Source organism: Billgrantia antri, from assembly GCF_019430905.1.
Taxonomy (GTDB): Bacteria; Pseudomonadota; Gammaproteobacteria; order Pseudomonadales; family Halomonadaceae; genus Halomonas; species Halomonas antri.
In genome coordinates, this window is sequence record NZ_JAHYCA010000001.1 from 798062 (window position 1) to 911313 (window position 113252).

At 64.0% G+C, this 113252-nt stretch carries 115 protein-coding genes, 5 tRNA genes, 1 rRNA gene and 1 other annotated feature (2 of these 122 running past the window's edge); of the genes, 34 read left to right on the forward strand and 87 right to left on the reverse strand.

Annotated features, from left to right (window positions below; translation table 11 throughout):
• Together tcdA and KPL81_RS03695 are read left to right on the forward strand one after the other, a co-directional pair.
• Window positions 1-564, forward strand: the 3' portion of a protein-coding gene (tcdA, locus tag KPL81_RS03690; RefSeq protein WP_219790733.1) for a tRNA cyclic N6-threonylcarbamoyladenosine(37) synthase TcdA. 276 nt of this gene lie to the left of the window's left edge; only the last 564 of its 840 coding nucleotides appear in the window; its start codon lies off the left edge, out of view; the stop codon is at window positions 562-564.
• 33 nt (window positions 565-597) lie between these two features.
• Entirely contained in the window at window positions 598-822 is a 225-nt protein-coding gene (locus KPL81_RS03695; RefSeq protein ID WP_159554671.1) for a DUF1653 domain-containing protein, read from the forward strand.
• Window positions 823-920: 98 nt separating this feature from the next.
• On the opposite strand, the gene bfr is transcribed toward KPL81_RS03695, so the two are convergent.
• From bfr to lptF, 5 genes are all read right to left on the reverse strand, one after another.
• On the reverse strand, window positions 921-1403 hold the full coding sequence (gene bfr / locus KPL81_RS03700) for a bacterioferritin (protein WP_209474068.1): 483 nt from the start codon (window positions 1401-1403) through the stop codon (window positions 921-923).
• Window positions 1404-1583: 180 nt separating this feature from the next.
• The gene (locus KPL81_RS03705; RefSeq protein ID WP_209474071.1) at window positions 1584-1790 is read right to left on the reverse strand and encodes a (2Fe-2S)-binding protein; all 207 of its coding nucleotides are present in this window, start codon (window positions 1788-1790) and stop codon (window positions 1584-1586) included.
• 102 nt (window positions 1791-1892) lie between these two features.
• A complete protein-coding gene (locus KPL81_RS03710; RefSeq protein WP_219790734.1) occupies window positions 1893-2372 on the reverse strand; it encodes an RDD family protein in 480 nt (159 codons plus the stop codon).
• A gap of 37 nt (window positions 2373-2409) precedes the next feature.
• The gene (gene lptG, locus KPL81_RS03715) at window positions 2410-3474 is read right to left on the reverse strand and encodes an LPS export ABC transporter permease LptG (RefSeq protein ID WP_219790735.1); all 1065 of its coding nucleotides are present in this window, start codon (window positions 3472-3474) and stop codon (window positions 2410-2412) included.
• Window positions 3474-4553, reverse strand: a complete 1080-nt coding sequence (lptF, locus tag KPL81_RS03720; protein WP_209474076.1) for an LPS export ABC transporter permease LptF — start codon at window positions 4551-4553, stop codon at window positions 3474-3476. The genes lptG and lptF overlap by 1 nt, the downstream gene beginning before the upstream one ends.
• A gap of 117 nt (window positions 4554-4670) precedes the next feature.
• On the opposite strand from lptF, the gene KPL81_RS03725 reads away from it, so the two are divergent.
• The 10 genes from KPL81_RS03725 to KPL81_RS03770 all read left to right on the forward strand — a co-directional run bounded on the left by KPL81_RS03725 (window position 4671) and on the right by KPL81_RS03770 (window position 17824).
• Window positions 4671-6191, forward strand: coding sequence for a leucyl aminopeptidase (locus KPL81_RS03725; protein WP_219790736.1), 1521 nt, complete (start codon window positions 4671-4673; stop codon window positions 6189-6191).
• A gap of 167 nt (window positions 6192-6358) precedes the next feature.
• Window positions 6359-7420: a branched-chain amino acid aminotransferase gene (locus KPL81_RS03730; RefSeq protein ID WP_219790819.1), complete on the forward strand. Its 1062-nt coding sequence runs from the start codon at window positions 6359-6361 to the stop codon at window positions 7418-7420.
• A 198-nt stretch (window positions 7421-7618) separates the two neighbouring features.
• Window positions 7619-8059: a DNA polymerase III subunit chi gene (locus tag KPL81_RS03735; RefSeq protein WP_209474080.1), complete on the forward strand. Its 441-nt coding sequence runs from the start codon at window positions 7619-7621 to the stop codon at window positions 8057-8059.
• Window positions 8060-8357: 298 nt separating this feature from the next.
• Window positions 8358-11207, forward strand: coding sequence for a valine--tRNA ligase (locus KPL81_RS03740; protein ID WP_219790737.1), 2850 nt, complete (start codon window positions 8358-8360; stop codon window positions 11205-11207).
• 69 nt (window positions 11208-11276) lie between these two features.
• Window positions 11277-12698 (forward strand): sigma-54 interaction domain-containing protein, encoded by a 1422-nt coding sequence (locus KPL81_RS03745; protein WP_240549027.1) that lies wholly within the window; start codon window positions 11277-11279, stop codon window positions 12696-12698.
• A 270-nt stretch (window positions 12699-12968) separates the two neighbouring features.
• Entirely contained in the window at window positions 12969-14072 is a 1104-nt protein-coding gene (locus KPL81_RS03750) for a TRAP transporter substrate-binding protein (protein WP_219790738.1), read from the forward strand.
• Between the two features lie 101 nt (window positions 14073-14173).
• Entirely contained in the window at window positions 14174-14770 is a 597-nt protein-coding gene (locus KPL81_RS03755; protein ID WP_209474086.1) for a TRAP transporter small permease subunit, read from the forward strand.
• Window positions 14771-14819: 49 nt separating this feature from the next.
• Entirely contained in the window at window positions 14820-16190 is a 1371-nt protein-coding gene (locus tag KPL81_RS03760) for a TRAP transporter large permease (protein ID WP_219790739.1), read from the forward strand.
• 21 nt (window positions 16191-16211) lie between these two features.
• Window positions 16212-16994 carry a 3-hydroxybutyrate dehydrogenase gene (locus KPL81_RS03765; protein ID WP_219790740.1) on the forward strand — a complete coding sequence of 261 codons (783 nt, stop codon included), beginning with the start codon at window positions 16212-16214 and terminating at the stop codon, window positions 16992-16994.
• A gap of 83 nt (window positions 16995-17077) precedes the next feature.
• Window positions 17078-17824 (forward strand): phosphatase PAP2 family protein, encoded by a 747-nt coding sequence (locus tag KPL81_RS03770; protein ID WP_209474092.1) that lies wholly within the window; start codon window positions 17078-17080, stop codon window positions 17822-17824.
• Window positions 17825-17871: 47 nt separating this feature from the next.
• Here the strand turns inward: KPL81_RS03770 and KPL81_RS03775 are convergent, their stop codons facing one another.
• The 3 genes from KPL81_RS03775 to KPL81_RS03785 form a co-directional block, all read right to left on the reverse strand.
• Complete coding sequence (locus KPL81_RS03775; RefSeq protein WP_209474094.1) at window positions 17872-18327, reverse strand: META domain-containing protein; 456 nt, start codon at window positions 18325-18327, stop codon at window positions 17872-17874.
• 123 nt (window positions 18328-18450) lie between these two features.
• Window positions 18451-18891, reverse strand: a complete 441-nt coding sequence (locus KPL81_RS03780) for a VOC family protein (RefSeq protein ID WP_209474096.1) — start codon at window positions 18889-18891, stop codon at window positions 18451-18453.
• A 115-nt stretch (window positions 18892-19006) separates the two neighbouring features.
• Window positions 19007-19498: a DUF411 domain-containing protein gene (locus KPL81_RS03785; protein WP_219790741.1), complete on the reverse strand. Its 492-nt coding sequence runs from the start codon at window positions 19496-19498 to the stop codon at window positions 19007-19009.
• Between the two features lie 91 nt (window positions 19499-19589).
• Between KPL81_RS03785 and KPL81_RS03790 the strand changes: the two genes are divergently transcribed.
• Both KPL81_RS03790 and KPL81_RS03795 read left to right on the forward strand, forming a co-directional pair.
• Complete coding sequence (locus tag KPL81_RS03790) at window positions 19590-20126, forward strand: DNA-3-methyladenine glycosylase I (RefSeq protein WP_219790742.1); 537 nt, start codon at window positions 19590-19592, stop codon at window positions 20124-20126.
• A 31-nt stretch (window positions 20127-20157) separates the two neighbouring features.
• Complete coding sequence (locus KPL81_RS03795; RefSeq protein WP_219790743.1) at window positions 20158-21225, forward strand: metal-dependent hydrolase; 1068 nt, start codon at window positions 20158-20160, stop codon at window positions 21223-21225.
• A gap of 3 nt (window positions 21226-21228) precedes the next feature.
• Here KPL81_RS03795 and KPL81_RS03800 read toward each other — a convergent pair whose 3' ends face one another.
• The 4 genes from KPL81_RS03800 to metE form a co-directional block, all read right to left on the reverse strand.
• Entirely contained in the window at window positions 21229-21837 is a 609-nt protein-coding gene (locus KPL81_RS03800) for an FMN-dependent NADH-azoreductase (RefSeq protein WP_219790744.1), read from the reverse strand.
• A 194-nt stretch (window positions 21838-22031) separates the two neighbouring features.
• Window positions 22032-22610 (reverse strand): superoxide dismutase, encoded by a 579-nt coding sequence (locus KPL81_RS03805; RefSeq protein WP_219790745.1) that lies wholly within the window; start codon window positions 22608-22610, stop codon window positions 22032-22034.
• Between the two features lie 53 nt (window positions 22611-22663).
• The gene (locus KPL81_RS03810) at window positions 22664-23389 is read right to left on the reverse strand and encodes an MliC family protein (protein ID WP_219790746.1); all 726 of its coding nucleotides are present in this window, start codon (window positions 23387-23389) and stop codon (window positions 22664-22666) included.
• 108 nt (window positions 23390-23497) lie between these two features.
• Window positions 23498-25795, reverse strand: a complete 2298-nt coding sequence (gene metE, locus KPL81_RS03815) for a 5-methyltetrahydropteroyltriglutamate--homocysteine S-methyltransferase (protein WP_219790747.1) — start codon at window positions 25793-25795, stop codon at window positions 23498-23500.
• A gap of 97 nt (window positions 25796-25892) precedes the next feature.
• On the opposite strand from metE, the gene KPL81_RS03820 reads away from it, so the two are divergent.
• A complete protein-coding gene (locus tag KPL81_RS03820; RefSeq protein ID WP_219790748.1) occupies window positions 25893-26807 on the forward strand; it encodes a LysR family transcriptional regulator in 915 nt (304 codons plus the stop codon).
• Here KPL81_RS03820 and KPL81_RS03825 read toward each other — a convergent pair.
• Together KPL81_RS03825 and KPL81_RS03830 are read right to left on the reverse strand one after the other, a co-directional pair.
• Window positions 26794-28431 (reverse strand): ATP-binding protein, encoded by a 1638-nt coding sequence (locus tag KPL81_RS03825; protein ID WP_219790749.1) that lies wholly within the window; start codon window positions 28429-28431, stop codon window positions 26794-26796. The two genes, KPL81_RS03820 and KPL81_RS03825, sit on opposite strands and share 14 nt — an antisense overlap.
• A 3-nt stretch (window positions 28432-28434) precedes the next feature.
• Window positions 28435-29148, reverse strand: coding sequence for a winged helix-turn-helix domain-containing protein (locus tag KPL81_RS03830; RefSeq protein ID WP_209474116.1), 714 nt, complete (start codon window positions 29146-29148; stop codon window positions 28435-28437).
• Window positions 29149-29500: 352 nt separating this feature from the next.
• Here KPL81_RS03830 and KPL81_RS03835 point away from each other — a divergent pair, with 352 nt between their 5' ends.
• The 4 genes from KPL81_RS03835 to KPL81_RS03850 all read left to right on the forward strand — a co-directional run bounded on the left by KPL81_RS03835 (window position 29501) and on the right by KPL81_RS03850 (window position 34714).
• A complete protein-coding gene (locus tag KPL81_RS03835) occupies window positions 29501-32401 on the forward strand; it encodes a ribonucleoside-diphosphate reductase subunit alpha (protein ID WP_219790750.1) in 2901 nt (966 codons plus the stop codon).
• Window positions 32402-32479: 78 nt separating this feature from the next.
• Window positions 32480-33730 (forward strand): ribonucleotide-diphosphate reductase subunit beta, encoded by a 1251-nt coding sequence (locus KPL81_RS03840; RefSeq protein WP_219790751.1) that lies wholly within the window; start codon window positions 32480-32482, stop codon window positions 33728-33730.
• A gap of 160 nt (window positions 33731-33890) precedes the next feature.
• A complete protein-coding gene (locus KPL81_RS03845) occupies window positions 33891-34220 on the forward strand; it encodes a hypothetical protein (RefSeq protein WP_209474121.1) in 330 nt (109 codons plus the stop codon).
• A 62-nt stretch (window positions 34221-34282) separates the two neighbouring features.
• Complete coding sequence (locus KPL81_RS03850) at window positions 34283-34714, forward strand: NUDIX hydrolase (RefSeq protein WP_209474123.1); 432 nt, start codon at window positions 34283-34285, stop codon at window positions 34712-34714.
• Between the two features lie 15 nt (window positions 34715-34729).
• On the opposite strand, the gene KPL81_RS03855 is transcribed toward KPL81_RS03850, so the two are convergent.
• Window positions 34730-35983 carry a cation:proton antiporter domain-containing protein gene (locus tag KPL81_RS03855; protein WP_219790752.1) on the reverse strand — a complete coding sequence of 418 codons (1254 nt, stop codon included), beginning with the start codon at window positions 35981-35983 and terminating at the stop codon, window positions 34730-34732.
• A gap of 144 nt (window positions 35984-36127) precedes the next feature.
• On the opposite strand from KPL81_RS03855, the gene KPL81_RS20705 reads away from it, so the two are divergent.
• Entirely contained in the window at window positions 36128-36253 is a 126-nt protein-coding gene (locus KPL81_RS20705) for a hypothetical protein (RefSeq protein WP_276314019.1), read from the forward strand.
• Between the two features lie 61 nt (window positions 36254-36314).
• Here the strand turns inward: KPL81_RS20705 and KPL81_RS03860 are convergent, their stop codons facing one another.
• From KPL81_RS03860 to rplU, 17 genes are all read right to left on the reverse strand, one after another.
• Entirely contained in the window at window positions 36315-37124 is an 810-nt protein-coding gene (locus KPL81_RS03860) for a hypothetical protein (protein WP_219790753.1), read from the reverse strand.
• Complete coding sequence (locus KPL81_RS03865) at window positions 37105-37446, reverse strand: pilus assembly PilX family protein (RefSeq protein ID WP_219790754.1); 342 nt, start codon at window positions 37444-37446, stop codon at window positions 37105-37107. Before KPL81_RS03865 ends, KPL81_RS03860 begins: the two co-directional genes overlap by 20 nt.
• Before the next feature lie 14 nt (window positions 37447-37460).
• Window positions 37461-38027 carry a PilW family protein gene (locus KPL81_RS03870; RefSeq protein ID WP_219790755.1) on the reverse strand — a complete coding sequence of 189 codons (567 nt, stop codon included), beginning with the start codon at window positions 38025-38027 and terminating at the stop codon, window positions 37461-37463.
• A 10-nt stretch (window positions 38028-38037) separates the two neighbouring features.
• Window positions 38038-38445, reverse strand: a complete 408-nt coding sequence (pilV, locus tag KPL81_RS20710) for a type IV pilus modification protein PilV (protein WP_219790756.1) — start codon at window positions 38443-38445, stop codon at window positions 38038-38040.
• A gap of 8 nt (window positions 38446-38453) precedes the next feature.
• Window positions 38454-38888: a pilus assembly FimT family protein gene (locus KPL81_RS03880; RefSeq protein WP_219790757.1), complete on the reverse strand. Its 435-nt coding sequence runs from the start codon at window positions 38886-38888 to the stop codon at window positions 38454-38456.
• A 7-nt stretch (window positions 38889-38895) separates the two neighbouring features.
• The gene (locus KPL81_RS03885; protein ID WP_275951353.1) at window positions 38896-39294 is read right to left on the reverse strand and encodes a type IV pilin protein; all 399 of its coding nucleotides are present in this window, start codon (window positions 39292-39294) and stop codon (window positions 38896-38898) included.
• A 164-nt stretch (window positions 39295-39458) separates the two neighbouring features.
• The gene (gene ispH, locus KPL81_RS03890) at window positions 39459-40436 is read right to left on the reverse strand and encodes a 4-hydroxy-3-methylbut-2-enyl diphosphate reductase (RefSeq protein WP_219790758.1); all 978 of its coding nucleotides are present in this window, start codon (window positions 40434-40436) and stop codon (window positions 39459-39461) included.
• A gap of 119 nt (window positions 40437-40555) precedes the next feature.
• Window positions 40556-41002: an FKBP-type peptidyl-prolyl cis-trans isomerase gene (gene fkpB, locus KPL81_RS03895; RefSeq protein ID WP_209474136.1), complete on the reverse strand. Its 447-nt coding sequence runs from the start codon at window positions 41000-41002 to the stop codon at window positions 40556-40558.
• A 50-nt stretch (window positions 41003-41052) separates the two neighbouring features.
• Window positions 41053-41583: a signal peptidase II gene (lspA, locus tag KPL81_RS03900; protein WP_209478715.1), complete on the reverse strand. Its 531-nt coding sequence runs from the start codon at window positions 41581-41583 to the stop codon at window positions 41053-41055.
• Entirely contained in the window at window positions 41576-44419 is a 2844-nt protein-coding gene (gene ileS / locus KPL81_RS03905) for an isoleucine--tRNA ligase (RefSeq protein ID WP_219790759.1), read from the reverse strand. Before ileS ends, lspA begins: the two co-directional genes overlap by 8 nt.
• 10 nt (window positions 44420-44429) lie before the next feature.
• Window positions 44430-45491 (reverse strand): bifunctional riboflavin kinase/FAD synthetase, encoded by a 1062-nt coding sequence (gene ribF, locus KPL81_RS03910; RefSeq protein WP_209474141.1) that lies wholly within the window; start codon window positions 45489-45491, stop codon window positions 44430-44432.
• Window positions 45492-45613: 122 nt separating this feature from the next.
• The gene (gene murJ, locus KPL81_RS03915) at window positions 45614-47137 is read right to left on the reverse strand and encodes a murein biosynthesis integral membrane protein MurJ (RefSeq protein ID WP_219790821.1); all 1524 of its coding nucleotides are present in this window, start codon (window positions 47135-47137) and stop codon (window positions 45614-45616) included.
• Window positions 47138-47377: 240 nt separating this feature from the next.
• Window positions 47378-47644 (reverse strand): 30S ribosomal protein S20, encoded by a 267-nt coding sequence (gene rpsT, locus KPL81_RS03920; protein ID WP_209474143.1) that lies wholly within the window; start codon window positions 47642-47644, stop codon window positions 47378-47380.
• A gap of 197 nt (window positions 47645-47841) precedes the next feature.
• On the reverse strand, window positions 47842-48978 hold the full coding sequence (gene proB / locus KPL81_RS03925) for a glutamate 5-kinase (RefSeq protein WP_219790760.1): 1137 nt from the start codon (window positions 48976-48978) through the stop codon (window positions 47842-47844).
• A 176-nt stretch (window positions 48979-49154) separates the two neighbouring features.
• Complete coding sequence (cgtA, locus tag KPL81_RS03930) at window positions 49155-50348, reverse strand: Obg family GTPase CgtA (protein ID WP_219790761.1); 1194 nt, start codon at window positions 50346-50348, stop codon at window positions 49155-49157.
• Between the two features lie 84 nt (window positions 50349-50432).
• On the reverse strand, window positions 50433-50690 hold the full coding sequence (gene rpmA / locus KPL81_RS03935; RefSeq protein ID WP_111413374.1) for a 50S ribosomal protein L27: 258 nt from the start codon (window positions 50688-50690) through the stop codon (window positions 50433-50435).
• Window positions 50691-50722: 32 nt separating this feature from the next.
• Complete coding sequence (gene rplU, locus KPL81_RS03940) at window positions 50723-51034, reverse strand: 50S ribosomal protein L21 (protein WP_111413373.1); 312 nt, start codon at window positions 51032-51034, stop codon at window positions 50723-50725.
• Between the two features lie 293 nt (window positions 51035-51327).
• On the opposite strand from rplU, the gene ispB reads away from it, so the two are divergent.
• The 6 genes from ispB (at window position 51328) to KPL81_RS03970 (ending at window position 58267) form a co-directional block, all read left to right on the forward strand.
• Complete coding sequence (gene ispB, locus KPL81_RS03945) at window positions 51328-52335, forward strand: octaprenyl diphosphate synthase (RefSeq protein WP_219790762.1); 1008 nt, start codon at window positions 51328-51330, stop codon at window positions 52333-52335.
• Between the two features lie 119 nt (window positions 52336-52454).
• Window positions 52455-52531: transfer RNA gene (locus tag KPL81_RS03950), tRNA-Pro, on the forward strand.
• Between the two features lie 240 nt (window positions 52532-52771).
• On the forward strand, window positions 52772-54007 hold the full coding sequence (locus KPL81_RS03955) for a porin (protein WP_219790763.1): 1236 nt from the start codon (window positions 52772-52774) through the stop codon (window positions 54005-54007).
• A 10-nt stretch (window positions 54008-54017) separates the two neighbouring features.
• Entirely contained in the window at window positions 54018-54443 is a 426-nt protein-coding gene (locus KPL81_RS03960; RefSeq protein WP_219790764.1) for a type 2 periplasmic-binding domain-containing protein, read from the forward strand.
• Window positions 54436-56751: a putative bifunctional diguanylate cyclase/phosphodiesterase gene (locus KPL81_RS03965; protein WP_219790765.1), complete on the forward strand. Its 2316-nt coding sequence runs from the start codon at window positions 54436-54438 to the stop codon at window positions 56749-56751. Before KPL81_RS03960 ends, KPL81_RS03965 begins: the two co-directional genes overlap by 8 nt.
• Before the next feature lie 187 nt (window positions 56752-56938).
• Window positions 56939-58267, forward strand: coding sequence for a GGDEF domain-containing protein (locus KPL81_RS03970; protein WP_338035587.1), 1329 nt, complete (start codon window positions 56939-56941; stop codon window positions 58265-58267).
• A gap of 11 nt (window positions 58268-58278) precedes the next feature.
• Here the strand turns inward: KPL81_RS03970 and KPL81_RS03975 are convergent, their stop codons facing one another.
• Window positions 58279-59841, reverse strand: a complete 1563-nt coding sequence (locus tag KPL81_RS03975) for a phospholipase D family protein (protein ID WP_240549029.1) — start codon at window positions 59839-59841, stop codon at window positions 58279-58281.
• Entirely contained in the window at window positions 59828-60070 is a 243-nt protein-coding gene (locus KPL81_RS03980; RefSeq protein WP_209474159.1) for a hypothetical protein, read from the reverse strand. Before KPL81_RS03980 ends, KPL81_RS03975 begins: the two co-directional genes overlap by 14 nt.
• Before the next feature lie 131 nt (window positions 60071-60201).
• Here KPL81_RS03980 and KPL81_RS03985 point away from each other — a divergent pair, with 131 nt between their 5' ends.
• Together KPL81_RS03985 and rapA are read left to right on the forward strand one after the other, a co-directional pair.
• Window positions 60202-61002, forward strand: a complete 801-nt coding sequence (locus KPL81_RS03985) for a TlpA family protein disulfide reductase (RefSeq protein WP_219790766.1) — start codon at window positions 60202-60204, stop codon at window positions 61000-61002.
• Between the two features lie 150 nt (window positions 61003-61152).
• Window positions 61153-64104, forward strand: coding sequence for an RNA polymerase-associated protein RapA (gene rapA, locus KPL81_RS03990; protein WP_219790767.1), 2952 nt, complete (start codon window positions 61153-61155; stop codon window positions 64102-64104).
• A 22-nt stretch (window positions 64105-64126) separates the two neighbouring features.
• Here rapA and KPL81_RS03995 read toward each other — a convergent pair whose 3' ends face one another.
• Entirely contained in the window at window positions 64127-65038 is a 912-nt protein-coding gene (locus tag KPL81_RS03995) for a TIGR01777 family oxidoreductase (protein ID WP_219790768.1), read from the reverse strand.
• A gap of 145 nt (window positions 65039-65183) precedes the next feature.
• On the opposite strand from KPL81_RS03995, the gene KPL81_RS04000 reads away from it, so the two are divergent.
• From KPL81_RS04000 to phrB, 3 genes are all read left to right on the forward strand, one after another.
• Window positions 65184-65564 (forward strand): sirohydrochlorin chelatase, encoded by a 381-nt coding sequence (locus tag KPL81_RS04000; RefSeq protein WP_209474167.1) that lies wholly within the window; start codon window positions 65184-65186, stop codon window positions 65562-65564.
• A gap of 120 nt (window positions 65565-65684) precedes the next feature.
• On the forward strand, window positions 65685-66599 hold the full coding sequence (locus KPL81_RS04005) for a MerR family transcriptional regulator (protein WP_219790769.1): 915 nt from the start codon (window positions 65685-65687) through the stop codon (window positions 66597-66599).
• Window positions 66600-66621: 22 nt separating this feature from the next.
• Window positions 66622-68043: a deoxyribodipyrimidine photo-lyase gene (phrB, locus tag KPL81_RS04010; RefSeq protein WP_219790770.1), complete on the forward strand. Its 1422-nt coding sequence runs from the start codon at window positions 66622-66624 to the stop codon at window positions 68041-68043.
• A 41-nt stretch (window positions 68044-68084) separates the two neighbouring features.
• Here phrB and KPL81_RS04015 read toward each other — a convergent pair whose 3' ends face one another.
• Window positions 68085-69947, reverse strand: a complete 1863-nt coding sequence (locus KPL81_RS04015) for a putative bifunctional diguanylate cyclase/phosphodiesterase (RefSeq protein ID WP_219790771.1) — start codon at window positions 69945-69947, stop codon at window positions 68085-68087.
• 246 nt (window positions 69948-70193) lie between these two features.
• On the opposite strand from KPL81_RS04015, the gene fabA reads away from it, so the two are divergent.
• Both fabA and fabB read left to right on the forward strand, forming a co-directional pair.
• Window positions 70194-70709 carry a 3-hydroxyacyl-[acyl-carrier-protein] dehydratase FabA gene (gene fabA / locus KPL81_RS04020; protein ID WP_209474175.1) on the forward strand — a complete coding sequence of 172 codons (516 nt, stop codon included), beginning with the start codon at window positions 70194-70196 and terminating at the stop codon, window positions 70707-70709.
• Window positions 70710-70723: 14 nt separating this feature from the next.
• Window positions 70724-71941: a beta-ketoacyl-ACP synthase I gene (fabB, locus tag KPL81_RS04025; protein ID WP_209474177.1), complete on the forward strand. Its 1218-nt coding sequence runs from the start codon at window positions 70724-70726 to the stop codon at window positions 71939-71941.
• A 70-nt stretch (window positions 71942-72011) separates the two neighbouring features.
• Here the strand turns inward: fabB and KPL81_RS04030 are convergent, their stop codons facing one another.
• The 4 genes from KPL81_RS04030 to KPL81_RS04045 all read right to left on the reverse strand — a co-directional run bounded on the left by KPL81_RS04030 (window position 72012) and on the right by KPL81_RS04045 (window position 75772).
• Window positions 72012-72770 carry a lysophospholipid acyltransferase family protein gene (locus KPL81_RS04030; RefSeq protein ID WP_219790772.1) on the reverse strand — a complete coding sequence of 253 codons (759 nt, stop codon included), beginning with the start codon at window positions 72768-72770 and terminating at the stop codon, window positions 72012-72014.
• Window positions 72767-73660 (reverse strand): sugar nucleotide-binding protein, encoded by an 894-nt coding sequence (locus tag KPL81_RS04035; RefSeq protein ID WP_209474181.1) that lies wholly within the window; start codon window positions 73658-73660, stop codon window positions 72767-72769. Before KPL81_RS04035 ends, KPL81_RS04030 begins: the two co-directional genes overlap by 4 nt.
• A 33-nt stretch (window positions 73661-73693) precedes the next feature.
• On the reverse strand, window positions 73694-74314 hold the full coding sequence (locus KPL81_RS04040) for a single-stranded DNA-binding protein (RefSeq protein ID WP_219790773.1): 621 nt from the start codon (window positions 74312-74314) through the stop codon (window positions 73694-73696).
• Window positions 74315-74386: 72 nt separating this feature from the next.
• The gene (locus tag KPL81_RS04045; protein WP_219790774.1) at window positions 74387-75772 is read right to left on the reverse strand and encodes an MFS transporter; all 1386 of its coding nucleotides are present in this window, start codon (window positions 75770-75772) and stop codon (window positions 74387-74389) included.
• Between the two features lie 163 nt (window positions 75773-75935).
• Between KPL81_RS04045 and uvrA the strand changes: the two genes are divergently transcribed.
• The gene (gene uvrA / locus KPL81_RS04050; protein WP_219790775.1) at window positions 75936-78797 is read left to right on the forward strand and encodes an excinuclease ABC subunit UvrA; all 2862 of its coding nucleotides are present in this window, start codon (window positions 75936-75938) and stop codon (window positions 78795-78797) included.
• Between the two features lie 90 nt (window positions 78798-78887).
• Here the strand turns inward: uvrA and rplQ are convergent, their stop codons facing one another.
• From rplQ to rrf, 47 genes are all read right to left on the reverse strand, one after another.
• Entirely contained in the window at window positions 78888-79283 is a 396-nt protein-coding gene (rplQ, locus tag KPL81_RS04055; protein ID WP_149328154.1) for a 50S ribosomal protein L17, read from the reverse strand.
• A 39-nt stretch (window positions 79284-79322) separates the two neighbouring features.
• Window positions 79323-80321 carry a DNA-directed RNA polymerase subunit alpha gene (locus tag KPL81_RS04060; RefSeq protein WP_209474188.1) on the reverse strand — a complete coding sequence of 333 codons (999 nt, stop codon included), beginning with the start codon at window positions 80319-80321 and terminating at the stop codon, window positions 79323-79325.
• 82 nt (window positions 80322-80403) lie between these two features.
• Window positions 80404-81024 (reverse strand): 30S ribosomal protein S4, encoded by a 621-nt coding sequence (gene rpsD / locus KPL81_RS04065; protein WP_209474190.1) that lies wholly within the window; start codon window positions 81022-81024, stop codon window positions 80404-80406.
• 12 nt (window positions 81025-81036) lie between these two features.
• Window positions 81037-81423: a 30S ribosomal protein S11 gene (gene rpsK / locus KPL81_RS04070; RefSeq protein WP_010626488.1), complete on the reverse strand. Its 387-nt coding sequence runs from the start codon at window positions 81421-81423 to the stop codon at window positions 81037-81039.
• 39 nt (window positions 81424-81462) lie between these two features.
• On the reverse strand, window positions 81463-81819 hold the full coding sequence (gene rpsM, locus KPL81_RS04075; RefSeq protein WP_010626487.1) for a 30S ribosomal protein S13: 357 nt from the start codon (window positions 81817-81819) through the stop codon (window positions 81463-81465).
• A gap of 122 nt (window positions 81820-81941) precedes the next feature.
• Window positions 81942-82055 (reverse strand): 50S ribosomal protein L36, encoded by a 114-nt coding sequence (rpmJ, locus tag KPL81_RS04080; RefSeq protein ID WP_009099023.1) that lies wholly within the window; start codon window positions 82053-82055, stop codon window positions 81942-81944.
• A gap of 51 nt (window positions 82056-82106) precedes the next feature.
• The gene (gene secY / locus KPL81_RS04085) at window positions 82107-83438 is read right to left on the reverse strand and encodes a preprotein translocase subunit SecY (RefSeq protein WP_209474192.1); all 1332 of its coding nucleotides are present in this window, start codon (window positions 83436-83438) and stop codon (window positions 82107-82109) included.
• Complete coding sequence (gene rplO / locus KPL81_RS04090) at window positions 83439-83873, reverse strand: 50S ribosomal protein L15 (RefSeq protein ID WP_209474194.1); 435 nt, start codon at window positions 83871-83873, stop codon at window positions 83439-83441.
• A 3-nt stretch (window positions 83874-83876) separates the two neighbouring features.
• The gene (gene rpmD, locus KPL81_RS04095) at window positions 83877-84059 is read right to left on the reverse strand and encodes a 50S ribosomal protein L30 (RefSeq protein WP_010626484.1); all 183 of its coding nucleotides are present in this window, start codon (window positions 84057-84059) and stop codon (window positions 83877-83879) included.
• Between the two features lie 5 nt (window positions 84060-84064).
• Window positions 84065-84565, reverse strand: coding sequence for a 30S ribosomal protein S5 (gene rpsE / locus KPL81_RS04100; protein WP_010626483.1), 501 nt, complete (start codon window positions 84563-84565; stop codon window positions 84065-84067).
• Between the two features lie 11 nt (window positions 84566-84576).
• Window positions 84577-84927, reverse strand: coding sequence for a 50S ribosomal protein L18 (gene rplR, locus KPL81_RS04105; RefSeq protein WP_111413347.1), 351 nt, complete (start codon window positions 84925-84927; stop codon window positions 84577-84579).
• 9 nt (window positions 84928-84936) lie between these two features.
• Entirely contained in the window at window positions 84937-85467 is a 531-nt protein-coding gene (rplF, locus tag KPL81_RS04110; RefSeq protein WP_219790776.1) for a 50S ribosomal protein L6, read from the reverse strand.
• Window positions 85468-85476: 9 nt separating this feature from the next.
• Window positions 85477-85869: a 30S ribosomal protein S8 gene (gene rpsH / locus KPL81_RS04115; RefSeq protein ID WP_209474196.1), complete on the reverse strand. Its 393-nt coding sequence runs from the start codon at window positions 85867-85869 to the stop codon at window positions 85477-85479.
• Between the two features lie 32 nt (window positions 85870-85901).
• Window positions 85902-86207 (reverse strand): 30S ribosomal protein S14, encoded by a 306-nt coding sequence (rpsN, locus tag KPL81_RS04120; RefSeq protein WP_209474197.1) that lies wholly within the window; start codon window positions 86205-86207, stop codon window positions 85902-85904.
• Window positions 86208-86217: 10 nt separating this feature from the next.
• The gene (rplE, locus tag KPL81_RS04125) at window positions 86218-86757 is read right to left on the reverse strand and encodes a 50S ribosomal protein L5 (protein ID WP_111413343.1); all 540 of its coding nucleotides are present in this window, start codon (window positions 86755-86757) and stop codon (window positions 86218-86220) included.
• An 18-nt stretch (window positions 86758-86775) separates the two neighbouring features.
• Window positions 86776-87093 (reverse strand): 50S ribosomal protein L24, encoded by a 318-nt coding sequence (rplX, locus tag KPL81_RS04130; protein WP_086507996.1) that lies wholly within the window; start codon window positions 87091-87093, stop codon window positions 86776-86778.
• 14 nt (window positions 87094-87107) lie between these two features.
• Entirely contained in the window at window positions 87108-87479 is a 372-nt protein-coding gene (gene rplN, locus KPL81_RS04135; RefSeq protein WP_010626476.1) for a 50S ribosomal protein L14, read from the reverse strand.
• 39 nt (window positions 87480-87518) lie between these two features.
• Window positions 87519-87779 (reverse strand): 30S ribosomal protein S17, encoded by a 261-nt coding sequence (gene rpsQ / locus KPL81_RS04140; protein ID WP_010626475.1) that lies wholly within the window; start codon window positions 87777-87779, stop codon window positions 87519-87521.
• Window position 87780: 1 nt separating this feature from the next.
• Window positions 87781-87972 (reverse strand): 50S ribosomal protein L29, encoded by a 192-nt coding sequence (gene rpmC, locus KPL81_RS04145; protein ID WP_010626474.1) that lies wholly within the window; start codon window positions 87970-87972, stop codon window positions 87781-87783.
• Entirely contained in the window at window positions 87972-88385 is a 414-nt protein-coding gene (gene rplP / locus KPL81_RS04150; protein WP_111413341.1) for a 50S ribosomal protein L16, read from the reverse strand. Before rplP ends, rpmC begins: the two co-directional genes overlap by 1 nt.
• 15 nt (window positions 88386-88400) lie before the next feature.
• A complete protein-coding gene (rpsC, locus tag KPL81_RS04155; protein WP_111413340.1) occupies window positions 88401-89102 on the reverse strand; it encodes a 30S ribosomal protein S3 in 702 nt (233 codons plus the stop codon).
• 11 nt (window positions 89103-89113) lie between these two features.
• Complete coding sequence (gene rplV / locus KPL81_RS04160; RefSeq protein WP_097790618.1) at window positions 89114-89446, reverse strand: 50S ribosomal protein L22; 333 nt, start codon at window positions 89444-89446, stop codon at window positions 89114-89116.
• 18 nt (window positions 89447-89464) lie between these two features.
• Complete coding sequence (gene rpsS / locus KPL81_RS04165; protein ID WP_009098993.1) at window positions 89465-89740, reverse strand: 30S ribosomal protein S19; 276 nt, start codon at window positions 89738-89740, stop codon at window positions 89465-89467.
• Window positions 89741-89762: 22 nt separating this feature from the next.
• Window positions 89763-90590 (reverse strand): 50S ribosomal protein L2, encoded by an 828-nt coding sequence (rplB, locus tag KPL81_RS04170; RefSeq protein WP_209474199.1) that lies wholly within the window; start codon window positions 90588-90590, stop codon window positions 89763-89765.
• 17 nt (window positions 90591-90607) lie between these two features.
• Entirely contained in the window at window positions 90608-90904 is a 297-nt protein-coding gene (gene rplW, locus KPL81_RS04175) for a 50S ribosomal protein L23 (RefSeq protein WP_010626469.1), read from the reverse strand.
• Window positions 90901-91506 carry a 50S ribosomal protein L4 gene (gene rplD / locus KPL81_RS04180; RefSeq protein WP_209474201.1) on the reverse strand — a complete coding sequence of 202 codons (606 nt, stop codon included), beginning with the start codon at window positions 91504-91506 and terminating at the stop codon, window positions 90901-90903. Before rplD ends, rplW begins: the two co-directional genes overlap by 4 nt.
• A 14-nt stretch (window positions 91507-91520) precedes the next feature.
• Complete coding sequence (rplC, locus tag KPL81_RS04185) at window positions 91521-92159, reverse strand: 50S ribosomal protein L3 (RefSeq protein ID WP_219790777.1); 639 nt, start codon at window positions 92157-92159, stop codon at window positions 91521-91523.
• 149 nt (window positions 92160-92308) lie between these two features.
• Window positions 92309-92620, reverse strand: coding sequence for a 30S ribosomal protein S10 (gene rpsJ / locus KPL81_RS04190; RefSeq protein ID WP_010626466.1), 312 nt, complete (start codon window positions 92618-92620; stop codon window positions 92309-92311).
• Window positions 92621-92785: 165 nt separating this feature from the next.
• Window positions 92786-93979 carry an elongation factor Tu gene (gene tuf / locus KPL81_RS04195; RefSeq protein ID WP_209474204.1) on the reverse strand — a complete coding sequence of 398 codons (1194 nt, stop codon included), beginning with the start codon at window positions 93977-93979 and terminating at the stop codon, window positions 92786-92788.
• 29 nt (window positions 93980-94008) lie between these two features.
• Window positions 94009-96129, reverse strand: a complete 2121-nt coding sequence (gene fusA / locus KPL81_RS04200; RefSeq protein WP_209474206.1) for an elongation factor G — start codon at window positions 96127-96129, stop codon at window positions 94009-94011.
• A gap of 45 nt (window positions 96130-96174) precedes the next feature.
• Window positions 96175-96645 carry a 30S ribosomal protein S7 gene (gene rpsG / locus KPL81_RS04205; protein WP_159554817.1) on the reverse strand — a complete coding sequence of 157 codons (471 nt, stop codon included), beginning with the start codon at window positions 96643-96645 and terminating at the stop codon, window positions 96175-96177.
• Window positions 96646-96770: 125 nt separating this feature from the next.
• A complete protein-coding gene (gene rpsL, locus KPL81_RS04210) occupies window positions 96771-97145 on the reverse strand; it encodes a 30S ribosomal protein S12 (protein WP_010626462.1) in 375 nt (124 codons plus the stop codon).
• Between the two features lie 136 nt (window positions 97146-97281).
• Window positions 97282-101502: a DNA-directed RNA polymerase subunit beta' gene (rpoC, locus tag KPL81_RS04215; RefSeq protein WP_219790778.1), complete on the reverse strand. Its 4221-nt coding sequence runs from the start codon at window positions 101500-101502 to the stop codon at window positions 97282-97284.
• An 11-nt stretch (window positions 101503-101513) separates the two neighbouring features.
• Complete coding sequence (gene rpoB / locus KPL81_RS04220) at window positions 101514-105593, reverse strand: DNA-directed RNA polymerase subunit beta (RefSeq protein ID WP_219790779.1); 4080 nt, start codon at window positions 105591-105593, stop codon at window positions 101514-101516.
• A gap of 232 nt (window positions 105594-105825) precedes the next feature.
• Window positions 105826-106200 carry a 50S ribosomal protein L7/L12 gene (gene rplL, locus KPL81_RS04225; protein WP_111413331.1) on the reverse strand — a complete coding sequence of 125 codons (375 nt, stop codon included), beginning with the start codon at window positions 106198-106200 and terminating at the stop codon, window positions 105826-105828.
• Window positions 106201-106290: 90 nt separating this feature from the next.
• Window positions 106291-106794 carry a 50S ribosomal protein L10 gene (gene rplJ, locus KPL81_RS04230; RefSeq protein WP_209474211.1) on the reverse strand — a complete coding sequence of 168 codons (504 nt, stop codon included), beginning with the start codon at window positions 106792-106794 and terminating at the stop codon, window positions 106291-106293.
• Window positions 106795-107058: 264 nt separating this feature from the next.
• The gene (gene rplA / locus KPL81_RS04235) at window positions 107059-107751 is read right to left on the reverse strand and encodes a 50S ribosomal protein L1 (protein WP_010626457.1); all 693 of its coding nucleotides are present in this window, start codon (window positions 107749-107751) and stop codon (window positions 107059-107061) included.
• 2 nt (window positions 107752-107753) lie between these two features.
• Window positions 107754-108185, reverse strand: coding sequence for a 50S ribosomal protein L11 (rplK, locus tag KPL81_RS04240; protein WP_071943762.1), 432 nt, complete (start codon window positions 108183-108185; stop codon window positions 107754-107756).
• 92 nt (window positions 108186-108277) lie between these two features.
• Window positions 108278-108811 carry a transcription termination/antitermination protein NusG gene (nusG, locus tag KPL81_RS04245; RefSeq protein WP_209474213.1) on the reverse strand — a complete coding sequence of 178 codons (534 nt, stop codon included), beginning with the start codon at window positions 108809-108811 and terminating at the stop codon, window positions 108278-108280.
• A gap of 8 nt (window positions 108812-108819) precedes the next feature.
• Entirely contained in the window at window positions 108820-109188 is a 369-nt protein-coding gene (gene secE, locus KPL81_RS04250; protein ID WP_219790780.1) for a preprotein translocase subunit SecE, read from the reverse strand.
• Window positions 109189-109256: 68 nt separating this feature from the next.
• Window positions 109257-109332, reverse strand: a tRNA-Trp gene (locus tag KPL81_RS04255).
• A 144-nt stretch (window positions 109333-109476) separates the two neighbouring features.
• A tRNA-Thr gene (locus tag KPL81_RS04260) sits at window positions 109477-109551 on the reverse strand.
• Window positions 109552-109591: 40 nt separating this feature from the next.
• Window positions 109592-109665, reverse strand: a tRNA-Gly gene (locus tag KPL81_RS04265).
• 47 nt (window positions 109666-109712) lie between these two features.
• Window positions 109713-109796, reverse strand: a tRNA-Tyr gene (locus KPL81_RS04270).
• A gap of 117 nt (window positions 109797-109913) precedes the next feature.
• On the reverse strand, window positions 109914-110753 hold the full coding sequence (locus tag KPL81_RS04275; protein WP_209474217.1) for a type III pantothenate kinase: 840 nt from the start codon (window positions 110751-110753) through the stop codon (window positions 109914-109916).
• Entirely contained in the window at window positions 110750-111733 is a 984-nt protein-coding gene (locus KPL81_RS04280; RefSeq protein WP_219790781.1) for a biotin--[acetyl-CoA-carboxylase] ligase, read from the reverse strand. Before KPL81_RS04280 ends, KPL81_RS04275 begins: the two co-directional genes overlap by 4 nt.
• Window positions 111734-111957: 224 nt before the next feature.
• Window positions 111958-112073 (reverse strand): 5S ribosomal RNA (gene rrf / locus KPL81_RS04285).
• 102 nt (window positions 112074-112175) lie between these two features.
• Window positions 112176-113252, reverse strand: a sequence feature (mutual gap in cmsearch alignment for this rRNA model is longer than 100) (it continues 1541 nt past the right edge of the window).

The following is a 113252-nucleotide window of genomic DNA, read 5'->3' on the forward strand; positions in this document are numbered from 1 at the left end:
CCCAAGGTGGACGTGCTGGCCGAACGCTGCCGGGCGATCCAGCCCGGCATCGAGCTCGTCGCCGATACCGCCTTCGTCACGCCGACCAACCTGGCGCAGCGTATTCCCGAAGACGCCGACTACGTGGTCGACGCCATCGACAGCGTGGTCGCCAAGGCGGCACTGATAAACTGGTGCCGGCGGCGCAAGCTGCCCATCGTCGTCGCCGGTGCCGCCGGCGGCCAGACCGACCCCACGCGCATCAAGGTGGCCGACCTCGCGCGTACCGAGCACGACCCGCTGCTGGCCAAGGTGCGGGCTCGTCTGCGCCGGGACTACGGCTTCTCGCGCAATCCCAAGCGTCGCTTCTCCGTGGAGTGCGTCTATTCTGACGAACAACTGGTCTACCCGGGGGCGGATGGCGAGGTCTGCCTGCAAAAGCCCGGCAGCGGCGAATCGACCCGGCTCGACTGCGCTTCCGGCGTGGGCGCCGCCACCTTCGTGACCGGCGGCTTCGGCTTCGTTGCCGCCTCGAGGGTGCTGACACGCCTGGCCAAACGAGCTGCCCGGGACGGCAGCCAATAACGACAGGGAAATCTTGAACTGGAGCCCAACGCGATGACCCACCCCCTCCCCGTTCCCGGCATTTACAGCCATTACAAGGGCAACCGCTACGAGGTGCTCGGTGTCGCTCATCACAGCGAGACCGAGGAGCCACTGGTGGTCTATCGCGCCCTGTACGGCGACTACGGCCTGTGGGTGCGACCGCTGGCCATGTTCACCGAAACCGTCGAAGTGCGCGGCGAGCCGGTGCCGCGCTTCGATCTCGAAAAGGCCTTCTAGCCACGTGGCGGTGACGCCACGCCGACTGACGGAGCGTACAGCAAAACGGCACCGATATGAGTCGGTGCCGTCGTGGTTTCGCTGCGACTAGTTTCTCGTTACTCGTCGCCGGCTTCCTGCATCTGGCGCAGCATGTAGTTCTCAATCCCCACCTTGTCGATCAGGCCGAGCTCGGTCTCGATATGATCGATATGTTCTTCTTCGTCGGCCAGGATGTCGCGGAGCAAGTCGCGGGAGACGTAGTCCTTGACCTTCTCGCAGTAGGCGATGGCCTCGATGTAGTCCTTGCGACCGTCGTGCTCGATCTTGAGATCGCTCTCGAGCATTTCGCGCACGTTCTCGCCGATGTGCAGCTTGCCCAGGTCCTGCAGGTTGGGCACGCCTTCGAGGAACAGGATGCGCTCGATCAACTTGTCGGCATGATTCATCTCGTCGATGGATTCGTCGTACTCCCACTTGGCCAACGCCTTGAGGCCCCAGTCCTTGTACATCTTGGCATGCAGAAAGTACTGGTTGATCGCCACCAGCTCATTACCGAGGGCTTTGTTGAGGTATTCGATGACCTTGGCATCGCCTTTCATTGCCGTATCTCCCTTCTCTCGTCTCGGCCTTGGGCCTGTCTTGTCAGTGCTAACGCTCAACGAACCATCATAGGCAGTATCGGCCCAAACACGCAAAAAATCCAACCGGGACAATCGGTTGGATTAATGGCAACAAGAATGAGAGCGATTGACAATGGCACACCGCTGAGGGCGCGTCTGCTACACGGCGTAGGCGAGATCGTTGGCCGATGCCATCATTTCGGACTTGATCGCTTCGCGAGCGATGGTCTTGCCGACACAGGCGCACTTGCCGCACTGGGTGCCGCAGCCGGTCTGCTGCTGAACTTCCCGCCAGCTACGCGCACCGCCTTCGACGCTTTCACGAATCTTGCGGTCTGATACGCCCTTGCAAAGACACACGTACATCGCCATCCACCTCGCTATGCTTACGATAGTTAATGTAAATGATTCGCATAGCTCGTCGCAAGGGGGAATCGACTCTTTTTTGATCTCGCTCAGGCTGGGCAGCTAACGGCGGCTCGCCTTGGGCAGGACCACTACCCGTGTATCCGAGGCAATGTCGGGCCAGCTGCGGCGCTCGGTATCGAACAAGACCCACAGATAACCGAGCCCGAAGGCGGCCAGCGAGAGCCAGGCCACCAGGTAACGCACCAGGCTCTGGCGCAGGGTAATCGCATGACCGCTGCGGGTCTGCACGCGCAGGCGCCAGGCCTGCATGCCCAGCGTCATGCCGCCCCGCATCCAGGAGAAGGCAAAGAACAGGAAGGCCCCCGTCACCAGCAACAGCTGCAGCGAGAAACGCTGCATGACGCCCGCACCGACCTCCTCGGCCCCGAGACCCAGCACCTGGCGTACGAAGGTCACGTGCAGCACGGTAATCAGGATCCAGATCGCCAGAACCAGCAGGCCATCATAGAGCATGGCGCCCAGGCGCCGCCCCAGGCCGGCCGGCCACACATCGTCGAGTTGGTCGAATCGTCGTTGCATCATCGTCTCACGTTTCGGTCACGCGCCAGCAGCGTCGCTAGCCCGAGCGCCGCAGCAGATAAAGCCCAAGGAGAGCACAGAGCACGGTGGGCGCCAGCACCGCCCAGACCGGCGAGAAACCGAACACGGTGGAAGCCGGCGCCAGCAGGTCCTGCAGGTACTTGAACGACAGCCCCACCACCACGCCATAGAACACCCGCGTGCCGGCGGCCACGGTACGCAACGGGCCGAACACGAACGACGCAGCGACCAGCACCAGCGACGCTATGGTCAGCGGCAGCAGCAACTTCTGCCAGAAGTACAGTAGCGGCTGGGTGGCCAGCTGCCCCTGGGAAAGCAGGTAGCGAGAGTAGGCCCACAACTCGCTGGGTGCCTGGCTATTGACGTCACGCAGCAGGCGATTGAGCTGATCGGGCGTCAGGGTCGTCTGCCACTCCAGCCGTGCATGCGACTCGGCCTCGGTACTGTCATCGCCGAAGCGTGTGATCCTCACATCCTCGAGCACCCAGCGCTCCCCCTGCCAGGACGCTCGTGCCGCTTGCACGGCTTCGTGCAATTTCCTGCCCTCGAAGACGTAGCGGGTCAGGTCGAGCACCGTGTCGTCGGCGCGGATGGCGCCGAAGCGGTAGACGCTGTCGCCCTCCCGCTGCCAGCCGCCGCTCTGGGTCAGCAAGGCGCCCTCCCCCTGCATCTGCTCCAGCCGCCAGGCGCTGGCGTACTGCTCGGTGCGTGGGCTGACGAATTCGGCAATCAGCAGCAGGATGGCCACCACCAGGACGATCGGCTTCATCACGCCCCACAGGATACGTGCCAAGGAGCGCCCCGCGGCTCGCATCACCGTCAGCTCATTGTTCGAGGCCATGCTGCCCAGGCCGATCAACGCACCGATCAGCACGCCTACCGGGGCATACTGGTAGAAGCGCCAGGGCAGGCGCATCAGCAGGTAGAGCAGCACCTGGAAAGCGCCGTAGTTCCCCTCGACGTCGTCCAGATCGTTGATGTAGGTGATCACCAGGTCGAGGCCGAGCAATACCACCTGAACGACGATTATCGCACCCAGCACGTTGCGGGCGATGTAGCGGTCGAGACGATCCGTCAGCATCAGCGCATCCCCCTGCGCTGATTGTGCATCAGCAGGCCCAGTCCGAGCGCGAGGAAGACGCCATGGATCGGCCACATGCCGACCGTGGCCGGCAACGATCCGCGCCCGATGGCATCCAGTGCCGCCAGCAGCAGACTCAAGTAGCAGATGTGCAGAAAGATCGCCGGCAGCAGCTTGGCGAAGCGTCCCTGGCGCGGATTGACCCGTGAAAGCGGCATCGCCATCAGTGTGAGGATGAATACCATCAGCGGCAGCGAGAGCCGCCACTGCAGCTGCGCGCGGGCCTGTCCTGATCCGTCGCCGAACAGCTCGGTCGTGGTCGCATACTCGGCCACGTCCAGGTCGCGCTGCTCACTGCCGAGGGAAAGCCTCACGGCATAGGTCTCGAACTTCAGCCGCTCGGCTTCGAAACGCCCGGGCTCGACGCTGTAGCGCTCACCGTCGGCCAGCACCAGGAAGCGGCTCCCGGTCTCGGGATCGACGGTCTGGTAGCCGCTGCCGGCCCGGGTAACGGCGGTCTCGGGGGTACCGTCACGGCGCCGCTGACGCTCGCTGATGAAGACCTCCTGCATTTGCTGCCCATCGTCACTGAAGGCTTCGGTATAGGCCGTTCGGCCGCCACCGAAATCCTGGAAACGCCCCGGGGCCAGTGCAGTGAAGTCAAGCCGGCTGCGCTGTTCCTCCAGGGTTGTCTCGGTCTTTAGCGCCCCGGCCGGGGTCAGCCACAGACTGCACAGCCCCACCAGCACCGCCACCAGCGTCGCCGGTACCAGACTGACCTGCAGCAGCCGCACCGGGCTGATGCCGCAGGCCACCAGCACGGTGATCTCGCTGTTCAAATAGAGCTGACCGTAGGCCAGCAAAATGCCGAGGAAGAAGGCCAACGGCAGAATCAGCTCGAGAAAGCCAGGCAGGTGGTAGAGCATCAGATTGCCGAGGATCGAGGCGGGAATGTCCCCTTCCGCGGCGTCGGTGAAATAGCGAATGAACCGGCTGCCCATGATGACCAGCAGCAGCACGCCGGCGACGGCGGCCATGGTGAGCAGAATTTCGCGGGTCAAGTACCGAAAAATGATCATGCAGCGGTCTTCCATGCAATGGCGCCATGCCTTGAGTACACTTGGGTGATTCGGCAGTGGCCTGGAGCCGTGCCGGCATTATCCAGAATCCCCCATCGCTTGTCTTGTGGAGTCACCATGGAATTCCCAGTTCAGACGGCCAATCCCGCCAAGGCCGAAGCGGCCTGCCTCGTGGTCCCGGTTTTCAAGAATGGCGACCTGCTGCCTGCTGCCGCCAAGCTCGACGATGCCAGCGAGCGGTTGATCGGTCAGCTGATCGAGCGCGGCGACTTCGATGCCAAGCTGGGCAACGTGCAGTTGATTCCCTTCGCCCCGGGACTCTCTGCCGACCGCCTGATGCTGGTGGGACTGGGCGAGCGCGAGACGTGTCAGGAGCGTGCCTTCCTCAAGGCGCTGGACGCCGCCTTCACCGCGGTGGCAGGCCTGCCCGCCGAGGACGTCGCCGTGGCCTTCACCGACGTGCCGCTAGCCGAGCGCAGCACCGCCTGGAAGGCCCGCATGACCGCCGAGGCTGCCCAGCGCGCCGTCTACCGCTTCGACGAATTCAAGTCGGAAAAGGCCCCACGACCACGCCTGGAGACGGTCACCCTGCTGCTCAGCGACGCCGACGCCGCCGACGAAGCGCGTGAGGGCGCGCGTATCGGCGATGCAATCGGCCAAGGCGTGGCGTATACCCGCACCCTGGGCAACCTGCCGGGCAACGTCTGCACCCCGAGCTACCTGGCCGAGCAGGCCGAACAGCTGGGCCGCGAGTCGGGTGGAGCCCTCGAGGTCGAGATCCTCGACGAGGCAGCACTGGAGGAGCTCGGCGCCCACAGCCTGCTCTCGGTGGGCCGCGGCAGTGAGCAGCCTTCACGCTTGATCGTCATGAAATACCTGGGCGCCGAAAAGACCGACGAGGCCCCGCACGTACTGGTGGGCAAGGGTATCACCTTCGACACCGGCGGCATCTCGCTCAAGCCCGGCGAAGCCATGGACGAGATGAAGTTCGACATGTGCGGGGCGGCCAGCGTATTCGGCACCGCCAAGGCCGTGCTCGGCATCCGCCCCAAGCTCAACCTGGTATTCATCGTCGCCGCCGCCGAGAACATGCCCGACGGCCGCGCCACCAAGCCCGGCGACATCATCAAGACGCTCAAGGGGCTCACTGTCGAGGTGCTCAACACCGACGCCGAGGGTCGCCTGGTGCTGTGCGACGCGCTGACCTACGCCGAGCGCTTCGAGCCCGCCAGCGTGGTCGACATCGCCACCCTCACCGGAGCGGCTATCATCGCCCTGGGCCACCACGCCAGCGGCCTGCTCTCCAACGACGACGACCTGGCGCTGGACCTGCTCGATGCCGGTGAAGCGGCCTGGGATCGCGCCTGGCACCTGCCGCTGTGGGACGAGTACAAGGAGCAGCTCGACTCCAACTTCGCCGACATGGCCAACATCGGCGGCCGCCCGGCCGGCACCATCACCGCCGCCTGCTTCCTCTCGCGCTTCGCCGACAAGTTCCCCTGGGCACACCTGGACATCGCCGGAACCGCCTGGACCTCGGGCAAGCAGAAAGGCGCCAGCGGCCGCCCGGTGGGGCTGTTGACCCAGTACCTGCTCGACCGCGAGGAGGAAGTGCGCCAGGTCGAGAACGACGGCTGACACCACCAAGGTTGCCATCCTCGTCGGCAACCGTTACATCTGACGCATTGCGCGCCCCGGGTCGGCCGGCCCGGAGCGTCGAGAAGCCCAAGAAAACGCCGGAATCCCGGCATAGCGGAGACCCTTTTGCCGTGCCCAACGCAACCTTCGAGATACTGCCCAGCGCCATGCCCACGGCAGCCAACATTCGCGACGACATCCTTGCCAACCCCGGGTTCGGCCGCTACTTCAGCGACCACATGGCCCACGTGCGCTGGACGGCCGAAGCCGGCTGGCACGGCCACGAGGTGCGCCCCTACGGCCCGCTGACCCTCGACCCGGCGGCGGCCGTGCTGCACTACGGCCAGGAGATCTTCGAGGGCATCAAGGCCTACCGTCACGCCGACGGCTCGGTGTGGTCGTTCCGTCCCGAGAAGAACGCCGAGCGCTTCCGCCGCAGCGCCCGCCGTCTGGCGCTACCCGAGCTCAGCGACGATGACTTCATCGGTTCGCTCAAGGCGCTGCTCGCCCAGGATCAAGCCTGGGTGCCGACGCCCCGCAACGAGGCCGATGAGTCGAGCCTCTATCTGCGCCCGTTCATGATTGCCAGCGAGAAGTTCCTCGGCGTGCGTCCGGCCCACGAGGTCGACTACTACGTGATCGCTTCCCCCGCCGGTGCCTACTTCAAGGGCGGCATCGCCCCGGTGTCGATCTGGCTCTCCTCGCACTACAAGCGCGCCGCCCCCGGCGGCACCGGCTTCGCCAAGTGCGGCGGCAACTACGCCGCCTCGCTGGCGGCCCAGAAGGAAGCCGAAAAGCACGGCTGCAGCCAGGTTGCCTTCCTCGACGCCGCCGAGAACAAGTGGATCGAGGAACTGGGCGGCATGAACCTGTTCTTCGTCTACAAGGACGGTCGCCTGGTCACCCCGCGCCTGACCGACACCATCCTCGAGGGCGTGACCCGCGACTCGGTGCTCACCCTCGGCCGCGACGAAGGCTTCACCCCGGAGGAGCGCGCCATCAGCATCGACGAGTGGCGCGACGGCGTGGCTTCCGGCGATATCGCCGAGGTCTTCGCCTGCGGCACCGCCGCAGTGATCACCCCGGTGGGCCAGCTAGTCACCGAGGACGGCACAATCCAGATGCCCGATGCCGGCAACGAGATCGCCAAGCGCCTACGCGCCAAGCTGCTCGACCTGCAGTATGGCCGTGCGGAAGATACACATGGCTGGCTGACCAAGCTGGTCTGAAGAAACGTAGAGTCCCGCTACACCAAGAGCCGGCCAACGCCTCGCGAGGCGGCCGGGAGCAGACCGAAGAGGAGGTCTTTTGCCAGGGATGGCAAAAGTAGCGCCCAGGGATGGGTTCACAGCGCCTCCTCGTAGGTCTGCTTGCGGCAGAGCCTCGCCACTGCATCGGCAGAATCGGCCCCAACCGTTAAGGCCGCCATGACGCAAGTTGACTTCTATATCCTCCCAGACACCACGCTGGAAGCGCGGCTCGACTTCGCTTGTCGGCTGGCCGAGACCATCGCCGGCAAGGGCTACCGGCTGCACCTGCACACCGAGGACGAGGCCATGGCCAGCGACCTCGACGAGCGGCTGTGGACCTTCCGCCCCGAGGCCTACCTGCCCCACGCCCTGCTCGGCAGCGAGATGGCCGAGAGCGTGGCGGTGACCATCGGCTGGGAACAGCCACCCGAGCCGAGCGCCGCAGCGCCCATGGCACTGCTCAATCTCGACCCAGGCATCCCCGAGTGGTTCTCGCGCTTCGAGCGGGTCGCCGAGATCATCAACCAGCACCAGCAGGTGCTCGTCGCCAAGCGCGAGTGCTGGCAGACCTACAAGCAGCGCGGCTATCCCGTCAAGGCCCATCAGCTCAAGGGGTGAGTCCCGTCCCAGGGTTACGGGAGGCTGCCTATACCGGGGCTGATCCGGCGGCAGGGACTGCGAGGAGGCGCTGTGAACCCATCCCTGGGCGCTACTTTTGCCATCCCTGGCAAAAGACCTCCTCTTCGCCCTGCCCCCGGCGCCCCTCAGAGGCTGTACCGATCCGTCCGTTCACGTCTGGCTGACGCCAAGCACCCCATCGCGCTATAATCGAGCCCATTTTTCGCACGCTTTCGATGACTTCCCGCCGCCCGGCCCCACGTCCCGGCGGCGATCATTTCTGGACCCGGAACGCCCCATGGACAAGACCTACCAACCCGAGCAGATCGAATCCCGCTGGTACGAGCGCTGGGAGGCCGACGGCCGCTTCGCCCCCTCGGGCGAGGGCGAACCCTACTCGATCATGATCCCGCCGCCCAACGTCACCGGCAGCCTGCACATGGGCCACGCGTTCCAGGACACCATCATGGACACGCTGATCCGCTGGAAGCGCATGCAGGGCAACAACACCCTGTGGCAGGTGGGCACCGACCACGCCGGTATCGCCACACAGATGCTGGTCGAGCGCAAGGTCGCTGCCGAAGAGGGCAAGAGCCGCCACGACCTGGGCCGCGAGGCGTTCATCGACAAGGTATGGGAGTGGAAGCACGAGTCCGGCGGCCACATCACCCGCCAGCTGCGCCGCATGGGCGCCAGCGTCGACTGGTCGCGCGAACGCTTCACCATGGACGACGGCTTCTACAAGGCGGTGCAGGAAGTCTTCGTGCGCCTCTATGAAGAGGACCTGATCTATCGCGGCAAGCGCCTGGTCAACTGGGACCCCACCCTGCACACCGCCATCTCCGACCTCGAAGTCGAGAACCGCGATCAGCAGGGCCAGTTCTGGCACTTCCGCTACCCGCTGGCCGACGGCGTCAAGACCGATGCCGGCCTCGACTATCTGGTCGTCGCCACCACCCGCCCCGAAACCCTGCTCGGCGACACCGGCGTGGCGGTCAATCCCGAGGACCCGCGCTACGCCTCGCTGATCGGCAAGTTCGTCGAACTGCCGCTGGTCGGCCGGCGCATCCCCATCGTCGCCGATGAACACGCCGACATGGAAAAGGGCTCCGGGTGCGTGAAGATCACCCCGGCCCACGACTTCAACGACTACGAGGTGGGCCGCCGCCACGGCCTGCCGCTGATCAACGTCTTCACTCAGGACGCGGCGATCCTGCCCCAGGCCGAGGCCTTCGACATCCAGGGCCGCCCGCTGCCCGAGATCGACTTGAGCCTGCCCGCGGCCTACGCCGGCCTCGACCGCTTCGAGGCGCGCAAGCAGATCGTCGCCGACATGGAAGCCGCCGGCCTACTCGAGCAGGTCGAGACGGTCAACAACAACCTGCCCTACGGCGATCGCTCCGGCGACGTCATCGAACCGCTGCTGACGGACCAGTGGTTCGTCGCCGTGGAGAGCCTGGCGGAGCCCGCCATCGCCGCGGTGGAGAATGGTGACATCCAGTTCGTGCCCAAGAACTACGAGAATATGTACTTCTCGTGGATGCGCGACCTGCAGGACTGGTGCATCTCGCGCCAACTGTGGTGGGGGCACCGCATTCCCGCCTGGTACGACAGCGAAGGCAACGTCTACGTGGCCCGCACCGAGGCCGAGGCGCGCGAGAAGCACGGCCTTTCTGCCGACCTCGCCCTGACCCAGGACGAAGACGTACTCGACACCTGGTTCAGCTCGGGCCTGTGGACCTTCGGTACCCTGGGCTGGCCGGAGCGGACCCCCGAACTGGCGACCTTCCACCCTTCCAGCGTGCTGGTCACCGGCTTCGACATCATCTTCTTCTGGGTTGCGCGGATGATCATGCTGACGCTGAAGTTCATGGACGAGGTGCCGTTCAAGACCGTATACGTCCACGGCCTGGTGCGCGACGGCCAGGGCCAGAAGATGTCCAAGTCGAAAGGCAACGTGCTCGACCCCATCGACCTGATCGACGGCATCCAGCTCGATACGTTGCTGGAGAAGCGCACCGGCAACATGATGCAGCCGCAGAAGGCCAAGGCCATCGCCAAGGCCACCCGCGACGAATTCCCCGAGGGCATCGAGCCCCACGGCACCGACGCGCTGCGCTTCACCTTCCTGTCCCAGGCCACCACCGGACGCGACATCAAGTTCGACATGGGCCGCCTCGACGGCTACCGCAACTTCTGCAACAAGCTGTGGAACGCCTCGCGCTACGTGCTGATGAACGCCGAGGGCCAGGATTGCGGGGCGCAAGGTGGCGAGGTCGAGCTGTCGCTGGCCGACCGCTGGATCGTCTCGCGCCTGCAGCAGACCGAGGCCCAGGTGACCAAGGCGATGGAGGAATTCCGCTTCGACCACGCCTCCCAGGCGCTCTACGAATTCGTCTGGAACGAGTACTGCGACTGGTACCTGGAGCTCTCCAAGCCGGTGCTGTGGGACGAGGGCGCCAGCGAGGCGGCCAAGCGCGGCACCCGCCGCACCCTGGTGCGCGTGCTGGAGGCGATCCTGCGCCTGGCCCACCCGATGATGCCGTTCATCTCCGAGGAGATCTGGCAGCGCGTGGCACCGTTGGCGGGCAAGGCCACGGGCGACGGCAGCGAATCGATCATGGCGCAGCCCTGGCCGCAGCCGGAGAACGACAAGCTCGACGAAGCTGCCACCCGCGACATCGAGTGGCTCAAGGGCGTGATCGTGGCGGTGCGCAACGTGCGCGCCGAGATGAACATTGCCCCGGGCAAGCCGCTCGACGTGCTGCTGACCAAGGGCAGCACCGCCGACCGCGAACGCCTCGAGGCCAACCGCCCGTTCCTGGCCAAGCTGGCCAAGCTGGCCAGCGCCACCTGGCTCGACGATCCGGCCCAGGCGCCGCTCTCGGCCACCCAACTGGTCGGCGACATGGAGGTGCTGGTGCCCATGGCCGACCTGATCGACAAGGACGCCGAACTCGCCCGCCTGGCCAAGGAGATCGACAAGCAGGACAAGCTGATCGGCGGCATCGAGAAGAAGCTTGCCAACGAGAGCTTCATCGCCAAGGCGCCTGAAGCGGTAGTCGACAAGGAGCGCGGCAAGCTCAAGGAGTACCAGGCAGCGCGCGCCGTGCTGCTCGAGCAGCGCGACAAGATCGCCGCGCTGTGACTTATCCAGCGGCCCGAAACCGCCGCTCTCTGATAGGCGGCCCGACACCGCCTCCAGGAGACGACACGAATGCCTCGGGATGAGAGCACCATGGCCGGCCATCGCCAAGGCTTGACCCTCGAGGCGATCCGCCCGTTGTTTCCACTGCTCGAGCGCAACAGCGCCGGGGCGATCCTGGTCGACGAGGCGAGCCGCCTGATCTGGATCAACGCCTGTTACTGCCGACTGCTGGGCATCGACGATCCGGCCGACGTGATCGGCCGCCCCGTGGGCGAAGTGATCCCGCACACCCGCATGCCCGAGGTGGTACGCAGCGGGCGGCCCATCCTGCTCGATATCATGGAGTACCAGGCGCGACAACTGGTCGTCACCCGGCTGCCGCTGCACGACCCGGCCAGCGGCCGGGTCAACGGCGCGGTAGCCTTCATCGTGTTCGACGACCTGGAGCCGCTGACGCCGCTGATCGGCAAGTACCGCCGCCTGCAGCACGACCTGGCAGTGGCACGCCGCGCCCTGGCACGCCGCGGTTCGCGCTACGCCCTGGCCGATTTCGTCGGCGCCAGCCCTGCGGTGCTCGAGGTCAAGCGCCGTGCCCGTCTGGCCGCCGCCCGGGCCACGCCGGTGCTGCTGCTGGGTGAGACCGGCACCGGCAAGGAGGTGCTGGCACAGGCCATCCACGGCGACTCGCCGCGCGGGGCCAGTCCCTTCGTGGCCGTCAACGTCGCCGCGGTGCCGGAGAACCTGCTGGAAGCGGAGTTCTTCGGCGTCGCGCCGGGCGCCTATACCGGCGCCGACAAGCGCACCCGCCAGGGCAAGTTCCAACTCGCCGATGGCGGTACGCTGTTCCTCGACGAGGTCGGCGACATGCCCTTGGCGCTGCAGGCCAAGCTGCTACGCGCCCTGCAGGAGGGCGAAGTGGAGCCGCTGGGTTCCAACGAGATCAAGCGCGTCGACGTGCGCGTGATCGCCGCCACCAGCCGGGATCTCGAGGCCATGGTCGCCGACGGCAGCTTCCGCTCCGATCTCTACTATCGCCTCAACGTACTGCGTATCCAGGTACCGCCGCTGCGCGAGCGCCTTGTCGATCTCGGCATCCTGTGCGAGACGATCCTCGGCCGAATCGCGACGGAGAGTGGAGAACCCCGTGCCGAGATCACCGCCGAGGCCGTGGCACTGCTGCAATGCCATGACTGGCCGGGCAATATCCGCGAACTGCGCAACGTGCTCGAGCAGACCCTGGCACTCAGCGAAGCCTGCAGCGTCATCGACGTGCCGGAACTTCGCCCTACGCTGCCCCTCTCCCCGGCAGCAATGGACCGGCCACTGCCGACCGCCAGCGTACGCCCGCTCGCCGCTGTCGTGGCCGCCGCCGAGCGCAGCGCCCTGCAGGACGCGCTGGCGGCCTGTCGCGGCAACAAGTCCCGTGCGGCCCGTATGCTGGGGATTCCCCGCTCGGTGCTCTACGAAAAATTGGCCAGACTGTCCGACTAACCGGTCAGTTGTCCGAAATTTCGGACACCCTCTCTTAAACCTTGGTCGCAATACCGTCTGGCTATCCGGACACAGCTACCTATCCCCGCTCCTCGCAAAACAATTAACTTATTGAAAAATAAAGATAAAAATAATATGGCACGGCACGTGCAATACAGGCGCCAGTGCATGACGCAAGCGCTGTCCGTTCGATAGCGGGTGCGCCATGTCGCATGCCTAACGACAACGCCACCAAGGCGTTGCGACGACAACAACGCACAAGGAGCTCTCATGCCATCCTCTTCGTCTCTCGCCATCCGCCTTCGCCCACTTACTCTTGGCGTGGCCGCCGCTGCCCTGCTGGCCGGTGCCGCTGGAACCGCTCAGGCCCAGGAGCAGGTGCGCTGGCAGGTGCCCATCGCCTTTCCCTCGCATCTGGTCGGCCTGAGCACGCCGGTCCGCTTCTTGAGCGAGCAACTGGAGCAGGCCTCCGGCGGCAATATCAACCTGCGCTACTACGAGCCGGGCGAGCTGATCCCGCCGTTCGAGATCCTCGATGCCGTCTCTGAAGGTCGCTACGACGCCGGCTTCACCTGGGTCGGCTACGATCAGGGCAGCATCCCCTCGCTGCCGCTGTTCGCCGGCGCGCCGTTCGGCATGGAGCCACCCGCCTACCTGGCGTGGCACTACTTCGGCGGCGGCAAGGAGCTGCTCGAGGAGATCTATGCCGAGTATGACGTCCAGCCGCTGCTGTGCAGCATGATCGGCCCCGAGGCTGCCGGCTGGTTTGCCGAGCCGCTGGAGAGCCTCGACCAGATCGACGGCCTGCGCATCCGCTTTGCCGGCATCGGCGGCCGCGTGATGGAGCGCCTGGGCGCCTCGGTCACCATGATTCCCGGCGGCGAGCTCTACCAGGCCATGGAGCGCGGCACCATCGACGCCACCGAATTCTCGGCGCCGGCAGTGGACCGTATCCTCGGCATGCAGGAAATCGTGCAGAACTACGTCATGCCCGGCTGGCACCAGACCTTTACCACCGCCCACCTGCTGGTCAACAAGGACAGCTGGGAGGCGCTGGAGCCGCAGACCCAGGCGATGATCGACATGGGCTGCCGTGCCGCCACCCTCTACGGTTACGCCGAAAGCGAGGCCGAGACGCCCAAGGCATTGCGCGACTTCGAGGCGGAAGGCGTGAATGCCCAGGTGCTGTCCGACGAGATCCTCGGCGAGCTGCGTCGGGTGACCAACGAGGTACAGGAGGAGATTGCCGCCGAGGATGAGATGTTCGGTCGCGTGCTCGAAAGCCAGCGCGAGTTCATGAAGCTCCACGGCAACTGGCACGTCAAGGGCCACCTGCCGCGCAGCTACTACGCGCCGGAAAACTTCGAGGATTGAGATGGCCGCCCGGTACCGGGCGGCCCCTCCCTGCCGTCAGTGACAGCGGCCCCCGCCTTTCGGCGGGGCCGCTCCGTGTCCCCCAGCCCCGGAGTCACCCCATGAGCGTCAATGATTCGACGGCCTCTCCTCAGGGGCCGCAGGGCCACTCCGCACCGGAGTTGCCCACCAACCGCCTCAGCTATCGCCTCGACATGGCCATCCTGCTGTTCGGTCGCGCCATCTCCTGGTTGTGGCTAGCCACCATAGCGGTGGTGCTGACCAACGTGGTCAACCGTTTCATCCTCGGCCGCGGCTCGATCGCGGTGGAGGAGCTGTCATGGCACCTGTTCGGCGCCACCATGATCCTCACCCTGGCCTATGCCGTGGTCAGCGACGACCATGTTCGCGTCGACGTGATCCGTGAAAAGTTCACGCTGCGCACCCAGGCCTGGATCGAGCTTGTGGGTATCGTGCTGCTGGCCCTGCCGATCCTCTACCTGATGACGGAAGCGCTGTTCGAGTACGGCTATCGCGCCTTCGAGCGCGGCGAGCACTCCCAGGCACCCAGCGGCCTGCCTCACCGCTTCATCATAAAGACCCTGATTCCCATCGGCCTGGCCTTGGTGGCCGTGGCCCTGTTCTCGCGGGCATTGCGCTGCTCCACGCTGCTGTTCGGCTTCCCTCGGCGCACTCGCCAGATCACACCGCGGCAGTAGCCGACTGCCCCCACCCGCAACACGCCACGTTCATCTAGCGAGATCGATTATGGGACTGGAACAATTTCTCGTGCTGGCGATGTTTGCCAGCTTCATGGGCCTGCTGCTGCTGGGCTTCCCGGTGGCCTGGTCGCTGGCCGGCATCGGCTTCGTCTTCGCCATCGTCGGCCACGTGCTGGTGGAATTTCTCGGCGCCGACCTGTGGTTCTCCTGGGGCGGCACCATCGGCGTGCTGGACCGACGCATCTACGGCATCGTCGCCAACGAACTGATGGTGGCGCTGCCGCTGTTCATCTTCATGGGCATCATGCTAGACCGCTCCGGCATCGCCGAGCGACTGGTCACCTCGCTGGTGCGCGTGTTGGGCGGGCTACGTGGCGGCTACGCCGTCACCGTGGTGATCGTCGGAGTGCTGCTGGCCGCTTCCACCGGCATCGTCGGCGCCTCGGTGGTGCTGCTCGGCATGCTGTCGCTGGGCCCCATGATGCGCGCCCAGTACAACAAGTCGCTGGCGGTGGGCACCGCCTGCTCGGTGGGTACCCTGGGCATCCTGGTGCCGCCCAGCATCATGCTGGTGCTGATGGCAGACCGCATGGGCACCTCTGACGCCTCGGTGGGCCGGCTGTTCATGGCGGCCCTGATTCCCGGCGTTATGCTCGGCGTACTCTACATCGCCTATATCCTGATCGCCGCCTATCTGAACAAGGACCTGGCCCCTGCGCCCAAGGATCGCGAGCCGCTCGACGCGCGGGCCTTCCTGCAGGTCTTCCTCGCCGTACTACCGCCGCTGGGGCTGATACTCGCCGTGCTCGGCTCGATCTTCACCGGCTTCGCCACCACGACTGAAGCCTCGGCGGTGGGCGCGCTGGGCGCCATGCTGCTGGCGCTGGTCAATCGACGTCTCAATCTCACCATCCTGCGCCAGGCGCTCTACCAGACCAGCCGCACCACGGCGTTCATCTTCGCCATCTTCATCGGCGCCACGGTGTTCGCCGCCGTACTCCGAGGGCTGGGTGGCGACGATGTGGTGCGCTTCGCCCTCACCGGCCTGCCCTTCGGCGAGACCGGCATCGTGCTGACCATTCTGGCGGTGGTGTTCCTGCTCGGCTTCTTCCTCGACTGGGTGGAGATCACGCTGATCATCCTGCCCTTGGTGGCACCGGTGATCATGGGCCTGGGCGTGGATCCGCTGTGGTTCGCGATGCTCTTCGCCATCTGCCTGCAGACCTCGTTCCTGACGCCGCCGGTGGGCTTCGCGCTGTTCTATATCAAGGGAGTCTGCCCGCCGGAGATTACTACCCGCGACATCTATCTCGGCGTGGCTCCCTTCGTCGCCATCCAACTGCTCGGCCTGCTGCTGGTGTTCTTCTACGCCCCACTGGCGACCTGGCTGCCCAATGAAATATATGGCGGCAACTGACACCGACAACGGAGACCGGATATGCAACTCATCGACAAGACCGCCCTGATCACCGGAGCGGCCGGTGGCATCGGCCGCGCCATCGCCGAACGCTATGCACGGGAAGGCGCCAGGGTCGCGGTGGCCGATCTCGACCTGACCGCCGCCGAGGCCACCGTGCAGCAGATAGGCGATGCTGGTGGCGAGGCCATGGCACTGGCCATGGACGTCACCGACGAGGCCGCGGTGGAGGCTGGCGTGGCCGCGATGGTCGAGCGCTGGGGCGGGCTGGACATTGCCATCGCCAACGCCGGTATTCAGCACATCGCGCCATTGCACGCCCTGAGCTTCACCGACTGGCGCAAGGTCATGTCAGTGCACCTCGACGGCGCCTTTCTGTTGACCAGCGCCGCATTGCGCCAGATGTACCGGCAAGAGCGTGGCGGCTGCCTGCTCTACATGGGCTCGGTACACAGCAAGCTCGCTTCGCCGCTAAAGGCGCCGTACGTGGCCGCCAAGCATGCCCTGCTGGGCCTGTGCCGCAGCGTGGCCAAGGAGGGAGCGGCACACCGGGTACGCGCCAACGTGATCTGTCCCGGCTTCGTGCGTACGCCGCTGGTGGACAGGCAGATCCCCGAGCAGGCCGAGGCGCTGGGTATCTCCGAGGAAGCGGTAATACGCGACGTGATGCTCAAGGATACCGTCGACGGCGAATTCACCACGCTCGAGGATATCGCCGAAGTGGCACTGCATTTGGCGGCCTTCCCCTCGGCGGCCCTGACGGGCCAATCGGTGGTGGCCAGTCACGGCTGGTACATGCAGTAGTAACAATAGGTTAAGAAACGCTGTTCTGTTACGCTCGTTTACGCTAGAATGGGGCATCGCCATCCACATCGTGCGTGCCCCTCATGTCACACTTCGAACCCTCCTTCGCTCCCGGCCGCATCCTGCTGCTCAATCTTCTCGGCGCCCTGCTGGTGTGGTCCTGGCTTTCGCCCGGCCTGCTGTTCTGGACCGAGCTGGACGATGCCGTATTCTTTACCACCAACGCCTGGCTGAGCGAAGCTCACGACGCTTGGGTGCTGCTCGTGGCAGCGTTCAACACCCGCGTCTTCGACGTTATCAGCCTGCTGGTGCTGCTCGCCCTCTTCGTGTGGGCCATGAACCGCGACTCGCGGCATCCGGATCGCCTGCTGCGCTGGGGCGGCATCGGCGTCACCATGCTGCTGGCGGCCGTGTTCATCGCCCAGGGGGTTCGCCTGGTCATTCCCTATACCCACCCCAGCCCGACCCTGGTCTACGATAACGTCAACTTGGTGACGCTGATGGTCGACTTTCCCACCAAGGACAGTTCCGGTAGCAGCTTCCCCGGCGATCATGGCATCAACCTGTTCCTGTTCGCCGCCTTCATGTGGCGCTTTGCCGGCCTTCGCGTCGCCCTGGTCAGTGCCCTGTTCGCGGTGCTGCTAAGCGCTCCGCGCATTCTCAGCGGCGCTCACTGGTTCAGCGATATTTTCTTCGCCGCCCTGGCGATCAACCTGATCGTTACCCCGTGGATCCTGCTCACCCCGGTAGGTCCGACGCTCGTGCGCACGATCACCGCCGGGCTGCTCACGTTGCGAGGCGCGCTACCCGGCCGCCCGAGTCTCGGCTGACAGCAAGAGCGCGGCATCAGCCGCGCTCTTGCACCTGTGAGGCCCCTTCAGTTGGCCTTGCGCCAGCCGCCCAGCACCCGCTGATCCGGCCCGAAGAACACCAGCCGATCATGGTCGATGAGGAAGCGGTAGGCGCTTTCCAGCATCGCGGTGATGCGCTTGGCCTCCTCGAGCTGCGGGCAACCTCGGCGAGTCGTGGCCAGCTCACTGAATTGAATACGGTTGCCTGCATCGAGGCTCACCCGGCCACTGAGCTGATTGCAGCCGTCGCTGCCTGTCACGCGACCATCGGGTGATACCACAAAATGCGGCGTCTCGGGCATCGAGAGCCGTTCGTCGGTGCCCACCAGCAGCAGGTTCCAGCGCTGCCCCACGACCGGATGATCGCTGGAGACGCCGGGTCCTTCCTGGCGTGCCGGCGCGGAGGGCTGGCTGCCGCACGCAGTCAACATCATGACCGCCAGTGCCAGTAGCAGCACTCGGCCTGAGAGAATCTTCTTCATTGATAGTTGCGTTCCTTGTTGCACTACGCCGATCTTGGGAAGCGCTGACAAATCGACGCGCGAAATGAAGCACACCGCGCAACGCAGCGATTCGCTCGCGCAGGCATCTGTGCGGCGTTTCCCTTACCAGGTGCCCGTGTTTTGCATGGACGCCCATGGCTCCCTGGCCGGCAGCGGGTCGCCCTTCTGCAGCAGCTCGATGGAGATGCCGTCGGGGCTGCGCACGAAGGCCATGTGGCCATCGCGGGGCGGGCGATTAATGGTCACGCCGGCCTCGTGCAGCCGCTCGCACAAGGCATAGATGTCGTCGACCCGGTAGGCCAGGTGGCCGAAATTGCGCCCGCCGGCGTACTCCTCCGGATCCCAGTTGTAGGTCAGCTCGAGTTCCGGCGCCTTGAGTTCGGCGGAGCGGGACTCGTCTTGGGGTGCAGCGAGAAAGACCAGGGTGAAGCGTCCCTTCTCGTTCTCCTTGCGCCGTACTTCCACGAGCCCCAGCAGATCGCAGTAGAAGCGCAGCGATGCGTCCAGGTCACTGACGCGAACCATGGTGTGCAGATACTGCATGAGCCCTCCTAGCCAACGTTCGTTAAACAAACCAAGAATACTGAACTAATCGGCGAGCAAGATGCATCGCAACGTAGCGATTCGCTTGCGCAGCCACTCAGTCAGTGTTTCCTGCTTAGTGAGTATACTCGCTGAAAATGGCCGGCGTCCGGTCCTCATGCCGCCAGGTCAGCACGGCGTAGTCGTCATGGCGCCCCGTCTCCATGCCGGGAGAGCCATGGGGCATGCCCGGCACCGTCAGCCCCACCACGTCGGGCCGCTCCTCGAGCAGGCGCTTGATGTCGGCGGCCGGCACGTGACCTTCGATCACGTAGCCATCAACCAGCGCCGTATGGCAGGAGGCCAGCTCGGGAATGACGCCGTGTTCCAGCTTCACGCCGCGCATGTCGCGGGTTCTGTGCTGGCGTACCTCGAAGCCTGCTCCCCTGAGGTGATCGGCCCAATCCGTGCAGCACCCGCAGTTGGGGTCCTGGTACATCTCGACCACCGGGCCGGCCTGGGGGCTCGCACCCGGGGTCAGGGCAAGATAGAGTGCCAGTGCGCTACCGGCCAGCAGGGACAGCGCCGCCGCCTTTGTGGTCTTGGATTTTACGGGTAGGATCTTCATGCCGGTGGCTCCTGAAGCGTTGCGACCAGATCATCGAATCGTGACAAGCCACCACGGCCTTGCCAATAGCGAAAAAGGGAAAGAGGCGAAAATGTCGCACTATTGTGACCTGGCACCGGGGCACCCCTGGCATGGCCCCTATCATGACGACGAGTACGGTTTTCCCGTCGCCGGCGACACGGCACTGTTCGAGCGTCTGGTACTGGAGATCAACCAGGCCGGCCTGTCGTGGCTGACCGTGCTCAAGAAGCGCGAAGCTTTCCGGCGAGCCTTCGACGGCTTCGATGTCGATCGGGTTGCCGCCTTCGGCGAAGCCGATCGTGCGCGGCTGCTCGGCGATGCCGGCATCATCCGCAACCGGCTCAAGGTGGCGGCGGTCATCCACAATGCCGGGGTGATACAGGCCCTGCGCGACGCTCATGGCAGCTTTGCCGGCTGGCTCGACCACCATCACCCGATGACAAAGGACGAATGGGTCAAGCTGTTCCGCCGCACTTTTCGCTTCACCGGCCCGGAGATCGTCGGCGAGTTTCTCATGAGCACCGGCTATCTGCCCGGTGCCCATCGCGAAGACTGCCCCGTTCACCAGCGCATTCTCGCTCTCGGCCCCGCCTGGCAGAAGGCCTGAGCGACCCGGTGCGCGTACGAGAACATACCCCATGGATACCCTGACACAGGCCGCCCTGGGTGCGGCGGTAGGCGGCACCGTTCTGGGTCGCCGCCTGGGACGCAAGGCGGTGCTGATCGGTGCGGTCCTGGGCAGCCTGCCCGACCTCGATGTCTTCCTCGACTATGGCGATGCGGTAGCCAACATCACCGAACATCGCGGCTTTACTCACTCCCTGTTCGTGCTGACGGGGCTTGGCACACTGCTGGCATTGCTCGCCCGACGCCTCGCCACGGCTCGCGACATTTCCTTGGGCCGCTGGTGGGCCTACTTCATGCTGTGTCTGGTGACCCACCCGCTGCTCGACGTGCTGACCACCTATGGCACCCAGATCTGGTGGCCGCTCGCGGTGCGCCCCAGCGCCTGGCCGGTGGTCTTCATCATCGACCCGCTCTACACACTGCTGCTACTGGTAGGCGTCGGCATCGCACTGATCGGCGGCAACGCCCAGCGCGGCCCCGCCTGGGGACTGTCGCTCTCCTGCGTCTACCTGCTCTTCGCCATGCTCGCCAAGGGCGTGGTCGAACACCGTCTCGCGCCGGTGCTGGCCGAACGCGGGCTCGAGCAGGTGCCACGACTGGTGCAGCCCACCCCGTTCAATACACTGCTTTGGCGGGTGACGTTCATCGACGGTGAGCGTCACCACGAAAGCCTGGTGGGCCTGCTGGATGGCGGTACGCCACCGATGGTTGAGACCTTTCGCCGCGGTGCCGAGCTCGAGCCGGCCGCCATGGCGCTCGAGAAGGGCCAGCGACTGGACTGGTTTGCCGGTCCCTTCCTGCGCTACGAGGTGCGCGAGATCGAAGGCCGGGAAACCTTGGTCGCCACCGACCTGCGCCTGGGGTTCCCGGGGTTCTATGCCTTCAGCTACGCCTTGGCGATACGCGAGGAGGAGGCGTGGCAGCCGCTGCAAGTCACCGAGATGGTGACGGCAGACTCACGCGCGCAACGGGATGCCCTGGGAAAACTGGGGGCACGCATGCTCGATGCACAGGCCACCCTGTGCACGAGCCACTTCGTTTCCCAGCACTGGGTCGCCAACGTACCCTCGGCGTGCTGAGCTCTACAGGTCGGCGACCAGCGAGTCGATGGCCTGCCGCGCTTCCTTGAGTGCAGCGTCGCGCCGCCCCTCGCCCATGGCCAGCCCCTCGGCGTAGATCACCGAGACATCGCCGATACCGATCATGCCCAGCATCGCCTTGAGATGCGGCGTCTGGGTGTCGAGTTCGGTGCCGGCGTACTGGCCACCGCGAGCGGCGAGGATGACGGCACGCTTGCCCTTCACCAACCCCACGGGACCCTGCTCGGTGTAGCGGAAAGTGACACCGGCACGCATCACCCGGTCGAACCAGGCCTTGAGCTGAGACGGAATGCCGAAGTTGTACATCGGCACGGCCAGCACCAGCACATCGTGAGCGTTGAGTTCCTCGATCAGGTCGTCCGAACGTTGCGCCAGCATCTGCTGCTCGGCGGTGCGTTCAGTGGCGGCTGCCTGCCAGCTGCCGAGCTCCTCGAGTCCGAGATGCGGCAGCGATTCGACGGCCAGGTCGCGATGGGTGAGGCTCAGCTCGCCTCGCTGGTCGGCCTGCTGGCGAAAGTGGCTGGCCAGGGCATTGGATTGCCCCTGCTCACCGAGAATGGAGGAAGTGACGAGAAGAATTCGGTTAGCCATGACGATCTCCCTGTGGAGGCATTGTGATATTCGCCATGATACGTGCATTTTTTCGCGCTAAAAGCGCATAGTTTCGCGCCACTCATTCGAAAAATACGAAAATACATGAGGGCGATAGGCCCCACCTAACGACGAAGCCCATCACGGTGCAACAGGACAGCACGCAGGGTTTCCGCCCCGCGGCGATTTCACGCCTAAGCGAAGTTCTGAGCCACGAAGTCCCAGTTCAGTACGCTCCAGATGTTTTCCAGGTATTTGGGACGCGCGTTGCGGTAGTCGATGTAGTAGGCGTGCTCCCATACGTCGATGGTCAGCAGTGGGGTCTGGCCATGGGCAATGGGCGTATCGGCATTGCTGGTATTGACGATGTCGACGCCACCGTCGGCCGTCTTGATCAGCCAGGTCCAGCCGGCGCCGAAGTTGGCCACGGCACTGTCGTTGAAGGCCTGCTTGAACTTTGCGAAGGAGCCGAACCGGGCCTGAATCGCCTCGGCCAGCGCGCCTGACGGCTCACCGCCCCCATTGGGCGCCAGGCAGTGCCAGTAGAAGGTATGGTTCCACACCTGGGCTGCCTGGTTGAACAGGCTGCCGGACGCGGACTGGATGATCTCCTCCAGAGACTTGTCGGCAGCGTCGGTGCCTGCGATCAGCTCGTTGAGTTTGGTGACGTAGGCCTGATGATGCTTGCCGTAGTGATAGTCGAGGGTCTCGGCGGAAATATGCGGCTCCAGGGCGTTCCTGTCATAGGGCAGTGCCGGCAGTTCGAATACCATATGGTGGCTCCTAGTGTTTTACGGTGAGGACCTGGCCCATCTTCAGCACCGGGTTACGGCGCGATGCCCTGGCCACAGCCCCGATACGTTTCCCCGTCGATGGTCAGAGTCACGCGCGCAGGAAACGGCTCGCCGCTCATGTCGTCGAAGCAGGCCCGCGCCTCCAGGCGCAGCTCGAAGGGCTGCTGCGTCGCTGCGCTGGCGAGCGCCACCCGGCCGTTGGCGTTGTCCATGCCGGTGACGCGATAGGGCAGCGTCATCTCCCGCGTGCCGTAGTCGAGCACCAGCGTCAGCTCAGGCGCATCGTGAGCCAGGTTGACGTTCCAGCCCGGTTCGTTGCCACGGCCATGGAACATCACACCGGGGCGTTGCTGGCGCGTCAGTGCCGCGCGCGCCATGTCGGCTCGGCAGTCGAGCTTGCCGTTGGCGCTCTCCACCACCGCCTCCCCTCCCTTGTTCCAGAAGCTCAGATCCCCCTGCTGGTAACGCGCACCGCTGGCCACCACCGCCGGCGTCAGGCGATAGGCGCCATGTGCCGACCACAGCCGCAGCTCGCGCTCGCCGAAGGCCGTCACCAGGTCCTGCTGCGGCGTGCAACGCCACGCCTCGAAGCGCTCGGCGCCGCCCGGAAACAGCGCGGAGGGCAATAGCGGCGCCGTGTTGGCGACCTTTTCGGCGGGCCGCGGCCCATCGACCGCGGGCGCGGCACAGCCGCCCAGCAGCAGAGAGCCGGCCAGGAAAAGAGCCGGGGGGAAAGAGGTAGGGATACGAAGCGACATGGCAATTCCTTGAACAGTTCGATCGAACGGCCACAGCATAACAGGCACCGGCACCTGCCGGCCCGGTGCCCGTTTCACGCGTTGCGAACGCAGCCTGCCTGACCGGTGTCAGCCATGGCGGCGTCTCAGTTCGCGTGCCGCCTCGACCATGTTGGCCAGCGCCGGCTCCACTTCATCCCAGCTGCGGGTCTTGAGGCCGCAATCCGGGTTGATCCACAGCCGCTCGACGGGAATACGCTCGGCTGCCTTCTCCATCAATTGCACCATCCAGGCCACCTCGGGCACGTTGGGCGAGTGGATGTCATAGACGCCGGGGCCGATCTCGTTGGGATAGGCGAAATCCCGGAAGGCATCGAGCAGCTCCATGTGGGAACGTGAGGTCTCGATGGTGATGACGTCGGCATCCAGCGCGGCGATGGCGGCGATGATGTCATTGAACTCCGAATAGCACATGTGGGTATGGATCTGCGTGGCGTCCCGCGCCACCGAGGCGGTCAGGCGGAAGCACGCCACGGCCCAGTCGAGATAGGCCTGCCACTCGCCCTGACGCAACGGCAACCCCTCACGCAGCGCCGGCTCGTCGATCTGGATCGCCGGGATGCCGGCGGCCTCGAGGTCGGCCACCTCGTCGCGCAAGGCAAGGGCTATCTGGCGGCAGGTCGTCTCGCGCGGCTGATCGTCGCGCACGAAGGACCACTGCAGCATGGTCACGGGCCCCGTGAGCATGCCCTTCATCGGCCGCCGGGTAAGCGACTGGGCATAGCGACTCCAGGCCACCGTCATCGGTGCCGGACGGCTCACGTCGCCGACGATGACCGGCGGCTTGACGCAGCGCGAGCCGTAGCTTTGCACCCAACCGTTACGGGTGAAGACGTAGCCATCGAGCTGCTCGCCGAAGTACTCGACCATGTCGTTGCGCTCGGCCTCGCCGTGCACCAGCATGTCGATGCCCAGCGCCTCCTGGCGTCGTACGGCATCGGCGATCTCGTCGCGCATCCGGCTTTCGTAGGCCTCCAGCCCCAGTTCGCCGGTCTTGTGAGCGCGCCGGGCCGCACGGATCTCCGCGGTCTGGGGAAACGAGCCGATGGTCGTGGTGGGGAACAGCGGCAGGTCGAACACGCGACGCTGGGCCCGGGCTCTGACCGGGTAGGGGTTGTCGCGTGAAAGCTCGGCGTCGCCGACCCGGGCCAGGCGCTGGGCCACCTCGGGTCGATGCAGCCGCGGCGAGGCGCGTCGGGCATCCAGGGCCGTGGTGGCGGCGGCCACCCGGGCACGATCCTCCGCACCGGCGCGATTGCCCAGCAGCCGCGCCAGGGTCACGGTCTCGTCGAGCTTCTGGCGGGCGAACGCCAGCCAGCTCTTGAGCTCCTCGTCGAGCCCTTCCTCAGCTTCCAGATCCACCGGCACGTGCAGCAACGAGCACGAGGGCGCCAGCCACAGCCGCTCGCCCAGGCGCATGCGGGCATTGGCCAGGCGCTCATGCAGCGCGCCCAGGTCGGCGCGCCAGACGTTGCGCCCATCGATGGCTCCTATCGACAGGACCTTGTAACCGGGCAGGTTGTCGAGCACTGCGGTCAACTGATCGGGGGCGCGTATCGCGTCGATGTGCAGGCCTTCCACCGGCAGGTTCACGGCCAACTGCAAATTATCCCCAAGCCCGCCGAAATAGGTCGCCACCAGCAGCTTGACCGGCGCGGCGCGCAGCACGTTGTAGGCCGCCTCGAAGGCCTGTCTCCACGCCAGTGGCAGATCCTGCACCAGCGCCGGCTCGTCGAGCTGGACCCACGCCACGCCCTGCTCGGCCAGGCGCGCCAGGATCTCAGCATAGACCGGTAGCAGCGACTCGAGCAGGCTCAATCGGTCGATGTCCTCCTCGCACGCCTTGCCCAGCCACAGCCAGGTCAGCGGCCCGGTCAGCGTCACCTTGACCGGATGCCCCGCTGCGCGGGCCTCGGCCACCTCATCGAACAGCCGCGAGCTGGCCAACCTGAACGATTGCCCAGCATGCAGCTCGGGCACCAGATAGTGATAGTTGGTATCGAAATACTTGGTCATCTCACAGGCGGTGGCAGGCGTCCCGCTGGGTGCCCGACCACGCGCCATGCGAAATTGCGTATCCAGGTCGACCTCGCCGCGGGCGACTTCATCCTGTGCATTGAAGCGCGGCGGTACGGCGCCCAGCAATACGGACACATTGAGAATCTGATCGTAGAAGGCGAAATCGCCCACGGTGACGAAGTCCAGACCGGCGTCACGCTGCGCTTGCCAGTGCCGTGCTCTCAGCTCACGACCACAGGCTTCAAGACCGGCGCGGTCGATTTCGCCACGCCAATAAGCCTCGAGGGCATGCTTGAGTTCACGCTGCGGGCCGATTCGCGGATAGCCAAGAACATGAGCTAATGTCATGATAAATCCCTTTGCGCATGAATGATGTCGCAAAGTCTCGCCGTCGCATCATGGTGAATCAAACTAAATTTATTAACTTTCAAGATGAACAAAGATCATGATTGAACTTCGCCATCTGCGAACGCTGATTGCCCTGCGCGATGCCGGCTCGCTGGTGGAAGCTGCCGAACGGGTACACCTGACCCAGTCCGCCCTGTCTCACCAGATCAAGGATCTGGAGGAGCGCCTGGGCACGGCGCTGTTCGTGCGCAAGACCCGTCCGGTCGAATTCACCCGCGCCGGCCAACGCCTGCTGGCCCTGGCCGAACAGGTGCTACCGCTGGTACGCATGGGCGAGCGCGACGTGGCCCGTCTGATCGGCCACGAGCCGGGGCGACTGCACATGGCCATCGAGTGCCACAGCTGCTTTCAGTGGCTGATGCCAACCATTGACCATTTTCGCGATCACTGGCCGGAAGTGGAGATCGACATTCCCGGTGGACACCACTTCGACCCGCTGCCGGCGCTGGCTCGCGAGCAGCTCGATCTGGTCATCACTGCCGACCCGCAGCCGCTCTCGGGGGTCTACTACGAGCCGCTGTTCCGCTACCAGGGCCTGCTGGCTGTCGCACGTCAGCATCGCCTGGCCGAGCGAGCCTTCGTCGCGCCCGAGGACCTCGCTGACGAAACCTTGATCACCTATCCGGTGGAGCATGCCCGCCTGGACGTATTCACCCAGTTTCTCGACCCCGCCGGCGTGCGCCCACGCGAGATCCGTACCGCCGAACTCACGGTGATGATGATGCAGCTGGTGGCCAGCGGCCGCGGGGTCTGTGCACTGCCCAACTGGGCGTTGACGGAGTACCTGGAGCGCGACTACGTCAAGGCGGTAGGTATTGGGGAAGCGGGCATGTGGAGCACGCTGTATGCCGCCATACGCGAGGAGAGCCGTGAACAGCCGTGGATGGAGGACTTCCTGCGCACGGCCCGCGAGACATCGTTCGCCGTGCTGGAGGGAATCAAGCCTGCCTGACCGGCAGCTTGGCCCTGCCGGCCGGCCCCAGCGGCAGCAGCAACGAGAAGCGCGCTCCGCCCAGTTCCTGGCTGTCGTCGACCACCACGCTTCCACCGTGCCAGGCCATGATCTTCTGCACGATGGAGAGTCCCAGGCCATAGCCCCCGCTGCGCCGGGTACGACTGTCATCGAGCCTCGCGAAGGGCTTGAAGATGGCCTGCCTCTCGCCGGCCGGCACGCCGGGCCCGTCATCCTCGATGTCCAGGCGCACCAGACGCGATTCCAGCGTGATCCGCACCAGCACCCGTGAGTGGGCGTGTCGACAGGCATTGGCCACCAGGTTCTGCAATGCCCGCTGCAGATAGCGCGGATCGGCCTGGACCTCAACCTCCTCTCCCGGTGCCAGCGTCAGCCGCAGATGGGCATGCAGCGGCGACAGCGTCTCGATAACCCGTTCGGCGACGGCACGACAGTCGACCTGAGTGCGTTCCAGCTCGGCCCCGTTGACCATGCCGCTGTCGAGCCTCGCATAGGTGAGGATTTCGTCAATCAGTTGGTCGAGCTCCTCGATGTCGCTGTCGATGCCATGCAGCTGACGGTGGATGGCAGGATCATCGGTCATGTCCTCGACCATCTGCATGGCGAAGCGAATCCGCGCCACCGGCGTGCGCAACTCATGGGACACCGCGCGGATCATCTCCTGCTGCGAGCGAAGCAGCGACTGCACCTGGGCCGCCATGGCGTTGAAGGCCATGCCGACCCGCCCGATGAAGCCACCGGCATCGACCTTGACCCGGGTATCCAGGCGCCCGCTGGCGATGCGCCCCGCCGCCAGCTCGAGCCGCGCCAGGCGCGCCTCTACGCCGCGCACGATCAGGTAGATGATTGCCGCCAGCACACCGAGCATGATCACCAGAACCAGCAGCAGCAGCGACGTCGGGGTCGGCTCCAGCGCCGAGACCGGACCGATCGACAACCACTGGCGAGAGCCGTCGGCAGCCGGCACGGCGAGATGGACGGTCAGCGCCCCTTGCCCCGGCATCAGGCGGATCACCAGTTCGCCATCGCGCAGACGGGTGAGCTGATGGCTGTCGAGCCCTTCGGGTGCCAGATCGTTGAGGCGTATCGGCAGAGCCTCGCTGGTCACGCCCTCGAGGCGTCGACGGCGGGCCTCGCCGTCGACTTCGGCCAGCCAGTCGCCGAGCATCTGTGCCAGCCCGCGTAGCTGGCGCTCGTTGAGTCCCGAGAGACGAGCTTCCAGGATGCGCTCTTCACGCGGCAAGCGGCGATAGAGCCGCCAGTCCCCCTCGGCCAGCACCTTCACCAGCACCCGGCCTCGCTCGACCCGTCGGAGCTCGAACCAGCCGAGCTCGGTCTCCTCCGGTTCGCGCAAGGACAAGCGCATGTTGAGCATGTCGGATTGCTGCGTCAGCCACTCACCGCGCTCATGGGCCGGCAAGGCCGCCACCCGCCAGGTGAGGAGCTGCAGCGGTGCTTCGGCCAACTGTTCGCGGTACTGCTCGACGCGTACCCGATCGACCAGCGCCAGCCCAATGAGGGCCAAGCCAAAAGTCAGCAGCAGTGCCAGGGCCAGGGCCAGATAGACGCGCAGGAAGGAGCCATCGGCCAGGAACCGCTGCATCGGTCAAGCATCCTTGACGAATAGATAGCCCTTGCTGCGCACCGTCTTGATACGGTGTGGATGATTGGGATCGTCGCCGATCTTGGGGCGAATGCGTGAGACCCGAACGTCGATGGAACGGTCCTGGCCGTCGTACTTGATGCCCCGCAGGTCGCTGAAGATCTCCTCGCGGGTGAGCACCCGCCCGGCGTTGCTGGCCAGCAGCCACAGCAGATCGAACTCAGCGCTGGTCAGGTCGATACGCTCGCCCTGAAGCCAGGCTTCCCGTGTGGCGCTATCGATTTCCAGGTTACCGAAGGTGAGACGCGCCTCGCCGGATTGTTCGGCGTTCTCCGCACGGCGCAGCAGCGCCCGCATGCGCGCCAGCAGCACCCGGGGCTGAACCGGCTTGGGCACGTAGTCGTCGGCCCCCATTTCCAAGCCCAGCACCTGATCCATGTCGTCGGTACGGGCAGTCAGCATCAGGATCGGCCCGGAGTAGTCGGGCCGGGCCCGGCGACAGATCGACAATCCGTCCTCACCGGGTAGCATCAGATCGAGAATCACCAGATCCGGCTGCAGCGTCAGTATCTGGTCGACACCCCGTGAACCCTCGGCCTCCACCGTGACCTTGAAGCCATTGGATTCCAGGTAGTCGCGGGTGAGTTCAGCCAGGCGCACGTCATCCTCGATAATCAGCACGTGTTCCATGTCGCTACTTTCCAGGTTGTCATCCATCCTAGTCATCCCCGTGCTGGGCTTCGTTATCACTCGGGACACCCTGTCCCGCCAATTTACAGGTCAAGGATACCCGAAATAGGTTCTTTCGCCTGCCTTTCATGCCATTTCGCGTCCTTGTAGCTTGCCAGCGAAGCATAGCCCGGACTCGGGCAACAACCCAAAGGATGCCCCCCGCCGAGTCACAGCTCACCCACAGGTTATCCACTTGAAGGCGACGTAAAAGCACACTATCTTGTGCCTTCATAAGAGAACGACACAAGATGATGTGCATTTACCAAGCCTCGCTTCGGCTGTCAATGCCTTCGTCGTCATACACCTCCTCTCCCCACGCAGAAGGGATTATCGGTTCATGGAACTCCAGACCCCCGACCCGACCGACCTGTCGCTCACGGCCCCGCAAGCCCTGCGCGTGATCAAGCGCAACGGCGACGTGGTGTCCTTCGATGCCGGCAAGATCGCCGTCGCCATGCGCAAGGCCTTCATTGCCGTGGAGGGCGACAACGTCAGCGCCTCTTCGCGGGTACGCGACTTCGTCGAGCAGGCGAGCCAGAGCATTGCCGCGGCCTTCCTGCGCCGCATGCCCGATGGCGGCACCCTGCACATCGAGGACATCCAGGACCAGGTGGAGCTGGCGCTGATGCGTGCCGGCGAGCAGAAGGTGGCCCGCGCCTACGTGCTCTATCGCGAGGAGCACGCCCGCGCCCGGGCCGCAGCCGGTGCCGATATCGAGAAGCCGCACCCCTCGCTGAACGTGACCTTGGCCGACGGCAGCCGTCGTCCGCTGGACCTCGGTCGCATCGAGACGCTGGTATTCGATGCCTGCGCGGAGCTCGACAACGTCGACCCCAACCGCATCGTCGAGGAATCATTGAAGAATCTCTATGACGGCGTCTCGGTGGATGGCGTGTCCCAGGCACTGATGATGACCGCGCGCACGCTGGTGGAGAAGGAGCCCAATTACACCTACGTCACCGCACGCCTGCTGCAGGACAGCCTGCGTCGCGAGGCGCTGTCCTTCCTTGGCATCGCCGAGGAGGCCACCTTCGGCGACATGGCCGAACTCTACAAGCCGGCGTTCCAGGCCTACGTGGCCCGCGGTATCGAGTTCGAGCAGCTCGACCCGAAGCTTGCCGAGTTCGACCTCGAACGCCTCGGCGAGGCGCTTGACCATACCCGCGACAACGCCTTTACCTACCTCGGCCTGCAGACGCTCTACGACCGCTACTTCATCCATCGCGACGACGTGCGTTACGAGCTGCCCCAGGTAATGTTCATGCGCGTGGCCATGGGGCTGGCACTGAACGAGGATGATCGCGAGGCGCGCGCCATCGAATTCTACGAGCTGCTCTCCAGCTTCGACTACATGGCCTCCACGCCGACCCTGTTCAACTCGGGCACCGTGCGCAGCCAGCTCTCCAGCTGTTACCTCACCACCGTGCCCGACGAGCTGGACGGCATCTACAGCGCCATTCGCGACAACGCCCTGCTCTCCAAGTGGGCAGGCGGCCTGGGCAATGACTGGACGCCGGTGCGTGCGCTGGGCTCCTACATCAAGGGGACCAACGGCAAGAGCCAGGGCGTGGTGCCGTTCCTCAAGGTAGTCAACGACACCGCGGTGGCGGTGAACCAGGGCGGCAAGCGCAAGGGCGCGGTGTGTGCCTACCTCGAGACCTGGCACCTCGATGTCGAAGAGTTCCTCGAGCTGCGCAAGAACACCGGCGACGACCGCCGCCGTACCCACGACATGAACACCGCCAATTGGGTGCCCGACCTGTTCATGAAGCGGGTCTTCGACGACAAGGAGTGGACGCTGTTCTCGCCCGCCACCTGTCCCGACCTGCATGACCTCTACGGCGCCGCCTTCGAGCAGCGCTACGAGGAGTACGAGGCGATGACCCGCTCGGGCCAGCTCAAGCTGTTCAAGCGCGTACGCGCCAAGGACCTGTGGCGCAAGATGCTCTCGATGCTGTTCGAGACCGGCCACCCGTGGATCACCTTCAAGGATCCGTGCAACCTGCGTAGCCCGCAGCAGCACGCCGGCGTGGTGCACTCCTCCAACCTGTGCACCGAGATTACCCTCAACACCAGCATCGACGAGATCGCGGTGTGCAACCTCGGCTCGGTCAACCTGGCCCAGCACGTGGTCGACGGCCAGCTCGACGACGCCAAGCTGAGGAAGACCGTGCGCACCGCGGTACGCATGCTCGACAATGTCATCGACATCAACTATTACGCGGTACCCCAGGCCAAGAACTCCAATTTCAAGCATCGCCCGGTGGGACTCGGCATCATGGGCTTCCAGGATGCCCTCTACGCCCAGGACATCGCCTACGCCTCCGAGGAGGCGGTCACGTTCGCCGACCGCTCCATGGAGCTGGTCAGCTATCACGCCATCGAGGCCTCCAGCGATCTCGCTGCCGAACGCGGCCGCTACCAGAGCTTCGAGGGCTCGCTGTGGAGCCAAGGCGTACTGCCGATCGATTCAATCGAGAAGCTGAAGCAGGAACGTGGCGACAAGTACATCGAAGTCGATACCTCGACCACCCAGGACTGGGGCCGCATTCGCCAGAAGATCGCCGAGCAGGGCATGCGCAACTCCAACGTGATGGCGATCGCTCCCACCGCGACGATCTCCAATATCTGCGGCGTGTCGCAGTCGATCGAGCCCACGTATCAGAACCTCTACGTGAAGTCGAACCTCTCCGGCGAGTTCACCGTGGTCAACGCCTACCTGGTCCACGACCTCAAGGCTCGCGGCCTGTGGGACGAGGTGATGATCAACGATCTCAAATACTACGACGGCTCGGCCCAGCCCATCGAACGCATTCCCGACGACCTCAAGGCCAAGTACGCCACCGCCTTCGAGGTGGAGCCGAAATGGCTGGTGGAGGCCGCCGCGCGGCGCCAGAAGTGGATCGACCAGGCGCAGTCGCTGAACCTCTACATCAAGGGCGTATCGGGCAAGAAGCTCGACGTGACCTACCGCATGGCATGGTTCCGCGGGCTCAAGACCACCTATTACCTGCGCGCCCTGGGCGCTACCTCGGTGGAGAAGTCCACTGTCGACCGCGGCACGCTCAATGCGGTGAGCAACCAGGCACCTTCGGCCGCTCCGGCACCGGCTCCCTCCGCGGCACCCGCCCGCGAGCCGCGCGGCGTGGAGGACTTCCTGACTGGCAAGGCGGGCAGTGGATCCCGCGCACCGAGCGCTGCGGAGATAGACGATCTGGGTTGCGAGGCCTGCCAGTAGGTGAATGACTGACTTCGCACGCAACGAATTTTTCTGATCCGAACGATAGCTCGGATCAAGCCAAATAAAGGTGAAGCCATGCTGAACTGGGACGAATTCCACGAGGACGAAGCCACCGTCGCCGAGCAGCCGGCCAAGGCCACGCCGGCGCCTGCCGCCAAGCCGCAGCCCGCCGCGGCTGCCACTGGCGGTGAAGTCAAGGAGAGCAGCGGCAGCTACAAGGTGGCCGAAAGCGACCGCCTGGCGCGGGCGCGCAAGTCGCTCGAAGAGCTCGACGTGGCCGCTGGCCTCGAGGAGCTGGAGATGGGCGCTGCGCGTATCGAGGTCAGCGACAAGCAGATGATCAACGCCCGCGCCGACCTCAACCAGCTGGTGCCCTTCAAGTACGAGTGGGCATGGCAGAAGTACCTGGACGGCAGCGCCAACCACTGGATGCCCCAGGAAGTGAACATGAACGCCGACATCGCCCTGTGGAAGAGCCAGGACGGCCTCACCGAGGACGAACGGCGCATCGTGATGCGCAGCCTGGGCTACTTCTCCACCGCCGACTCGCTGGTGGCCAACAACCTGGTGCTGGCGCTGTATCGCCTGATCACCAACCCCGAGTGCCGCCAGTACCTGCTGCGCCAGGCCTTCGAGGAAGCGATCCACACCCACGCCTATCAGTACTGCGTGGAGTCGCTGGGCATGGACGAGGGCGAGGTCTTCAACATGTACCGCGAGGTGCCCTCGGTGGCCGCCAAGTCGGCCTGGAGCCTCAAGCACACCCAGTCGCTGGCGCGCCCCGACTTCAACACCGGCACGCCCGAAACCGACCAGGAGCTGTTGCGCAACCTGATCGCCTTCTACTGCGTGACCGAAGGCATCTTCTTCTATTGCGGCTTCAGCCAGATCCTCTCGATGGGCCGGCGCAACAAGATGACCGGCGTCGCCGAGCAGTTCCAGTACATCCTGCGCGACGAGTCGATGCACCTGAACTTCGGCGTCGACATGATCAACCAGATCAAGATCGAGAATCCGCACCTGTGGACGCCCGAGTTCCAGGACGAGGTCACCCAGATGATCCTCGAGGGCACCGAACTCGAGATCGCCTATGCCCGCGACTCCATGCCCCGCGGCGTGCTGGGCATGAACGCCGCCATCATGGAGGAGTACCTGCACTTCATCTGCAACCGCCGCCTGGCCCAGATCGGGCTCAAGGAGCAGTTCCCCGGCGCGCAGAACCCGTTCCCGTGGATGAGCGAAATCATCGACCTGCGCAAGGAGAAGAACTTCTTCGAGACCCGCGTCACCGAGTACCAGGTCGGCGGCGCGCTGAGCTGGGACTGAGTCACCCCCACGTGCCCCACTCGCTCGGGTGGGGCAATCGCCAACCGACACAGGAGCCAACGCCTTAAGTAGTTTCCCATCGCCAGCCACTGGCCATGCCGCCGTTTTCGCTACACGCCCTGGCTGGAGCCTTGAACACTGATGCAGTGAGGTAAACGACATGGGCAGTTACTACGCAAGTATCACTACCCAATCCGATGGGGCACTCGCTCCTCGTGACTCCCAGGCCTGGCAGCATGCCCTGGCACTAGCGCTGGCCGCGCACGACAGCGAGGACGCCCTGGCCCGCTATCCTCATGTGGCCTTCGCCTTCCCCTCTACCGCCCCCAACCCCTATACACGCGAATATCCGCTGCTCGACTATCGTGAGCTCAAGGAGTGGGCAAGCTCGCGGGGCTGGCGAGTCCGCCCCGCTCCCGAGCGCGCTCCGGCGGGTGAAAAATACAGCCCTCCGGTACGCTTTACGCGGTTGCCTTCGCGCTATCACTGAGGTGCTGCCACACGCCCCGACGAATATCGGGCCGAGCCATCCACACAACAGGAACCGCGCCCATGAGCCAAGCTCCTCAGGCCACCGTGCGTATCGCCGCCGCCCTGATTCTCGATGACGAAGGCCGCCTGCTGCTGGTGCGCAAGCGTGGCACCGAACGCTTCATGCAAGCCGGCGGCAAGCTCGAACCCGGCGAACCCGCCGCGGCGGCGCTACGCCGGGAACTGCACGAGGAACTCGGCCACCCCCCGACTGCGCTGCAGCCACTCGGCGAGTACACTGCCCCCGCCGCCAACGAGCCAGGCTGCCAGGTTCATGCCTGGCTGTTCCTGGCCACGATGCCGCCGCAGGTCGCACCGGCAGCCGAGATCGCCGAACTGCGTTGGGTGACGCCCCGGGAGGCACAGCAGCTGCCTCTGGCGGCTCTCACGCGCGACCACGTCCTGCCGCTGGCCATTCGCTTGAGCCAGACGGTCCCCATGCCGTCGTCGTGATGGAAAAGTGCTCTGTCAGTGCCGATCCTCGGTCGCGTCCCCGCGTCGCCTGCTGCACCAGCGGCCATAGCGCCGAGCGAACGGTGTCGCGGTGATGCCGTGGGCCACCATCGAGACCGCGACGATCAGGGAGCCTATCGTCCAGGCCAGATCGTAGCCAGTGCGACTCGTAACCAGGGTGGCGTAATAGAGCGCCGAGATACCGATCGGGCCGAACCAACCCATGATCAAGCTGATCGGCCAGTCCCTCAGCGCCGGTAGCCAGGGCCGCAACAGGAGGAGGATGGGCAGACGGCGGAGCAGCAACACGAGCAGGGCCAACAGCCCACCCTGCAGCCCCAGTGCCTGCCACTCTCCCCAGGGCGCAATCAGCCCGAACAGGATGAAGGCCGGCAGCGTCAGCAGGATATTGACCGCCTCTTGGACATTGTCTTCCTCACTACGCTCCTGCCCGCCTACTTCCTGATCGAAGGCCAGCCCGGCGGCGAAGACGCCGAGAATACTATTGGTGCCCAGCAGCGCGCCTACACCCAGCACGAAGATCGTCAACGCCACGGTAATCGAAAGAAAGGAGGGCTGATCGAGATAGCCACGCTCTTCCGACCAGCGCAATGCGCGCCCTGTCGCCCAACCCAGCGCGATGCCGACCAGCACGCCCCCGCCCACTTCCCATAGCCAGACTCGGCCGAACCAATCGAGCCAGGCATCGCCTGTGGGTGCGGTTAATAGCAGGATCGGCAACAATACCAGTGGATAGGCCAGCCCATCGTTGGCGCCGGACTCACTGGACAATAAATGACGAAAGGAACCCGGCAGATTCTCCTTGGCTACCCCGCCGGTGACGATGGAAGACGCCAACACCGGATCGGTGGGGCATATGGCGGCTCCGACCAGCAGTGCTGTCAGCAGCGGCAATCCCAGCGCCCCATAGGTGAGCAAGGCACTGATGAGACACATAGCGGGCATGCCGATGGCCAGCAGGATCGATAGCGAGCGCCAGTGAGAGAAAGGGTAATCGGGAGGAAGCCTCAAGGCGATACCCATCAGGCTGATGCCTAGCGTGATGCGTGCTGTCTCTTCCATCAACTTCTTGCTATCGCCCCAGGTCCGGGGGTCGAGCAAATCCATCGCTTCCGGTCCCAGCGCGACACCAAGCAGGAAGGCAAGCAAAGGAACCGATAGCCAGGAGCGATCCAGCGGGCTCGACAACAGGCCCACGACAAGCACCAGGCCACCCACGACCGCGAGCGCTATGTTCAAATGCTCCATGCCGACTCCTTTCGCTCCGTGCCAGGCTTCCTCTAAACTAGGCAACTGAGCATCAGGCGTAAACCGTCGACAGTACCAAGCAGGGATTGCGTGGTACGCATCCCTGCCCTAAAGTAGTTTCATTTTCAACTAAAGGCAGACGGCATGAACAACGGTAAGTCCCCAAGGAGCGTCATCAAGCGGATCTACGTCCCGACCCACGTGCGCGAACTCCCCAACGGCGAACGGGTAACCGTGCCCGGCCATTACCGCAAGCCCTCGTCACCCTGAGTTAGCAGGCCTCCCCGGGCGGATGCCCCCATCAACGCCACGTGGCGACAATCGCCCGGGCTCAGTACCAAGCAACGATTTTCGGATCGGCGGGCAGAAACGTATCCAGATTGGTCACATTGTCGAGACTGGTGAAGTCGATGCCGCCATTACTGCGAATATAAGTGCCCGCGACGATGGAACCATAAAGGTTGGAGTTACCGTTCTGGCGAACATAGCCAGCAGCCCAGAAGACACCGTGGTTGTCAGTATTGCCATTGAAGGTAATGTCCTGGCCGGCAATCACGAATAGGCCTATTTCGCTTGCTGCATCACCGCTCGACGTGGCACCGTTCATGGTCACGTTGCCGGTCGCGACCAAGGTGACCTTGCGACTACCGATGGAGCCGCCCTGCACGGTGAGGTCACCACTACAGTATACGGTGCTCCCTTCGGCCAGCGCTCCGATCGATACATTGCAGCTATTGATGACACCGGAGCGCTGCTGATACTGGTTGAATATCGCCGGATCATAGCTCTTGTAGCAATGCCGCTCCGGCTCCGTGTCGCAGGCGCTGATGTCTTCACCCTCGGGTCTGGCTCCGGGCAGCGGAACCTCGACCATCATGTCGGTGCCATCGGTCACCGTTGCCTCCGAACCGGATCGCAGCCTGATATCGACATACCCATTCGAATGCACGTTACCGATGACGGTAGACTGGCCAGTCACTTCGATGTAATCGGCGCTGAGCAGACCATTGGTGAAGGCGGGATTGGGGCCGGGCGTAAACTCGACGCGGGCAGCAACCGGCTGACTCACAGCCGCCAGGTCGCCTCCGCCGACCACGGCGCCCATGCCGACGATGTAGTAGTCACTGCCATCCCTGAGCATAGTAGTAATGACAGACGATGTTGCCGCTACAGGCATTCGCCGAGACGTCGCTCAGCGACGTGAACTGCGACCAGCTGTAGGCCTCCACCTCGGAGAGAGTGCGCGTGGCATCGAAGTCGCTGACGCTCACTCCGCTGCCGTTTGCCCCCCAGCCGGCAGAAATGGCCTGCTCTGCCCCCATCTGGGCTTCGGTCGCCGCCTTGTAGTTGCCCGCCAGGCGCTCGTCGATCAATGAGGACTGGATGCCCGATAGGCCCAGCATCAGGGAGCCCGCCAGCATCGAGAGCACGACAACCAGTGCAGCACCGCGTTGTGTCTGCATCACTCCATCCTCATTTAGTTAATCGCCTCATTGCGGTTAACTGCGTAGAAGACAAACTCATCGGAGCCAGTACCTTCCAGGCTGGAAACCAGACGGAAGGTTAATTGCCAGACCCCCCCTCCTTCATCGGTGGGCATTGGGAAACCATTAGATGTAAAACCCTCTGCAAGAGGCTCTTCAATGGTAACACCATTACAACCTACCCACAGATACAAAGAACTCCCGTCTCCACTGCTTTCCACCCAGTAGCGCTTAGTGACATCTTCCCCTTCATTGCATGATGGTGAGCTGACGTCTCCACTATTGGGGACAATAACTTCGAACTTATCACCGTTTACGTTGACTACATTTAAAGAAGAAGCCCTTCTCACGTCTCGAATCAGAGCCTCGGTGGCGAAGGTCAGTGCGGCCTGCTTGTTGCCCAGCAGTTCGGTCTGGCGAAAGGTCTGAAACCCCATCAGAAACAGCTGCCCCGCGCCCAGAACGATGATCAAGCCGATCACCAGCGCCACCATCAGCTCAACCATGGTGAAGCCAGACTGGTGATGGGAAACGTGGCGAGGAAAGCCTGATGGGACCATGATGCGCCTCTTATAGGTTCAGGTCAGGCAAGCGAAACTGATAGACGAAGCCGACACCGGTTTCACCGGGGCTATAGCGATCCTCCTGCCAGCGAACGGTCACCGTATAGTCGCAATCCGTGCCGCCGATAGCACTTCCGCCGTCGAAAAGCAGGGTGCCGAACCAATTCCCTCGCCAGCCGCCCTCAACCGTGCTCGCGGCCGGGCACGCTTTGTTGCTGTCCGCTGCAAGTTCGGCCCAAGCACGCTCCTGCGCATCTATCGCCGCCAGGCTGACCACGGCGCGCTGATAGCCCATATGGGCACTCTGCAAAGCCCGCAGCTGCATGGCCGCCACGCCGAGCAGCCCAATGGAGAGGACCAACACCGCTATCAGCGCCTCGACCAGCGTAAAGCCTGACTGAGCGTAACGTCTCATCGCGCTCCTCAACTCGTCGGTTTGCCGATACGGCCGGTGGTACTTACCCGCAGATCGAGATTGCCGGCATCGCTGTGATCGACGCTGATGTCACAGCCGGACGTACAATTCGCACGCCGCCCCAGCGCGTTGAAGGTGATGTTCGTGCTGGTGAGACTGACCTGCCCGTCACCGCCCGAGCGAATGGCGATATCGCTGCTGTCCGCCGTGGTGATCCGGTATTCCCAGGGGCTGGACTGAGTCACTCGAAAGGTCACGCTCTCGCGCCGCTTGATGGCCTCGCTGCGGGCTTGATTCAGGCCGGACAACACCACGTTGTAATCGGCTGCCAGCCGGTTGCGAGCCAACATTCCCTGAAACCCAGGTACGGCAATAGTGGCGACGATCGTCATGACGGCGATCGTCACCAGCAGCTCGATCAGTGTGAAACCGGCACTTTTCATCGCTCTGTTACCAGCAGTCCGCAGGACTTCTGACGCCCTGGTGGTTCAAGGTCAGGTTACCGGAGCATCCATCAGGGCCACGGCCGCTCTTGAGCGATGCCGTCAGGGTGTATGTCGACGCTGCGCTCGTCAGGGAGATGGCATAATTGCCGTCCGGGGAGTCGGAAATGGTGGTGCAGCTCGCATAGGAGTTGTTGACCGTGTAGCAACGCTCGAGCTGGCCGGCCGCCTCCATGAGCCCCGCATGAGCATCGGTACGCGTCGCTCGCTCCACGTAACCGCGATAGCTCGGAATCGCAATCGACGCCAGGATCGCGATCACGGCCACGGCGATCATCAGCTCGATCAGGGTAAAGCCTCGGGCGCGACGAAGCCGGCCATGGGCCGGACGGGCGTGGGTCGTCACTCGGCGCGCCTCCGCTGATTGGTTACACTTGGTTTCAGTATGTATCATGACCACCAGCTCTGCTAGAGACGCCATGAAAAAAGCCGGGGCAGACCCAGCTTATTATTCTCACATGGCATGAGAAAACTCATACCTTCGGGTGGCGTCGTACTTCCCACCTTTTCTCAGGATAGCGAATCGCTGGCGATGACGCGTTCACGCAGCTCACGCGGCATGGAGAAAGTAATCGTCTCTTCGCGGCCGGCCAGCTCCTCCGGCGCCAGGGCGCCCAACCCCTGCAGCCGTTCGATGACGCCCTTGACCAGCACTTCCGGCGCGCTCGCCCCGGCGGTGATGCCCACGCCGGTGATGCCTTCGAGCCAGGCCGGGTCGATCTGGCTGGCGTCGTCGATCAGATAGGCCGGGGTGCCGACCCGCTCGGCCAGCTCACGCAGGCGGTTGGAGTTGGAGCTGTTGGGACTGCCCACCACCAGCAGCAGGTCGCAGCCGGCGGCGAGTTCACGCACCGCATCCTGGCGGTTCTGCGTGGCGTAGCAGATGTCGTCCTTGCGCGGCCCCTGGATCTCGGGAAACTTGGCGCGCAGGGCGTCGATTACCCGGGCGGTGTCGTCCATGGAGAGCGTGGTCTGGGTAACGAAGGCGAGCCGGGTGGGATCCTTCACTTCGAGGCGTGCGACGTCCTCGTCATCCTCCACCAGGTAGATGGCGCCGCCATGGGCAGTGTCGTATCGCCCCATGGTGCCTTCGACCTCGGGATGCCCGGCGTGACCGATGAGGATGCACTCCTGACCGCGCTTGGCGTAGCGCAGGACTTCCATGTGCACCTTGGTGACCAGCGGGCAGGTGGCGTCGAACACCTTCAGGCCGCGCCGCTCGGCATCTTCCTGTACCGCCCGCGAGACACCATGGGCGGAGAAGATCACGATCACGTCGTCGGGCACTTCATCGAGCTCCTCGACGAAGATGGCGCCGCGCTCGCGCAAAGTGTCGACCACGAAGCGATTATGCACCACCTCGTGACGTACGTAGATGGGCGGGCCGAAGACGTCCAGCGCACGGTTGACGATCTCGATGGCGCGGTCGACGCCGGCACAGAAGCCGCGGGGATTGGCCAGCCGGATTCGTACGGAGTTAGCTTGCATGGTTACGTCGCCTTGATGCGTCAGGGCATCCGATAATGGTATTTCGAGTCAGGGCGATCTCGGCGGCAGGTCGACCTGCCCCAGACGCCCTTCAGGCAGCCGTACATCGAGCTAACCACTCAATGCGTCTGCGCAGGCCTTACATCCAACACTTCGACCTCGAAGGTCAGGGTACGCCCGGCCAGTGGATGGTTGAAGTCCACTTCCACGTTGCGCTCGTCGACGGCGGTGATCACGCCGGGCAGCTCGCCGCCGGCGGGGTCGGCGAATGACATCACCGTGCCCACTTCCGGCTCGATCTCCTCGAAGTCGTCGCGGCTCAGCATCTGCACGTTCTGTGGATTGCGCTGGCCGAAGGCGTGCTCGGGCGTCACCTCGAAGCTGCCGCTCTCGCCGCCGCTCATGCCCTTCAGCGGGTATTCGAAGCCGGGCGGCAGGTTGCCGTCACCCAGTTGAAAGGTAGCCGGCTGCTTCTCGCGGGTGGAGTCGACCACGGTGCCGTCCTCCAGCTTGAGGGTGAAGTGCAGGGTCACTTCCATACCCTCATCGATGCGGTATTCGCTCATCGTTGCTCTCGCTCGATCGGTCGTGTCTGGTGTGCAGGATAGCAGGCGGCTCAATGATTCCGGCGCGCCTGCTTGCGCCCTTCGAAAACGGATTCCCAGATCAGGCCGATCGCCCCCAGGGTAATGCCGATGTCGGCCACGTTGAAGGCCGGATAGTACCAGCCGGCCACGTGGAAGGAGAGGAAGTCGACCACGTAGCCGTGTACCAGCCGGTCGTAGAGGTTACCCAGCGCCCCGCCGATGACCAGCGCCAGCGAGGCGGCGAGCAACTTCTCGTCGGCCTTGAGCCGGCTCATCCATACCGTGAGCGCGATGCTCGCGCCCACGGCGATGGCGGCAAAGAACCAGCGCTGCCAGCCGGGGTGGTCGGCGAGGAAGCTGAACGCCGCTCCGGTATTGTGCAGCAGCGTCAAGTTGAAGAACGGCAGCACCTCCACCGGCTGGCCATAGCTCAGCAGGCTCGACATCACCGCCTTGGTGCCGAGATCCAGCAGCACCACGGCCGCGGCCAGCCACAGCCAGCGCAGCGGCTGGCGCATCGGCGGCACCGAAGTGCCGCTGTCATCCTGACTGTTACGCATAGTGGCGGGTCTCACCGTCGCCCTCCGGCAGGTTGCTGATGCAGCGCCCGCAGAGGTCGGGGTGCTCGGCGTGGCTGCCGACGTCCTCGCGATGGTGCCAGCAGCGTTCGCACTTCTGATGCGGGCTAGCGGCCACCGCCACCTTGAGTCCCGCCAGCTCGGTGGATTCGGCGCCTTCAGCGTTCTGGTCCTCCGCCAGCGGTGCCAGACGCACCTCGCTGGTGAGCATCACGAAGCGCAATTCCTCGCCCAGCTTGGCCAGGGTGGCACGGAGTTCGTCATTCACGAACAGAGTCACCTCGGCGGCGAGGCTGCCCTTGATCATCTTGGCGTTACGCGCATCCTCCAGGCACTTGTTGACCGCCTGCTTGACCTCGAGCACCTGTTCCCAGAACTCGCGCCCCAGCTCGGCGTTCGGCGCTAGGGTGGCGAGCCCCTCGTAGTAGGTCTCGAGCAGCACGCTGTCGCCCTTGCTGCCGGGGATGTTCTCGTAGATCTCCTCGGCGGTGAAGCTGAGGATCGGCGCCACCCAGCGCGAGAGCGCTTCGACGACATGGTAGAGCGCCGACTGGCAGCTGCGCCGGGCCAGGGAGTCGGCCTGAGTGGTGTACTGGCGATCCTTGATCACGTCGAGGTAGAAACCGCCCAGCTCACGCGAGCAGAAAGCGTGCACCTGCTGGTAAACATCGAGGAAGCGGTACTCCTCATAGGCCTGCTCGATGCGCGCCTGCAGCTGGGCGGCGCGATCCACCACCCACTGATCAAGCGCCAGCATGTCGTCGAAGGCCACGCTGTCACGGGCCGGATCGAAGCCATTGAGGTTGGCCAGCAGGAAGCGCGCGGTGTTGCGAATGCGCCGGTAGACGTCGGCGGTGCGCTTGAGAATCTCATCGGAGACCGCCATCTCGCCCGAATAGTCGGTGGAGGCGACCCACAGGCGCAGGATGTCGGCGCCGAGCTTGTCCATCACTTCCTGGGGCGCCACCACGTTGCCCAGCGACTTGGACTGCTTGCGTCCCTGGGAATCCACGGTAAAACCATGGGTCAGCAGCTGACGATATGGCGGATGCCCGTCGATGGCCGAGCCGGTCAATAGCGAGGAGTGGAACCAGCCGCGGTGCTGGTCGGAGCCCTCCAGGTAGAGGTCGGCTCGCGGACCATCCTCATGGCCGTGGGGATGCGAGCCGCGCAGCACGTGGCGGTGGGTGGTGCCGGAGTCGAACCACACGTCGAGGGTGTCGGTGACCTTGTCGTACTCGGCCGCCTCGTCGCCCAGCAGCTCGGCGGGATCGAGGCGGAACCAGGCGTCGATGCCCTCGCGCTCGACGCGCTTGGCGGCTTCCTCCATCAGCTCGACGGTGCGCGGGTGCAGCTCGCCGCTAGCCTTGTGCAGGAAGAACGGGATCGGCACGCCCCAGTTGCGCTGGCGCGAGATGCACCAGTCAGGTCGGTTGGCGATCATGGCATGCAGCCGCGCCTTGCCCCAGGCCGGCGTGAACTGGGTCGCCTCGATGCCTTCCAGCGCCCGCTCGCGCAGGGTGCGTCCGTCATGCCCCTTGACGTCCATGCCCACGAACCACTGCGCCGTGGCGCGGTAGATCACCGGGGTCTTGTGGCGCCAGCAGTGCATGTAGCTGTGAGTGATGACCTTGTGTGCCAGCAGTGCGCCGACCTCTCGCAGCTTGTCGACGATCTGCGGATTGGCCTTCCAGATCATCTGGCCGCCGAAGAAGGGCAGGTCGTCGGCATAGACGCCGTTGCCCTGCACCGGGCTCTTGATCTCACTGAACTCCATGCCGTGGGCGCGACAGGTGACGAAGTCGTCGACGCCGTAAGCCGGGGCAGAGTGAACGATACCGGTGCTGCCCACCTCGGACTCGACGTAGTCGGCCAGGTAGACCGGCGAGAGGCGATCATAGAACGGATGGCGAAATTCGATCAGGTCGAGCGCCTGGCCCTTGGCGGTGGCAATCACTTCGCCCTGGAGCTCGTAGCGCTCCAGGCAGCTTTCGACCAGCTCTTCGGCCAGCACCAGCAGACGCTCGCCGGTATCGACCAGGGCATAGCTGAACTCGGGATGCACGTTGAGCGCCTGGTTGGCCGGCACGGTCCAGGGCGTGGTGGTCCAGATCACGATGGCGGCGGGCTTGGGCAGCTCGGCCAGGCCGAACGCCGCGGCCAGCCTGGTCTCGTCGGCGGCCGGGAAGGCCACATCGATGGTATCGGACTTCTTGTCCTGATACTCCACCTCGGCCTCGGCGAGCGCCGAGCCGCAGTCGAAGCACCAGTTGACCGGCTTGAGGCCTTTGAACACGTAGCCTGCCGCGACCATGTCGGCCAGGGCGCGGATCTCGCCTGCCTCGTTGGCATAGTCCATCGTGCGGTACGGGTGGTCCCAGTCACCGATCACGCCCAGGCGCACGAAGTCGGCGAGCTGGGTCTCGATCTGGGCAGTGGCGTACTCGCGGCACAGCGCCCGCGCCTGCTCGGGCTCGAGGTGCTTGCCGTGGGTGGTTTCCACCTTGTGCTCGATGGGCAGACCGTGACAGTCCCAGCCGGGTACGTAGGGGGCATCGAAGCCGGCCAGGTTCTTCGACTTGACGATGATGTCCTTGAGGATCTTGTTGAGGGCATGACCGATATGGATGCTGCCGTTGGCGTAGGGAGGGCCGTCGTGCAGCACGAAGGTCTGGCGGCCACGGCGCTCTTCACGCAGGCGCTGATAGAGCTTCATGTCCTGCCACTGCGACACCCGGCCGGGCTCGCGCTGGGGCAGGTTGCCGCGCATCGGAAAGTCGGTCTCGGGCAGGTTCAGTGTGTGCTTGTAGTCGCTCATATCCTGGGAGTCAGCCGTCGTCTTGGTCGGCGGAACGTCCCGCCGAGGATTCGAAGTTCGTGGCTTCGCGCGCCAGCGGCGCCGATACCATGGGAAGAGAGTCGTCTGCCAGGCCAAGCTCCCTGGCCGCAGGACACGGGGTGGCGAAGAAGCGGCGGGCCCGGGCCAGATCCGCCATGATCTGCTGCTTCAGCGCGGCGAAGTCATCGAACTTCTTCTCGCCACGCAGTCTCGCACAGGGATACACGGTGAGCCTTTTGCCGTAGAGGTCACCGTCGTAATCGAACAGATGCACCTCCAGCACCGGTCGGTCGCTACCCACGGTGGGGCGCCAACCAATGTTGGCCACCCCGGGGAGGCGCTCTCCGTCGGGGAGCTCCGTCATCACCGCGTAGACGCCGCGCAGCGCCAAGGGCAGGCGCGGCTGCGGCAGGTTGGCGGTGGGGACACCGATGGTGCGCCCCAGCTTCTGGTCGGCGACCACACGCCCTCCCAGGCGATAGGGGCGTCCCAGCATGCGTGCCGCCTGGGCAAAGTTGCCACTGGCCAGCAGGGTACGCACCCGGGTGCTGGAGACCCGCTCGTCGTCGAGGGTGAAGGTTCGCGTGTGCTCGACGCCGAATCCGTCACTGCCACGTCGCTCGCCTTCCTGGGTCAGCAGGTTGAAGTCGCCGCTGCGATCGCAGCCGAAACGGAAATCGTCACCGACCACCAGATGGCGTACGCCCAAACCTTCGACCAGCACGCGATCGATGAATTCCACCGCGGTAAGGCTGCGCAATCGCTCGTTGAACGGCAGGCAGAGCACGTAGTCCACCCCACTCTCGCCCAGCAAGCGCACCTTCTCGCGCAGGCGGGTCAGCCGCGGTGGCGCCTGGTCGCCGGCGAAGAACTCCCGCGGCTGGGGCTCGAACACCACCACCGTTACCGGCAGGCGCAGCTTCGAGGCCTGCTCGCGGCACTGATCGAGAATCGCCTGATGGCCGCGGTGCACGCCATCGAAATTGCCGATGGTCGCCACGCAGCCGCGATGCTCGTCGCGCAGATTGTGCAGTCCTCGAATGACTTCCATTCAGCCTTCACTAACCCGTTGGTTGAAAAACGTATAAAGGGGAAGATTATAGCGAACCCCTGCCCCCTTGACAGCCGTTTGCCCGCGTCACAGGACCTTCGCTCCTAATTCCGAGGGAGCTATTACCCCCGCATGCGGAAGTGCCGTGGCCTGACGCCCAGCGCCGCTAGCCAGGCAAAGTAAATCGTTGCCCCGAGGACGACCAGCAGTGCCAGCCATTGCACTCGTCCTCTGACACCCCAACCCAGCCACTGCTGCCAATCCGGCGCCAGCCAGGCGAGCCCCACGCTCATTACCACACAGCCGCCTACCAGTTGCACGGCGTAGCGGCCCCAGCCGGGCTGGAACACCAGTACACCCTGCTTGTGCAGCAGCCAGCCCAGCAGCCCGGCGTTGAGGAAAGCCGACAGCGCCGTGGCCAGAGCCAGGCCGGCATGCGCCAGCGGCCAGATCAGAATGAGGTTGAACACCATGTTGGCGACCATGGCGATGATGCCGACCTTCACCGGCGTCTTGGTGTTCTGGCGGGCGAAGAACCCCGGCGCCAACACCTTGATCAGCATGAAGGCGACCAGACCGAAGGCGTAGGCGCGCAGGCTCATCGCCGCCATGGCGATATCGTGCTCGGTCATGGCGCCGTAGTGGAACAGCGAGATCAGCAGCGGCTCGGCCAGGATTGCCAGCGCCAGGGCCGCCGGCAAGCCCAGCAGCAGCACGGCGCGCACTGCCCAGTCGAGCATGGCGGCGAAATGCTCGCCCGACTGATCGGCGTGACGCTTGGAAAGCGCCGGCAGGATCACCGTACCGATGGCGATGCCGAACACTCCCAGCGGCAGTTCCACCAGACGGTCGGAATAATAGAGCCACGAGACGCTGCCGGGTGCCAGCAACGAAGCCAGCACAGTGTCCAGCAGCAGGTTGATCTGCGATACCGAGACGCCGAACAGAGCCGGGGTCATCAGCACCAGGATACGCTTCACCCCGCTGTGGGCGAAATTGGGCCAGGGTCTCGGCATCAACCCCAGGCGCGCCAGGAACGGCACCTGGAAGGCGAGCTGGGCGACGCCGGCGATAAGCACGCCCCAGGCCAGCGCCATGGCCGGCTCGCTCATCAACGGCGTGAGCAGCATGGCCGCGCCGATCAGCGAGAGATTGAGCAGTACCGGAGTGAAGGCCGGCACGGCGAAGCGGTTCCAGGTGTTGAGCACGCTGCCGGCAAAGGCGGTGAGCGAAACCAGCAGCAGATAGGGGAAAGTAAGCCGCAGCATGTCGGCGGTAAGCGCCAGCTTGGCCGGGTCGCGGCCGAACCCGGGCGCGAAGAGCCACACCAGCCAGGGCGCCGCGAGCATGGCCAGGGCGGTAATCAGCGCCAGCACCGCGGTGAGACTACCAGCCACGGCGTCGAGCAGTTCGCGCACCTCGCGCTTGCTGCCACGAGTGGCATATTCGGAAAGCACCGGCACGAAGGCCTGGTTGAAGGCCCCTTCGGCAAACAGCCGGCGCATGAAGTTGGGGATCTTGAAGGCCACAAAAAACGCATCGGCACCGCTGCCGGCACCGAACAGGGTCGCCACCACCACATCACGCACCAGGCCCATGACCCGCGACAGCATGGTCATGGCCCCTACCACCAGACCGGAGCGCATCAGCCCGCCGGCCTTGGGAGCAACGGCCCGGTCGTCATCGGCCACCGTGAGTGGCGTCGCTTCCCCGGGCTTGGGCAACTGCTCGCGTTCCGTCACCTTCTGCTTTCCTCGTCAGGCTCGTTCGATGCGGATCACCCGCTTGGCAGGCACAAAAAAACCGGCCTAAGCCGGTTTTTTCAAGAGTTCGCGATGCGCAGGCATGAGTGACCAACGTTCGCGATGTCTCCTAGGCGTCCGGCTTTACGCAGCCAGCGCCTTAATTCGCGCGTTCAGGCGGCTCTTCAGGCGTGCTGCCTTCTTCTTGGAGAGCACGTCCTTGTCAGCGATACGGTCGATGACCGGCTGCGCCTTCTGGAACTCGGTCATGGCGGTAGCGTGGTCGCCACCGTTGATGGCCTTGATGACGCGCTTCACATAGGTACGCACCATGGCGCGCTGGCTCGCCTTCAGAACACGACGGCCTTCCGCCTGACGGGCACGCTTGCGGGCTTGCTTGCTGTTTGCCACTGACAATCTCCTGGAAAACTTTAACACCGCCCGATCGGGGGCGGCATCGATAACGATTTGTCCGGCCTGGAAATTTCACTTCCTAGCCGGTCTGGCCATGGCCTCAACCCGAAGGTTGTCGACGGGCCGTGTCTGAGAGGATGGCGCATCCTACCACAGGTAGCCGGCGTCATGCTACAGGCCCCATGGATACTGACTCACAGCACGACGAGGTTGTCGCGGTGAATCAGCTCGGGCGCCTCCATGTAGCCCAGAATTGCCTCGATCTGGTGGCTCGGCTGGCCCAGAATACGGCGGGCCTCATCGGCACCGTAGTTGACCAGCCCCTTGGCGATGCGCTCGCCCTGCTCGTCGAGACACAGCACCATGTCGCCGCGCACGAAGTCGCCAGACAGCGCCTTGACACCTACCGCCAGCAGGCTCGATCCGCTGCCACGCAGCACCTTGACCGCGCCGGCATCCAGCGTCAGGCTGCCACGCACCTGCAGCTGCCCCGCCAGCCAGCGCTTGCGCGCCGCCATCGGCGCCTCTTCCGGGCACAGCAGCGTACCCAGGCGCTCGCCCTCGATCAACCGGGTCAGCACCGCGGGCTGACGCCCGCTGGCAATTACCGTGACGGCACCGGAGCGGGCCGCCAGGCGCGCCGCCTGGACCTTGGTGGTCATCCCACCACGGCCCAGCGCGCCGCCGCCGCCGGCCACCGCCGCCAGCGCCGGGTCATCGGCACGGCCTTCACGGATCAGCGTGGCCGCCGGGTTGTGGCGCGGGTCGGCATCGAACAGTCCCTCCTGGTCAGTAAGGATCACCAGCGCCTCGGCCTCGAGCAGGTTGGCAACCAGCGCACCGAGGGTGTCGTTGTCGCCGAAGCGGATCTCGTCGGTGACCACGGTATCGTTCTCGTTGATCACCGGCACCACGCGCAGATCGACCAAGGTGCGCAGCGCCGAACGAGCATTGAGGTAGCGCTTGCGGTTGGAGAGGTCGTCATGGGTCAGCAGCACCTGGGCAGTCAGTAGCCCATGGCGCGCAAAGTGATGTTCGTAGCACTGTGTCAGGCCGTTCTGCCCCACCGCAGCAGCGGCCTGCAGCTCATGTACCGCCGAAGGTCGGACCTGCCAGCCCAGCCTCACCATGCCGGCCGCCACGGCACCCGACGATACCAGCACCACCTCGATCCCCTGGTGATGCAGCGCCGCGATCTGGTCGACCCAGCCGCCAATCGCCGCCTCGTCGAGCCCGCGCCCGTCGTTGGTCAGCAGCGCGCTGCCGATCTTCACCACCACCCGGCGAGCGCCACGCAGCGCATCGCGACCCGGAACCCGCTGCTCGTTCACACCCTACTCTCCCATCCAGCAAAAAACCGCTATCTCAGCGCAACCTCGATAGCGCAACTGAGCGAGCGACGGCCAGACAAGGCAAAAACTGACGAAGAAACGGAGTTTACAAGCTGTAAATGAGTATTCTAAGTCAATTTTTAACGCCGTATGGCCGAGCGCAGCCAGTTGTTATCTCAAGGAGCGTATTCGACCTCGACGTCATAGTCATCATCGTCGAAATCATCGTCATCTTCGTCCTGATCGCTGCGCTTGCGCCGACGACCCAGGCGCGCTTCGGTGCGCGCCACCGCCTCGGCCTCCATGCGTTCGCGCATCTCATGCTCGCGCTCGGCGGCCTCCTCGTCCTCGTTTTCCAACCGGCGCTGCTCGGTCAGCCAGCGGTGCGCCGCCTGCACCAGGGCATCGGTGCCCTCGCCGCTGATCGCCGAAATGCGATAGACCGGCCCCTCCCAGGCAAGGCCTTCGACGATGGCGGCGACTCGCGCTTCACGCTCCTCCTCCGGCACCAGATCGAGCTTGTTGAGCACCAGCCAGCGCGGGCGCTCGGCCAGGGTCGGCGAGAACTGCTCGAGCTCATGGGCGATGGCACGCGCGACCTCGACCGGGTCCGACTCGTCGAACGGCGCCACATCGACCACGTGGAACAGCAAACGGGTACGCGTCAGGTGCTTGAGGAAGCGCAGGCCCAGGCCGGCTCCGTCCGATGCGCCCTCGATCAGGCCTGGCACGTCGGCCATCACGAAGTGCTCATGCATGCCCAGCTTCACCACTCCGAGGTTGGGCACCAGCGTGGTGAACGGATAGTCGGCCACCTTGGGCTTGGCCGCGGACACCGAGCGGATCAGGGTCGACTTACCGGCATTGGGCATACCCAGCAGGCCGACGTCGGCCATCACCTTCATCTCCAGGCGCAGGCTGCGCCGCTCGCCGTCGGTACCGGGCGTGGTCTTGCGCGGCGCGCGGTTGGTCGATGACTTGAAGTGAATATTGCCGAGCCCGCGGCGACCGCCCTGGGCCACCAGCACCTGCTGGCCGATCTCGGTGATGTCGGCGATCACTTCGAGGGTGTCCTCGTCGATCACCGTGGTACCCACCGGCACCTTGACCACCAGATCGCTGCCGGCCCGGCCACTCATCTGACGCCCCTGGCCGGGGCGACCGCTCTCGGCCTGGTAGAAGCGCTGGTACTTGAAATCGATCAGGGTGTTGAGGGCGTCATCGCCGACCAGGTAGACGCTGCCGCCATGCCCGCCGTCGCCGCCATCGGGACCACCCTTGGGCACGTACTTCTCACGGCGGAAACTCAGGCAACCGTTACCACCCCTGCCGGCCTCCACGATGATCGAGGCTTCGTCGACGAACTGCATTGTGACTCTCCCGACGGATGCTACCGTCATGATACAAGAAGGCCCCGCCTGAGCGGGGCCTTCCTACTACCGGTTCGGGCGTTCTCAGGCAGAGACGACGCTGACGAACTTGCGGTTCTTCGGACCCTTGGTCTCGAACTTGATCACGCCGTCGCTCAGGGCGAACAGGGTGTGATCGCGGCCGACACCGACGCCGGTACCGGCGTGGAAGCGGGTGCCACGCTGGCGCACGATGATGTTGCCGGCGGTGACGGCCTGGCCGCCATACAGCTTGACACCAAGGCGTTTGGATTCTGAATCGCGGCCGTTACGGGTAGAGCCGGCTGCCTTCTTATGAGCCATTGCAAAGTCCTCGCTCGTTAAGGGGAAGCCGCTTAGGCGGAAATCCCGGTGATCTTGACTTCAGTGAACCACTGACGGTGGCCCTGACGCTTCATGTGGTGCTTGCGGCGACGGAACTTGATGATGCGAATCTTCTCGCCACGACCGTGAGAGACGATTTCGGCAGCCACCTTGGCACCATCGACCAGCGGAGCGCCAACGGTCACGTCGTCGCCATCGGCAACCAGCAGCACCTGGTCGAACTCGACGGTTTCGCCGGTCGGAATCTCGAGCTTCTCGAGCTTGAGCGTCTGGCCTTCCTGAACGCGGTACTGCTTGCCACCGCTCTTGATTACTGCGTACATGTGCGTATCTCTCCAGAACTCATCGGGGTTGGCTCTTCATCGGCCTGCTTCGAGTGGCGCCCCTTTCGGCAGCCATCTGACAGGGAGCGTGATGAGTGGGCCGCGCATTATAACCGCGGCCCGCGTAGCGTTCAAGCCGCCGCCGCCCTTACCTTCACTCCGACGCCGCGCCATATCAAGGCACACCGCGGCACCGCTTGACGCCCCACTGGGGGGGCCATAGCATGACCCGCAACTCTAGGCCCACCGCCACTCTCCGGCATTCGGGCCCAACAGCCCGATGATATCGCCCCATGCCTGCCAACGCTTCTACCAGCCCGACCGACAGCAACGCTTCCGCCTCGTCGCTCCATGCGGCGGTTGCCGACGATTTCGCCGCGGTCAACCGCACCATCATGAAACAGCTGGCCTCGCGCGTGCCGCTGGTGGAAACCATCGGCCAATACATCATTGCCAGCGGCGGCAAGCGTCTGCGCCCGCTGCTGGTGCTGCTCGCCGCCCGCGCACTGGGCTATCAGGGCGACAAGCACATCTCGCTGGCCACACTGATCGAGTTCATGCACACCTCGACGCTGCTGCACGACGACGTGGTCGACGAATCCCACATGCGCCGCGGACGCGCCACCGCAAACGACGCCTGGGGCAACGCCCCCTCGGTTCTGGTGGGCGACTACCTCTATTCGCGCTCCTTCCAGATGATGGTGGAAATCGGCTCGCTCAGGATCATGGACGTGCTCTCCAGCGCCACCTGCGTGATTGCCGAGGGCGAGGTGCAGCAGCTGACCAACGTGGGCAACCCCGACATCGACGAGGCGGTCTACTTCGAGACCATCCAGGGCAAGACCGCCATGCTGTTCGAAGCCGCCACCCACAGCGGCGCCATCCTGGCCGGGGCCGAACCGCAGCAGGAAGCGGCGCTACGGTACTACGGTCGCTATCTGGGCCTGGCGTTCCAGCTCGTCGACGACCTGCTCGACTACCAGGGCGACGCCGAGGCCATGGGCAAGAACGTGGGTGACGACTTGGCCGAGGGCAAGCCCACCCTGCCGCTGATCCAGGCAATGGCCGCCGGCACCCCCGACCAGGCCAAGACGATCCGCCAAGCCATTCGCCAGGGCGGACTCGACCAGTTGGACGAAGTACTCGCCATCGTGCGCGACACCGGCGCACTGGACTATACCCGCGCACGCGCCGAGGAGATGTCGGCCAAGGCGCTGGAGCAGCTGGATCTACTTCCACCCAGCCGCTATCGCGACAGCATGGCCGAACTGGCCAAGCTCGCCGTGGAACGCCAGAACTGAACGTCGCACCGGCGCCGTCGCGGGGCTTGCAAGGACGAGGGTTTTGCGTATAATGCCCATCCGTCGGCACCAGCGGCGCCGGCATCGAGCGGTCCTCCGAGACGGCTCGTGTGCAGCAACGGAGTATAGCTCAGCTTGGTAGAGCGCTGCCTTCGGGAGGCAGAGGTCGTAGGTTCGAATCCTGCTACTCCGACCAAAGAATTCAGCAAAACCGCCACTTACGGATCATACCGGGTGGCGGTTTTTCGTTGCCAGGACAGGCGTAAGTCTGACGCCAGCTCACGCTCCTAACCTCAAGTCTTTCGATCTCCTGCCGATAGTCGTCTGGAACGCAGAGACACACATCTCCTGCCCGTAAGGTCGATCATTAGGCCCGCCTTTCCGCTACCTCTAGAGGGGCGGCCATACACCATCGCCCACGCCTGTGGACCTTCTAATGCAGAGAAAGCCAGTTCTTATCGCCTTCATCTTGCTGATGCTGACTTGCGGGCTTCCCCTTGCAGCACAAGCGAACACTCCCTCGCTGTCCTTGAATGGCTTCGGCACGCTTGGCGTGGTGCATTCCGACGAGGACCAGGCGGATTTCGTTTCGAGCATGCTAATGCCCAGGGGGGCTGGCCATACCAGTGACTGGAGCGCCGAGGTCGACAGCCGACTGGGCCTGCAGCTTACCGCCAACCTTACGCCCCGCCTCTCGAGCGTGGTGCAGGTCGTCACCGAGCAGCAGTACGATGGCCAGTTCAGGCCGGCAATAGAGTGGGCCAACATCAATTTCGATGTGACGCCCGAGCTTAGCCTGAGAGTCGGCCGCGTCATCCTTCCGGTCTTCATGAATTCGGAGTATCGCAAGGTAGGCTATGCGACGCCCTGGGTGCGCCCGCCATTGGAAGTCTATCGCACCATACCGGTTTCCAGCATTGATGGCCTGGACGTCAGCTACCGCTCCCGTATCGCAAGCGCCACCAGCACGCTTCGGGCCACCTATGGGCAAAGTGATTCGACTTTCCCTTACACCGATTCAGCGATGGGTCGAGCCACGGCAGAGGCGCGCGCCCGGGAAGGATTGACGATCGGCAATACCGTGGAGCAGGGCAATCTCAGCGTCTTTGCTGCCTACAGCCATTACCGCCTGAGCATTGAAGACTTCAACCCGCTATTCGATGTGTTCCGAATGTTTGGCCCTGAAGGCGATGCCATTGCCGATCGCTACAATGTCGATGACAAGTCATTTGAAGTGATCAGCCTGGGTGCTCGCTACGATCCCGGCAACTGGTTCGTGATGGGCGAATGGGCCCAGACCAGCAGCCGCACTTTTCTAACGGATAACCGCGGCTGGTACATTTCCGGCGGTTACCGCTTGGGCGCCTTCACGCCCTATCTGACATATGCCAATCAGCGCATTCACAGCCAGACGTCCACTCCAGGCCTTTCACAGCCCGGCAGCGAAGCACTGGATGCGATGCTCAACTCTCTGCTTCAGGGGCAACCACAGCAGAAGAGCATTTCGCTCGGCTTGCGCTGGGACTTCAGCAGCAGCATGGCCATCAAGGCCCAGTTCGACCACATGAATCATGAGGGGGGATCACGCGGCTACCTGGTCAACTCACAGCCAGGCTTCGATCCCGGCGGTTCGGTCAACTTGTTCAGCCTTGCGCTCGACTTCGTGTTCTGAGGAGACAAGGATGCCTTCACGACTCAAGCGAATTGGCTGTGGCCTACTATTTTCACTGGCATCGAGCATGGCCTGGGCCGAGGTGGTGGTGGTGGTTTCCGCACACAATCCGCTCGCCACGCTTACCCGAAGCGAACTGGCCGACATCTACCTGGGCCGTACCAGCCGCTTTCCCAATGGTCAGCCAGCCACGCCATTGGACCAAGGCGAGAGCTCTCCGATCTACGCAACCTTCTACCGCGAATATCTAGGCCAGACGCCCACTCAGGTCAAGATGCACTGGTCGCGCCTGATATTCACCGGACGCGGCCAGCCACCGCGCAGCCTGGCAGGCGACCGCGCCATGGTCGACTTCGTGGCGGCGCATGCCGACGCCATCGGTTACCTGGACGACGTCCACATCGACGAGCGTCTGCGGGTGGTGACCATTGACTGAGCCAACGCCACACCCACCGGCGGCGGACGCCTCCCGGCGGCACTGGCTGCACCAGCTCGTCGAGCCCGGCGTACTGTTCCCGGGTCTGGCGCTGCTGACGCTGACCGCCATCTGGTTGGTGACGCTCGATCTCGTCGAACGGGAGTACACGGCCGCCGAGCAACGGGCCGCGGCGTTGACGGCCGACCTGGCCGAAACCTATGAGGCCCAGGTCGTGCGAGCACTGCGCGAGATCGACACCACGCTCAAGCTGGTACGCTACAGTCTCGACGAACGCCCTCCACAGCGCGTTCTTGATGAGCTGGGCCAGCAAGGCATGCTCCCGCCCACCTTGCTGTTCGAGGTTCGCATCAGCGATGCCGCAGGCAACGTCATCGCCAGCACGCACCCCTCCTCGGCGCCGCAGAGCGTCATCACCGCTGCCGAAGGAGAGGGCATGCAGGTGGCGTTGCCGCGGCAGCAGGCGAGCGGAGCGGACAGTCAGCTTGCCTTCAGCCGGCGCCTGACGACAGCCGATGAGCCCGCCCCGGCAGTCGTCTCGGTACTGGTGAGCGCGGCGCATTTCGTCAGCGGCTACGAGCTGGATACGCTGGGCGTGCAGGGGGTGCTGGCCGTGGCGGGCGAGGAAGACACATTCCTGGTGCGCCGCACTGGCGACACCATCCACACCGGCGAGCCGGTCGACTACGCCAACCTCGTGAATGGCAGTGGCGCACTCGGTGATCCTGCCCAGCTCAGGGTGAACGAGTGGGACGACGTGCACCGCTACCTCGTGGCCAGAGCCTTGTTCGAGTTTCCGGTCGCCATCGTCGTTGGACTCTCCCGGAGCGAGCAGATGGCCGCTGCCTCCGCCCTGCAGCGTGACTACTACTGGCGCGCCCTGCTGGTCACGCTCGCCTTTCTCGTCGTGCTGACGATGCTCGGCCGTCTCAGCTGGAAGCTTCGCCGGGCACAGGCCAGCGTGCTCGAAGAGCGTCTGGACCACGCCCGCCGCGCCGAATACCTGGCCTTTCATGACAACCTGACGGAACTGCCGAACCGGGCATACTTCAGCCGCCTGCTGACGCACGGCATGCAGCATGCCCGACGCTACGACAAGCACCTGGCGCTGCTGTTTCTCGATCTCGACCGGTTCAAGGCGATCAACGACTCCCTCGGCCACGATGCGGGCGATGAGCTGTTGCAAGAAGTCAGTCTCCGACTCGGGCGCGCGGTGCGAGAAAGCGATACGGTCGCCCGCCTCGGCGGCGATGAGTTCGTCGTCCTGCTTCCTGAAATTCATGATCAGGAGCAGGTTCATCAGGTGGCCAACAAGATCCTCGCCGCGATCAGCGCTCCCTTCACCCTGGCCGGCCAGGAGTTTCGCATCACGGTGAGCATCGGTATCGCCCTGTATCCCGCGGACGGGGAAGATGAGCAAACCCTGATGAAGCACGCCGACGTGGCCATGTACCACGCCAAGGAAGAGGGAAAGAACAATGCCCAGTTCTACTCCGAACAGCTCAAGTCCGACTCCTTGGAGCGCCTGGCACTCGAGTCGAGCCTGCGCAAGGCGCTGGAGCGTCGGGAATTCCGGCTTTACTACCAGTCGAAGCTCGACATGGCGACCGGCCGCGTCATCGGCATGGAGGCCCTACTGCGCTGGCAACATCCGGAGCTCGGCCTGATCCTGCCCAAGCAGTTCATCCCGTTGGCCGAAGAGAATGGCCTGATCATCCCCATCGGCCGCTGGGTCATCCATACCGCCTGCCGACAGAATATCGCCTGGCAGCAGGCCGGCTTCCCGGCGCTGAGCATGGCAGTCAACCTATCGGCTCGACAGTTCCTCGATGACGGCCTGCCGGGAGATATCAAGAGCGCGCTGCAGGCCACCGGGATGCCTCCGCAACTGCTCGAGGTGGAAATCACCGAGAGCATGATGATGGTGGACATGCCAAGAGCGGTGAGCGTGCTGCAGGAGCTACGGACCATCGGCGTGCGCATCGCCATCGACGATTTCGGCACCGGCTATTCGTCGCTCTCCAAGCTGCAGGCCCTGCCTCTCGACACCATCAAGATCGACGGCTCGTTCATTCACGACCTTCTCGACAATGCCGTGGATAGGAGCCTGACCGAGGCCATCATCGATCTCGGCAAGCGACTGGGCCTGACGGTCGTGGCCGAGGGCGTGGAGTCGGCGGAACAGATAGCCTACCTGCGTCGCCATGCCTGCGATCAGGTCCAAGGCTTCTACATGCACGAACCGCAGCCGGCAGACGAAGCGGCGATCTCGCTGCAGCGCAGGATCGACAATGTTTTCCCGTGTTGACGCTGGCGCAGCCTCGGCCGGAACGCCGCCCCTCCTTTAGCCTGATACCGCCAACTTTGGCGTGAACGTGCCGAGAAAAGACGCTATGCTGCGCGGTCGGATCGCCATAGACACTTTTATGGCCCGCATACAAGCATATCCAAAAGAGACTTGCCCCAGAACAAGTCCCACTCGTAGGGAGGCGCTCGTGACGATTAGCGAGCTCGAGACTGCGCATGGTAGCGCCGGCGTCGCCGCGGCCATGGCTGGCCCCCACAGCAGCAGTGACATCGACACGCTGCGAGCCAAGTTCTATCAACTCTACATCGCCGTGGAACAGAGCCCGGCCGCCACCGCCATCACCGATACCGAAGGACGCATCGAGTATGTCAACCGCCGCTTCCTCGAGGTAACCGGCTACTCGCGTGAAGAGCTGATCGGCAAGACGCCGGCCATGATTCGCTCGGGGTTGACGCCCGACATCGTCTATCGGGACCTGTGGCAGACCCTGCGCAGCGGCCAGGTATGGCGCGGCGAGCTGCAGAACCGCAAGAAGAGCGGCGAACTCTACTGGGAAGCCGAGACCATCACGCCGGTACGCGACGATTCAGGGCAGATAGTACGCTTCGTGGCGGTCAAGGAGGACATCACCGAGCGCAAGCGCCAGGAAGAGGAGCTGCGGCTGCTCGCCAGCGTGTTCCAGACCGGTCAGGCGACCCTGATCACCGACCCCGAGATGCGCATCGAGCGGGTCAACCAGGCCTTTACCGACATCACCGGCTACCTGCCGGAAGAGGTCATTGGCCACACGCCACGCCTGTTCAAGTCGGGTCGGCACGACAAGGCCTTCTATGCCCAGCTATGGCAAGAGGTGCTCGAGACCGGCCACTGGCAGGGCGAGATCTGGAACCGCAACAAATACGGCGAGATCTATCCGCTGTGGCAATCGATCACGGCCGTGTCCGACGAGGCGGGAAAGGTACGCCACTACATCGCCGTCTTCCACAACATCGCCGAACGCAAGCGCCTCGAGGAGGAGCTGGAGCAGCAGGCCACCCGTGACCATCTGACCGGCGCGCACAATCGTCGCGCCTTCGACACCGCCATGCGCAAGGCGATCCGCCAAGCCGAACGCAGCGATAACACTTTCTCGCTGCTGCTGTTCGATATCGACCGCTTCAAGTCGGTCAATGACCAGCATGGCCACGACACCGGCGATGCCATCCTCAAGCGCCTCGCCACGCTGGTGAACCAGACCCTGCGCAGCACCGATCTGCTGGCGCGCTGGGGCGGCGAGGAGTTTGCCGTCCTGCTGCAGGATACTTCCGCCAGCGGGGCCTCGACGTTCGCCGAGCGCCTGCGCCAGCAGGTGGCCGAGACCCGCCTGCATGGGCTGGCCGTCACCATCAGCCTGGGCATTGCCGAATACCACCGGGGCGAAAGCCCCGACGAGATGCTAGCGCGTGCCGATGGCGCGCTGTACCGGGCCAAACGGGCGGGGCGCAACCGTGTTGGCGTCGCCGACAGCTCCCCCTGAACCTGGCACCGCTATAGCCATGGCTCCAGCCAGCCGATCCTGCCCAGCCTGGCTCCCAGGCGGCGCCAGAAATCGCCGGGCTCCCGCACGAGAGAAATCGCCTCCCCCTGCTGCATCGTCTGCCAGGTGAGTCGTCCCTGCTCATCCCGCACGACCCGGTAGCTCAGTTCCGGCGCCTTGCCAGTCTCCACCAGCGCCTGCAGTTCGCCGGCAAGGCCGGAGCTGGTCGCGAGCACACCTACCTCGGTATTCCACCACACCGAACGCGGGTCGGCGTTGGCCGAGCCGACGAACACGCGATCGTCATCGATGGCGAGCGCCTTGATGTGCAGGGCGGAGGCTGAGGAGCCCACGCCGAACCCATCATTGTCGGGTTCGCTCTCGGCACGCATCTCGTAGAGTGCAACGCCGCTGTCGAGCAACGCGCCTCGACGAACCTGATAGGCACCGTGGACCACCGGTACATCGGTCGCTTCGAGCGAGTTGGTGAAGACCTCGACCTCGACGCCGGTCTCGGCCAGCCGCTGCAATCGCTGCGTACCCCGCTCGCCGGGCACGAAGTAGGCGGAAACGATCACCAGCCGATCGCTCGGCTCGCCGGCATGCTCGAGCAGGTCGCCAGCCATGGTGCGCGCCAGCTCAGGGCGTCCACGCCAGGCCAGCTTGCCTGGCGGATCCCACAGGGCGACACCCTCCCCCCAGTGCAGTCTTCCTACCAGCGTCTCCTGCTCGGCATCGGCATAGCGGCGGCGAAGGTCGGCGAAGTAGGGCGAGTCGGCGTTGGCCTCGACCCAGTCGTCGAGCGATGCCTTGAGGTCACGCCACGCCTCGTCAGCGGCGGGGTGATAACGCCCGATAGGCTGTGCCAGTCCATGATTCCAATACAGATGGAAGCTGCGCGACAGCGGTTCCACTACCGGCCCCAGAACCAGCAGGTCGAGGTCGGTGAAATTACGCGGCTCGCTTGCGCTGTAGTATTCGTCGCCCAGATTGCGCCCGCCGACGATGGCCAGAGCGCCGTCAGCGATCCATAGCTTGTTGTGCATGCGACGATGCTGGCGTGTCGCCTGTGGCACCGAAGCCAGCACACGACCAATTAGCGTATCGCGACCGATGCCGATCGCGTTGTAGACGCGCACCTGAATGTTGGGATGACTTGCAAGCGCCGCCAGCTGCGCCCCCTGCCCCACCGCGCCCATGTCGTCGATCAACAGGCGCACCTCGACGCCCCTGTCGGCGGCACGCAGCAGGCGGTGCAGCAGCAGGCGGGTCGTCAGCCCGTCGCCCATCAGGTAGGTCTGGATATCGAGTCGCCGGTCGACCTGCTCACTGAGCAACACGCGCAAGCTGAAGGCATCCTGGCCGCTGGAGAGCAGGGTGAAGCCACTCTTGCCGGGGTGCGGCGAGGCGCTCAATCGCGCCCACTGACCCAGCCACGTGGCTTCACCCTCGGCCGGGGCCAACGGGGCGCCATGCTCGCGCGGCAACGGCGCGGCAGCGCAACCCTGCAGTACGAAGCCCAGCACGACATACAGCGTCAGACACCGGGCTCGTCTAAGCTCAGGGCTCGTCATCGTCGTCCGCCAGCCGGCGAGCCATCTCCTTGCGCGCCTTGTTACGCCGATAGAGTCGCGCCAGCGCCAGGGCCAACGCAAAGGCGACCATCGCGGCCAGCGTCACCCCCTGCCAGGGTCGGGCAGCCTCGCCACCCAGCACCGTTTCCAGCGTGATGATGAGGATGAAGCCCAACGCCTGACTGCCAATGGCCAAGGCGCGCAGAGGATCGAATGACTTGTGTGCCATGAAGGCTCCCGCCGGGTGACAGTGCTTTGCGTGCGCAGTAGGCTTGCTCTGCTGACGCAGCAACCCATGCAAGTGGATGATTCTACCCGGTCTTGCCGTTTGCGCCGACCCCTCTTCTCGGAGCTGAACCGATGGACGCCTTCGCCTTGGGCCCCGTACTGATTTCCGTCCCGCGCCTGTATGCCATTGGCTGCGCCCTGTTCTTGCTGCTCGCGGCCTGGCTGTTGCTGGGGCTCTCCCCCGGGGTCCGCTCGCGCTGGTTCAACGGGCTGGTGCTGGCCTGGCTGGTCGGAGCCCGCCTGGGTCATGTGGCGATGAATCTCGATGCCTACGCCGCCGCCCCGCTGGACGTGCTCAAGCTGTGGCAGCCGGGCTATCACGGCCTGTGGGGACTGCTCGCGGCGCTGATCTGGAGCGGCTGGGCGCTGCGCGACCGGCTGCTGTCGATGATCGGCGCCATGGGCCTGACCGTCGGCGCCTCGGCGCTATGGCTGGTACTGGTCACCCTGGCACCGCTGGGCGGCGACATGCCGTTGCGCGAGTTGCCCGATATCACGCTGGAAGACCTCGACGGCGAGCCGGTCAACCTGCAGAACCTGCGTGGTAAACGCGTGGTGGTCAATCTGTGGGCAACCTGGTGCCCGCCCTGCCTGCGCGAGATGCCGCTGCTGGCCGAGGCCGGCGAACGCGAGGACGTCACGGTGGTGGTGATCAACCAGGGCGAGGAACTGCTGCAGGTGGTGCGCTACCTCGACGAACAGGGGCTGACCTTCCGCTACCCGCTGCTCGACCCTCATCAGCAGATGATGTCAGCCTTCGAGTCGCCGGGACTGCCTACTACTCTCTTGTTCGACCGGGACGGCCGCGCCGTGGAGCGCCACGTGGGGGAACTGTCACGGGCACAGTTGAACGGCTGGTTGAAGCGTCATTGAGGCGCCGGGGCAAACCGCCCTACCATTTCCGGACGTTCTCCACCAGCCTTAAGCCGTGACGGGCTTTGCGTTAGAATCGCCCGCCCTGCTACCGGCGGAGCTGGCTCTGCCGACAGCACGCGCATCGTATTCCGCATCGACCGAGGCATCATGAGCGACTTTTCACCCGGCCAACGCTGGATCAGCGACGGCGAGGCCGATCTGGGCCTGGGCACCATTCTGAGTTGCGATCACCGTAGCGTCACCGTGCTATTCGGTGCCAGCCAGGAAACCCGCACCTACAGCAGCCGCCAGGCACCTCTAACCCGGGTCGCCTTCGGCAGCGGCGACCGCATCCAGTCGAGCGAGGGCTGGAGCCTGACCGTCGACGACAGCAAGGAAGTCGACGGCCTGATCGTCTACATCGGTGAGGACGACCAGGGCGAACTGCGCGAACTGCCGGAGGCACGCCTGGCCGATACCATGCAGTTCGACCAGGCTCGCGACCGCCTGTTGACCGGCCAGGTCGACCGCAACGACTGGTTCGACCTGCGCTTCCGTACCCTGCATCATCACCACCGCATCGAACAGAACCCGGCGCTGGGTCTGGCCGGACCGCGCATCGACCTGATCCCCCACCAGCTCTACATTGCCGATGAAGTGGCCCGGCGTCATGCACCACGCGTGCTGCTGGCCGATGAGGTGGGGCTGGGCAAGACCATCGAGGCCGGCCTGATCCTGCATCGCATGCTGCTCACCGGCCGCGCCCAGCGCGCGCTGATCCTGGTCCCGCCGAGCCTGACGCATCAATGGCTGGTGGAGCTGCTGCGTCGCTTCGCCTTGGAAGTGACCCTGCTCGACGAGCAGCAGAGCCTGGCCCAGGCCGAGAGCAACCCCTTCGAGTCCGGCCAGTTGATCCTGGCCAGCCAGGAATGGCTGTTCGCCAATCCGCATCGACAGAAGCAGGCCGCCAGTAGCGACTGGGATCTACTGATCGTCGACGAAGCGCACCACCTCGACTGGAGTGCCGATCAGGCCGGCCCCGGTTATGCATGCGTCGAGCACCTCGCGAAGACCGTGCCGGGAGTGCTGCTGCTCACCGCCACCCCCGAGCAAATGGGGCTCGAGAGTCACTTCGCCCGCTTGCGTCTGCTCGACCCGGACCGCTACCACAGCCTCGACGCCTTCCGCGAGGAGGAGCAGCACTATGTGGAAGTGGCCCAGGCCATCGACGCCCTGGAGAACCTTCCCGCAGGCGGCAGCGACGCGCGCGACAGCGTATCAGCAGTAGTCGACGAGCCCGACAGCCTGGCGCTGCTGAAGGTGCTCGCCAACGCCGAGAGCGGCCCCGAGCAACAGGCCAGCGCCCGCGATCAGCTGCGCGAGCAGTTGCTCGACCGGCACGGCACCGGACGGGTGATGTTTCGTAACAGCCGCCGCCACGTGGGCGGCTTTCCCCAACGCCGCCTGCACCTGGCAACACTAACGCTGCCTTCGGCCTACCGCCGCGTGCTGCGCAAGCTCGAGCGCGACGAGGACTATCTCGACGAACTGCTGATCGAGACCGGACTCGACCACCCCGACGTACTGATCTACCCCGATGCCACCTATCGCGCGCTTTCGGACGACCCGCTCAACGCCGAGCCCTGGTGGCAGATCGATCCTAGAGTGAATTGGCTGCTGGAGCGGCTCGCCGACGACGGGGAGAAGGGTTTCGCCAGCGACAAGGTGCTAGTGATCGCCCATGATCGCGAAACCGCCCAGGGCCTGGCCGAAGCCCTGCGGGTTCTGGGCGGCATCCACGCCCCGGTGTTTCACGAAGGGCTCACGCTGGTCGAGCGCGACCGCGCGGCCGCCGCTTTCGCCGACGAGGAGGAAGGCAGCCAGGTACTGGTATGCTCCGAGATCGGCTCGGAGGGGCGCAACTTCCAGTTCTGCCGTCATCTGGTGATGTTCGACCTGCCGCAGCATCCCGACCAGCTCGAACAACGCATCGGCCGGCTCGATCGTATCGGCCAGCGCCACGCCATCGAGATCCACGTGCCGCTGTTCGAGGCCAGCCCGGGCGAGCGCCTGCTGCGCTGGTTGCGCGAGGGAATGGACGCCTTCGCCTCGCCCCACGGCGTCGGCAATGAGCTGTTCGATGCCTTCGGCGACGCGCTGGCCGAAGCGCTGCTCGACGACGAAGCGCTGGAGGACGTCATCAACGAGACCCGGGCGCTATTCGAGAGCCGCCTGGCCCAGCGCGACGCCGGGCGCAACCGCCTGCTGGAACTCAACGCCTGTCGCCCGGCGCGTGCCGAGGCGGTGGCGGCAGCGATTCGTGAGCTCGACGACGACCCGGCGCTGACGCGCTACCTCGACCAGGCGCTGGATATCTTCGGTGTCGATAGCCAGGAGCTCGGCGGCGGCCTGCTGCACCTGCAGCCCGGCCCGCAGATGCTCGACGGCCTGCCCGGCCTGGCCAAGGGCGAGGAGGGCTTCACCGCCACCCTGTCGCGCGAGCGCGCTCTGGCCCGCGATGACGTGCAGCGTCTCTCCTGGGAGCATCCGTTGCTGCGCGAGATGATGGGGCGCATCCTCGACGGCACCATGGGCAACACCGCCCTGGCGCTGCTCAAGCATCCCGCCATACCCGCCGGGCGACTGATGGCCGAGCTGGTGTTTCGCACTTACTGTCCGGCACCCAAACGCCTGCACGTCAACCGCTTCCTGCCGCCGACCGCGGTGCGCGTGCTGCTCGACGAATCGGGCGCCGTGCTCAGTGACAAGGTCTCCTTCACCGGGCTGTCGAAGAACCTGAAGAAGGTCAAGAAGGCCATGGCCCGCGACCTGATCCGCAGCCGTCACGACCAGTTGCGCGACCTGCTCACCCAGGGCGAGCAGGAGGCCGAACGCGAGCTGCCGAGCATCGTCGAGGGCGCTCAGGTTCGCATGCGTCGGGAGCTTGACGGCGAGCTGGCCCGCCTGGAGGCGCTGGCAAGACTCAACCCGGCGGTGCGCGAGGAAGAGCTCGAGGCGCTACGCCGTGAACGTCGCGAGCTGGATGCCGCCATCGATGGCACACGACTGCGGCTGGATGCGGTCAGGGTCATCGTCACGGTGGGAGAAGAGAGCCACTGACGCCGTGTGCAGAAGGCCGAGATCAGCGCTTCTCGAGGATGTCGGCCAGCGCCTGCTCCAGCGTCGGATACCGAAACGTGAAGCCGGCCTCGAGCAGGCGCGCCGGGCGCATGTCGGCCCCGGTCAACAGCAGGCGTGCCATCTCGCCGAAAGCGGCCTCCAGTACGACCGCCGGTACCGGCATGACGGCAGGGCGGTTGAGCTGCCGGGCCAGCACGCGGGTGAACTCGGCGTTGGTGACCGGATGCGGCGCGCTGCCGTTGAACGGCCCATCGAGGTCGTCGCGCTCGAGCAGGAACAGGATGCTGCGCACCAGATCCTCGCGGTGGATCCACGGCATGTACTGTCGCCCGTCGCCAAAGCGCCCTCCCAGCCCCAGCTTGAATGGCGGCAGCATCTTGGCCAAGCTGCCGCCTCCCGTATCCAGCACCAGGCCGGTACGCAACAACGCCACCCGGGTCCCGAAGTCAGTCGCCTCGAGAGCGGCGTCCTCCCAGCGCTTGCACAGGCGATGGGCGAATTCATCGTGGGGGGGTGTCTGCTCGGTGACCTCCCGGCTTCCCTGATCGCCATAGAATCCCATCGCCGAACCCGACACCATGACACGCGGTGCCTGCCCGCTGGCCTGCTCGAGCTGCTCACAGAGAATCACCAGATCGCGAGTCACGTTGACCCGGGAATCGATCAGCCGGTTTTTCTGCTCGTCGCTCCAGCGCTTGGCGGCGATCGGCTCCCCGGCCAGATTGACGATGGCATGCGGCGGGGAATCGACGAAATCGAGCACCGAGCGTCGCACGTCGGTCCCTTCCGGCAGCTTGCGTCGAGCGGATGCCGGATCGCGGGAGACCACCTGCAGCCGGTGCCCCGCCTCCTTCAGGCGCAGACACAGGCGCTGGCCAACGAAGCCACTGCCACCGGTCACCAAGACTCGCATATCAGATTCCCTCCCGCGTCGCAGGCTCCCTCACCCGCTTCGCCTTTCGTTATACAATCGTTGTACATCTCTGCTATGCTGGCGGCAACCGGCCGGTTCAACGGTGCAGCCCGCCGGCCGCTATACTTCGTGTTCGGAGATCGCCATGACCTACAGTCTGATTCTGCTCGCCCATGGCTCCAGCGATCCCGCCTGGCGTGCCCCTTTCGAGCATTTCCACGCATCCTTGGCCACTCGCATGCAGGTCCCGCTCAAGCTAGCCTACATGGAGCTTAGCGAACCCTCGCTGGAAAGCAGCGTGGCCGAGCTCGCTTCGGCGGGCCTTCGGCGCGCCGATATCCTGCCCCTGTTCTTCGCCGCCGGACGCCACCTGCGCAAGGACGTCCCGGCCCAGGTCGAGGCGCTGAGGTCATCTCATCCCGACATCGAGCTGAGGCTGCTACCCCCCGTGGGCGAACACCCTGCTTTCATCGATGCCCTGGCCGCCGTGGTCGCGGAGCAGGCAGGGGAGGCCTTGTCGACTTGACCGTGACCTCCATCAGTTGTACACCGCCCGTTTAGCGTACAATATTCCTTGGCAGCGAGCCTCGGCAACAGCCGGGACGCCGTTACCACCAGGCCCAGACAACACAAGAGGCAGGCGAGCATGACCGAGAAGGGGGCCCATCCGGCCGACACACCGCTCTATCCGATCCGCGAGGTGTCACGCCTTACCGGGGTCAACTCGGTTACCCTGCGCGCCTGGGAGCGCCGCTACGGCCTGATCCGCCCCAAGCGCACCCCCAAGGGACATCGCCTCTACGCTCGCGAGGATATCGAGCGGGTCGAGCGCATCCTGCAGTGGCTTAGCCGTGGCGTGCCGGTCAGCCAGGTCAAGGAGCTCATCGACCAGCCGCAACCCGTACCGGCGGCCGAGCCGGCCTCCGGCGACTGGCCCAGCCAACGGCGTCAGTTGTTGGCGGCCATCGAGGCTCTCGACCAGGGCCAGATGGAAACGCTCTACGCACAGAGCCTGGCCCTCTACCCCGTGTCAACCTGTCTGGCGGAGCTGTGGCAACCAGTATTTCGCGAACTCGAGGAGCACTGGGTCGATCAGCTCGGTGCCGCCTTGCAGCGCCGCTGCCTGGAGTCGTTCCTGCGCACCCGTATCGGCATCCGCCTCTACCATGCCAACCACTTGGCCAAGGGCCCCGTACTGCTGATCGCACCGCTGCCCGACGATCCCGGCACCCTGTGGCTGCTGTTGGCGGCACTCGCCGCGAGCGATGCCGGTTACCGGGTACAGTTGATGGACAGCGCACTGCCCTTCGGCGAACTGCCACTGGCGGTTGAACGCCTGCATGCCGCCGCGCTGGTCCTGGTCAGCGGGCGCGCCGAGCGGGCCGACCTGATCCGGCGCCAGCTTCCACGCCTGGCCGAGCAACTCGACGCCCCCCTCGGCTTGTGCGGGCCGGTTGCCCGTATTCGCAGCGGCGATCTGGCCGATAGCCTGGTGGAACTGCTGGGCGACGATCTGCCGCTGGCCATGGCGCGCATGCGGCCGTTGATCCTCGAACACTGAGCCCGTCCCCAGGCAGCCGATCATGACCTGCTCCCTGATGTGGTTTCGCAGCGACCTGCGCCTTCACGACAATACGGCACTTGCCGCCGCCGCCCGCAACGGTCCGGTCGTGGCCGTGTTCCTGCGCAGCGTCCCTCACTGGCAGCGTCACGGGCATGGCGCCAACAAGCTCGACTTCCGGCAGCGCGGCGTGGCCGCCCTGGCCGACGCCCTGGCCGGCCTCAACATTCCCCTGCTGCATCGCGACATTTCCGCGTTCGGCGAATCGCCTGCCGCGCTGCTGCAGATCGCTCGCGAGGTCGGCGCCGGGGCCGTGCACTTCAATTGCGAGTATCCCCTCGACGAGCAGCGCCGCGATGCGGCCGTGGTCGAGGCCTTTCGGGAAGAGGGTCTGTCTGCAGTCGGCCATCACGACAGCGTGGCCTTCGCCCCGGGCGAGCTGTTGACGGGCAAAGGAGGGTACTACAGCGTCTTCACCCCCTTCTCCCGCGCCTGGCATCGCCAGTTGACGCCAGAACGCCTGGCGTTGCGCGAGACACCCCCTGTGCAGAAGCCGTCCTCCGGTGCTCCCCGTCCCGCTGTCCCACCCCCGACCCGGCTCGCAGACGCGCCGCTTGATGCAAGCCGTTGGCCTGCCGGCGAGGCCGCCGCTGCCGACCGCCTGGAGCGCTTTCTACGCTTTCGCGCGCGCCGCTACTCAAGCCAGCGCGACTTTCCCGCCATCGCCGGCACCAGCGAGCTCTCGCCCTACCTGGCACTCGGCATGATCTCGCACCGCCAGTGCCTGCAAGCCGTGCTGGCCGAGAACGACGGCAGCCTGGCCGAGGGCGATGCCGGCCTCACCGCCTGGGTCAACGAGCTAGTCTGGCGCGAGTTCTACCAACACGTGGCGACGGGCTTTCCCCGGGTGTGTCGTCACCGCGCCTTCCAGGCGCATACCGAGGCGCTTGCCTGGCGCGACGACGAAGCAGGTTTCAAGGCCTGGTGCGAAGGGCGTACAGGCTACCCCATCGTCGATGCCGCCATGCGCCAGTTGGTGAGCACAGGCTGGATGCATAATCGACTGCGCATGGTCACCGCCATGTTCCTGAGCAAGCACCTGCTGATCGACTGGCGGCGCGGGGAAGCGTTCTTCATGCGCCACTTGGTGGACGGCGAGTTCTGCGCCAACAACGGCGGCTGGCAGTGGGCCGCCTCCACCGGTACCGATGCGGCACCCTATTTTCGTATCTTCAATCCCACCACCCAGTCGCATCGCTTCGATGCGGATGGCCGTTTCATCGCCGAGTACGTGCCCGAGCTGGCCGCGCTGTCACCACGCGACCGTCATGCGCCCAGCGATACCCAGCGAGCCAACGTCGGCTACCCGCCGCCCATCGTCGAGCAAAAAGCGGCACGCCTCAGGGCCCTGGATGCCTTCAAGGCCCTGCCGCCGCCCACCTGAGCGCGACATCATGGGCTTGCTCACCGACGATGCGCGGCCTGTCAGGCCGATGGTTCGACGCGCATGACCAGCCCCGATGATTCCGAGGTCAGCGCCTGCCACTGGGCCTCTATCGCTTCTGCCGGCCCCGGACGCGCATAGAGGAAGCCCTGGACCAGCCGACAGCCGGCCTGCTGCAGGAAATCGAGCTGGCCCTGGGTTTCCACGCCCTCCGCCACCACGTCCAGCCCCAGCCCCCTTGCCATGGCCAGCACGGCGCTGACGATAGCGGCATCGGCGGGGTCGTCGGGCAGTGAGCGGATGAAGGCGCGGTCGAGCTTGAGCTTGTCCAGCGGTAGATTCTTGAGGTAGCTGAGCGACGAATAACCCATGCCGAAGTCATCGATGGCGATACGATGCCCCTTGGCGCGCAGCGCCTCCAACCGAGGCACGATGTCCCCGGCGCGCTCGTCGAGAAGTACCGATTCGGTCAGCTCCAGACCCAACTGGGCCGGCTCGATGCCGTGCCTCGCCAGCCCTGCCGAGAGCGCCGTCTCCAGCTCCCCCTGAAACATCTGGATCGCCGAGATGTTAATCCACACGGGCAGTTGGGGCAGGCCCAGCTCATGCCATCGCGCCATCTGTGCCAGCGCCTCGTCGATGACCCAGTTGCCGAGCGAGCCCATCAGCCCGTGACGCTCGGCCAGGGGGATGAAATCGGCCGGCGATACCATGCCATGCTCGGGGTGCCGCCAACGCAGCAGCGCTTCCATGCCGACCACGGCGCCATCCATGATGCGATGCTGGGTCTGGTAGTACAGCTCGAGCTGATCGCCGTTGGCCAAGGCGTCGCGCAGGCCGTAGACCAGCGCCATGTGCGGCGAGTCCTGTACGTCGAGCGCCGGGCGGAAGCGCTGGCTGACGTTACGCCCGTGCCGTTTGGCCGAGTAGAGTGCCGACTCCAGGCGCTGGAACAGAACACCGGATTCCTTGCCGTCCTCGGGGGCGCGGCAGCTACCGATGGAAAGCCCCAGGCGCAACGTCTTGCTGCCCAGCTCGAAGGGCTCGCCCAGGTACTGGCGCAGGCTGGCGACCCAGTGGTCGTGATCGTCGAAGGTGGTGGTACGGATGACCAGAAACTCGTCGCCGCCCAGGCGCCCCACCACGCCGCCGGCCACATGGCGGGCCAGTCGCTGGCCGAAGCGCGCCAGCAGCCGGTCGCCCTGCTCCACCCCGAGGCTGTCGTTGACCGACTTGAAGCCATCGATGTCGATGATTGCCATGTCGAGGCTCTCTCCAGCCCTCAGATGGCGCAATCGCGAGGTCATCAGATCGTGCAGGCGGCGGCGATTGGGCAAGCCGGTGAGAGGATCCTCGAAGCCGATGCGCCGCAGGTCCTGCTCACGCGCCTTGTGCACCGAGATATCGGTGAAGGTGCCGACATAGTGGGTGATGTGTCCGCGTGCGTTGGCGACCGCCTTGACCCGCAGCCATTCGGGGAACTCGTCGCCCTGTTTGCGCCGGTTCCAGATTTCCCCCTCCCAACGGCCCTTGCTGTGCAGGGTCTGCCAGAAGCGTTTGAAGAACGCCGGATCGTGACGTGCCGCGGCCAGGTTGGCTGCATTGAGCCCCCGCACTTCCTCCTCGGTAAAGCCGGTAATCCGGGTAAAGGCCGGGTTGACGGAGAGGATACGGTTCTCGGCATCGGTGATCTGCACGCCCTCCTCGGAGAGCATCAGCGCCTGCTGCATCAGATCGGCGTGCTGTCGATCACGCTTGATCTGGCGCCAGGCGATTGCCAGCCCGACCACGACGATGAGCACAGCGGCCACCCGTAAGCCAGGACTGGGCAGCCAGATACAGGCCGGCAGCGCCACCATGGCAGCCCAGATCGTGGGGCGGTTCAATGCGAAGGATGGCCGCATGAGAGGTCCCGAGATAACGGATGTAAAAGGAAAGTTGCGCCCATGCTGTGCATCGACCCTACCTAGAGTATCGACACTTGGCGCTGACACTTTAATCGCTGCCGGCCGTTGCGTCATGCCCGGCGTGCAATCGGGGCCCTCGGCCATTAGACTAGGCAGGGCCGCCCGGCGGGTTGGCGCCTGTGCCATCCTGCCTCCGCACCGCACGCGGGAGGGCCCACTACAACTGCGACTCGGAACGACTCAGTGACCAAGCAACACTCTTTCGAACGCGAAGAACTGCTGGCGTGCAGCCGCGGCGAGCTCTTCGGACCCGGCAATGCCCAACTGCCGGCACCCAACATGCTGATGCTGGACCGCATCACGCGTATCCATGAAGAGGGCGGCCAGTTCAACAAGGGCGAACTGATCGCCGAGCTCGACATTCACCCCGACCTGTGGTTCTTCGATTGCCACTTCCCCGGTGATCCGGTAATGCCCGGCTGCCTGGGACTCGATGCCATGTGGCAACTGGTGGGCTTCTACCTGGGCTGGCTCGGCCACCCGGGCCGTGGCCGCGCGTTGGGCTGCGGCGAGGTGAAGTTCACTGGCCAGATCCTGCCCGAGGCCAGCAAGGTCACCTATCACATCAATGTCAAGCGCATCATTACCCGGCGTCTGATCCTGGGTATTGCCGATGGCACCGTATCGGTGGATGGCCGCGACATCTATCAGGCCAACGACCTGCGGGTCGGCCTGTTCACCTCTACCGCGAATTTCTGAAACAGGAGGCTCCCATGCGACGAGTGGTAGTCACCGGCCTGGGCATCGTGTCCTGCTTGGGCAACGATGCGCAAACGGTCGTCGAGGCGCTCCGGAGCGGGCGCTCGGGTATTCGCTTCAAGGAGGAGTACGCCGAGCGCGGCTTTCGCAGCCAGGTCGCCGGTACCGTCGATATCGATCTCGACGCCCTGATCGATCGCAAGCTGCGTCGTTTCATGGGCGACGCGGCGGCCTATGCCTACGTGAGCATGGCCCAGGCCATCGAGGATTCCGGCCTGAGCCCCGAGCAGGTGTCGAGCGAACGCACCGGGCTCATCGCCGGCTCCGGCGGCGCCTCCAGTGCCAACCAGGTCGAGGCCGCCGACGTGATGCGCGAGAAGGGCCTGCGTCGGGTCGGTCCCTACCGGGTCACTCGCACCATGGGCAGCACCGTCTCCGCGTGCCTGGCCACACCCTTCAAGATCAAGGGCGTCAACTACTCGATCTCCTCCGCCTGTGCGACGTCCGCGCACTGTATCGGCAATGCCATGGAGCAGATCCAGATGGGTAAGCAGGACATCGTCTTCGCCGGCGGCGGCGAAGAGGAGCATTGGACCCTGTCTTGCCTGTTCGACGCCATGGGCGCCTTGACGACCCAATACAACGACACTCCCGACAAGGCCTCGCGCCCCTACGACAAGGCGCGCGACGGTTTCGTCATTGCTGGCGGCGGCGGCATGCTGGTGCTCGAGGAGCTCGAGCACGCCAAGGCGCGCGGGGCGAAGATCTATGCCGAACTGGTCGGTTACGGCGCCACCTCCGATGGCCATGACATGGTCGCCCCTTCCGGCGAAGGTGCCGTGCGCTGCATGCGTCAGGCCATGGCCACGGTCGATGGCAAGATCGACTACATCAACACCCATGGCACTTCCACCCCGGTGGGCGACGTCGCCGAGCTGAAGGCGATCCGCGAGGTGTTCGGCGACACCACGCCGCCGATGAGCTCCACCAAGTCGCTGACCGGCCACTCGCTGGGCGCCACCGGCGTGCAAGAGACGATCTATTCGCTGCTGATGATGGAGCACGACTTCATCGCCGCCTCGGCCAACGTCGAGGAGCTCGACGACCAGGCTGCCGGCTTCGATATCGTCACTCGCATGCGCGAGGGCGCCAGCCTAGATCGCATCCTCTCCAACAGCTTCGGCTTCGGCGGCACCAATGCCTGCCTGGTACTGCAGCGCTACCGCGACTAGAGCCGCAGCCGCCACGCCAGTTGCAGAAAAGGCGCCCACGGGCGCCTTTTCTGCGTCTGACTCGGTCCGGTCAGCCGTTACCGGCATCTACCGCGGGCTTTGTCGTTAGCGGACGCGGCACTTCGGAGATTTCGGCCAGCCGAGACTCGATCCATGCCTCCACTTCGATCAGCACTTCCTCTGGCGTGCGCCCTGCCGTCTCGATCGGCTCGCCCACCACCACGTTGAGCACCCCCGGGTTTTTCACCCAATGGCGCCCCGGCCAGCGTTCGCCGGCATTATGTGCTACCGGCAGCACCGGCACACCGGCACGACAGGCAATGACGGCACCGCTCTTGTTGTAGCGCCGTCGCTGACCAGGATCCACCCGGGTGCCCTCGGGAAAGATCAATACCGACAGCCCTTCCTGCAGCCGCACCACGCCTTGCGTCAGCACCTGCTTCATCGCCCGCGCCGGCTTCGAACGGTCCAGGGCAATGGGGTGCAACAACCTGAGTCCCCAGCCAAACACCGGAATACGTAGCAGCTCCTGCTTGAGCACCGTGCATACCGGCGGCTTGAGGATCTGCAGGAAGATGGTTTCCCATTCGCACTGGTGGTTGGCCAGGATCACGCAGGGGCCCTGCGGCAGGTGCTCCCTGCCACTCACCCGGTAGGTCACCCCACAGGTCCAGCAAAACCAGACAGTAATGAAATGGTTGTAGAGATTGAGCAGGCGATAACGTGCCGGCAAGGCGAGCAGGGGCGCGACGGGAAGCAACAGTGCGCCGAAGACGAAGATGGCAAGAAAATAGCCGACATAGAACAGCAGGCTGCGCAACACATTCATGACGGAGTGCGGCCCTCTTCATCGAGCAGGGTGGCACGGCGCGCCTGGCACCACTCATCGAGCAGGCGACCTACCTCCAGCCGCCACGGCTTCTGATGCACCCCGAAAGCCTCGAGCACGCGCCGGCAGTTGAGCACCCGTCGCAGCGGCTGGTCATGATGATGCTTGAGCGCCTTGACCTCGCCCAGCGTCACCTGCTCGCCCAGTCCCTCCAGGCGAGTCGAGAGCTGGGTGCGCACCATGGAGGTGAACGTGTAGGCGCTGACCGGCTCCGTTCCCGCCAGATGGTAGGCCCCCCAGGCACTGGAACCGCATGCGAGTTGGTGCAACATCCCGACCAGCGCCATGGCCACGGCATCGGCCGAGGTAGGGCAGAAAATCACGTCCTGGGCGGCGCGAACCTCCTCTCCGGTCACCAGACTGTCTATCACGCCACTGAGCCAGGCGTGCCCACCCTCCAGGGCGAACAGAGGCCCCAGCCGCACGATCAAGTGCCGCGGGTGGCTTTGGCGGATACGGTCGCCGATGGCGATCAGTCGCCTGAGGCTCTCGTCCCGTGGTGCGGGTATCACGTGCTCGTCGATGGGTGTCTCGAAACCATCCTGATAGAGCTGATCGGAAACGCACCACACCAACGGCGTACCGGTCTCGCGGCACGCCGCCAGGCAGGCATCGACCCCCTTGCCGTGGGCCACCACGGCGGCGGGCTCGATCTCCATGGGCGCCGAAAGTGGCGGCACGATTACCGCCATCGGTTCCAGCTCGCGCAGTCTCGCCGCATCGATATGCAAGCCGGACTCGATGACGAGCTCGGTATCGCTACGCCGATGCACCAATCTGGCCAGCGCCAGGTTGAGGCAATGACCGGCATCCAGTATCAACAGCTTCACGCTATCGCCTCCGGCGGCTTCGATCGGGCGAGATCAGAACGGAATCTCGTCGTCGAAATCGTCGAAGCTGCCCGGATCGGGCGCACCGTAGTTGTTCTGCTTCTGGCCGCCCTGCTGAGGCTGGCCGCCCGGCGCCGGACGCTGCTGCGGCTGGCCACCGCCATAGCCGCCCTGCTGCGGCGCGTTACCGTAGCCCCCCTGCGGCGGAGCGCCATAACCGCCCTGCTGCTGTGCCATGGGCGCACCCTGAGGCGCACCGTAGCCACCGCCCTGCTGCTGAGGCATGCCCGCCCCGGCCTGGCCGCCAAAGTCGCCACTACGCGAATCGAGCATCTGCATGTCGTTACAGACGATCTCAGTGGTGTAGCGGTCCTGACCGTCCTGCCCCTGCCATTTACGCGTCTGCAGGCGCCCCTCGAGGTAGACCCGCGAGCCTTTCTTCAGGTACTGCTGGGCAATCTCGGCCAAGCGGTTGAACAGTACCACCGAGTGCCACTCGGTACGCTCCTGACGTTGACCGCTCTGCTTGTCGGTCCAGGTATCGGTCGTCGCGACGCGCAGATTGGCAACGGGACTACCGGAAGGCATGAAACGGACCTCGGGGTCCTGCCCCAGGTTACCGATGAGAATGACCTTGTTGACGCCACGGGCCATGCTGGACTCCCTCTATAGTGAACAGGTGCATTGTAATGGTGCGGCCCTGCGGGCCGATGCCTGGCGAGCAGGCTAACCGCCGTGGCGGTTCGAGCGAATCAGGCGCGCCAGGGCATCCTCGTCGAGGCGACGCCGATCCACCTTAAGATACGCGACTCGCTCCTCCGGCACGACCAGAACGTCCTCGACCCCGGCCACGTCGGCAAAGCTCGCCATCAACGTATCGAGCGTGTCCTCCTGGTGTTCGTCATCCAAGGCCACCACCTCGCTCGACAGGTGGGGTGGCGTCGGCATGCCCAGCATCAGCAACCACCAGACGCCAGCCAGCACAGCGCTGCCGACGAACACCGCCGACAGCCCCCACTGCTGGGCCAGCAGCCCACCCAACACTCCGCCGAGGAAGGCACCGAGAAACTGGCTGGTGGAGTAAACACCCATCGCGGTGCCCTTGGCCCCGGCCGGTGCCAGCTTGCTGAGCATCGACGGGAGCATGGCCTCGAGCAGGTTGAAGGCGATAAAGAACAACAGCAGCCAGCCGAACAGCGCCCAGCGGCCTCCGAAGGCGGCCAACCCGGCCAGACTGATGACGATGGCCGCGATCGCCGTAAGGCTCATGCCCTTCATGCGCTGGCGCTTCTCGGCCACCACCACCAGCGGCACCATGGCAGCGAAGGCCAGCGTCATGATGGCGAGATAGGTCAAGCCGTGACGCTCCGCCGCGATGCCCGATTCGACCAGGCGGAACGGCACGGCAACGAAGATCGCCATCAGTACCAGGTGCAAGGAGAAGATCGACAGATCGAGACGCCACAGGTCGGCACGCGTGAAGATCTCCGTCAACTGGCCACGGTCGATGCCCACGTCGCGGTGACGCAGCCGGCGCGGCGCCGGCGGCACTAGCTTCCACAGCACTGCCAGACCCAGCACGGCCAGGCCGGCGGTGAACCAGAACACCGAGGCGAGGCCAAAGGCCGCCGCCAGCCACGGCCCCAGCACCATGGCCACGGCGAAGGCCACGCCTATCGAAAGGCCGATGGTGGCCATGGCGGCGGTGCGCACCTGCTCGCGGGTCTGATCGGCAAGCAGCGCCATGATCGCAGCGGCCACGGCGCCACTGCCCTGCAGGCAGCGTCCGAGGATGACGGCGCTGATGGAGTCTGCGGCTGCGGCCACCACGCTGCCGACGAGAAACAGTAGCAAACCGGTAGCAATGACGGGCTTGCGCCCGAGGCGGTCGGAAAGAAGGCCGAAGGGTATCTGCAGGATCGCCTGGGTGAGACCGTAGACGCCTAGCGCCAGGCCAACCAGCAGCGGCGTGGCGCCGGCCAGCTCGTCAGCGTACAGCGCCAGCACCGGCAACACCATGAACAGTCCCAGCATGCGCGTGGCATACAGGCCGGCCAGGCCGGTAATGGCGCGCCGTTCGGAGGCTAGCAGCAGTCCAGAGAGCTTGCGCATAGGGGATCAGTAGATTCCATGATGGGCGGGCCGGAGCCCTTTTGATGGACCGACTATTCTAACGACTCCGGCCCCCACAGGAAACGCCTCGACCAGCGGCGCTTTGGCGCGTAGTCGACCGCAGGCGTATAATCGAGGTTTTGCCCAGTGCCATGAGGTGGGAATGGACAGGATCGTGGTCAGGGGTGCGCGCACCCACAACCTCAAGCAGATCGACGTCGAGCTGCCCCGCGACAGCCTGATCGTGGTCACCGGGCTTTCGGGCTCGGGAAAGTCGTCGCTGGCATTCGATACCCTCTATGCCGAGGGCCAGCGCCGCTATGTGGAGTCGCTCTCCACCTACGCGCGCCAGTTCCTGTCGATGATGGAGAAACCCGACGTCGATCATATCGAGGGGCTGTCGCCGGCGATCTCCATCGAACAGAAGTCCACGTCACACAACCCGCGCTCCACGGTCGGCACCATCACCGAAATCTACGACTATCTGCGCCTGCTGTTCGCTCGCGCCGGCACGCCGCGCTGCCCCGAACACGGCGAGGAGCTCGAGGCCAGCACCATCTCACAGATGGTCGACCAGGTGCTGGCGCTGCCCGAGGGCAGCAAGCTGATGCTGCTGGCCCCCGTGGTCAAGGGCCGCAAGGGCGAGCACCTGCAACTGCTCGCCGAGCTGCGCGCCCAGGGTTTCGTCCGTGTGATGGTCGACGGCCAGGCACTGGAGCTCGACGATATCGCCCCGCTGGACAAGAACAAGAAGCACGACATCAGCGTCGTGGTCGATCGCATCAAGGTGCGTGAAGGACTGGCTCAGCGCTTGGCCGAATCGTTCGAGACCGCCCTCAATCTGGCCGACGGCATTGCCGTGGTGCACTTCATGGACGGCGAGGCCGAGGACATCACCTTCTCGGCGCGCTTTGCCTGTCCGGTGTGCGGCTATGCCATTGCCGAGCTCGAGCCACGCATGTTCTCGTTCAACAACCCCGCCGGCGCCTGCCCCACCTGCGACGGTCTCGGGGTACAGCAGGTCTTCGACCCCGACAAGCTGATCAGCCACCCGGAGCTGTCGCTGGCCGAAGGCGTCATCAAGGGCTGGGACCGGCGTAGCATCTATTACTTCAGCCAGTTGCAGGCCGTCGCCGACCACTACCGCTTCACTCTGGAGACGCCGTGGCAGGAGCTCGCCCGGCACGAGAAGGACATCGTCCTATACGGCAGCGGTGACGACGAGGTCGCCTTCAGCTACGTCAACGACCGCGGCCGTCGCGTGACCCGCGAGCACCCCTTCGAGGGCGTGCTGCCCAACATGCAGCGACGCTACCGCGAGACCGAGTCGAGCATGGTACGCGAGGAGCTGGCCCGCTACATCGCCGACCGTCCCTGCCCTACCTGCCACGGCTCACGACTGCGCAAGGAGGCGCGTCACGTCTTCGTCGACGATCATACGCTGCCGCAGATCGTGCAGCTGCCGATCGGCGAGGCGTGGGATTATTTCCAGCGCCTGACCCTGCCCGGACGCAAGGGCGAGATCGCCCAGAAAGTGATCAACGAGATTCATGCCCGCCTGGAGTTCCTGGTCAACGTCGGCCTCGACTACCTCAACCTCGAACGCAGCGCCGAGACCCTTTCCGGCGGCGAGGCCCAGCGCATTCGCCTGGCGAGCCAGATCGGCGCCGGCCTGGTGGGGGTCATGTACATCCTCGACGAACCCTCCATCGGCTTGCACCAGCGCGACAACGACCGCCTGCTCAAGACCCTGATCCACCTGCGCGACCTAGGCAATACCGTGATCGTGGTCGAGCACGACGAGGATGCCATTCGCGCCGCCGACCATGTACTCGACATCGGCCCCGGCGCCGGCGTGCACGGCGGCAGGATCGTCGCCCAGGGCACCCCGGAGCAGGTCATGGCCAGCCATGACTCGCTGACCGGCCAATACCTGTCGGGCAAGCGCCGCATCGAGGTGCCCAAGTGGCGCATCCCCGGCAACCCCGAGAAACGTCTCGTACTCACCGGGGCGCGCGGCAACAACCTGCACGCCGTCACCCTTGGCCTACCGCTGGGACTGTTCATCTGCGTCACCGGGGTCTCCGGCTCAGGCAAGTCGACCCTGATCAACTCGACGCTGATGCCCATCGCCGCACGTGAACTCAATCACGCCACGACCCTGACACCGGCGCCCTACGACACCATCGAAGGGCTCGATCAGCTCGACAAGGTGATCGACATCGACCAGAGTCCGATCGGGCGTACGCCACGCTCCAACCCGGCGACCTACACCGGCATTTTCACACCGATCCGCGAACTCTTCGCCGGCACTCAGGAGGCGCGCTCCCGCGGCTACAAGCCGGGCCGCTTCTCGTTCAACGTCAAGGGCGGGCGCTGCGAAGCGTGCCAGGGCGAGGGCATGATCAAGGTCGAGATGCACTTCCTGCCCGACATCTACGTGCCCTGCGACGTGTGCAAAGGCAAGCGCTACAACCGCGAGACGCTGGAGATCGAATACAAGGGCAAGAGCATTGACGAGGTGCTCGAAATGACCGTGGAAGAAGCGCTGGAGTTCTTCAGCCCGGTACCGGCCATCGCCCGCCGCTTGCAGACCCTGCTCGACGTGGGCCTCTCCTACATCCGCCTGGGCCAGAGTGCCACCACGCTTTCCGGCGGCGAGGCACAGCGCGTAAAGCTGGCCCGCGAGCTGGCCAAGCGCGACACCGGCAAGACGCTCTATATCCTCGACGAACCGACCACCGGGCTGCACTTCGAGGATATCCGCCAGCTGCTCGCCGTGCTCCACCGCCTGCGTGACCACGGCAACACCATCGTGGTGATCGAGCACAACCTCGACGTGATCAAGACCGCCGACTGGATCGTCGACCTGGGTCCCGAGGGCGGCTCCGGCGGCGGCCGTATCATCGCCGAGGGTACCCCCGAACAGGTGGCCGAGATGGATGCCTCCCACACCGGGCGCTTCCTCAAGCCACTGCTGGAGCGGGCCAGGAGCCACCAGGCCGAACTGGCAACATCCAAATAGTGCCGCAACAAACCAAAAAAACCCGGCTTCGCGAGAAGCCGGGTTTTTCGTATTGCTACAGCATTGCCGGGCCGGGCCCGCTGCCGGGAATCACTCCTCGGCGGCGGCTTCCTCGGCCTCCTCGACGACCGGACGGTCGACGAGTTCGACGAAGGCCATGGGGGCGTTGTCGCCGGTGCGGAAACCGCACTTGAGGATACGGACGTAACCGCCCGGACGCTCGGCGTAACGCGGACCCAGCTCGTTGAAGAGCTTGCCGACCGCTTCCTTCGAGCGGGTGCGGCTGAAGGCCAGACGGCGATTGGCGACGCTGTCCTGCTTGGCCAGGGTGATCAGCGGCTCGATGACGCGACGCAGCTCCTTGGCCTTGGGCAGGGTTGTCTTGATCACTTCGTGCTCGATCAACGACACGCTCATGTTCTTGAACATGGCCTGGCGATGCGAGCTGGTACGATTCAGGTGACGACCACTCTTACGATGACGCATGGTTGTGATTCCTTACCAAACTGGGACTCGAGTCGACGCTCACGCGGAGGCCTTGTCGTCCTTCAGGCTCGCCGGCGGCCAGTTCTCCAGCCGCATGCCAAGGGAAAGACCGCGCGCAGCCAACACGTCCTTGATTTCGTTCAACGACTTCTTGCCGAGGTTCGGCGTCTTCAGCAGCTCGACTTCGGTGCGCTGGATCAGATCGCCGATGTAGTAGATATTCTCGGCCTTAAGACAGTTGGCACTGCGGACGGTCAACTCGAGATCGTCTACGGGACGCAGCAGGATGGGATCGACGTGATCCTCTTCCTCCACGACCTCCTGTTCCTTGTCGGCTTCCAGGTCGACGAACGCAGCCAGCTGCTCCTGCAGGATGGTCGCGCTGCGACGGATCGCCTCCTCGGGGTCCAGGGTGCCGTCGGTCTCCAGGTCGATGATCAGCTTGTCGAGATCGGTACGCTGCTCGACACGCGCGGCATCGACGGCATACGAGACGCGGCGCACGGGGCTGAAGGTGGCATCCAGCTGCAGGCGGCCGATGGCGCGCGATTCATCGTCGGCGCCCACACGGGCATCCGCCGGCTCGTAGCCGCGACCGCGAGCGATCTTCAGCTGCATCTTGAGCTCGGCGCCCTCGTTGACGTGGGCGATGACGTGGTCCGGATTGACGATCTCGACGTCGTGGTCGAGGACGATGTCACCCGCGGTCACCACGGCCGGGCCCTGCTTGTTCAGCGAGAGCACCGCCTCGTCGCGACTGTGCATGCGGATGGCTACGTCCTTGAGGTTCAGAAGAATCTCGATGACGTCTTCCTGAACACCCTCGATCGCGCTGTACTCATGCTCGACACCCGAGATCTCGACCTCCACCACGGCGCAGCCGGGCATGGACGAGAGCAGAATGCGACGCAGCGCATTGCCCAGGGTATGGCCAAAGCCACGCTCGAACGGCTCGAGCACGATCTTCGCGTGATGCGCGCTGATCTCTTCGACCTTGATATCGCGCGGACGGAGAAACTCTGTCACTGAACGCTGCATAACTACACCTTTGAGGCTGCCTAACGGTTACTCGGTACTCGTTGCCGGCCCGCACGGGCCGGCACGACGCGATCAGCGACGCTTACTTCGAGTACAGCTCGACGATCAGGTTTTCGTTGATGTCGGCCGACAGGTCGCCGCGTTCCGGGATAGCCTTGAAGGTGCCTTCCATCTTCTTCGCGTCCACCTCGATCCAGGCGACGTCGCCGCGGTTGGCAGCGATGGAAAGTGCACTCTGGATGCGCGCCTGGTTCTTCGCCTTCTCGCGAACGGAAACCACGTCGCCGGGCTTGACCTGATAGGAAGCCACGTTGACGGTACGGCCATTGACCGCAATCGCCTTGTGGCTCACCAGCTGGCGCGCCTCGGAACGAGTGGAACCGAAGCCCATGCGGTAGACGACGTTGTCCAGTCGGGATTCAAGCAGTTGCAGCAGGACTTCGCCGGTAGCGCCGGAGCGACGGGCGGCCTCCTTGTAGTAGCCGCGGAACTGCTTTTCGAGCACGCCGTAGATACGACGCACTTTCTGCTTCTCGCGAAGCTGCAAGCCGTAGTCGGAAAGACGCTGACGGCGCTGGCCGTGCACACCCGGGATCTGCTCGGATTTGCACTTCTTCTCGAAGGGAGTCACACCGCTCTTGAGGAAGAGGTCGGTGCCTTCACGACGAGACAGTTTGCACTTCGGTCCAATATAACGAGCCATGAATCTGTCTCCTTAAACGCGGCGTTTCTTCGGCGGACGGCAGCCATTGTGGGGAATGGGCGTCGCGTCAGTGATGCTCTGCACGCGGAAGCCGGCGGCGCTCAGCGCACGCACGGCGGATTCACGGCCAGGACCGGGGCCCTTGACCAGCACGTCGACGTTTTTCACACCATACTCGGCTGCAGCGGTCGCTGCACGTTCGCTTGCCACTTGAGCAGCGAACGGGGTGCTCTTGCGAGAACCACGAAAACCCGAACCACCGGCTGTTGCCCAGGAAAGAGCGTTGCCCTGGCGGTCTGTGATCGTCACGATCGTGTTGTTAAAAGAGGCGTGGATGTGCGCAACGGCGTCCACTACCTGCTTTTTAACCTTTTTACGGTTGCTACGCGGGTTAGCCATGTTGATGTCAATTCCTGTCTTTACGCCAGAACGTGCGTGTTACTTGCGGATCGGCTTACGCGGGCCCTTCCGGGTACGCGCGTTAGTCTTGGTCCGCTGACCACGCAGCGGAAGACTACGACGATGACGCAGACCACGATAGCAACCCAGGTCCATGAGACGCTTGATGTTCAGCGTCACATCACGACGAAGGTCACCTTCCACGGTGTACTTGCCGACCTCGGCACGCAGGGCATCGACCTCTTCCGAGGAGAGCTCCTGAATCTTGGTGGTCGGCGCGATGCCGGTAGCAGCACAGATTTCCTGTGCACGCGTACGGCCAATCCCGAAGATATAGGTCAGCGAGATCGCCGCATGCTTGTTGTCCGGGATATTGACGCCTGCAATACGGGCCATCAGCTTTCTCCGAAATTTGAGCGGCTTGCTCGATTAGTCACTACAAAAGGCGCAACAGCATACCCCTTTACCCAGCTTCGGGCAAGGGGTATGCCGGCACCACTTTTCCACAAACGCCAGAATCAACCCTGGCGCTGCTTGTGCCGCGGCTCGATGCAGATGACGCGGACCGCGCCATTGCGCCGAATGATCTTGCAGTTGCGGCACATCTTCTTGACGGAAGCTCGAACTTTCATCGTTCCTTCTCCAAAATCGGCACGCGGCGCGCCAATCACCAGCGGCGCGGCTCAGCGCATGATGCCGCCGCTGCCATAGCCTTTCAGGTTGGACTTCTTCATCACCGACTCGTACTGGTGCGACATGAGATGCGACTGTACCTGGGCCATGAAGTCCATGATTACCACCACCACGATCAGCAACGAGGTACCGCCGAAGAAGAACGGCACGTTCCACGCCACGATCAGGAACTGGGGCATCAGGGAAACCGCAGTGATGTACAGGGCACCGAACAGGGTCAGACGGGTCATGACCTTGTCGACGTAGCGAGCGGTCTGCTCACCAGGGCGAATCCCCGGCAGGAAGGCCCCTGACTTCTTGAGGTTGTCAGCGACATCCTTGGGGTTGAAGACCAGCGCTGTGTAAAAGAAGCAGAAGAATACCACCGCCGCCGCGAAAAGCAAGATGTACAGCGGCTGTCCCGGCCCGAGAGCCTGGGAGGCGCGCTGCAGCCATTCCATGCCGTCTCCGGCCCCGACCCACTGGCCGATGGAGGCGGGGAACAGCAGGATGCTGGAGGCAAAGATCGGCGGAATCACGCCCGCCATGTTGACCTTCAGCGGCAGGTAGCTGCTCTGCCCGGCATACATCTTGTTGCCGACCTGGCGCCGCGGGTAGTTCACCGTGATGCGGCGCTGGCCGCGCTCGATGAATACCACGAAGGCCACGGTCGCCACGCCCAGCACCGAGAGCGCCAGCAGCGGGAGCACGTTCCACGCACCCTCGTTACGGGCCAGCTCGAAGGCCTGACCCACCGCACCCGGCAGGCCGGCGACGATACCGGCAAAGATCAGCAGCGAGATGCCGTTGCCGATGCCCTTCTCGGTAATCTGCTCGCCCAGCCACATCAGGAACACTGCGCCCGACACGAAGGTGACGATGGCAGTGAAATAGAAGCTGAAGTCGGCGGTATAAGCGATACCCTGGCTGGCCAGACCCACCGACATGCCGGTGGCCTGCACCAGGGCCAGCGCCACCGTGCCGTAGCGGGTGTACTGGCTGATCTTGCGGCGGCCGGCCTCGCCCTCCTTCTTCAACTGCTCGAGATGGGGCGAGACCGCGGTCAGCAGCTGCATGATGATCGACGCCGAGATGTAGGGCATGATGCCCAGGGCGAAGATACTCATGCGTTCCAGCGCACCACCCGAGAACATGTTGAACAGTCCCAGGATGGTGCCCTGCTGCTCCCTGAACAAGGCAGCAAGCTGGTCAGGATTGATACCGGGAACGGGAATATGGGCACCGATACGGTACACCACGATGGCGAGGAGCACGAAGCGCAGACGCGCCCACAGTTCACTCAGACCGCTGCCCATCGCCGGCATGTTTCCTGACTTGGCCATTTAGTCCTCTACCTTGCCACCGGCGGCTTCGATCGCGGCACGGGCACCCTTGGTGACCTTGAGACCGCGAACAGTGACCGCCTTGTTGACGTCGCCGGAAAGAATGATCTTCGCGTGCTGGGTAGCGTCCTTGAGCACGTTGGCCTGCTTCAGGGTCTCCAGGGTGACTTCGTCACCGGCGACCTTGGCCAGCTCGCTCAGACGTACCTCTTCGGAGACCAGCGACTTCATGGAGGTGAAGCCGAACTTGGGCAGACGCCGCTGCAGCGGCATCTGGCCGCCTTCGAAACCTGGCTTCACGGTGCCACCGCTACGCGACTTCTGGCCCTTGTGACCGCGGCCGCCGGTCTTGCCCAGACCGGAGCCGATGCCACGACCGACGCGCTTTTCGGCGTGCTTGGAGCCCGGTGCCGGGCTCAGGCTGTTGAGTTTCATGGATTACTCTCCCTCTACCCGCACAAGGTAGTTGACCTTGTGGATCATGCCGCGCACGGCAGGGGTGTCTTCCAGTTCGACCGTATGACCGATGCGACGCAACCCGAGGCCCTTCATGGTGGCCTTGTGCTTGGGCAGTGTGCCGATGGTGCTACGGATCTGGGTAACCTTGAGTGTGGCTGCCATGGTATTTACCCCGTGATCGCTTCGACAGACAGACCGCGCTTGGCGGCGATGTCTTCCGGCGACTGCATGGAAGCGAGACCCTTGACGGTCGCGCGCACCACGTTGACCGGATTGGTGGAGCCGTAGCACTTGGCCAGCACGTCGTGGACGCCGGCCAGCTCGAGCACGGAGCGCATGGCGCCGCCGGCGATGATCCCGGTACCTTCGGAGGCCGGCTGCATGTACACCTTGGAGGCACCGTGACGGGCCTTGACCGGGTACTGCAGGGTGTGGCCCTTGAGGCTCACCTTGACCATGTTGCGGCGCGCCTGGTCCATGGCCTTCTGGATCGCGACCGGCACTTCACGCGCCTTGCCACGACCGAAGCCGACACGACCATTGCCGTCGCCCACGACGGTCAGGGCGGTAAAGCCGAAAATACGGCCCCCCTTGACCACCTTGGCGACGCGGTTGACCTGCACGAGCTTTTCCTGCAGATCGCCGGTGTTCTGTTCGTTCTTCGCCATCGTAAAACCCTTTAGAATTCCAGGCCGCCTTCACGTGCGGCGTCGGCCAGGGCCTTCACGCGACCGTGATACTTGTAACCGGCACGATCGAAGGCCACCTGGGTGATGCCAGCCTGCTTGGCGCGTTCGGCAATCAGCGCGCCGACCTTGGCGGCGGCGTCGGAGTTGCCGGTCGCCCCCTCGCGCAGGTCCTTGTCCAGCGTGGAAGCGCTGGCCAGCACCTTGCCACCATCCGGCGAGATGATCTGCGCGTAGATGTGGCGCGGGGTACGGTTGACGCACAGGCGATACACGCCCAGCTCGCGCATCTTGGCGCGAGCGCGGCGGGCACGACGGAGACGAGATTCTTTCTTCGCGTTCATAACCCTGCCTTACTTCTTCTTGGCTTCTTTACGACGCACCTGCTCGTCGGCATACCGCACACCCTTGCCCTTGTAGGGCTCGGGCGGACGGAAGGCACGAACCTCGGCGGCGACCTGGCCCAGCTTCTGCTTGTCCGCGCTCTTCAGCACGATGACGGTGTTCTTCGGCGTTTCCGCAGAGACACCTTCAGGCAGCGAGTACTCGACCGGGTGGGAGAAGCCCAGTGACAGATTCAGCGTCTGGCCACTTGCCTGGGCACGATAGCCGACGCCAACGATTTCGAGGGTCTTGGTGAAGCCCTCGGAGACGCCGGTGACCAGGTTCTGGACCAGAGCACGAGTGGTGCCGACCATGGCCCAGGACTTGGCGTTCTCGCTCGGATTGAAGGTCAGTTGACCCTCTTCCTGGGCGATGGCCACGTCCGGGTGAACGGTCATGGACAGCGTGCCCTGGCTGCCCTTGACGGTCAGCTGGTCGCCGTCGAGCTTGACGTCGACGCCGGCGGGCACTTTAACCGGATATTTGGCTACGCGGGACATTCCAGACTCCTAGAATACGGTGCAGATGACTTCGCCACCGACGCCCGCCTGGCGAGCGGCACGGTCGGTCATCACGCCCTGGGAGGTGGTGACGATCGCCACACCCATGCCGTCCGCCACCTTGGGCAGTTCATCCTTGCCCTTGTACTGGCGCAGGGACGGCTTGGATACCCGCTGCAGGTGCTCGATGACCGGCTTGCCCTCGAAGTACTTGAGGGTCACGCTCAGCTCGGGCTTGGTGCCTTCAGCGACCGCGAAGTCGGTGATATAGCCCTCTTCCTTCAATACGCGGGCCACCTCGACCTTGAGCTTGGAGGACGGCATGGTGACCGTCTCCTTGGTGGCCAGCTGCGCATTGCGGATACGGGTGAACATATCCGCCAGAGTGTCTTGCATGCTCATTTACATTGCGCTCCTGATGTTTCCGTGGCGGCTTACCAGCTGGACTTCTTCAGCCCAGGGACCTCGCCACGCATAGCGGCTTCACGCAGCTTGTTACGGGCAAGCCCGAACTTGTTGTAGTAGCCGTGCGGACGGCCGGTGATCCGGCAGCGGTTACGCTGACGCACCGGGCTGGAGTCGCGCGGCAACTGCTGCAGTTTCAGCGTCGCCTCGAAGCGCTCTTCGTCGGAAGTATTCACGTTCTGGATGATCGCCTTGAGCTCGGCACGGCGGGCCGCATACTTCTCGACCAGCTTGGTGCGCTTGAGCTCGCGTTCAATCATGCTCTTCTTTGCCATGATCCCACCCTTATTTCTTGAACGGGAAGTTCAGCGCGCTCAGCAGCGCACGACCTTCCTCGTCGGTGTTGGCAGTAGTGGTGATGGTGACATCCAGCCCACGAATCCGATCGATCTTATCATATTCGATCTCGGGGAAGATGATCTGCTCACGCACACCCATGGAGTAGTTGCCGCGACCGTCGAAGGACTTCGGGTTGAGACCACGGAAGTCACGTACGCGGGGAATCGCGATGTTGACCAGACGATCGAGGAACTCCCACATGCGCTCGGCGCGCAGGGTCACCTTGATGCCGATCGGCCAACCTTCGCGCACCTTGAAGCCCGCGATGGACTTGCGCGCCTTGGTCACCAGCGGCTTCTGACCGGAGAGCTTCTCCAGGTCGCCGATGGCATTTTCGATCAGCTTCTTGTCGCTGGTCGCGTCACCGATGCCCATGTTGAGGGTCACCTTGGTGATACGCGGCACCTGCATCACGTTGGCGTAGCTGAACTGCTCTTTGAGCTGAGCCACCACCTCGTTCTGATAACGTTCTTTCAAGTTCGCCATTTTGCTACCCGACTCGCGTTAGGCGTCGATCTGCGTCTGCGTCGACTTGTAGATACGTACCTTGGTACCGTCTTCCTTAACCTGGAAGCCGACGCGATCCGCCTTACCGGTCTCCGAGTTGAAGATCGCCACGTTGGACGCGTGAATCGGAGCCTCGCGCTCGACGATACCGCCCTGATTGCCCGCCATAGGGTTGGGCTTGGTGTGACGCTTGATCATGTTCACACCGGACACGACAAAGCGTTCGTCCTTGAGGACGCGCTTGACGGTGCCACGCTTGCCCTTGTCCTTGCCGGCGATGACGATCACTTCATCGTCACGTTTGATCTTTTGCATATCCGCCTCGCTCCTTACAGCACTTCGGGCGCCAGGGAAATGATCTTCATGAACTTCTCGGTACGAAGCTCACGGGTCACCGGCCCGAAGATACGGGTGCCGATCGGCTGTTCGTTGGTGTTGTTCAACAGAACCGCCGCATTTCCGTCGAAGCGGATCAGCGAACCGTCGGAACGACGGACTCCGCTGCGGGTACGAACCACTACCGCCTTGAGGACCTGGCCTTTCTTGACCTTGCCACGCGGAATGGCTTCCTTCACCGTGACCTTGATGATGTCACCGACGCGCGCGTAGCGGCGGTGTGAGCCGCCAAGCACCTTGATGCACTGCACCCGGCGCGCTCCGCTGTTGTCGGCGACATCCAGCATTGTCTGAGTCTGAATCATCGGTTTTCTCCAAACCTAATCTGACTGCTCTCGCCGAGCTCAGCCCCTGGCCTGCTCGATCACCTCGACCAGCGTCCAGGCCTTCTTCTTGGACAGCGGACGGCATTCCTGGATGGATACCGTGTCACCGGCCTTGGCCTGGTTCGCCTCGTCATGGGCGTGCAGCTTGGTGGAGCGCTTGACGTACTTGCCATAGATCGGGTGCCGCTCGCGGCGCTCGATCATGACGACGATGGATTTGTCCATCTTGTCGCTCACCACCTTGCCGGTGAGCGTACGGGCTTTCTTTTCTTCGGCCATCTCAGTCACCTGCCTTCTCGTTGAGCACAGTCTTCACCCGGGCGATGTCCCGACGAACCTGCTTGAGCAGGTGAGTCTGGCTGAGCTGGCCGGTGGCCTTCTGCATGCGCAGGTTGAACTGCTCGCGGAGGAGTTCGAAGAGCTGCTCCTGGAGCTGCTCGACTGACTTTTCACGAATTTCCTGGGCTTTCATCACATCACCGTCCGTTTCACAAAGGTGGTGGACACGGGCATCTTTTGCGCGGCCAGGGAGAAGGCCTCACGGGCCAGCTCTTCGGACACGCCTTCGATTTCGTACAGGACCCGACCCGGCTGGATCTGTGCGACCCAGTACTCGACGGAGCCCTTACCCTTACCCATACGGACTTCGAGTGGCTTCTTGGAAATCGGCTTGTCGGGGAACACGCGGATCCAGATCTTGCCGCCACGTTTGACGTGACGAGTGATCGCACGACGGCCGGCCTCGATCTGGCGCGCCGTGATACGGCCGCGACCGGTGGCCTTCAGACCGTATTCCCCGAAGCTGATCTTGCTTCCGCGATGCGCCAGGCCACGGTTGCGACCTTTCTGCATCTTGCGGAATTTCATGCGCTTGGGCTGTAACATCGACTCGCTCTCCCCTTACCTGGAACCTTTCTTCTTGGAGGGCGCGGCCTGCGGCTGTTGCTTGGCCTTGGCGCGGACCTCTTCGATGCCCCCGAGGATCTCACCCTTGAAGACCCACACCTTGACACCGATGATGCCGTAGGTGGTCTTGGCCTCGTAGGTGGCGTAGTCGATGTCCGCACGCAGCGTATGCAGCGGCACGCGACCTTCCCGGTACCATTCGGTGCGGGCGATTTCCGCGCCGCCGAGGCGACCGGAGAGCTGCACCTTGATGCCGCCGGCGCCGAGGCGCATGGCGTTCTGCACCGCGCGCTTCATGGCGCGACGGAACATGACACGACGCTCGAGCTGACCGGCGATGTTCTGCGCGACGAGCTTGGCGTCGAGCTCCGGCTTACGCACCTCTTCGATGTTGACGTGCACGGGCACGCCCATCATCGCGGTGACGTCGCGACGCAGCTTGTCGACGTCCTCGCCCTTCTTGCCGATCACGATGCCCGGACGGGCAGTGTGAATGGTGATACGGGCGTTGTTCGCCGGACGCTCGATAGTGATCTTGCTCACGGAGGCGTTCTTCAGACGCTCCTCGAGGAAGCGACGCACTTCGAGATCGTTGTTCAGCTTGTCGGCATAAGCACCGCGCTCGGCATACCACACCGAGGAGTGGTCCTTGACGATACCCAGCCGAATACCTGTCGGATTGACTTTCTGACCCATCTGGTCGACTCCTACTTCTCGGCTACCTTGACGGTGATGTGGCAGGTGCGCTTCAGGATGCGATCCGCACGGCCCTTGGCGCGCGGACGGATGCGCTTGAGCGTCATGCCCTCATCGACGCAGATGGTCGAGACACGCAGCTCGTCGATATCCATGCCGTTGTTTTCTTCCGCATTCGCGATGGCGGACTGCAGCACCTTCTTGACCAGCTTGGCAGCCTTCTTCGGCGAGAAGGTCAGCAGGTCGAGCGCCTCGGCGACCGGTTTACCGCGCACCTGGTCAGCCACCAAACGGGCCTTCTGGGCGGATAAACGAGCGCCACGCAGCTTAGCTGTGACTTCCATCTCTCAATCCTCTCTGGCTTACCGTTTGGCTTTCTTGTCCGCCGCATGACCGCGATAGGTGCGGGTGGCAGCGAATTCGCCCAGCTTGTGGCCAACCATTTCCTCGGAGACGTGCACCGGGACGTGTTGGCGACCGTTATGGACAGCAATGGTGAGCCCGACCATGTTCGGCAGGATCATGGAACGACGCGACCAGGTCTTGATCGGTTTGCGGTCGTTCTTCTCCACTGCAGCCTCAACCTTCTTCAGCAGATGAAGGTCGATAAAAGGACCTTTCTTCAGTGAACGTGGCACAGCCGTTACCCCTTAATGTCTGTTACTTGGCCTTGCGGCGGCGAACGATCAGCGCGTCAGTGCGCTTGTTCTTGCGGGTCTTGTGGCCCTTGGTGGGCACGCCCCACGGCGTCACCGGATGACGACCACCGCTGGTGCGGCCTTCACCGCCACCGTGCGGGTGATCCACCGGGTTCATGGCCACACCGCGAACGGTCGGACGCACGCCTCTCCAGCGCTTCGCACCGGCCTTGCCAAGTTGACGCAGGCTGTGCTCAGAGTTGCTCACTTCACCCAGGGTCGCACGGCAGTCGGCCAGGACCTTGCGCATCTCGCCGGAGCGCAGACGCAGGGTCGCATAGCTGCCTTCACGGGCGACCAGCTGGGCGCTGGTACCGGCACTGCGAGCCAGCTGCGCACCCTTGCCGGGCTTGAGCTCGATGCAGTGAACGGTGGAACCCAGCGGGATGTTGCGCAGCGGAAGGGTGTTACCCTTCTTGATCGCCGCATTCACGCCGGACTCGAGACGGTCGCCTGCACTCACGCCCTTCGGCGCGATGATGTAGCGACGCTCGCCGTCCAGGTACTTCAGCAGCGCGATGTGGGCGCTGCGGTTGGGATCGTATTCGAGACGCTCGACGACGGCGGGAACGCCATCCTTGGTGCGCTTGAAGTCGATCAGCCGGTAGTGCTGACGGTGACCACCGCCCACGTGGCGGGTGGTGATGCGACCGTTGTTGTTACGACCACCGCTGCGCGACTGCTTCTCGAGCAGCGGCGCATAGGGCTTGCCCTTGTGCAGCTCGTCGCTGACGACCTTGACGAGGTGGCGACGACCGGCGGATGTGGGTTTTGTCTTGACGATTGCCATGATCCGTACTCCTGCCCTTATTCGGCGCCAGTGAAGTCTTCGAGCGTCTCACCAGCAGCCAGGGTCACGTAGGCCTTGCGGTAGCCCTGGCGGCGGCCCAGACCGTGCGCGCTGCGCTTGGTCTTGCCCTTCATGTTCAGCACCTGGACGCGATCGACCTTCTTGCCAAACAGCACCTGCACGGCCTGCTTGATTTCCGGCTTGGTCGCGTCACTGGCCACCTTGAACACATACTGGTTGCGCTCGGCGGCGAAAGCGGCCTTCTCGGTCACGTGCGGACCGAGCAGAACCTTGAATACGCGCTCCTGGTTCATGCCAGCTTCTCCTCGAATTTACGCAGAGCAGAGACGGTGACCAGCACCTTGTCGAAGGCGATCAGGCTCACCGGATCGGCGGCAGCCACGTCCACCACATCCACGTTCGGGATGTTGCGGGCGGCCAGGTAAAGTTTCTCGTCGACTTCCTCGGTGACGATCAGCGCCTTTTCCAGGCCCAGCTCACCCAGCTTGGCGACCAGCTGCTTGGTCTTGGGCGCATCGACGGTGAACTCGTCGATGGCGACCAGGCGTTCCTGACGCACCAGCTCGGACAGGATGGATCGCATCGCGGCGCGATACATCTTGCGGTTGACCTTCTGCGAGTGGTCCTGCGGACGCGCGGCGAAGGTCACGCCGCCGCTGCGCCACAGCGGCGAGCGGATGGTGCCGGCACGTGCACGCCCGGTACCCTTCTGGCGCCACGGCTTCTTGCCGCCACCACGCACGTCGGAACGGTTCTTCTGGGCGCGAGTGCCCTGGCGCGCACCGGCCAGATAGGCGGTCACGACCTGGTGAACCAGCGCCTCGTTGAATTCTTTGCCAAAGGTGGCGTCGGCGACTTCGACAGTACCCGCGCCTGCAGCAAGATTCAGATTCATCGGTTCTATCCCCTTCAGCCAGCTTTGACGGCGCTGCGTACGATGACGTCGCTGCCGGTAGCACCGGGCACGGCGCCCTTGATCAGCAGCAGGTTGCGCTCGGCATCGACCCGCACGACTTCAAGGCTCTGCACGGTGCAGCGGACGTTGCCCATCTGACCGGCCATCTTCTTGCCCTTGAACACACGACCCGGGGTCTGACACATGCCGATGGAACCCGGCGCACGATGCGACAGGGAGTTGCCGTGGGTGGCATCCTGGGTACGGAAATTCCAGCGCTTGACGGCGCCCTGGAAGCCCTTGCCCTTGGAGGTGCCGGTCACGTCGACCTTCTGACCAGCTTCGAAGAGGGATACGGTGAGTTCGCCGCCCACTTCCGGTGCCTCATCGCCTTCGGCGACGCGGAACTCCATCAGTGAACGACCGGCCTCGATACCTGCCTTGGCGTACTGACCTGCTTGCGCCTTGGTAAGGTGCTTGGCCTTGCGGGAGCCGGTTGTGACCTGAATCGCCGCGTAGCCGTCGGACTCGACGGTCTTGACGCTGGTGACGCGATTCGGCTCAACCTCGATCACGGTTACGGGCACGGAGGCGCCATCTTCGGTAAAGACACGGGTCATACCGGCCTTTCTACCGACCAAACCGATAGTCATTCTCAGTCTCCTTTAGTGTACGGGGCTATCACCCGCTATGGCTGCCCTTTCCAGAGCATTCCACTAGCACGTTGTATGACGCCATCTCGGCGTGGCGGCTGCTGCTCCAAGGTGTCGGAAGAGCGCTGGGCCGCGGGTGTCTAGTGTGGTTAGTCGAGCTTGATCTGCACGTCCACGCCAGCGGCGAGGTCGAGCTTCATCAGGGCATCGACGGTCTTCTCGGTCGGCTCGACGATATCGAGCACGCGCTTGTGAGTGCGAATCTCGTACTGGTCGCGCGCGTCCTTGTTGACGTGCGGCGAGATCAGCACGGTGTAGCGCTCACGATTGGTCGGCAGCGGAATCGGACCGCGCACCTGGGCGCCAGTACGCTTGGCGGTATCAACGATCTCCGCGGCGGACTGGTCGATCAGGCGATGGTCGAAGGCCTTCAACCGAATGCGAATCTTCTGGTTCTGCATTTGCCCTAAACTCCAATGGAAGTCGACGGCAATCTGCCGCCTACCCACGCATTCAAAGGATGCGCATTATATGCATGCCCGAGGCCGGAGTCAAACAACTCCGCTCGGGTGCGCAGAAAGGGGGCCCCTTGCGGAGCCCCCTTCGATCGATCAGAAGCCCAGGGCTTACTTGATGATCTTGGCCACGACGCCGGCGCCGACGGTACGACCGCCTTCACGAATGGCGAAGCGCAGACCTTCGTCCATGGCGATCGGGGCGATCAGGGTCACGACCATCTGGACGTTGTCGCCCGGCATGACCATCTCGACGCCTTCCGGCAGTTCACAGGTACCGGTCACGTCAGTGGTACGGAAGTAGAACTGCGGACGATAGCCCTTGAAGAACGGGGTGTGACGACCACCCTCTTCCTTGGACAGTACGTAGACTTCGGCTTCGAAGACGGTGTGCGGGGTGATGGTGCCGGGCTTGGCCAGCACCTGACCACGCTCGACCTCGTCACGCTTGGTGCCGCGCAGCAGGGCACCGACGTTCTCGCCAGCACGACCTTCGTCGAGCAGCTTGCGGAACATCTCGACACCGGTAACGGTCGTCTTGGTGGTGTCCTTGATACCGACGATCTCAACTTCCTCGCCGGCCTTGACGATGCCACGCTCGATACGACCGGTGACCACGGTGCCGCGACCAGAGATGGAGAAGACGTCCTCGATCGGCATCAGGAACGGCTGATCGATGGCACGCTCCGGCTCCGGAATATAGTCATCCAGGGCCTTGATCAGGTTGGCCACCGCGGTGGTGCCCATGCCGTTCTCGTCTTCGCCGTTCAGCGCCATCAGCGCGGAACCGGTGATGATCGGAGTGTCGTCACCCGGGAAGTCGTACTCGTTGAGAAGCTCGCGCACTTCCATCTCGACCAGCTCGAGCAGCTCTTCGTCGTCGACCATGTCGGCCTTGTTCAGGAACACGACGATGTACGGCACGCCGACCTGACGCGACAGCAGGATGTGCTCGCGAGTCTGCGGCATGGGGCCGTCGGCAGCGGAACAGACCAGGATGGCGCCGTCCATCTGGGCAGCACCGGTGATCATGTTCTTGACGTAGTCGGCGTGTCCCGGGCAGTCGACGTGCGCGTAGTGGCGCTGCTCGGACTGGTACTCGACGTGGGAGGTGGCGATGGTGATACCACGCTCACGCTCTTCCGGCGCGTTGTCGATGGAGTCGAACTGACGCCATTCACCGCCGAAGACCTCAGCCGAAACGCGAGTCAGGGCCGCAGTCAGAGTGGTCTTGCCGTGGTCGACGTGACCGATGGTGCCGACGTTGACGTGCGGTTTGGAACGTTCGAATTTTTCCTTAGCCACTTCGATAACCTCTTTACGTTTGCTAGCGGTTAGCCTTTCTGGTTGATGACGGCTTCAACGATGCTGGAGGGCGCCTCTTCGTAGCTCGCGAACTCCATAGTGTAGCTCGCACGACCCTGGGTCTGAGAACGCAGATCGGTCGCATAACCGAACATCTCGCCCAGAGGCACCATCGCGCGGATGACCTTGCCGGAGGAAGAGTCATCCATGCCCTGCACCAGACCACGGCGACGGTTCAAGTCACCCATGACGTCACCCATGAAATCCTCGGGCGTCACGACCTCGACTCTCATCACCGGCTCCAGCAGCACGGCCTTGGCCTTGCGCGCCCCTTCCTTGACAGCCATGGAAGAGGCAACCTTGAACGCGTTCTCGTTCGAGTCCACGTCATGGTAGGAACCATCGTACAGCGTGACCTTGACGTCGATCATCGGGTAACCCGCGATGACGCCGTTCTGCAGCTGCTCGTAGGCCCCTTTCTCGACGGCACCCACGTATTCCTTGGGTACCACACCGCCGACGATCTCGGAAGCGAACTTGAAGTGCATGTCTTCGTCTTCGCCCTTGTCCGCCTCGGTGAGCGGCTCGATACGCAGCCAGACATGGCCGTACTGGCCACGACCGCCGGACTGACGCACGAACTTGCCTTCCTGCTCGACCTTGCCGCGAATGGTCTCGCGGTAGGCGACCTGCGGCTTGCCGATATTGGCTTCGACCTTGAACTCGCGACGCATGCGGTCAACGATGATGTCCAGGTGCAGTTCGCCCATGCCGGAGATGATGGTCTGACCGGTCTCTTCGTCGGTCTTGACGCGGAAGGACGGATCCTCCTGGGCCAGCTTGCCCAGCGCCACGCCCATCTTCTCCTGGTCGGCCTTGGATTTCGGCTCCACCGCCACGGAGATCACCGGATCGGGGAACTCCATGCGCTCGAGGATGATCTTGTTTTCGAGATCGCACAGGGTGTCACCGGTGGTGACGTCCTTGAGGCCGATACAGGCAGCAATGTCGCCAGCGCGAACCTCTTTGATCTCTTCACGCGAGTTGGCGTGCATCTGCACGATACGCCCCACGCGCTCTTTCTTCTGCTTGACCGAGTTGAATACGCTGTCACCGGAGTTGAGCACCCCGGAGTAGACGCGAATGAAGGTCAGGGTGCCGACGAAGGGATCGGTGGCGATCTTGAACGCCAGCGCAGCGAAAGGCGCGTTGTCGTCCGCTTCGCGGGTCTCGATCGTGCCGTCCTTGTCGTCCAGCTCACCCTCGATGGCCTTGACCTCGGTGGGTGACGGCATGTATTCGATGACGCCGTCGAGCACCGCCTGCACGCCCTTGTTCTTGAACGCAGAGCCGCAGGTGACCAGCACGACCTCGTTGTCCAGGGTACGGCGGCGCAGACCGGCCTTGATCTCCTCGATGGAGAGCTCGCCCTCCTCGAGGTACTTGTCCATCAACTCTTCAGAGGCCTCGGCCGCGGCTTCGACCATCTGCTCGCGGTACTCCTCGGCGGTCTCCTGGAGCTCGGCCGGAATGTCGACCAGCTCGTAGTTCATGCCGAGGCTTTCCTCGTCCCACAGGATGGCCTTCATCTGGATCAGATCGATGACGCCCTTGAACTCCTCCTCGGTGCCCCAGTTGATCTGGATCGGCACGGCATTGGCGTTCAGGCGCTTCTTGAGCTGATCGACGACCATGAAGAAGTCGGCGCCGGTACGGTCCATCTTGTTGACGAACACCATGCGCGGCACTTCGTACTTGTTGGCCTGGCGCCACACGGTCTCGGTCTGCGGCTGCACGCCGGACGAGCCGCACAGCACCACGACGGCACCGTCGAGCACGCGCAGGGAACGCTCCACCTCGATGGTGAAGTCGACGTGCCCCGGGGTGTCGATGATGTTGATGCGGTGCTCGTCGAACTGCTTGTTCATGCCCTGCCAGAAGCAGGTGGTCGCCGCAGAAGTGATGGTGATGCCACGCTCCTGCTCCTGCTCCATCCAGTCCATGGTGGCCGCGCCGTCATGAACTTCGCCCACCTTGTGGGAGAGACCGGTGTAGAACAGGACACGTTCGGTCGTGGTGGTCTTGCCGGCATCGACGTGAGCGACGATGCCGATGTTGCGATAGCGGTTGAGTGGAGTCTTGCGAGCCACGGTGGAACTCCCCGTTGATTGGCGATGCGTTTAGAAGCGCGGCACTTAGAAACGGTAGTGCGAGAACGCCTTGTTGGCCTCGGCCATGCGATGCACGTCTTCACGCTTCTTGACCGCGGAGCCCTTGCCTTCGGCGGCATCCAGCATCTCGCCAGCGAGGCGCTGCACCATGGTCTTCTCACCGCGCTTGCGCGCCGCATCCACCAGCCAGCGCATGGCCAGCGCCTGGCGACGCGAGGGACGAACCTCTACCGGCACCTGATAGGTCGCACCGCCAACGCGGCGGGACTTGACCTCGACCATCGGCTGGATGGCTTCCAGCGCGCGATCGAAGATGTCCAGCGGCTCTTCTTTACTGCGCTCGGCAACCGTGTCCAGCGCACCATAGACGATGCGCTCAGCTGTGGACTTCTTGCCGCTGACCATCAGGTGGTTCATGAACTTGGCCAGGCGCTCACTTCCGAACTTGGGATCCGGCAGGATCTCGCGCTTGGCTACAACTCTTCTTCTAGGCATGACAAGCCCTCTATCGAAGGGTCTTTCAGGCAAACCCGGCACACCCGCACGCTCTCACCGAGCCCGCGACGACCGGCCTTACTCTTATCAGACCGAAATAAATGTCGTTAGCGCAACAAAGTCGATCAGGACTTCGGACGCTTGGTACCGTACTTGGAACGGCCCTGCTTACGATTCTGCACGCCGGAGGTGTCGAGGGCGCCGCGCACGGTGTGGTAACGCACACCCGGCAAGTCCTTGACACGACCGCCGCGGATCAGAACGACGGAGTGTTCCTGAAGGTTGTGACCCTCACCACCGATGTAGGACGAAACCTCGAACCCGTTGGTCAGACGCACGCGGCAGACCTTACGCAGGGCCGAGTTCGGCTTCTTCGGGGTAGTGGTGTAGACGCGGGTGCAGACGCCGCGCTTCTGTGGGCAGGCCTGCAGCGCCGGCACGTCGCTCTTGGCGGCGGGGCGCTTGCGCGGCTTGCGCACGAGCTGATTGATCGTTGCCATGTTGTGTAGCTGACTCCAATGGTTGCCTTGCCTTTTCGTGGACGCGGGCGCACCCACCCCACTATTAAAGGCTGCGAATTCTAAGGTCTAACAGGGTGGGGCGTCAAGCGATTGACCGCCTGACGCCCCTGCCCGCCTACAGCTCGTCGTCGTCCGAATCGAGGGCGGTGAGCTGGGCACCCAGCTCCTGCTCGACGTCGAAGGCCGACGGGTGGAGCAGACGCTCGGTATCTTCCCGCTTGCGGCGACGCTCCTGGTGATGCGCCAGCCCCGTTCCCGCCGGGATCAGGCGACCGACCACCACGTTCTCCTTCAGGCCACGCAGGTAGTCGCGCTTGCCGGTAACCGCCGCCTCGGTCAGCACCCGCGTGGTCTCCTGGAAGGAGGCCGCGGAGATGAACGATTCGGTGGCCAGGCTGGCCTTGGTGATACCCAGCAGCACGCGCTGGTATTTGGCCGGGAACTTCTCGGCCTGTTCCATCCGCGCATTTTCCTCGAGCACCTTGACCAACTCGACCTGGTCCCCCGGAATGAACTCGGAGTCGCCGGAGTCGGTGATCTCCACCTTGCGCAGCATCTGACGCACGATCACCTCGATGTGCTTGTCGTTGATGCCCACGCCCTGCAGGCGATAGACCTCCTGGATCTCGGCGGTGATGTACTTGGCCAGCTCCGCCACGCCCAACAGCCGCAGGATGTCGTGCGGGTTGCTCGGACCGTCGGAGATCACCTCGCCTTTCTCCACGGTCTCGCCTTCGAAGACCGCGATCTGGCGCCACTTCGGGATCAGCATCTCGAACGGATCGCTGCCGTCGTCGGGCGTGATCGTCAGGCGGCGCTTGCCCTTGGTCTCCTTGCCGAAGCTGATCGTACCGCTGACTTCGGCGAGGATGGCCGGCTCCTTCGGCTTGCGCGCCTCGAACAGGTCGGCCACCCGCGGCAGACCACCGGTGATGTCCTTGTTGCCGGACGCCTCCACCGGGATACGCGCAACGATCTCGCCGATGCCGATCTGAGCGCCATTGTCGACCGAGACGATGGCCTTGCCCGGCAGCAGGTACTGCACCGGGGTGTTGGAACCCGCCACGCTGACCGGCTCGCCGCTCTCGTCGGTGAGCAGGATCATCGGCCGGCTGTCGCGACCAGCCTGCGGGCGTGCCGCCGACTCGATCACCTCGATCGAGGAGAGGCCGGTCATCTCGTCCACGCTGCGGTGGATGGTGACCCCGTCGACCATGTCGACGTACTGCACCTTACCCTCGAGCTCGGCGATGATCGGGTGGGTGTGCGGATCCCACTTGGCCACCATCTGACCGGCCTCGACTGCCTCGCCGTCCTTGATCGACAGCTCGGCGCCGTAGGGCAGCTTGTAGTACTCGCGCTCGCGGCCATGCTCGTCGGCCACCGCCAGGGCGCTGGAGCGGGACACCACCACCAGCTTGCCGTCGTTGCGCTCGACGAACTTCATGTTGTGCAGGCGCACCTTGCCGCCGTGCTTCACCTGCACGCTGTCCACCGCCGAGGCACGCGATGCCGCGCCGCCGATGTGGAAGGTCCGCATGGTCAGCTGGGTACCCGGCTCACCGATCGACTGGGCGGCAATGACCCCCACCGCCTCGCCGATGTTGACCTGATGACCACGCGCCAGGTCGCGACCGTAGCACGAGGAGCAGACGCCGTGGGTCGATTCGCAGGTGATCGCGCTGCGCACCACGATCTCATCGACACCCATGGTGTCGAGACGCTCGCACCAGACCTCGTCGAGCAGGGTTCCCTTCTCGATCAGCACCTCGTCGGTGCTGGGGTCGATGACGTCCTGGGCCACTACGCGGCCGAGCACGCGCTGCGCCAGCGAGACGATGATGTCGCCCCCCTCGATGACCGGATGCAAGGTCAGCCCCTGCTCGGTGCCGCAGTCGGGCTCGGTGATCACCATGTCCTGGGCGACATCGACCAGACGGCGGGTCAGGTAACCGGAGTTGGCGGTCTTGAGCGCCGTGTCCGCCAGACCCTTCCGCGCACCGTGGGTCGAGATGAAGTACTGCAGTACGTTCAGGCCCTCGCGGAAGTTGGCCACGATCGGCGTCTCGATGATCGAGCCGTCGGGCTTGGCCATCAGGCCGCGCATGCCCGCGAGCTGACGGATCTGGGCAGCACTACCACGCGCCCCGGAGTCGGCCATGATGAATACGCTGTTGAACGAATCCTGCTCGACCTCGTTGCCCTTGCGATCTACGACGGTTTCCTTGGAGATGCCCGCCATCATCGCCTTGGCCACCTTGTCGTTGGCCTTGGACCAGATGTCGATGACCTTGTTGTACTTCTCGCCCGCGGTCACGAGACCGGAGGAGAACTGATCCTCGATCTCCTTGACCTCGGCCTCGGCCGCCTCGACGATTTCCGTCTTGGCTTCGGGAATGACGAAGTCGTTGACACCGATGGAGGCGCCTGACCAGGTCGCCATGCGGAAGCCGGTATACATCAGCTGGTCGGCAAAGATGACCGTCGGCTTGAGACCGGCACGGCGATACACCTCGTTGAGAAGCTTCGAAATCGCCTTCTTCTTCATCGGCTGATCGACCAGCTCGAACGGCACGCCGTCGGGCAGGATGCGGAACAGCATGGCGCGACCCACGGTGGTGTCGTAGAGGGTGCGCGCGGTGCTGCGCTCGCCAGTCTCCTCGTCGATCAGCACCTCGGTCAGGCGCACCTTGACCCGCGCATGCAGCGATACGCTCTGGGTACCGAAGGCGCGCTCGACCTCGTTGAGGCCGGAGAACACCATGCCCTCGCCCTTGGCGTTGATCTTCTCGCGGGTCATGTAGTACAGGCCTAGTACCACGTCCTGGGACGGCACGATGATCGGATCACCGTTGGCCGGGGACAGCACGTTGTTGGTGGCCATCATCAGCGCACGCGCCTCGAGCTGGGCTTCCAGAGTCAGCGGTACGTGCACCGCCATCTGGTCGCCGTCGAAGTCGGCATTGTAGGCGGCACATACCAGCGGGTGCAGCTGGATTGCCTTGCCTTCGATCAGCAGCGGCTCGAACGCCTGGATACCCAGGCGGTGCAGGGTCGGCGCGCGGTTCAGCAGTACCGGGTGCTCGCGAATGACGTCGGCGAGAATGTCCCACACCTCGGGCAGCTCGCGCTCGACCATCTTCTTGGCCGCCTTGATGGTGGAGGCCTGGCCGTTGGCCTGCAGCTTCGAGTAGATGAACGGCTTGAACAGCTCGAGCGCCATCTTCTTGGGCAGACCGCACTGGTGCAGGCGCAGGGTCGGACCGACGGTAATGACCGAACGGCCGGAGTAGTCCACGCGCTTGCCCAGCAGGTTCTGGCGGAAACGCCCCTGCTTGCCCTTGATCATGTCGGCCAGCGACTTCAGCGGACGCTTGTTGGAGCCGGTGATGGCGCGACCGCGACGACCGTTGTCGAGCAGCGCATCGACCGCCTCCTGCAGCATGCGCTTCTCGTTGCGCACGATGATGTCCGGCGCATTGAGGTCGAGCAGCCGCTTGAGGCGGTTGTTGCGGTTGATCACCCGGCGGTACAGGTCGTTGAGGTCGGAGGTGGCGAAACGACCGCCGTCCAGCGGCACCAGCGGACGCAGGTCCGGCGGCAGCACCGGCAGCACCTCCATCACCATCCACGCCGGATCGTTGCCGGAGTTGAGGAAGGCCTCCAGCAGCTTGAGCCGCTTGGAGAGCTTCTTGATCTTGGTCTCGGAGTTGGTCTGCGGGATCTCCTCGCGCAGGCGGTCGACCTCCTCGGAGAGGTCGATATCCTTGAGCAGCGCCTGGATCGCCTCGGCACCCATGCGGGCGTCGAAATCGTCACCGAACTCCTCGAGGGCCTCGAAGTACTGCTCGTCGTTGAGCAGCTGGCCGCGCTCGAGCGTGGTCATGCCCGGGTCGATGACCACGAAGCTCTCGAAGTAGAGCACCCGCTCGATATCACGCAGGGTCATGTCGAGGAACATGCCGATGCGCGACGGCAGCGACTTGAGGAACCAGATGTGCGCCACCGGCGAGGCCAGCTCGATGTGGCCCATGCGCTCCCGGCGCACCGCCGCCTTGGTCACCTCGACGCCGCACTTCTCGCAGATGATGCCGCGGTGCTTCATGCGCTTGTACTTGCCGCACAGGCACTCGTAGTCCTTCACCGGGCCGAAGATCTTGGCGCAGAACAGCCCGTCCCGCTCCGGCTTGAAGGTGCGGTAGTTGATGGTCTCGGGCTTCTTGACCTCGCCGTAGGACCAGGAGCGAATCATGTCCGGAGAGGCGAGCGAGATCTTGATCGCGTCGAACTCTTCGGACTGTGACTGCGATTTGAGGACTTTCACCAAATCTTTCATGGAGTCGGCTCCTAGCTCTCTAACTCGATATCGATGCCCAGCGAACGGATTTCCTTCACCAACACGTTGAAGGATTCCGGCATGCCGGCATGCATGGTGTGGTCGCCGTCGACAATGCTCTTGTACATCTTGGTGCGACCTTCCACGTCGTCGGACTTCACCGTGAGCATCTCCTGGAGCGTGTAGGCCGCGCCGTAGGCTTCCAGCGCCCACACCTCCATCTCGCCGAAACGCTGGCCGCCGAACTGCGCCTTGCCGCCCAGCGGCTGCTGGGTGACGAGCGAGTAGGAACCAGTGGAACGGGCGTGCATCTTGTCGTCCACCAGGTGGTTGAGCTTGAGCATGTACATGTAGCCCACCGTCACCGGGCGGTCGAAGGCGTCGCCGGTACGCCCGTCGTACAGGGTCATCTGGCCGGAATCCGGCAGGTCGGCCAGGCGCAGCAGGTGCTTGATCTCACCTTCGGCAGCACCGTCGAATACCGGCGATGCCATCGGCACCCCGCCGCGCAGGTTCTTGGCCAGTGCAATGATCTCGTCGTCGGAGAGCGAGTCGAGATCCTCCACCCGGGTTCCCGTGGTGGAGTTGTAGACCTGCCCCAGGAACTCGCGAATCTCGGCCACCTGCTGGGCACGGGCATCGCGCAGCATGGCATCGATCTTGAGGCCAAGGCCCTGGGCAGCGAGCCCCAGGTGAGTCTCGAGGATCTGTCCCACGTTCATCCGCGACGGTACGCCCAGCGGGTTCAGGACGATGTCCACCGGCACGCCGTTGTCGTCGAAGGGCATGTCCTCCACCGGCATGATCGCAGAGATGACACCCTTGTTACCGTGACGGCCGGCCATCTTGTCGCCCGGCTGGATGCGGCGCTTGACCGCCATGTAGACCTTGACGATCTTGAGCACGCCGGGCGCCAGGTCGTCGCCCTGGGTCAGCTTGCGCTTCTTGTCCTCGAAGCGCTCTTCCATCTCCTTGCGGCGGTTCTCGAGCTGTTCGTCGGCCTGGGCCAGCAGCTCGTTGAGCGCCTCGTCCTGCAGCCGCAGCTTGAACCACTGCTGGCGCGGCAGCTCCTCCAGGTAGCTGTCGGAGAGCACGTCACCCTTCTTCAGCTTGGGACCGCCGTTGACCGGCTGCCCGGAGAGCGTGCGCTTGAGGCGCTCGAAGGTGGCGTCCTCGGCGATGCGGTAGGTCTCCTGCAGGTCCTTGCGCACCTCGTCGAGCTGCATCTGCTCGATGGCCAGTGCACGCGAGTCCTTCTCCACGCCGTCGCGAGTGAACACCTGAACGTCGATGACCGTGCCCTTCATGCCGGTCGGGGCACGCAGCGAGGTATCCTTCACGTCGCTGGCCTTCTCGCCGAAGATCGCCCGCAGCAGCTTCTCTTCCGGCGTCAGTTGGGTCTCGCCTTTAGGCGTAACCTTGCCCACCAGGATGTCACCCGGGCCGACCTCGGCACCGATATAGACCACGCCGGCTTCATCCAGCTTGGCCAATGCCGACTCGCCGACATTGGGGATATCGGAGGTGATCTCCTCCGGCCCCAGCTTGGTGTCGCGCGACACGCAGGTCAGCTCCTGGATATGGATGGTAGTGAAGCGGTCCTCCTGCACCACACGCTCCGAGAGCAGGATCGAGTCCTCGAAGTTGTAGCCGTTCCAGGGCATGAAGGCGATACGCATGTTCTGACCCAGGGCCAGGTCGCCCATGTCGACGGACGGACCGTCGGCCAGGATGTCGCCACGCGCCACGATGTCGCCAGGGCGCACGATAGGACGCTGGTTCATGCAGGTGTTCTGGTTGGAACGCACGTACTTGGTGAGGTTGTAGATGTCGACGCCGGCTTCGCCGCCAATGATCTCGTCCTCGTTGATACGCACCACGATGCGCTTGGCGTCCACCGAGTCGATCACCCCGCCGCGACGCGCCACGGCGCAGACGCCGGAATCGCGGGCGACGAAGCGCTCCATGCCAGTGCCGACCAGCGGCTTCTCGGCACGCAGCGTCGGTACCGCCTGGCGCTGCATGTTCGAGCCCATCAGGGCCCGGTTGGCATCGTCATGCTCGAGGAACGGGATCAGCGCGGCTGCCACGGAGACCACCTGGCGAGGTGACACGTCCATCAGCGTCACCTGCTCGGGACGCATGAAGGTGGTTTCGCCCTTGTGGCGCACCTGCACCAGATCATCGACCAGCTTGCCGGATTCGTCGACGCTGGCCGAGGCCTGGGCGATGATGAAGTCGCCCTCTTCGATCGCCGACAGGTGAACCACCTCGTCGGTCACTTGGCGATCCACCACCTTGCGGTACGGAGTTTCGAGGAAGCCATAGCTATTGGTGTGGCTGTAGGTCGCCAGCGAGTTGATCAGGCCGATGTTCGGACCTTCAGGGGTCTCGATCGGGCATAGGCGACCGTAGTGGGTGGCGTGAACGTCGCGCACCTCGAAGCCGGCCCGCTCGCGGGTCAGGCCGCCCGGGCCAAGCGCGGAAACACGGCGCTTGTGGGTGACCTCGGAAAGCGGGTTGTTCTGGTCCATGAACTGGGAGAGTTGGCTGGAGCCGAAGAACTCCTTGACCGCCGCGGCGACGGGCTTGGCGTTGATCAGATCTTGCGGCATCAGGCCTTCGCTCTCGGCCATGGAGAGGCGCTCCTTGACCGCGCGCTCGACGCGCACCAGGCCCACGCGGAACTGGTTCTCGGCCATCTCGCCGACGCAGCGAATGCGGCGGTTGCCCAGGTGATCGATATCGTCGACTTCGCCGAAGCCGTTGCGGATATAGATCAGTTCTTTGAGCACATCGAGGATGTCGCGATTGTCGAGCACCCCGGAACCGGTGTCGCCCTCACGACGCAGGCGACGGTTGAACTTCATGCGGCCGACGCCCGACAGGTCGTAGCGGTCCTCGGTGAAGAACAGGTTGTGGAACAGCGTCTCGGCGGCTTCCTTGGTGGGCGGCTCGCCGGGGCGCATCATGCGGTAGATCTCGACCAGCGCTTCCAGCTGCGAGCCGGTGGTGTCCAGGCGCAGGGTCTCGGAGATGAACGGACCGCAGTCCAGGTCATTGGTGTAGAGGGTCTCGAGCTTGGTAATGCCGGCCTGACCCAGCTTCTCGAGCAGCTCGGGCGTGATCACGCTATTGCAGGGGCAGATCAGCTCGCCGGTGTTCGGATCGACCTGATCCTTGGCCAGGGTCTTGCCGAATAGGTAGTCCATCGGCACCTCGAGACGCTCGAGGCCGGCCTTCTCCAGCTGGCGGATATGCTTCTGGGTGATGCGACGCCCTTCTTCCACGATAAGGTTGCCGTCGGCATCCTTGATGTCGAAAGTCGCGGTTTCGCCGCGCAGGCGCGACGGCACCAGATCCACAGAGAAGCCACTCTTCTCGATGTGGAAGGTGCTGGTGTCGAAGAACTCGTCGAGGATCTCCTCGGCGCTCATCCCCAGCGCGCGCAGCAGCACCGAGGCCGGCAGCTTGCGGCGACGGTCGATGCGCACGAAGACGTTGTCCTTGGGGTCGAATTCGAAGTCGAGCCAGGAGCCACGATACGGAATCACGCGGGCAGAATAGAGCAGCTTGCCCGACGAGTGGCTCTTGCCCTTGTCGTGGTCGAAGAACACGCCCGGCGAGCGGTGCAGCTGGGAAACGATGACCCGCTCGGTGCCGTTGACCACGAAGGTGCCGTTCTCGGTCATCAGGGGGATCTCCCCCATGTAGACTTCCTGCTCCTTGATGTCCTTGATGGCCTTGTTCGAGGAGTCGCGATCATAGATGATCAAGCGTACCTTGACCCGTAGCGGAGCGGAGTAGGTGACGCCACGCAGCTGGCACTCCTTGACATCGAACGCCGGGGTACCAAAGCGGTAGCTGACGTACTCGAGCGCTGCGTTGCCGGAGAAGCTCTCGATCGGGAACACGGACTTGAAGGCCGCGTGCAGCCCCACCTCGAGGCGCTCATCGGCCGAGCGGTCCTGCTGGAGGAAGTCGTAATAGGAATCAAGCTGGATCGCCAGCAGGTAGGGCACATCCATCACTTGGGGCAGTTTGCCGAAATCCTTGCGGATGCGTTTTTTCTCAGTGTATGAGTAAGCCATCTGTATTCCCCAGCTTGTTCACCATGGGTGACCGATGCGTGGTCGGCGCCGCCCGGCGGACCTCTCCGCCAGGCGCTGACGGCAAGCTCCACAGGGGTAGCTCGCCGTCGGGATTCTGCTAGCGACGCTGCGTCAGCAAGGCGCTAGTGCAACAGAAAAAGGCCGGCAGCGGGAAGGCCCGCCACCAGCCATGGAAGCTTACGCAGCGCGTGAAGCCATGGAAACCAAGGGGTTACTTGAGTTCCACAGTGGCGCCGGCTTCTTCCAGCTTCTTCTTGGCCTCTTCGGCCTCGTCCTTGGACATGGCTTCCTTGATGGTCGCCGGCGCGCCGTCGACGGCACCCTTGGCTTCCTTCAGGCCCAGGCCGGTGATCTCGCGAACGGCCTTGATCACGTTGACCTTCTTGTCGCCAGCGCTGGTAAGCACCAGGTCGAACTCGGTCTGCTCTTCGGCAGCGCCGGCGTCACCGCCAGCAGCCGGGCCGGCCACGACGGCGGCAGCGGCGGAAACGCCGAACTTCTCTTCCATCGCTTCGATCAGCTCGACGACTTCCATCACGGACATGTCGGCGACGGCGTTGATGATGTCTTCTTTGGTCAGTGCCATTTCGATGATTCCTAACTTTGCGGGAGCCTCGGCGCACCGAGTACTCGTCTGTTCAGTGTTCGATTCAGACAGCGGGAATGAGTTCGCCGATCAGGCGGCCTGTTCCTGCTTCTGGTCGCGCAGGGCGGCCAGCGTACGAACCAGCTTGCCGGCGGATGCCTCCTTCATGACGGACATCAGCTTGGCGATGGCCTCGTCGTAGGTCGGCAGGGTCGCCAGACGGTCGATGTCGCTTGCCGGGATCAGCTCGCCTTCGTAGGCCAGCGCCTTGACTTCGAAGTTCTTCTCATCCTTGGCGAAATCCTTGAACAGGCGAGCGGCAGCGCCCGGATGCTCAGTGGAAAACGCCAGCAGAGTCGGACCGACGAAGCTCTCGTTCAGGCACTCCCATTGAGTGCCCGAGAGGGCGCGGCGTGCCAGGGTGTTGCGAACAACACGGATCTGCACACCATTCTCGCGCGCCTGCTTGCGCAGACCGGTCATCTTTTCGACCGTAACGCCGCGAGAATCGGCAACTACGACGGAGAGAGCGCCCTTGGCCGCTTCACTGACCTCGGCAACAATCGCCTTCTTGCCTTCGAGTGCTAGTGGCACAGTGATCACTCCTTCGTGCCGGAACCACATGGGCTCCGGAGGTTACCATCTCTTCCGCCAACGCCAGGCGTCGACGGAAGTCCTGGGTGATGGTGCTCACCAGCGTTCTGGCGGCCACACCATCTGCGCAGGCACCCCTAGGGGAGATTAAGCCGCCCACTCGAGAGAGGGCGGCACCTGCGGTCTTTGACGGCGCCCCTCACGCCCTGACGGGTAAGACGTGCGGGGACCGCAAAGTTCTTGCAACTTCTTCTACCCGCGCCCTTAGACGAGAGCAGAGTGGTCGAGGGTCAGACCCGGGCCCATGGTAGTGGACAGGGTGACCTTCTTGAAATAGATACCCTTGGAAGTGCTCGGCTTGAGGCGCTTGAGGTCGGCAACCAGCGCTTCCAGGTTGCCCCGGATGGCATCGGCGTCGAAATCGACCTTACCCAGCGTGGTATGGATGATGCCGTTCTTGTCGGTACGGAAACGTACCTGACCGGCCTTGGCGTTCTTGACCGCTGTCGCCACGTCCGGTGTCACGGTACCCACCTTGGGGTTCGGCATCAGACCGCGCGGACCAAGGATCTGGCCCAGCTGGCCGACGACGCGCATGGCGTCCGGCGAGGCGATGACCACGTCGAAGTCGAGCTGCCCCTTCTTGACCTGCTCGGCCAGGTCATCCATGCCGACGATGTCGGCACCGGCTTCCTTGGCGGCATCGGCGTTGGCGCCCTGGGTGAACACGGCGACGCGAACGTCCTTGCCGGTCCCGTTGGGCATCACGGTCGCACCGCGCACCACCTGGTCGGACTTACGCGGATCGACGCCCAGATTGATGGCGACATCCAGCGACTCCTTGAACTTGACGGTGGAGAGCTCGGCGAGCAAGGCCACGGCCTCTTCCAGGCTGTACGCCTTGGAGGCATCGACCTTTTCGCGAATCATTTGTGCGCGCTTGGAAAGCTTGGCCATGATCAGAGACCCTCCACGTTCAGGCCCATGCTGCGGGCACTACCGGCAATGGTACGCACTGCGGCGTCGAGGTCGGCAGCCGTCAGGTCCGGCTCCTTGGTCTTGGCGATTTCCTCGAGCTGCTCGCGGGTCACGGTACCGACCTTCTTCTTGTTCGGCTCGCCGGAGCCGGACTTGATGCCAGCCGCCTTCTTCAGCAGGACCGCCGCCGGCGGGGTCTTGGTGATGAAGGTGAAGCTGCGGTCGGAATAGACGGTGATAACTACGGGAGTCGGCAGACCCGGCTCGATGTCCTGGGTCGCAGCGTTGAACGCCTTGCAGAACTCCATGATGTTGACACCGTGCTGACCCAGCGCGGGGCCCACGGGGGGACTCGGGTTGGCCTTACCAGCTGCCACCTGCAGCTTGATGTAAGCCTGTACTTTCTTGGCCATGATGCACTCCAGTTGGGTAATAGCGCCTTGCGGCTCCCCGGGTTAAACGGCCACCGTAGTGGCCGAGCAGTAAAGCCTGTCGTCGAGAACGGTTATTCCTTTTCGACCTGGGAAAACTCGAGCTCGACGGGCGTCGCCCTGCCGAAGATCAGTACGCTGACCTGCAGACGACTCTTGTCGTAGTTGACCTCTTCGACCACGCCGTTGAAATCGGCAAAAGGCCCGTCGATGACACGCACGGACTGACCCGGCTCGAACATCGTCTTGGGCCGCGGCTTGTCACTACCGTCCTTCACGCGGCGAAGAATGGCGTCGGCCTCACGCTGAGTGATCGGCGCCGGCTTCTCCTTGGTACCGCCAATGAAGCCCATGACACGGGGCGTCTCGTTGACCAGGTGCCAGGTCGCGTCATCCATTTCCATCTCGACCAGCACATAGCCGGGATAGAACTTGCGCTCACTCTTGCGGCGCTTGCCGTCACGCACCTCGACGACCTCTTCGGTCGGCACCAGGATCTCGCCAAAGCGATCTTCCATGCCATACATCTTCACGCGCTCCTTGAGGGAGCGCATGACATGCTTCTCGAAGCCGGAGTAGGCGTGAACGACGTACCAACGCTTGGACATGAAAACTCCTAACCGATGACGCCGGACATCGCCCAGCTAAGTAGGGTGTCGATCAGCCACAGCATCAGCCCGACGACCAAGACGGCAACCAGCACGATCGCGGTCGTCTGCACGGTCTCGGGTCGGGTCGGCCATACAACGCGCTGAATCTCTTTCTTGGCGTTCTTGGCCAGCTCGGCGAGGTCCCGCCCCCTGGCGGTCGTCAGCGCAACGACCGCAGCGCCCGCGCAGAGCACGACGACACCAAGCACACGATAGAGAAGCGCCTGGTCGGCAAAATAGGTATTCCCCACCACCGCCAGCACCACCAACGTAACGACAACCGCCCACTTGAGCCCGTCGTGGCGCGACTCCTGCACCTCGGCGTTGTGTTTCATGAAAACGAGACTCCTCAGAGTGCGGCAATCGAGTATGTTCGTATGAAGGATGCCAACCTGGGGAAGGTTGGCAGGCCAGGAGGGAATCGAACCCCCAACCTGCGGTTTTGGAGACCGCTGCTCTGCCAATTGAGCTACTGGCCTGTATCTGGTATGCATCACCTCTTGCAGGCCGCATGCACAACAGCGGGCGCCATGATAGCGGATGACTCGCCGACTGGCAACCCTCTCCCGACGAATGAGCGCCGCGAAGAAAAAGAAAGGCGAGCCTTTGCCCGCCTTTCGAATTGGAGCTCATGGACGGATTTGAACCGTCGACCTCACCCTTACCAAGGGTGTGCTCTACCCCTGAGCTACATGAGCAAAACCTCTGGCATCACCAACTAGCACTGTCGACAATACCTGGAGCGGGCAGCGGGAATCGAACCCGCATCATCAGCTTGGAAGGCTGAGGTTCTACCATTGAACTATGCCCGCCTACCCACTCTTTCCAACCCAGACCCCAAGGCCTTGGCCAGCATATCTGGTGGAGGGGGAAGGATTCGAACCTTCGAAGCTTTCGCGGCAGATTTACAGTCTGCTCCCTTTGGCCACTCGGGAACCCCTCCAGATGGCGGCCCATTCTACCGCCTGCCGAAACCATGTCAAGGGCTTATTTTTCAGCCACTTGCCACCTCAGTGACACAGAACCTCGCCACCTAGGCCTCGGAACGCGCTGCATTGTGTCAAAGCAGCATGGAGAATGCAAGGCCCGCCCGGATTTTTTCCAAGCCAGCCGGCGCGGGCACACGCGGCGCCCCAGACATGCGACCGGCACGCTCGGCAGCGGTCAGCGGAAAGCACGCCTCCAAGCCGCCATAAACCATATCGGGCCAGACCGCATGCGGAGAGTGCACCCCCCGCGCCACGACTCGCGCGTCTCCCCCGGTCAGCAGCATCGGCAACGCTACCCCTTCGCGATCGCAGACCTCGGCATAGATGCGGTTCACGGCACTGACGGCAGCGAGATAGATTCCGTGATTGACGGCCTCGACGGTTCGCTTGCCGGGAAGTAGCAGCTCCTCGGCCTCGCTATCGGGATCAATGGCAACGTTGCGCGTGCCGAGCTTGAGACTTTCCTTCATCAGACGCAGGCCTGGCAGAATATACCCGCCCAGATGGCGGCCGCCCGGGAGCACGAAATCGATGGTGATGGCACTACCACAGTCCACTGCACAACAACCGCCGGCCAACTGATAGCCGGCCAGCACGCCCATCCAGCGATCAACCCCCAACCGGTGCGGCTCCTCATAGCCGTTGACCACACCCAGCGCCTCGGGTACCGAACGCGCCACATGCACACCGCGCACTCGGCTCTGCAATAGCCTCACGGTCTGCTCCAGCACCGCCTGGCGAGCAACGCTGGAGATACGCACCGCCTCGACCACATCGAGATCCGGTATATCGGAACCTGGCTTCCACTCCTCGCGCGTCCAGACGGCTCCCCGCGAGCGAATTTCGCTGCTGTCGGCATCCTTCAGTCGCCACTTGGAAAGCGTATTGCCGATATCCAGGTCAAGGATCATGTACGCCCACGCACGCTGATCTCTCCTCCCCCAAGGCGTTCGCGACCGTCACCGTGACGAATCCACAGATTGCCTGACTCATCCACACTCTCGGCCGTCGCCACCAGCCGCTGCTGCCCTCGCAGCACGTCCACTTCACGGCCCTGAAAGGCATGGCGTACGTTCCACGCCTCCTGCCAGGCGGCGAACCCCACCTCTTCGTAGCCTGCCAGCAGAGGCAATAGCTCGTCCAGCAATTCGGTAGCTAGCTGGTTACGTGACAGCGTCGGCGCCTGATCATGCACTGCCGCCACTCGCTGCTCGATCTGTGCACGAAACCCTTCGGATAGGTTGAAGTTAATCCCCATGCCAACCACGACTTCGCAAGGCCCCCCCATGTCGCCACTGATCTCGACCAGGATGCCGGCCAGCTTGCCCAACTCTCCTCTCTCATTGGCCAGCAGAACATCGTTGGGCCACTTCAATCGCGGCTTCATGTCATGGCGTTCGAGTGCCTTGGCCAAGGCCACGCCCACCGCAAGACTCAACCCCTCCAGCGTCGCGACTCCGGACTCGAAACGCCAGCCCACCGACAGCATGAGCGCTCCCCCCCACGGGGTCGACCAGACGCGCCCGCGCCGACCACGCCCAGCACTCTGCTGCTCCACCAGGCACACCTCGCCATGCCCGGCCCCTTGAGCAAAGCGTTGGCGGATGAACTCGTTGCTGGAGGGCAATGTCTCCTCCACGAACAGCCTGGCGAGATGCTGGCGTCCGTGTCGCGACAGACCGGCGACGACCTTTCCACCATCCAACAGCTCCAATGGCATGGCCAGCCGATACCCCTGCCCCTTGACCGCCTCGAAAGGAATACCCAATGCCTCTAGCTTCTTCAGTTGTTTCCAGACCGCGGTGCGGGATACACCCAGCCGATCGCCCAACTGCTCGCCGGAGTGGAACTCTCCATCACTTAGCAGTCGAATGAGGTCGCCGATGGTCATGCCTGTAACCTAGCCGGGAAAAGATCCATTCTAGCGAACTGCCGCTTTCGCGGAAACGCGTTGTTTGGATAAAGAAAAAACCCCAGCCTCTTTCGAAGCTGGGGTTTGGGAAGAGATGGTGCCTGACGATGTTCGGGCCGTCCGGAGGGCGGTGCTCCGCTACTCTCCAGGACAGGCCCTAAACGACGAAACCCCGACCAGTTGGCCGGGGTTTCTGAAGAGATGCCTGACGATGACCTACTCTCGCATGGGGAGACCCCACACTACCATCGGCGCTGAGCGGTTTCACTGCTGAGTTCGGCATGGGATCAGGTGGTTCCCACTCGCTATGGTCGTCAGGCGAAAACGGTTGGAATCATGCTGACGCGATCGTCTCTGCCCGGCTCTCACTCAGGCGGCGTATCCGTCAATCGTGCGCGATGCGCAGACCCCTTGGGGTTATATGGTCAAGCCTCACGGGCCATTAGTATCGGTTAGCTCAACGCCTTGCAGCGCTTCCACACCCGACCTATCAACCAGCTGGTCTCGCTGGGCCCTTCAGGAGGCTCGAGGCCTCGGGGATGTCTCATCTTGAAGGGGGCTTCCCGCTTAGATGCCTTCAGCGGTTATCCCGTCCGCACGTAGCTACCCGGCAATGCCACTGGCGTGACAACCGGAACACCAGAGGTGCGTCCACTCCGGTCCTCTCGTACTAGGAGCAGCTCTTCTCAAACATCCAACGCCCACGGCAGATAGGGACCGAACTGTCTCACGACGTTCTAAACCCAGCTCGCGTACCACTTTAAATGGCGAACAGCCATACCCTTGGGACCGACTTCAGCCCCAGGATGTGATGAGCCGACATCGAGGTGCCAAACACCGCCGTCGATGTGAACTCTTGGGCGGTATCAGCCTGTTATCCCCGGAGTACCTTTTATCCGTTGAGCGATGGCCCTTCCATACAGAACCACCGGATCACTAGAACCTACTTTCGTACCTGCTCGACGTGTCTGTCTCGCAGTTAAGCACCCTTATGCTCTTGCACTCAATGCACGATTTCCGACCGTGCTGAGGGTACCTTCGTGCTCCTCCGTTACTCTTTGGGAGGAGACCGCCCCAGTCAAACTACCCACCACACACTGTCCTCGATCCGGATCACGGACCTGAGTTAGAACGCCAATGATGCCAGGCTGGTATTTCAAGGTTGGCTCCGCCCGAACTGGCGTCCGGGGTTCCTAGCCTCCCAGCTATCCTACACAAGCAACATCAGCGTCCAGTGTGAAGCTATAGTAAAGGTTCACGGGGTCTTTCCGTCTAGCCGCGGGTACACAGCATCTTCACTGCGATTTCAATTTCACTGAGTCTCGGGTGGAGACAGCGTGGCCATCATTACGCCATTCGTGCAGGTCGGAACTTACCCGACAAGGAATTTCGCTACCTTAGGACCGTTATAGTTACGGCCGCCGTTTACCGGGGCTTCGATCAAGAGCTTCGCCCGAGGGCTAACACCATCACTTAACCTTCCGGCACCGGGCAGGCG

Coding starts and splice junctions, on each gene's coding strand:
- fabB (WP_209474177.1), top strand. CDS start 70,724: ATGCGACGAGTGGTAGTCACCGGCCTGGGCATCGTGTCCTGCTTGGGC.
- pilV (WP_219790756.1), bottom strand. CDS start 38,445: ATGAGACGTTACGCTCAGTCAGGCTTTACGCTGGTCGAGGCGCTGATA.
- rplU (WP_111413373.1), bottom strand. CDS start 51,034: ATGTACGCAGTAATCAAGAGCGGTGGCAAGCAGTACCGCGTTCAGGAA.
- KPL81_RS03730 (WP_219790819.1), top strand. CDS start 6,359: ATGCCCACGGCAGCCAACATTCGCGACGACATCCTTGCCAACCCCGGG.
- KPL81_RS03790 (WP_219790742.1), top strand. CDS start 19,590: ATGTCGCACTATTGTGACCTGGCACCGGGGCACCCCTGGCATGGCCCC.
- KPL81_RS03955 (WP_219790763.1), top strand. CDS start 52,772: ATGCAGAGAAAGCCAGTTCTTATCGCCTTCATCTTGCTGATGCTGACT.
- KPL81_RS04015 (WP_219790771.1), bottom strand. CDS start 69,947: ATGCGGCCATCCTTCGCATTGAACCGCCCCACGATCTGGGCTGCCATG.
- rpmD (WP_010626484.1), bottom strand. CDS start 84,059: ATGGCAGCCACACTCAAGGTTACCCAGATCCGTAGCACCATCGGCACA.
- murJ (WP_219790821.1), bottom strand. CDS start 47,137: ATGCGCTCCGGTCTGGTGGTAGGGGCCATGACCATGCTGTCGCGGGTC.
- rpmA (WP_111413374.1), bottom strand. CDS start 50,690: ATGGCTCATAAGAAGGCAGCCGGCTCTACCCGTAACGGCCGCGATTCA.
- KPL81_RS03775 (WP_209474094.1), bottom strand. CDS start 18,327: ATGAAGAAGATTCTCTCAGGCCGAGTGCTGCTACTGGCACTGGCGGTC.
- KPL81_RS03705 (WP_209474071.1), bottom strand. CDS start 1,790: ATGTACGTGTGTCTTTGCAAGGGCGTATCAGACCGCAAGATTCGTGAA.
- rplW (WP_010626469.1), bottom strand. CDS start 90,904: ATGAACCAGGAGCGCGTATTCAAGGTTCTGCTCGGTCCGCACGTGACC.
- KPL81_RS04005 (WP_219790769.1), top strand. CDS start 65,685: ATGACCGAGAAGGGGGCCCATCCGGCCGACACACCGCTCTATCCGATC.
- KPL81_RS03780 (WP_209474096.1), bottom strand. CDS start 18,891: ATGCAGTATCTGCACACCATGGTTCGCGTCAGTGACCTGGACGCATCG.
- rplA (WP_010626457.1), bottom strand. CDS start 107,751: ATGGCCAAGCTTTCCAAGCGCGCACAAATGATTCGCGAAAAGGTCGAT.
- rpsM (WP_010626487.1), bottom strand. CDS start 81,819: ATGGCCCGTATTGCAGGCGTCAATATCCCGGACAACAAGCATGCGGCG.
- KPL81_RS04280 (WP_219790781.1), bottom strand. CDS start 111,733: ATGACCATCGGCGACCTCATTCGACTGCTAAGTGATGGAGAGTTCCAC.
- metE (WP_219790747.1), bottom strand. CDS start 25,795: ATGACATTAGCTCATGTTCTTGGCTATCCGCGAATCGGCCCGCAGCGT.
- nusG (WP_209474213.1), bottom strand. CDS start 108,811: ATGTCCAAGCGTTGGTACGTCGTTCACGCCTACTCCGGCTTCGAGAAG.
- KPL81_RS03995 (WP_219790768.1), bottom strand. CDS start 65,038: ATGCGAGTCTTGGTGACCGGTGGCAGTGGCTTCGTTGGCCAGCGCCTG.
- KPL81_RS20705 (WP_276314019.1), top strand. CDS start 36,128: ATGAACAACGGTAAGTCCCCAAGGAGCGTCATCAAGCGGATCTACGTC.
- rpmJ (WP_009099023.1), bottom strand. CDS start 82,055: ATGAAAGTTCGAGCTTCCGTCAAGAAGATGTGCCGCAACTGCAAGATC.
- lspA (WP_209478715.1), bottom strand. CDS start 41,583: ATGCGTAACAGTCAGGATGACAGCGGCACTTCGGTGCCGCCGATGCGC.
- KPL81_RS03795 (WP_219790743.1), top strand. CDS start 20,158: ATGGATACCCTGACACAGGCCGCCCTGGGTGCGGCGGTAGGCGGCACC.
- cgtA (WP_219790761.1), bottom strand. CDS start 50,348: ATGCAGTTCGTCGACGAAGCCTCGATCATCGTGGAGGCCGGCAGGGGT.
- KPL81_RS03735 (WP_209474080.1), top strand. CDS start 7,619: ATGACGCAAGTTGACTTCTATATCCTCCCAGACACCACGCTGGAAGCG.
- rapA (WP_219790767.1), top strand. CDS start 61,153: ATGAGCGACTTTTCACCCGGCCAACGCTGGATCAGCGACGGCGAGGCC.
- KPL81_RS03695 (WP_159554671.1), top strand. CDS start 598: ATGACCCACCCCCTCCCCGTTCCCGGCATTTACAGCCATTACAAGGGC.
- rpsH (WP_209474196.1), bottom strand. CDS start 85,869: ATGAGCATGCAAGACACTCTGGCGGATATGTTCACCCGTATCCGCAAT.
- rplP (WP_111413341.1), bottom strand. CDS start 88,385: ATGTTACAGCCCAAGCGCATGAAATTCCGCAAGATGCAGAAAGGTCGC.
- rplD (WP_209474201.1), bottom strand. CDS start 91,506: ATGAATCTGAATCTTGCTGCAGGCGCGGGTACTGTCGAAGTCGCCGAC.
- KPL81_RS03830 (WP_209474116.1), bottom strand. CDS start 29,148: ATGGATGACAACCTGGAAAGTAGCGACATGGAACACGTGCTGATTATC.
- KPL81_RS03865 (WP_219790754.1), bottom strand. CDS start 37,446: ATGCAGACACAACGCGGTGCTGCACTGGTTGTCGTGCTCTCGATGCTG.
- rplV (WP_097790618.1), bottom strand. CDS start 89,446: ATGGAAGTCACAGCTAAGCTGCGTGGCGCTCGTTTATCCGCCCAGAAG.
- KPL81_RS03765 (WP_219790740.1), top strand. CDS start 16,212: ATGCAACTCATCGACAAGACCGCCCTGATCACCGGAGCGGCCGGTGGC.
- KPL81_RS03745 (WP_240549027.1), top strand. CDS start 11,277: ATGCCTCGGGATGAGAGCACCATGGCCGGCCATCGCCAAGGCTTGACC.
- KPL81_RS03800 (WP_219790744.1), bottom strand. CDS start 21,837: ATGGCTAACCGAATTCTTCTCGTCACTTCCTCCATTCTCGGTGAGCAG.
- rplC (WP_219790777.1), bottom strand. CDS start 92,159: ATGACTATCGGTTTGGTCGGTAGAAAGGCCGGTATGACCCGTGTCTTT.
- rpsL (WP_010626462.1), bottom strand. CDS start 97,145: ATGGCAACGATCAATCAGCTCGTGCGCAAGCCGCGCAAGCGCCCCGCC.
- KPL81_RS03825 (WP_219790749.1), bottom strand. CDS start 28,431: ATGCAGCGGTTCCTGGCCGATGGCTCCTTCCTGCGCGTCTATCTGGCC.
- KPL81_RS03860 (WP_219790753.1), bottom strand. CDS start 37,124: ATGCTCAGGGATGGCAGTGACTACTACATCGTCGGCATGGGCGCCGTG.
- rplR (WP_111413347.1), bottom strand. CDS start 84,927: ATGAACGCGAAGAAAGAATCTCGTCTCCGTCGTGCCCGCCGCGCTCGC.
- rplB (WP_209474199.1), bottom strand. CDS start 90,590: ATGGCAATCGTCAAGACAAAACCCACATCCGCCGGTCGTCGCCACCTC.
- KPL81_RS03805 (WP_219790745.1), bottom strand. CDS start 22,610: ATGGTATTCGAACTGCCGGCACTGCCCTATGACAGGAACGCCCTGGAG.
- KPL81_RS03725 (WP_219790736.1), top strand. CDS start 4,671: ATGGAATTCCCAGTTCAGACGGCCAATCCCGCCAAGGCCGAAGCGGCC.
- rplO (WP_209474194.1), bottom strand. CDS start 83,873: ATGAAACTCAACAGCCTGAGCCCGGCACCGGGCTCCAAGCACGCCGAA.
- fkpB (WP_209474136.1), bottom strand. CDS start 41,002: ATGAGCGAATACCGCATCGATGAGGGTATGGAAGTGACCCTGCACTTC.
- KPL81_RS03880 (WP_219790757.1), bottom strand. CDS start 38,888: ATGAAAAGTGCCGGTTTCACACTGATCGAGCTGCTGGTGACGATCGCC.
- ileS (WP_219790759.1), bottom strand. CDS start 44,419: ATGAGCGACTACAAGCACACACTGAACCTGCCCGAGACCGACTTTCCG.
- rpsK (WP_010626488.1), bottom strand. CDS start 81,423: ATGGCTAACCCGCGTAGCAACCGTAAAAAGGTTAAAAAGCAGGTAGTG.
- rpsQ (WP_010626475.1), bottom strand. CDS start 87,779: ATGGCCGAAGAAAAGAAAGCCCGTACGCTCACCGGCAAGGTGGTGAGC.
- ispB (WP_219790762.1), top strand. CDS start 51,328: ATGCCTGCCAACGCTTCTACCAGCCCGACCGACAGCAACGCTTCCGCC.
- rplK (WP_071943762.1), bottom strand. CDS start 108,185: ATGGCCAAGAAAGTACAGGCTTACATCAAGCTGCAGGTGGCAGCTGGT.
- rplE (WP_111413343.1), bottom strand. CDS start 86,757: ATGGCGAACTTGAAAGAACGTTATCAGAACGAGGTGGTGGCTCAGCTC.
- KPL81_RS03755 (WP_209474086.1), top strand. CDS start 14,174: ATGAGCGTCAATGATTCGACGGCCTCTCCTCAGGGGCCGCAGGGCCAC.
- KPL81_RS03770 (WP_209474092.1), top strand. CDS start 17,078: ATGTCACACTTCGAACCCTCCTTCGCTCCCGGCCGCATCCTGCTGCTC.
- rpoC (WP_219790778.1), bottom strand. CDS start 101,502: ATGAAAGATTTGGTGAAAGTCCTCAAATCGCAGTCACAGTCCGAAGAG.
- KPL81_RS03850 (WP_209474123.1), top strand. CDS start 34,283: ATGAGCCAAGCTCCTCAGGCCACCGTGCGTATCGCCGCCGCCCTGATT.
- bfr (WP_209474068.1), bottom strand. CDS start 1,403: ATGAAAGGCGATGCCAAGGTCATCGAATACCTCAACAAAGCCCTCGGT.
- uvrA (WP_219790775.1), top strand. CDS start 75,936: ATGGACAGGATCGTGGTCAGGGGTGCGCGCACCCACAACCTCAAGCAG.
- KPL81_RS03785 (WP_219790741.1), bottom strand. CDS start 19,498: ATGAAGATCCTACCCGTAAAATCCAAGACCACAAAGGCGGCGGCGCTG.
- secE (WP_219790780.1), bottom strand. CDS start 109,188: ATGAAACACAACGCCGAGGTGCAGGAGTCGCGCCACGACGGGCTCAAG.
- rpsJ (WP_010626466.1), bottom strand. CDS start 92,620: ATGCAGAACCAGAAGATTCGCATTCGGTTGAAGGCCTTCGACCATCGC.
- KPL81_RS03840 (WP_219790751.1), top strand. CDS start 32,480: ATGCTGAACTGGGACGAATTCCACGAGGACGAAGCCACCGTCGCCGAG.
- secY (WP_209474192.1), bottom strand. CDS start 83,438: ATGGCCAAGTCAGGAAACATGCCGGCGATGGGCAGCGGTCTGAGTGAA.
- rplQ (WP_149328154.1), bottom strand. CDS start 79,283: ATGCGTCATCGTAAGAGTGGTCGTCACCTGAATCGTACCAGCTCGCAT.
- KPL81_RS04275 (WP_209474217.1), bottom strand. CDS start 110,753: ATGATCCTTGACCTGGATATCGGCAATACGCTTTCCAAGTGGCGACTG.
- KPL81_RS03750 (WP_219790738.1), top strand. CDS start 12,969: ATGCCATCCTCTTCGTCTCTCGCCATCCGCCTTCGCCCACTTACTCTT.
- KPL81_RS04060 (WP_209474188.1), bottom strand. CDS start 80,321: ATGCAGCGTTCAGTGACAGAGTTTCTCCGTCCGCGCGATATCAAGGTC.
- KPL81_RS04000 (WP_209474167.1), top strand. CDS start 65,184: ATGACCTACAGTCTGATTCTGCTCGCCCATGGCTCCAGCGATCCCGCC.
- KPL81_RS03760 (WP_219790739.1), top strand. CDS start 14,820: ATGGGACTGGAACAATTTCTCGTGCTGGCGATGTTTGCCAGCTTCATG.
- phrB (WP_219790770.1), top strand. CDS start 66,622: ATGACCTGCTCCCTGATGTGGTTTCGCAGCGACCTGCGCCTTCACGAC.
- rplN (WP_010626476.1), bottom strand. CDS start 87,479: ATGATTCAGACTCAGACAATGCTGGATGTCGCCGACAACAGCGGAGCG.
- KPL81_RS03985 (WP_219790766.1), top strand. CDS start 60,202: ATGGACGCCTTCGCCTTGGGCCCCGTACTGATTTCCGTCCCGCGCCTG.
- KPL81_RS04030 (WP_219790772.1), bottom strand. CDS start 72,770: ATGAATGTGTTGCGCAGCCTGCTGTTCTATGTCGGCTATTTTCTTGCC.
- rpmC (WP_010626474.1), bottom strand. CDS start 87,972: ATGAAAGCCCAGGAAATTCGTGAAAAGTCAGTCGAGCAGCTCCAGGAG.
- rplL (WP_111413331.1), bottom strand. CDS start 106,200: ATGGCACTGACCAAAGAAGACATCATCAACGCCGTCGCCGACATGTCC.
- KPL81_RS03855 (WP_219790752.1), bottom strand. CDS start 35,983: ATGGAGCATTTGAACATAGCGCTCGCGGTCGTGGGTGGCCTGGTGCTT.
- rpoB (WP_219790779.1), bottom strand. CDS start 105,593: ATGGCTTACTCATACACTGAGAAAAAACGCATCCGCAAGGATTTCGGC.
- lptF (WP_209474076.1), bottom strand. CDS start 4,553: ATGATCATTTTTCGGTACTTGACCCGCGAAATTCTGCTCACCATGGCC.
- KPL81_RS03820 (WP_219790748.1), top strand. CDS start 25,893: ATGATTGAACTTCGCCATCTGCGAACGCTGATTGCCCTGCGCGATGCC.
- rpsC (WP_111413340.1), bottom strand. CDS start 89,102: ATGGGTCAGAAAGTCAATCCGACAGGTATTCGGCTGGGTATCGTCAAG.
- rpsN (WP_209474197.1), bottom strand. CDS start 86,207: ATGGCAAAGAAGAGCATGATTGAACGCGAGCTCAAGCGCACCAAGCTG.
- KPL81_RS03870 (WP_219790755.1), bottom strand. CDS start 38,027: ATGGTCCCATCAGGCTTTCCTCGCCACGTTTCCCATCACCAGTCTGGC.
- KPL81_RS04045 (WP_219790774.1), bottom strand. CDS start 75,772: ATGCGCAAGCTCTCTGGACTGCTGCTAGCCTCCGAACGGCGCGCCATT.
- rpsD (WP_209474190.1), bottom strand. CDS start 81,024: ATGGCTCGTTATATTGGACCGAAGTGCAAACTGTCTCGTCGTGAAGGC.
- rpsE (WP_010626483.1), bottom strand. CDS start 84,565: ATGGCGAAGAACGAACAGAACACCGGCGATCTGCAGGAAAAGCTCGTG.
- lptG (WP_219790735.1), bottom strand. CDS start 3,474: ATGCTGACGGATCGTCTCGACCGCTACATCGCCCGCAACGTGCTGGGT.
- KPL81_RS03975 (WP_240549029.1), bottom strand. CDS start 59,841: ATGACGAGCCCTGAGCTTAGACGAGCCCGGTGTCTGACGCTGTATGTC.
- KPL81_RS03740 (WP_219790737.1), top strand. CDS start 8,358: ATGGACAAGACCTACCAACCCGAGCAGATCGAATCCCGCTGGTACGAG.
- rplF (WP_219790776.1), bottom strand. CDS start 85,467: ATGTCCCGCGTAGCCAAATATCCGGTTAAAGTGCCCGCCGGCGTCGAC.
- KPL81_RS03845 (WP_209474121.1), top strand. CDS start 33,891: ATGGGCAGTTACTACGCAAGTATCACTACCCAATCCGATGGGGCACTC.
- KPL81_RS03980 (WP_209474159.1), bottom strand. CDS start 60,070: ATGGCACACAAGTCATTCGATCCTCTGCGCGCCTTGGCCATTGGCAGT.
- ispH (WP_219790758.1), bottom strand. CDS start 40,436: ATGCAAGCTAACTCCGTACGAATCCGGCTGGCCAATCCCCGCGGCTTC.
- rpsG (WP_159554817.1), bottom strand. CDS start 96,645: ATGCCTAGAAGAAGAGTTGTAGCCAAGCGCGAGATCCTGCCGGATCCC.
- KPL81_RS04040 (WP_219790773.1), bottom strand. CDS start 74,314: ATGGCCCGTGGCGTCAACAAGGTCATTCTCATCGGTAACCTGGGGCAG.
- KPL81_RS03710 (WP_219790734.1), bottom strand. CDS start 2,372: ATGCAACGACGATTCGACCAACTCGACGATGTGTGGCCGGCCGGCCTG.
- ribF (WP_209474141.1), bottom strand. CDS start 45,491: ATGGAAGTCATTCGAGGACTGCACAATCTGCGCGACGAGCATCGCGGC.
- KPL81_RS03960 (WP_219790764.1), top strand. CDS start 54,018: ATGCCTTCACGACTCAAGCGAATTGGCTGTGGCCTACTATTTTCACTG.
- KPL81_RS03835 (WP_219790750.1), top strand. CDS start 29,501: ATGGAACTCCAGACCCCCGACCCGACCGACCTGTCGCTCACGGCCCCG.
- KPL81_RS03810 (WP_219790746.1), bottom strand. CDS start 23,389: ATGTCGCTTCGTATCCCTACCTCTTTCCCCCCGGCTCTTTTCCTGGCC.
- rplX (WP_086507996.1), bottom strand. CDS start 87,093: ATGCAAAAGATCAAACGTGACGATGAAGTGATCGTCATCGCCGGCAAG.